The organism is Bradyrhizobium sp. Kon37 (assembly GCF_055807535.1).
The window spans coordinates 1-109731 of the sequence record NZ_JBVVOY010000001.1 but is presented as its reverse complement, the minus strand read 5'-3'; the positions used below and the strand labels follow the sequence as shown (position 1 = coordinate 109731).

At 64.6% G+C, this 109731-nt stretch carries 121 protein-coding genes and 2 tRNA genes (1 of these 123 only partly in view); 80 read left to right on the top strand and 43 right to left on the bottom strand.

The features are described 5' to 3' along the window. The 3 genes from AC0L3J_RS00615 to AC0L3J_RS00605 form a co-directional block, all read left to right on the top strand. On the top strand, positions 1-170 hold the 3' portion of the coding sequence (locus AC0L3J_RS00615) for an enoyl-CoA hydratase (protein WP_473345501.1). It extends 601 nt beyond the left edge of the window; 170 of the gene's 771 nt are visible here — the last part of the coding sequence; its start codon lies off the left edge, out of view; its stop codon occupies positions 168-170. Positions 171-304: 134 nt separating this feature from the next. Continuing rightward, a complete protein-coding gene (locus AC0L3J_RS00610) occupies positions 305-2386 on the top strand; it encodes a methyl-accepting chemotaxis protein (protein ID WP_473345500.1) in 2082 nt (693 codons plus the stop codon). 124 nt (positions 2387-2510) lie between these two features. Beyond that, positions 2511-3452, top strand: coding sequence for a dihydrodipicolinate synthase family protein (locus AC0L3J_RS00605; RefSeq protein WP_473345499.1), 942 nt, complete (start codon positions 2511-2513; stop codon positions 3450-3452). 203 nt (positions 3453-3655) lie between these two features. Here AC0L3J_RS00605 and AC0L3J_RS00600 read toward each other — a convergent pair whose 3' ends face one another. From AC0L3J_RS00600 to AC0L3J_RS00590, 3 genes are read right to left on the bottom strand one after another with little or no spacing between them, the layout of a single operon-like run. Continuing rightward, entirely contained in the window at positions 3656-4354 is a 699-nt protein-coding gene (locus AC0L3J_RS00600) for a DUF1045 domain-containing protein (RefSeq protein ID WP_473345498.1), read from the bottom strand. 18 nt (positions 4355-4372) lie between these two features. Beyond that, positions 4373-5566, bottom strand: a complete 1194-nt coding sequence (locus AC0L3J_RS00595; RefSeq protein ID WP_473345497.1) for an alpha-D-ribose 1-methylphosphonate 5-triphosphate diphosphatase — start codon at positions 5564-5566, stop codon at positions 4373-4375. Beyond that, entirely contained in the window at positions 5563-6234 is a 672-nt protein-coding gene (locus AC0L3J_RS00590) for a transferase hexapeptide repeat family protein (protein WP_473295193.1), read from the bottom strand. Before AC0L3J_RS00590 ends, AC0L3J_RS00595 begins: the two co-directional genes overlap by 4 nt. A gap of 183 nt (positions 6235-6417) precedes the next feature. Here AC0L3J_RS00590 and phnC point away from each other — a divergent pair, with 183 nt between their 5' ends. The 4 genes from phnC (at position 6418) to phnE (AC0L3J_RS00570) (ending at position 10032) form a co-directional block, all read left to right on the top strand. Further along, positions 6418-7227, top strand: a complete 810-nt coding sequence (gene phnC, locus AC0L3J_RS00585) for a phosphonate ABC transporter ATP-binding protein (RefSeq protein ID WP_473295194.1) — start codon at positions 6418-6420, stop codon at positions 7225-7227. A gap of 63 nt (positions 7228-7290) precedes the next feature. Further along, entirely contained in the window at positions 7291-8226 is a 936-nt protein-coding gene (phnD, locus tag AC0L3J_RS00580) for a phosphonate ABC transporter substrate-binding protein (RefSeq protein WP_473295195.1), read from the top strand. Between the two features lie 76 nt (positions 8227-8302). Continuing rightward, entirely contained in the window at positions 8303-9187 is an 885-nt protein-coding gene (gene phnE / locus AC0L3J_RS00575; protein ID WP_473345496.1) for a phosphonate ABC transporter, permease protein PhnE, read from the top strand. Then, a complete protein-coding gene (gene phnE, locus AC0L3J_RS00570; protein ID WP_473345495.1) occupies positions 9184-10032 on the top strand; it encodes a phosphonate ABC transporter, permease protein PhnE in 849 nt (282 codons plus the stop codon). Before phnE (AC0L3J_RS00575) ends, phnE (AC0L3J_RS00570) begins: the two co-directional genes overlap by 4 nt. 141 nt (positions 10033-10173) lie before the next feature. Here the strand turns inward: phnE (AC0L3J_RS00570) and phnF are convergent, their stop codons facing one another. Further along, positions 10174-10902, bottom strand: coding sequence for a phosphonate metabolism transcriptional regulator PhnF (gene phnF / locus AC0L3J_RS00565; RefSeq protein ID WP_473295198.1), 729 nt, complete (start codon positions 10900-10902; stop codon positions 10174-10176). 119 nt (positions 10903-11021) lie between these two features. On the opposite strand from phnF, the gene phnG reads away from it, so the two are divergent. From phnG to AC0L3J_RS00510, 11 genes are all read left to right on the top strand, one after another. Further along, the gene (gene phnG, locus AC0L3J_RS00560; protein ID WP_473345494.1) at positions 11022-11486 is read left to right on the top strand and encodes a phosphonate C-P lyase system protein PhnG; all 465 of its coding nucleotides are present in this window, start codon (positions 11022-11024) and stop codon (positions 11484-11486) included. 3 nt (positions 11487-11489) lie between these two features. Beyond that, complete coding sequence (gene phnH, locus AC0L3J_RS00555) at positions 11490-12098, top strand: phosphonate C-P lyase system protein PhnH (RefSeq protein ID WP_473295200.1); 609 nt, start codon at positions 11490-11492, stop codon at positions 12096-12098. A 2-nt stretch (positions 12099-12100) separates the two neighbouring features. Continuing rightward, a complete protein-coding gene (locus tag AC0L3J_RS00550) occupies positions 12101-13204 on the top strand; it encodes a carbon-phosphorus lyase complex subunit (protein WP_473345493.1) in 1104 nt (367 codons plus the stop codon). Continuing rightward, positions 13201-14097, top strand: coding sequence for an alpha-D-ribose 1-methylphosphonate 5-phosphate C-P-lyase PhnJ (locus tag AC0L3J_RS00545; RefSeq protein WP_247285659.1), 897 nt, complete (start codon positions 13201-13203; stop codon positions 14095-14097). Before AC0L3J_RS00550 ends, AC0L3J_RS00545 begins: the two co-directional genes overlap by 4 nt. Then, complete coding sequence (gene phnK, locus AC0L3J_RS00540) at positions 14090-14887, top strand: phosphonate C-P lyase system protein PhnK (protein WP_275174028.1); 798 nt, start codon at positions 14090-14092, stop codon at positions 14885-14887. Before AC0L3J_RS00545 ends, phnK begins: the two co-directional genes overlap by 8 nt. 22 nt (positions 14888-14909) lie before the next feature. Further along, positions 14910-15608 carry a phosphonate C-P lyase system protein PhnL gene (gene phnL / locus AC0L3J_RS00535; RefSeq protein WP_473345492.1) on the top strand — a complete coding sequence of 233 codons (699 nt, stop codon included), beginning with the start codon at positions 14910-14912 and terminating at the stop codon, positions 15606-15608. Between the two features lie 11 nt (positions 15609-15619). After that, the gene (locus AC0L3J_RS00530) at positions 15620-16777 is read left to right on the top strand and encodes an alpha-D-ribose 1-methylphosphonate 5-triphosphate diphosphatase (RefSeq protein WP_473345491.1); all 1158 of its coding nucleotides are present in this window, start codon (positions 15620-15622) and stop codon (positions 16775-16777) included. Beyond that, on the top strand, positions 16774-17370 hold the full coding sequence (gene phnN / locus AC0L3J_RS00525) for a phosphonate metabolism protein/1,5-bisphosphokinase (PRPP-forming) PhnN (RefSeq protein WP_473345490.1): 597 nt from the start codon (positions 16774-16776) through the stop codon (positions 17368-17370). Before AC0L3J_RS00530 ends, phnN begins: the two co-directional genes overlap by 4 nt. Positions 17371-17392: 22 nt before the next feature. Then, entirely contained in the window at positions 17393-18004 is a 612-nt protein-coding gene (locus AC0L3J_RS00520; protein WP_473345489.1) for a pyridoxamine 5'-phosphate oxidase family protein, read from the top strand. Positions 18005-18493: 489 nt separating this feature from the next. Continuing rightward, complete coding sequence (locus tag AC0L3J_RS00515; RefSeq protein ID WP_456767361.1) at positions 18494-18715, top strand: hypothetical protein; 222 nt, start codon at positions 18494-18496, stop codon at positions 18713-18715. Between the two features lie 21 nt (positions 18716-18736). Next, complete coding sequence (locus tag AC0L3J_RS00510) at positions 18737-19690, top strand: aliphatic sulfonate ABC transporter substrate-binding protein (RefSeq protein ID WP_473345488.1); 954 nt, start codon at positions 18737-18739, stop codon at positions 19688-19690. 12 nt (positions 19691-19702) lie between these two features. Here the strand turns inward: AC0L3J_RS00510 and AC0L3J_RS00505 are convergent, their stop codons facing one another. From AC0L3J_RS00505 to AC0L3J_RS00490, 4 genes are all read right to left on the bottom strand, one after another. Beyond that, positions 19703-20206: a DUF6496 domain-containing protein gene (locus AC0L3J_RS00505; RefSeq protein ID WP_473345487.1), complete on the bottom strand. Its 504-nt coding sequence runs from the start codon at positions 20204-20206 to the stop codon at positions 19703-19705. A 69-nt stretch (positions 20207-20275) separates the two neighbouring features. Then, complete coding sequence (locus tag AC0L3J_RS00500; protein WP_473345486.1) at positions 20276-21058, bottom strand: alpha/beta fold hydrolase; 783 nt, start codon at positions 21056-21058, stop codon at positions 20276-20278. Between the two features lie 4 nt (positions 21059-21062). Continuing rightward, positions 21063-22358 carry an O-acetylhomoserine aminocarboxypropyltransferase gene (locus AC0L3J_RS00495; RefSeq protein ID WP_473345485.1) on the bottom strand — a complete coding sequence of 432 codons (1296 nt, stop codon included), beginning with the start codon at positions 22356-22358 and terminating at the stop codon, positions 21063-21065. A gap of 245 nt (positions 22359-22603) precedes the next feature. After that, positions 22604-23413 (bottom strand): IclR family transcriptional regulator, encoded by an 810-nt coding sequence (locus AC0L3J_RS00490; protein WP_473345484.1) that lies wholly within the window; start codon positions 23411-23413, stop codon positions 22604-22606. 131 nt (positions 23414-23544) lie between these two features. Between AC0L3J_RS00490 and AC0L3J_RS00485 the strand changes: the two genes are divergently transcribed. Genes AC0L3J_RS00485 through AC0L3J_RS00460 form a run of 6 tightly spaced genes read left to right on the top strand, consistent with a single transcriptional unit; the run spans position 23545 to position 28149 of the window. After that, entirely contained in the window at positions 23545-24510 is a 966-nt protein-coding gene (locus AC0L3J_RS00485) for a Bug family tripartite tricarboxylate transporter substrate binding protein (protein WP_473345483.1), read from the top strand. A gap of 3 nt (positions 24511-24513) precedes the next feature. Continuing rightward, positions 24514-25131, top strand: a complete 618-nt coding sequence (locus AC0L3J_RS00480; RefSeq protein WP_473345482.1) for a flavin reductase family protein — start codon at positions 24514-24516, stop codon at positions 25129-25131. 43 nt (positions 25132-25174) lie between these two features. Next, on the top strand, positions 25175-26035 hold the full coding sequence (locus tag AC0L3J_RS00475; RefSeq protein ID WP_473345481.1) for a fumarylacetoacetate hydrolase family protein: 861 nt from the start codon (positions 25175-25177) through the stop codon (positions 26033-26035). A gap of 3 nt (positions 26036-26038) precedes the next feature. Beyond that, positions 26039-26842: a 2-oxo-hept-4-ene-1,7-dioate hydratase gene (gene hpaH / locus AC0L3J_RS00470; protein ID WP_473345480.1), complete on the top strand. Its 804-nt coding sequence runs from the start codon at positions 26039-26041 to the stop codon at positions 26840-26842. 25 nt (positions 26843-26867) lie between these two features. Beyond that, positions 26868-27260 carry a RidA family protein gene (locus AC0L3J_RS00465; RefSeq protein ID WP_473345479.1) on the top strand — a complete coding sequence of 131 codons (393 nt, stop codon included), beginning with the start codon at positions 26868-26870 and terminating at the stop codon, positions 27258-27260. A gap of 13 nt (positions 27261-27273) precedes the next feature. Further along, positions 27274-28149: an amidohydrolase family protein gene (locus tag AC0L3J_RS00460; RefSeq protein WP_473345478.1), complete on the top strand. Its 876-nt coding sequence runs from the start codon at positions 27274-27276 to the stop codon at positions 28147-28149. A gap of 174 nt (positions 28150-28323) precedes the next feature. On the opposite strand, the gene AC0L3J_RS00455 is transcribed toward AC0L3J_RS00460, so the two are convergent. Continuing rightward, the gene (locus AC0L3J_RS00455) at positions 28324-29319 is read right to left on the bottom strand and encodes an LLM class flavin-dependent oxidoreductase (RefSeq protein WP_473345477.1); all 996 of its coding nucleotides are present in this window, start codon (positions 29317-29319) and stop codon (positions 28324-28326) included. A gap of 388 nt (positions 29320-29707) precedes the next feature. Here AC0L3J_RS00455 and AC0L3J_RS00450 point away from each other — a divergent pair, with 388 nt between their 5' ends. From AC0L3J_RS00450 to AC0L3J_RS00420, 7 genes are all read left to right on the top strand, one after another. After that, the gene (locus tag AC0L3J_RS00450; protein WP_473345476.1) at positions 29708-31009 is read left to right on the top strand and encodes a hypothetical protein; all 1302 of its coding nucleotides are present in this window, start codon (positions 29708-29710) and stop codon (positions 31007-31009) included. Between the two features lie 3 nt (positions 31010-31012). Next, positions 31013-31294, top strand: coding sequence for a hypothetical protein (locus AC0L3J_RS00445; RefSeq protein WP_473345475.1), 282 nt, complete (start codon positions 31013-31015; stop codon positions 31292-31294). Positions 31295-31369: 75 nt separating this feature from the next. Next, on the top strand, positions 31370-31915 hold the full coding sequence (locus AC0L3J_RS00440) for a hypothetical protein (RefSeq protein ID WP_473345474.1): 546 nt from the start codon (positions 31370-31372) through the stop codon (positions 31913-31915). 6 nt (positions 31916-31921) lie between these two features. Continuing rightward, positions 31922-32689 carry a M48 family metalloprotease gene (locus AC0L3J_RS00435; RefSeq protein ID WP_473345473.1) on the top strand — a complete coding sequence of 256 codons (768 nt, stop codon included), beginning with the start codon at positions 31922-31924 and terminating at the stop codon, positions 32687-32689. Positions 32690-32814: 125 nt separating this feature from the next. Beyond that, the gene (locus AC0L3J_RS00430; RefSeq protein ID WP_473345472.1) at positions 32815-33318 is read left to right on the top strand and encodes a peptidase associated/transthyretin-like domain-containing protein; all 504 of its coding nucleotides are present in this window, start codon (positions 32815-32817) and stop codon (positions 33316-33318) included. A gap of 11 nt (positions 33319-33329) precedes the next feature. After that, entirely contained in the window at positions 33330-33968 is a 639-nt protein-coding gene (locus AC0L3J_RS00425; protein WP_473289569.1) for a ferric reductase-like transmembrane domain-containing protein, read from the top strand. Positions 33969-34140: 172 nt separating this feature from the next. After that, positions 34141-34617 carry a Crp/Fnr family transcriptional regulator gene (locus AC0L3J_RS00420; protein WP_473289571.1) on the top strand — a complete coding sequence of 159 codons (477 nt, stop codon included), beginning with the start codon at positions 34141-34143 and terminating at the stop codon, positions 34615-34617. Between the two features lie 125 nt (positions 34618-34742). Here the strand turns inward: AC0L3J_RS00420 and AC0L3J_RS00415 are convergent, their stop codons facing one another. Next, a complete protein-coding gene (locus AC0L3J_RS00415; protein WP_473289573.1) occupies positions 34743-35147 on the bottom strand; it encodes a VOC family protein in 405 nt (134 codons plus the stop codon). 1341 nt (positions 35148-36488) lie between these two features. Then, positions 36489-36563, bottom strand: a tRNA-Thr gene (locus AC0L3J_RS00410). 315 nt (positions 36564-36878) lie between these two features. Here AC0L3J_RS00410 and AC0L3J_RS00405 point away from each other — a divergent pair. The 5 genes from AC0L3J_RS00405 to AC0L3J_RS00385 all read left to right on the top strand — a co-directional run bounded on the left by AC0L3J_RS00405 (position 36879) and on the right by AC0L3J_RS00385 (position 40976). Next, a complete protein-coding gene (locus AC0L3J_RS00405) occupies positions 36879-37079 on the top strand; it encodes a hypothetical protein (RefSeq protein ID WP_473345471.1) in 201 nt (66 codons plus the stop codon). A gap of 42 nt (positions 37080-37121) precedes the next feature. After that, entirely contained in the window at positions 37122-38828 is a 1707-nt protein-coding gene (locus AC0L3J_RS00400) for an FAD-dependent oxidoreductase (RefSeq protein ID WP_473346045.1), read from the top strand. Between the two features lie 216 nt (positions 38829-39044). Next, complete coding sequence (locus tag AC0L3J_RS00395) at positions 39045-39353, top strand: EthD family reductase (RefSeq protein WP_007597575.1); 309 nt, start codon at positions 39045-39047, stop codon at positions 39351-39353. A gap of 269 nt (positions 39354-39622) precedes the next feature. Continuing rightward, positions 39623-40132, top strand: a complete 510-nt coding sequence (locus AC0L3J_RS00390; protein WP_473345470.1) for a hypothetical protein — start codon at positions 39623-39625, stop codon at positions 40130-40132. A 19-nt stretch (positions 40133-40151) separates the two neighbouring features. Further along, a complete protein-coding gene (locus AC0L3J_RS00385; protein ID WP_473345469.1) occupies positions 40152-40976 on the top strand; it encodes an alpha/beta fold hydrolase in 825 nt (274 codons plus the stop codon). A gap of 6 nt (positions 40977-40982) precedes the next feature. Here the strand turns inward: AC0L3J_RS00385 and AC0L3J_RS00380 are convergent, their stop codons facing one another. Continuing rightward, entirely contained in the window at positions 40983-41636 is a 654-nt protein-coding gene (locus AC0L3J_RS00380) for a TetR/AcrR family transcriptional regulator (protein WP_473345468.1), read from the bottom strand. An 83-nt stretch (positions 41637-41719) separates the two neighbouring features. On the opposite strand from AC0L3J_RS00380, the gene AC0L3J_RS00375 reads away from it, so the two are divergent. The 10 genes from AC0L3J_RS00375 to AC0L3J_RS00330 all read left to right on the top strand — a co-directional run bounded on the left by AC0L3J_RS00375 (position 41720) and on the right by AC0L3J_RS00330 (position 48076). Next, a complete protein-coding gene (locus AC0L3J_RS00375) occupies positions 41720-42658 on the top strand; it encodes an SDR family oxidoreductase (protein WP_473345467.1) in 939 nt (312 codons plus the stop codon). Positions 42659-42684: 26 nt separating this feature from the next. Continuing rightward, entirely contained in the window at positions 42685-43344 is a 660-nt protein-coding gene (locus AC0L3J_RS00370) for an NAD(P)H-binding protein (RefSeq protein WP_473345466.1), read from the top strand. Between the two features lie 81 nt (positions 43345-43425). Then, positions 43426-43863, top strand: a complete 438-nt coding sequence (locus tag AC0L3J_RS00365; protein ID WP_473345465.1) for a DUF2948 family protein — start codon at positions 43426-43428, stop codon at positions 43861-43863. A gap of 152 nt (positions 43864-44015) precedes the next feature. Next, entirely contained in the window at positions 44016-45311 is a 1296-nt protein-coding gene (hisD, locus tag AC0L3J_RS00360) for a histidinol dehydrogenase (protein WP_473345464.1), read from the top strand. After that, positions 45308-45805 carry a UPF0262 family protein gene (locus AC0L3J_RS00355; RefSeq protein ID WP_018453111.1) on the top strand — a complete coding sequence of 166 codons (498 nt, stop codon included), beginning with the start codon at positions 45308-45310 and terminating at the stop codon, positions 45803-45805. Before hisD ends, AC0L3J_RS00355 begins: the two co-directional genes overlap by 4 nt. Positions 45806-45810: 5 nt before the next feature. After that, positions 45811-46278 carry an arsenate-mycothiol transferase ArsC gene (locus AC0L3J_RS00350; protein ID WP_473345463.1) on the top strand — a complete coding sequence of 156 codons (468 nt, stop codon included), beginning with the start codon at positions 45811-45813 and terminating at the stop codon, positions 46276-46278. Between the two features lie 156 nt (positions 46279-46434). Then, positions 46435-47064: a Maf-like protein gene (locus AC0L3J_RS00345; RefSeq protein WP_027565713.1), complete on the top strand. Its 630-nt coding sequence runs from the start codon at positions 46435-46437 to the stop codon at positions 47062-47064. A 154-nt stretch (positions 47065-47218) separates the two neighbouring features. Next, positions 47219-47398 carry a DNA gyrase inhibitor YacG gene (gene yacG, locus AC0L3J_RS00340; RefSeq protein WP_473345462.1) on the top strand — a complete coding sequence of 60 codons (180 nt, stop codon included), beginning with the start codon at positions 47219-47221 and terminating at the stop codon, positions 47396-47398. 185 nt (positions 47399-47583) lie between these two features. Then, positions 47584-47659: transfer RNA gene (locus AC0L3J_RS00335), tRNA-Phe, on the top strand. Positions 47660-47827: 168 nt separating this feature from the next. Beyond that, entirely contained in the window at positions 47828-48076 is a 249-nt protein-coding gene (locus AC0L3J_RS00330; protein WP_473345461.1) for a hypothetical protein, read from the top strand. A 31-nt stretch (positions 48077-48107) separates the two neighbouring features. On the opposite strand, the gene AC0L3J_RS00325 is transcribed toward AC0L3J_RS00330, so the two are convergent. From AC0L3J_RS00325 to AC0L3J_RS00315, 3 genes are read right to left on the bottom strand one after another with little or no spacing between them, the layout of a single operon-like run. Further along, positions 48108-49325: a class I SAM-dependent methyltransferase gene (locus AC0L3J_RS00325; RefSeq protein ID WP_473345460.1), complete on the bottom strand. Its 1218-nt coding sequence runs from the start codon at positions 49323-49325 to the stop codon at positions 48108-48110. A gap of 10 nt (positions 49326-49335) precedes the next feature. Next, on the bottom strand, positions 49336-50118 hold the full coding sequence (locus tag AC0L3J_RS00320) for a DUF1365 domain-containing protein (protein WP_473345459.1): 783 nt from the start codon (positions 50116-50118) through the stop codon (positions 49336-49338). A gap of 3 nt (positions 50119-50121) precedes the next feature. Further along, positions 50122-51435, bottom strand: coding sequence for an NAD(P)/FAD-dependent oxidoreductase (locus AC0L3J_RS00315; RefSeq protein WP_473345458.1), 1314 nt, complete (start codon positions 51433-51435; stop codon positions 50122-50124). Positions 51436-51753: 318 nt separating this feature from the next. On the opposite strand from AC0L3J_RS00315, the gene AC0L3J_RS00310 reads away from it, so the two are divergent. Both AC0L3J_RS00310 and AC0L3J_RS00305 read left to right on the top strand, forming a co-directional pair. Continuing rightward, the gene (locus AC0L3J_RS00310) at positions 51754-52155 is read left to right on the top strand and encodes a DUF2177 family protein (protein WP_473345457.1); all 402 of its coding nucleotides are present in this window, start codon (positions 51754-51756) and stop codon (positions 52153-52155) included. After that, entirely contained in the window at positions 52083-52658 is a 576-nt protein-coding gene (locus AC0L3J_RS00305) for a TspO/MBR family protein (protein WP_473345456.1), read from the top strand. The genes AC0L3J_RS00310 and AC0L3J_RS00305 overlap by 73 nt, the downstream gene beginning before the upstream one ends. A gap of 53 nt (positions 52659-52711) precedes the next feature. On the opposite strand, the gene AC0L3J_RS00300 is transcribed toward AC0L3J_RS00305, so the two are convergent. The 6 genes from AC0L3J_RS00300 to AC0L3J_RS00275 form a co-directional block, all read right to left on the bottom strand. Beyond that, positions 52712-53014 (bottom strand): hypothetical protein, encoded by a 303-nt coding sequence (locus AC0L3J_RS00300; protein WP_456767455.1) that lies wholly within the window; start codon positions 53012-53014, stop codon positions 52712-52714. A 20-nt stretch (positions 53015-53034) separates the two neighbouring features. Continuing rightward, positions 53035-53619: an RNA polymerase sigma factor gene (locus tag AC0L3J_RS00295; RefSeq protein ID WP_473345455.1), complete on the bottom strand. Its 585-nt coding sequence runs from the start codon at positions 53617-53619 to the stop codon at positions 53035-53037. A gap of 79 nt (positions 53620-53698) precedes the next feature. Beyond that, positions 53699-54346: a ChrR family anti-sigma-E factor gene (locus tag AC0L3J_RS00290; RefSeq protein ID WP_473345454.1), complete on the bottom strand. Its 648-nt coding sequence runs from the start codon at positions 54344-54346 to the stop codon at positions 53699-53701. Next, entirely contained in the window at positions 54343-54888 is a 546-nt protein-coding gene (locus AC0L3J_RS00285) for a sigma-70 family RNA polymerase sigma factor (protein ID WP_473289664.1), read from the bottom strand. Before AC0L3J_RS00285 ends, AC0L3J_RS00290 begins: the two co-directional genes overlap by 4 nt. Positions 54889-55126: 238 nt before the next feature. Then, entirely contained in the window at positions 55127-56269 is a 1143-nt protein-coding gene (locus AC0L3J_RS00280) for a helix-turn-helix transcriptional regulator (protein WP_473345453.1), read from the bottom strand. A gap of 59 nt (positions 56270-56328) precedes the next feature. Continuing rightward, a complete protein-coding gene (locus AC0L3J_RS00275) occupies positions 56329-57417 on the bottom strand; it encodes a helix-turn-helix transcriptional regulator (protein ID WP_473345452.1) in 1089 nt (362 codons plus the stop codon). Between the two features lie 424 nt (positions 57418-57841). On the opposite strand from AC0L3J_RS00275, the gene AC0L3J_RS00270 reads away from it, so the two are divergent. From AC0L3J_RS00270 to AC0L3J_RS00250, 5 genes are all read left to right on the top strand, one after another. Continuing rightward, on the top strand, positions 57842-58342 hold the full coding sequence (locus tag AC0L3J_RS00270; RefSeq protein WP_473345451.1) for a hypothetical protein: 501 nt from the start codon (positions 57842-57844) through the stop codon (positions 58340-58342). 150 nt (positions 58343-58492) lie between these two features. Then, positions 58493-58672 (top strand): hypothetical protein, encoded by a 180-nt coding sequence (locus AC0L3J_RS00265; protein ID WP_247406924.1) that lies wholly within the window; start codon positions 58493-58495, stop codon positions 58670-58672. Positions 58673-58832: 160 nt separating this feature from the next. After that, positions 58833-59507, top strand: coding sequence for an FABP family protein (locus tag AC0L3J_RS00260; protein WP_473345450.1), 675 nt, complete (start codon positions 58833-58835; stop codon positions 59505-59507). Between the two features lie 19 nt (positions 59508-59526). Beyond that, positions 59527-60237 carry a RibD family protein gene (locus AC0L3J_RS00255; RefSeq protein ID WP_473346044.1) on the top strand — a complete coding sequence of 237 codons (711 nt, stop codon included), beginning with the start codon at positions 59527-59529 and terminating at the stop codon, positions 60235-60237. Positions 60238-60247: 10 nt separating this feature from the next. Further along, positions 60248-61519 carry a flavin monoamine oxidase family protein gene (locus AC0L3J_RS00250; protein ID WP_473345449.1) on the top strand — a complete coding sequence of 424 codons (1272 nt, stop codon included), beginning with the start codon at positions 60248-60250 and terminating at the stop codon, positions 61517-61519. 57 nt (positions 61520-61576) lie between these two features. On the opposite strand, the gene AC0L3J_RS00245 is transcribed toward AC0L3J_RS00250, so the two are convergent. The 7 genes from AC0L3J_RS00245 to AC0L3J_RS00215 all read right to left on the bottom strand — a co-directional run bounded on the left by AC0L3J_RS00245 (position 61577) and on the right by AC0L3J_RS00215 (position 68373). Then, positions 61577-61897 (bottom strand): hypothetical protein, encoded by a 321-nt coding sequence (locus AC0L3J_RS00245; protein ID WP_473345448.1) that lies wholly within the window; start codon positions 61895-61897, stop codon positions 61577-61579. 253 nt (positions 61898-62150) lie between these two features. Beyond that, positions 62151-62498 carry a DUF3088 domain-containing protein gene (locus tag AC0L3J_RS00240; RefSeq protein WP_473345447.1) on the bottom strand — a complete coding sequence of 116 codons (348 nt, stop codon included), beginning with the start codon at positions 62496-62498 and terminating at the stop codon, positions 62151-62153. Between the two features lie 67 nt (positions 62499-62565). Further along, the gene (locus tag AC0L3J_RS00235) at positions 62566-64422 is read right to left on the bottom strand and encodes a sensor histidine kinase (RefSeq protein WP_473345446.1); all 1857 of its coding nucleotides are present in this window, start codon (positions 64420-64422) and stop codon (positions 62566-62568) included. Between the two features lie 161 nt (positions 64423-64583). After that, complete coding sequence (locus tag AC0L3J_RS00230) at positions 64584-65174, bottom strand: hypothetical protein (RefSeq protein ID WP_473345445.1); 591 nt, start codon at positions 65172-65174, stop codon at positions 64584-64586. 197 nt (positions 65175-65371) lie between these two features. After that, positions 65372-66685, bottom strand: a complete 1314-nt coding sequence (locus AC0L3J_RS00225; protein ID WP_473345444.1) for a tetratricopeptide repeat protein — start codon at positions 66683-66685, stop codon at positions 65372-65374. 13 nt (positions 66686-66698) lie between these two features. Further along, positions 66699-67709: an aldo/keto reductase gene (locus tag AC0L3J_RS00220; RefSeq protein WP_473345442.1), complete on the bottom strand. Its 1011-nt coding sequence runs from the start codon at positions 67707-67709 to the stop codon at positions 66699-66701. Between the two features lie 238 nt (positions 67710-67947). Next, positions 67948-68373, bottom strand: a complete 426-nt coding sequence (locus AC0L3J_RS00215) for a PaaI family thioesterase (protein WP_473289692.1) — start codon at positions 68371-68373, stop codon at positions 67948-67950. A 65-nt stretch (positions 68374-68438) separates the two neighbouring features. Here AC0L3J_RS00215 and AC0L3J_RS00210 point away from each other — a divergent pair, with 65 nt between their 5' ends. Both AC0L3J_RS00210 and AC0L3J_RS00205 read left to right on the top strand, forming a co-directional pair. After that, the gene (locus tag AC0L3J_RS00210) at positions 68439-69068 is read left to right on the top strand and encodes an NUDIX hydrolase (RefSeq protein ID WP_473346043.1); all 630 of its coding nucleotides are present in this window, start codon (positions 68439-68441) and stop codon (positions 69066-69068) included. A 70-nt stretch (positions 69069-69138) separates the two neighbouring features. After that, a complete protein-coding gene (locus AC0L3J_RS00205) occupies positions 69139-70353 on the top strand; it encodes a hypothetical protein (RefSeq protein WP_473345441.1) in 1215 nt (404 codons plus the stop codon). A 162-nt stretch (positions 70354-70515) separates the two neighbouring features. Here the strand turns inward: AC0L3J_RS00205 and AC0L3J_RS00200 are convergent, their stop codons facing one another. Further along, the gene (locus AC0L3J_RS00200; RefSeq protein WP_354162753.1) at positions 70516-70818 is read right to left on the bottom strand and encodes a hypothetical protein; all 303 of its coding nucleotides are present in this window, start codon (positions 70816-70818) and stop codon (positions 70516-70518) included. Positions 70819-71012: 194 nt separating this feature from the next. Between AC0L3J_RS00200 and AC0L3J_RS00195 the strand changes: the two genes are divergently transcribed. The 5 genes from AC0L3J_RS00195 (at position 71013) to AC0L3J_RS00175 (ending at position 76139) form a co-directional block, all read left to right on the top strand. Next, positions 71013-71492 carry a hypothetical protein gene (locus tag AC0L3J_RS00195; protein WP_473345440.1) on the top strand — a complete coding sequence of 160 codons (480 nt, stop codon included), beginning with the start codon at positions 71013-71015 and terminating at the stop codon, positions 71490-71492. A 163-nt stretch (positions 71493-71655) separates the two neighbouring features. Further along, positions 71656-72603, top strand: coding sequence for a TAXI family TRAP transporter solute-binding subunit (locus tag AC0L3J_RS00190; RefSeq protein WP_473345439.1), 948 nt, complete (start codon positions 71656-71658; stop codon positions 72601-72603). 149 nt (positions 72604-72752) lie between these two features. Further along, positions 72753-74867 (top strand): TRAP transporter permease, encoded by a 2115-nt coding sequence (locus AC0L3J_RS00185; RefSeq protein WP_473345438.1) that lies wholly within the window; start codon positions 72753-72755, stop codon positions 74865-74867. After that, positions 74864-75241, top strand: a complete 378-nt coding sequence (locus tag AC0L3J_RS00180; RefSeq protein ID WP_473345437.1) for a DUF1850 domain-containing protein — start codon at positions 74864-74866, stop codon at positions 75239-75241. Before AC0L3J_RS00185 ends, AC0L3J_RS00180 begins: the two co-directional genes overlap by 4 nt. Positions 75242-75332: 91 nt before the next feature. Continuing rightward, the gene (locus AC0L3J_RS00175; protein ID WP_473345436.1) at positions 75333-76139 is read left to right on the top strand and encodes an SDR family NAD(P)-dependent oxidoreductase; all 807 of its coding nucleotides are present in this window, start codon (positions 75333-75335) and stop codon (positions 76137-76139) included. A gap of 159 nt (positions 76140-76298) precedes the next feature. Here AC0L3J_RS00175 and AC0L3J_RS00170 read toward each other — a convergent pair whose 3' ends face one another. Together AC0L3J_RS00170 and AC0L3J_RS00165 are read right to left on the bottom strand one after the other, a co-directional pair. Continuing rightward, on the bottom strand, positions 76299-77069 hold the full coding sequence (locus AC0L3J_RS00170; RefSeq protein WP_473345435.1) for a hypothetical protein: 771 nt from the start codon (positions 77067-77069) through the stop codon (positions 76299-76301). A gap of 76 nt (positions 77070-77145) precedes the next feature. Then, positions 77146-78723: a cation:proton antiporter gene (locus tag AC0L3J_RS00165; protein WP_473345434.1), complete on the bottom strand. Its 1578-nt coding sequence runs from the start codon at positions 78721-78723 to the stop codon at positions 77146-77148. 108 nt (positions 78724-78831) lie between these two features. On the opposite strand from AC0L3J_RS00165, the gene AC0L3J_RS00160 reads away from it, so the two are divergent. The 4 genes from AC0L3J_RS00160 (at position 78832) to AC0L3J_RS00145 (ending at position 83574) form a co-directional block, all read left to right on the top strand. After that, positions 78832-79590, top strand: coding sequence for a tetratricopeptide repeat protein (locus AC0L3J_RS00160; protein WP_473345433.1), 759 nt, complete (start codon positions 78832-78834; stop codon positions 79588-79590). Between the two features lie 146 nt (positions 79591-79736). Continuing rightward, positions 79737-81122 carry a tetratricopeptide repeat protein gene (locus AC0L3J_RS00155; RefSeq protein ID WP_456767480.1) on the top strand — a complete coding sequence of 462 codons (1386 nt, stop codon included), beginning with the start codon at positions 79737-79739 and terminating at the stop codon, positions 81120-81122. Between the two features lie 144 nt (positions 81123-81266). After that, positions 81267-83201: a propionyl-CoA synthetase gene (locus AC0L3J_RS00150; RefSeq protein ID WP_473345432.1), complete on the top strand. Its 1935-nt coding sequence runs from the start codon at positions 81267-81269 to the stop codon at positions 83199-83201. A gap of 112 nt (positions 83202-83313) precedes the next feature. Beyond that, on the top strand, positions 83314-83574 hold the full coding sequence (locus tag AC0L3J_RS00145) for a hypothetical protein (protein ID WP_007597509.1): 261 nt from the start codon (positions 83314-83316) through the stop codon (positions 83572-83574). Between the two features lie 187 nt (positions 83575-83761). Here AC0L3J_RS00145 and AC0L3J_RS00140 read toward each other — a convergent pair whose 3' ends face one another. Further along, complete coding sequence (locus AC0L3J_RS00140; RefSeq protein WP_007597507.1) at positions 83762-84457, bottom strand: DUF1013 domain-containing protein; 696 nt, start codon at positions 84455-84457, stop codon at positions 83762-83764. A gap of 253 nt (positions 84458-84710) precedes the next feature. Between AC0L3J_RS00140 and ispH the strand changes: the two genes are divergently transcribed. The 3 genes from ispH to rnhA are packed head-to-tail and all read left to right on the top strand — an operon-like array spanning position 84711 to position 87130. Next, a complete protein-coding gene (gene ispH, locus AC0L3J_RS00135) occupies positions 84711-85679 on the top strand; it encodes a 4-hydroxy-3-methylbut-2-enyl diphosphate reductase (RefSeq protein WP_007597506.1) in 969 nt (322 codons plus the stop codon). 6 nt (positions 85680-85685) lie between these two features. Continuing rightward, complete coding sequence (locus tag AC0L3J_RS00130) at positions 85686-86669, top strand: homoserine kinase (RefSeq protein ID WP_473345431.1); 984 nt, start codon at positions 85686-85688, stop codon at positions 86667-86669. After that, positions 86666-87130, top strand: coding sequence for a ribonuclease HI (rnhA, locus tag AC0L3J_RS00125; RefSeq protein ID WP_354061045.1), 465 nt, complete (start codon positions 86666-86668; stop codon positions 87128-87130). Before AC0L3J_RS00130 ends, rnhA begins: the two co-directional genes overlap by 4 nt. 126 nt (positions 87131-87256) lie before the next feature. Here the strand turns inward: rnhA and AC0L3J_RS00120 are convergent, their stop codons facing one another. The 6 genes from AC0L3J_RS00120 to AC0L3J_RS00095 form a co-directional block, all read right to left on the bottom strand. Beyond that, positions 87257-87742 (bottom strand): peroxiredoxin, encoded by a 486-nt coding sequence (locus AC0L3J_RS00120; RefSeq protein WP_456767484.1) that lies wholly within the window; start codon positions 87740-87742, stop codon positions 87257-87259. Between the two features lie 107 nt (positions 87743-87849). After that, entirely contained in the window at positions 87850-88404 is a 555-nt protein-coding gene (locus AC0L3J_RS00115) for a DUF924 family protein (RefSeq protein WP_473345430.1), read from the bottom strand. Between the two features lie 15 nt (positions 88405-88419). After that, positions 88420-90105, bottom strand: coding sequence for a long-chain fatty acid--CoA ligase (locus AC0L3J_RS00110; RefSeq protein ID WP_219680612.1), 1686 nt, complete (start codon positions 90103-90105; stop codon positions 88420-88422). Between the two features lie 187 nt (positions 90106-90292). Beyond that, positions 90293-91738 (bottom strand): D-alanyl-D-alanine carboxypeptidase family protein, encoded by a 1446-nt coding sequence (locus tag AC0L3J_RS00105; protein ID WP_473345429.1) that lies wholly within the window; start codon positions 91736-91738, stop codon positions 90293-90295. Positions 91739-91953: 215 nt separating this feature from the next. Then, positions 91954-93750 (bottom strand): glucan ABC transporter ATP-binding protein/ permease, encoded by a 1797-nt coding sequence (locus AC0L3J_RS00100; RefSeq protein ID WP_473345428.1) that lies wholly within the window; start codon positions 93748-93750, stop codon positions 91954-91956. Positions 93751-93839: 89 nt separating this feature from the next. Next, positions 93840-94886, bottom strand: coding sequence for an ABC transporter substrate-binding protein (locus tag AC0L3J_RS00095; RefSeq protein WP_473345426.1), 1047 nt, complete (start codon positions 94884-94886; stop codon positions 93840-93842). A gap of 227 nt (positions 94887-95113) precedes the next feature. Here AC0L3J_RS00095 and AC0L3J_RS00090 point away from each other — a divergent pair, with 227 nt between their 5' ends. From AC0L3J_RS00090 to AC0L3J_RS00060, 7 genes are all read left to right on the top strand, one after another. Continuing rightward, positions 95114-95485 carry a hypothetical protein gene (locus AC0L3J_RS00090; protein ID WP_027514210.1) on the top strand — a complete coding sequence of 124 codons (372 nt, stop codon included), beginning with the start codon at positions 95114-95116 and terminating at the stop codon, positions 95483-95485. A gap of 115 nt (positions 95486-95600) precedes the next feature. Then, positions 95601-96002 carry a phosphoribosyl-ATP diphosphatase gene (hisE, locus tag AC0L3J_RS00085; RefSeq protein WP_473345425.1) on the top strand — a complete coding sequence of 134 codons (402 nt, stop codon included), beginning with the start codon at positions 95601-95603 and terminating at the stop codon, positions 96000-96002. A gap of 45 nt (positions 96003-96047) precedes the next feature. Then, on the top strand, positions 96048-96650 hold the full coding sequence (locus AC0L3J_RS00080; RefSeq protein WP_456767491.1) for a YqaA family protein: 603 nt from the start codon (positions 96048-96050) through the stop codon (positions 96648-96650). Positions 96651-96698: 48 nt separating this feature from the next. Next, positions 96699-97235 carry a hypothetical protein gene (locus AC0L3J_RS00075; protein WP_473345424.1) on the top strand — a complete coding sequence of 179 codons (537 nt, stop codon included), beginning with the start codon at positions 96699-96701 and terminating at the stop codon, positions 97233-97235. A gap of 31 nt (positions 97236-97266) precedes the next feature. Continuing rightward, the gene (locus tag AC0L3J_RS00070) at positions 97267-98667 is read left to right on the top strand and encodes an aspartate ammonia-lyase (RefSeq protein WP_211398962.1); all 1401 of its coding nucleotides are present in this window, start codon (positions 97267-97269) and stop codon (positions 98665-98667) included. Positions 98668-98816: 149 nt separating this feature from the next. Continuing rightward, entirely contained in the window at positions 98817-99785 is a 969-nt protein-coding gene (locus AC0L3J_RS00065; protein WP_007615379.1) for an NAD(P)H-dependent flavin oxidoreductase, read from the top strand. Between the two features lie 89 nt (positions 99786-99874). Beyond that, complete coding sequence (locus tag AC0L3J_RS00060; protein ID WP_473345423.1) at positions 99875-100648, top strand: thioesterase family protein; 774 nt, start codon at positions 99875-99877, stop codon at positions 100646-100648. A 10-nt stretch (positions 100649-100658) separates the two neighbouring features. Here AC0L3J_RS00060 and AC0L3J_RS00055 read toward each other — a convergent pair whose 3' ends face one another. Then, positions 100659-102221, bottom strand: coding sequence for an AMP-binding protein (locus AC0L3J_RS00055; protein ID WP_473345422.1), 1563 nt, complete (start codon positions 102219-102221; stop codon positions 100659-100661). A gap of 109 nt (positions 102222-102330) precedes the next feature. Between AC0L3J_RS00055 and AC0L3J_RS00050 the strand changes: the two genes are divergently transcribed. The 4 genes from AC0L3J_RS00050 to AC0L3J_RS00035 all read left to right on the top strand — a co-directional run bounded on the left by AC0L3J_RS00050 (position 102331) and on the right by AC0L3J_RS00035 (position 105336). Beyond that, on the top strand, positions 102331-103305 hold the full coding sequence (locus tag AC0L3J_RS00050; protein WP_473345421.1) for an NAD(P)H-dependent flavin oxidoreductase: 975 nt from the start codon (positions 102331-102333) through the stop codon (positions 103303-103305). A gap of 139 nt (positions 103306-103444) precedes the next feature. Beyond that, on the top strand, positions 103445-103693 hold the full coding sequence (locus tag AC0L3J_RS00045; RefSeq protein WP_027514201.1) for a hypothetical protein: 249 nt from the start codon (positions 103445-103447) through the stop codon (positions 103691-103693). A gap of 132 nt (positions 103694-103825) precedes the next feature. After that, entirely contained in the window at positions 103826-104536 is a 711-nt protein-coding gene (locus AC0L3J_RS00040) for a hypothetical protein (RefSeq protein WP_027514200.1), read from the top strand. 86 nt (positions 104537-104622) lie between these two features. After that, complete coding sequence (locus AC0L3J_RS00035; RefSeq protein WP_473345420.1) at positions 104623-105336, top strand: hypothetical protein; 714 nt, start codon at positions 104623-104625, stop codon at positions 105334-105336. 96 nt (positions 105337-105432) lie between these two features. Here AC0L3J_RS00035 and AC0L3J_RS00030 read toward each other — a convergent pair whose 3' ends face one another. Then, positions 105433-105657, bottom strand: a complete 225-nt coding sequence (locus AC0L3J_RS00030; protein ID WP_007597470.1) for a cysteine rich repeat-containing protein — start codon at positions 105655-105657, stop codon at positions 105433-105435. Between the two features lie 235 nt (positions 105658-105892). Here AC0L3J_RS00030 and AC0L3J_RS00025 point away from each other — a divergent pair, with 235 nt between their 5' ends. Next, on the top strand, positions 105893-106174 hold the full coding sequence (locus AC0L3J_RS00025; protein WP_473345419.1) for a hypothetical protein: 282 nt from the start codon (positions 105893-105895) through the stop codon (positions 106172-106174). Positions 106175-106292: 118 nt separating this feature from the next. On the opposite strand, the gene AC0L3J_RS00020 is transcribed toward AC0L3J_RS00025, so the two are convergent. The 3 genes from AC0L3J_RS00020 to AC0L3J_RS00010 all read right to left on the bottom strand — a co-directional run bounded on the left by AC0L3J_RS00020 (position 106293) and on the right by AC0L3J_RS00010 (position 109198). Then, positions 106293-108230 (bottom strand): ATP-binding protein, encoded by a 1938-nt coding sequence (locus AC0L3J_RS00020; RefSeq protein ID WP_473345418.1) that lies wholly within the window; start codon positions 108228-108230, stop codon positions 106293-106295. Then, on the bottom strand, positions 108227-108910 hold the full coding sequence (locus AC0L3J_RS00015; RefSeq protein ID WP_456767499.1) for a response regulator: 684 nt from the start codon (positions 108908-108910) through the stop codon (positions 108227-108229). Before AC0L3J_RS00015 ends, AC0L3J_RS00020 begins: the two co-directional genes overlap by 4 nt. Positions 108911-109048: 138 nt before the next feature. Beyond that, positions 109049-109198: a hypothetical protein gene (locus tag AC0L3J_RS00010; RefSeq protein ID WP_473345417.1), complete on the bottom strand. Its 150-nt coding sequence runs from the start codon at positions 109196-109198 to the stop codon at positions 109049-109051. Positions 109199-109333: 135 nt separating this feature from the next. Here AC0L3J_RS00010 and AC0L3J_RS00005 point away from each other — a divergent pair. Continuing rightward, positions 109334-109731: caspase family protein (locus AC0L3J_RS00005; protein ID WP_473345416.1), on the top strand; the 398-nt coding region annotated here is incomplete at its 3' end.

The following is a 109731-nucleotide window of genomic DNA, read 5'->3' as shown; positions in this document are numbered from 1 at the left end:
CCGGCGCGCTCACCGCCACCAAGAAATTGATGCGCAATGGCGAGGCGCTGGTCGCGCAGATGAATGCCGAAGGCGAGCAGTTCGGACTGCGCCTGCGCACCGCCGAGGCGCGCGAGGCCTTCACGGCGTTCGCGGAGCGCCGCCTGCCGGATTTCACGAAAGTTGCGTGAGATCCGGGGCTGCAGGAAGGTCTGTCGGGCCGGGAAACTCACGGCAATTCGATTAAAACCTTAACGGAACATTGGCATGTCGCGGGCAAGGTGGCGCTCGTAAGAATAGGCCCCCGACCCAGGCCCCCGACACCATGGCAATGTTTAAGAAATCGGTAAGTTCGCTTCTCCTGACCTTGATGGCCCTGCTGGCCGCGGGGGCGCTGGCCTCCACGGCGATCCAGATGGTCGGAGCGTTCGGCCGCTACAGCGACAGCCTCGAGACCGCGCGGCTTGCCGCCGCGGACAAGGCGATCTTCCATGGCGTGCTGGCGCTGCGCAACAATCGCGGCGATGCGCAGAGCGCGATCCTCGGCGAGGATGATCCGCGTGCCAAACTCGAGGCAGCGGAGAAGGCCGAGCAGGGCGGCTATGACGCCATCGGCGCCGCGCTCGCCACCGTCGATTTCGCCCGCCGCGACGAACTCGCTGGCACATTGAAGCAGGGCTGGAGCGCCGCCGCACCGCAGTTCCAGCTGTTCTACGACGAAGCCAAGCGCCCGCGCGCGGAGCGCAAGATCGAGCGGACCAATTCCTGGTATGATGCCGTCACCAAGGTGATCGACACGGCCAATCTCGCCTCCACCGCGGTGTCGAACCGTGCCTGGATGAACGACCCCTTCATCGCCCGCATGATCCAGGTCCGGCGCTTCGCCTGGCAGGTGCGCGACCGTTATGGAATCCATTGTTCGTCCCTTCGCTCCAACGTCAACGGCAGCAAGCCGCTCGACGACGCTCAGAAGCGGTCAGTGGCGCAATGGGATGGCACGATCACCTCCGGCTGGGCGGGCATGTCCGAGTTGCTGGCTGCGCCGGACGTGGCGGCGGAGCTCGTGACGGCAGCAACGGACGCGAAGGCCAAGACCGACGGTGCCCTCAAGCAGATCGGCGACCTCACCAAGAATTTCGACGGCAGCGGCAAGCCCGCGATGCCCGCCTCGGAATGGAATACGCTGTGTCAGGCACCTTTCGCGTCCATTGTCGCGGTGGCGAACAAGGCGCTCGACCAGTCGATCGCGCGGGCGGAGACCGTGCAGGCCAAGGCGCTCACCAATCTTGTCGTGCAGTCGCTCGCGTTCCTGCTCGCGCTGGCCGTGACCCTGGCCGGCGTGTACGTGGTCCGCAACCGCCTCATGCGCCCGGTGCGTGCCATTCTGGACGCCATCGCCAAGATCAGCGCCCGCGACTACGCGACGCCCGTTCCGCAATCCAGGTATCCCGACGAGTTCGGCACCATGGCGGCCGCACTCGAAAGCCTTCGCGAGAGCGCGGCGACCGCGGAACGCCTGGGCCAAGAGCGCGAATCGCAGCAGGCGCTCCAGCTCGCCCGCTCCGGTACCGTCGATGCGGCCTGCCGCAGTTTCGACGACACCGTGCAGGCCGTCATTCACAGCGTTGCGGCGTCGACGAAGGAGCTCGACGCCACCGCGACCGACGTCCGCTCACTGGTTTCGGAATCGAGCAGCCAGACCGCAGCGGTCTCCTCCTCCGCCGAGCAGGCCACCAACAATCTCGAGACCATCGCGGCCGCGACCGAAGAACTCTCGGCGTCCGTCGGCGAGATCTCCGCGCAGGTGCAGGCCAGCGCACGCGAGGCCCGTGAAGCCGTGTCGCAGGCAGCGCAGACCAATGCGACGGTCGAGATCCTCGATCAGACCGCTGGCCGCATCGGCGAGGTCGTGAAGATGATCAACGCCATCGCAGGACAGACCAATCTGCTGGCGTTGAACGCCACCATCGAAGCCGCGCGCGCGGGCGAGGCCGGCCGCGGCTTCGCCGTGGTCGCCGGCGAGGTCAAGAGCCTCGCCTCGCAGACGGCGACGGCGACGGAAGAGATCTCCCGCCAGGTCGCGGAGATCCAGGGCGCCACCGGCCAGGCGGTCAGTGCCATCCGCGCGATCGGCGGAGCGATCAGCGGCATCGACGAGAAGATGACGGCGATCGCGGCCGCGGTCGAACAGCAGCGCGCGGCCACCACCGAGATCTCCCGCAATTTCCAGCAGGCCGCGCAGGGAACCCGCGAGGTCACCGACACCATCGGCAGCGTCGCCAGGCTCAACCAGGAGACGGGCAATGCCGGTTCGGTGCTGTCGGTGTCCGTGTCGAAAATGTCCGCCGACGCCGATCGTCTCCGCGTGGCGGTCGAGGGCTTTTTGGGCGCGGTGAGGACCGCATAACTTCGACAATCTTCCGTCCCACCGTCGCGCGATCGGCATTGCCGCCGATGCACGCGGCGGGTACATCTGTGACGCTGCGCGAGCGTCGCGGCAGATGTAAGAGATATCAGGGATGGAGAGTTCGATGCCGGTCACGCCCCAACACAAGGCCCAGCGCCCCTATCGCGGCGTGTTCCCGGTCGCACCCACCATCTTCGACGAGCGCGGCGAGCTCGACCTCGACGGACAGCGCCGCTGCATCGATTTCATGATCGACGCAGGCTCGAACGGTCTGTGCATTCTCGCCAATTTTTCCGAGCAGTTCGTGCTCACCGATGCCGAGCGCGAGACCGTGATGCATGCGGTGCTGGAGCACGTCGCGGGCCGGGTTCCCGTGATCGTCACGACCACTCATTTCAGCTCCGCCGTCTGCGCCGCGCGCAGCCAGCAGGCCGAGGCGGCCGGTGCCGCCATGGTCATGGTCATGCCGCCCTATCACGGCGCAACCTTCCGCGTGCCTGAGAAAGGCGTCGTCGAATTCTTCAAGGTGCTGTCGGGCGCAATCAAGATTCCGATCATGATCCAGGACGCGCCTGTCGCCGGCACGCCGCTGTCAGTCGAGCTGCTCGCGCGGCTGGCGCGCGACTTCTCCAACATCCGCTATTTCAAGATCGAGGTGCCGGGCGCGGCTGCAAAGCTGCGCAGCCTGATCGAGGCGGGCGGCAGCGATATCGAGGGTCCCTGGGACGGCGAGGAGGCGATCACGCTGCTCGCCGATCTCGATGCCGGCGCCACCGGCGCGATGACCGGCGGCGGCTATCCCGACGGCATCCGCCAGATCGTCGATCCCTATTTCGCCGGCAAGCGTGAAGAGGCCAAAGCCGCCTATGAACGCTGGCTGCCGCTGATCAACTACGAAAACCGCCAATGCGGCCTGATCGCCTGCAAGGCGATGATGCAGGCCGGCGGCGTGATCAAGTCGGACACGGTGCGGCATCCGCTGCAGCCGCTGCACCCGGCGACGCGGGCCGGGCTGCTGGAGTTGGCGAAGGAGCGCGATGCGCTGGCGTTGCGGTGGGGGAAGTAGGGCAACGCTGCTCGGCGGTTGCTATTTAACTCCGCCGTCGTCCTGGACAAGCGCAGCGAAGCGGAGCGCAGATCCAGGACCCATTACCCCAGGATGTCGTTTGGCGGATACTCGGGGCTACGGGCTCGTACCACGATAGCTCCCTGGGGTAATGGGTCCTGGCTTTCGCCAGGACGACACCGGGAATGGTGCAGCGGTGTCGCCTATCTCGCCAGCACCCACTCGCCCACAATGCGGAACCTTGCCCCCCCATCGTCCTGCTTGAACAACGCAATGCGATCGATGGCCAGCGTCTCAAGCCCGAGCGCAGCAAACCGCGCGCGCAGCATCTCCAGAATCGGCCCGCGACGCTCCGCGTCCAGCCGACCCGTCAGCGTCATGTGGAAGCGGAATTCCTCCATCACGTAAGGGTAGCCCCAGCGATCGAGATAGTCGCGCTGCCGCTCGCTGAGCTTCTCGGGCCTGCGTCGCGCGCGATCTTCCGCCGTCAGGGCGGTGCGAAAGCCATCGAACGCGCGGACACAATCGGCGGCGAGCTCTTGGAGCGCATCGGCCGGCTCAGCCGGAACGACCGCGATGAAGCCGCTGATGGCATCGACGACCGGGCTGATCACCGGGATCGTCCGCGCCTCGCCGGCGAAGGCCGCGCAGGCCGCCAAGAGCTCCGCCTCTGTCTTGCCAGGCGCGAGCGCCATCGGCGCCTTCAGTGTGCCGTGAAAACCGTATTTGCGGGGATCGGCGGTGATGTCGCGCCAGTCGGGCGCGAGACGCGCTGCCTCGGCGGGAAAGGGCAGCTCGTTGCCGGTATAGGCATCGTAGCCGAGCAACTCCGCGCCGAAGTGGGAGAGGGCGCTGTCGCTGCCTGCAGCAAAATAGATCGCGTAACGGGGGAAACTTGTCATCGTCCGAGCATAACGGGTTTATGCCGCGGCGACAGCTTCGCGCGGGGTAGCTGCCATGCCAAGCAACCGTGTCGCGTCGGTGAGATGCACGAGCTTGCCGCCCGATATCACGGCGATCAGCCGCGGCCGCAGCGGCATGCTGTCGTCGACCAGCAGAATGTCCGCGCGCCGGCCTTCCGCGAGCACGCCGCGATCGGCAAGGCCGGTCGCGCGCGCGGGCGCGGCGGAGACCAGATTCCAGGCTTCGGTCAGCGGCAGCACGCGATCGGCGGCGAGGCGGAACGCAGCGAGCAGCTGCGCGGGATAGTAGTAGTCCGAGGCCAGCACCGAGCAGAGCCCCTTGGCGATCATGTCGGATGCCTTGGTCCAGCCGGTGTGGCTGCCGCCGCGCACGACGTTCGGCGCGCCGTAGACGATGGCGTCACCATGGCTTGCCGCCGCCCGCGCCGTCTCCTCGTTGATCGGAAACTCTGCGATCGCCACGCCCATGGCGCGAAAGCCCTCGCGCATCACCGGCGTCGCATCGTCGTGCGAGAGCATCCGCACGTCGGCGGCGCGGGCCGTCGCGGCCAGCCGCGACACCGAAGCCGGCACTTCACCGGCGCGGGAGAGCACACGCCCGACCAGCCGGTCGAAATCTTCGCTCGACAGGCCGGTGCGCTCCACCATGCGGTTGCGCTTGCGGGGCTTGGCCATGTCCCCCACCGTGCCGTCCATGTGGTCGTTGAAGGCGAACAGGTCGACGCGGCCCTCAGCGAGCCACTGGCTGATCTCGGTTTCGGCATCGAGATTGTAGGTCTCGTGGCGCAGATGAAAGCGGGTGTCGGCCGCGAATTGCGGGCGCAGCCGTTCGATCGCCTCCATCAGGCCGCGCGCATTGTCGGCGCTGCGCAGGCCCGGCTCCCACGAACAGGTCGTGGCGTGAAACACAGTCGTGATGCCGTTGCTGATGGCCTGGCGGTCGCTATCGGCGAGCGCCACGTCGATCGGAAAATCGACTCCGGCGCGCGGCATCATCTGCCGCTCAAAGGCATCGCCATGCAGATCGACGATGCCCGGCAGGACCAGCAGGTTGCGCGCGTCGATCGCAAGCCGCGTCCGGCCGCGAGACGCATCGATCTCTGCGATGTCCGTTCCGGACAGGGCAAGAGAAGTTTCGACGAGCTCGGAGCCGATCAGGGTCCGGCCGCCCTCAAGGAAAATGTCTGTCACGCGACCGCGCTTGATTTGCTGCCATGAGGACTGTTGAGAGAACTTCCTCGTGCTTCATACGTCGAGAGAAAATCTTCAATCCCGAGCTTGCGGAAATCGGGCAATGCTGCACGCAATTTGTCGTGATCCCAATCCCACCAGGCGAGGCTGGCGAGCCGTCCGGCGACGTCTTCCGAGAACCGCCGCCGCACGATGCGCGCCGGATTGCCGGCGACGATGGTGTAGGCCGGCACGTCCTTGGTGACGATGGCGCCGGCCGCGATCACCGCGCCGGTGCCGATGTTGCGACCCGGCAGCACGATGGCGCCATGGCCGATCCAGACGTCATGGCCGATATGGACGTGATGCTGGCGCCGCCAGTCGAAGAATTCCGTGTCGTCGCTCTCGCCTTCGAAGTAGGCGCTCGAGCGATAGGTGAAGTGCGCCTGCGTGGCGCGGTGCATCGGGTGATTGCCCGGATTGATCCGTGTCATCGCCGCGATCGAGCAGAATTTTCCGATCGTGGTGTAGGTGATCTGGGCGTCGTTCACGACATAGGAGTAATCGCCCATCGTCACCTCGTGCAGCATCGTGCGGGCGCCGACCTCCGTGTAGGCCCCAAGCCTGGTGTCGTGCAGCTTCGCCGAGGGATCGATGGTCGGCTGGACCGAAAGAGTCTTGGCGGCCATGTTGCATCCGAACGAGAGGGCGGGCGTTTCTCTTCGAGTGGCTTGATGACAATGTCATGACGACACGATGACAGGGGATGAACTGGGGATGACGTGTGTAGGATCGCCGCACCGCAACGTCCGTGTCACACAAGTGTCAAGCGCCGGCGTTAGCGGTGGGTCCCAGCTACTCTGGAGCCCTGCATGCTGGTGGTTGATGGTCTGACGTGTCGCTTCGGCGTGAAAGCCGCGGTGGACGATGCCTCGTTTCAAGTCTCTCCCGGCGGCTTCGTCGGCGTGATCGGACGGTCCGGAGCCGGCAAGTCGACCCTGCTGCGGACCATCAACCGTCTCGCGACCCCTTCGCAGGGCCGCATCCTGTTCGACGGCCTCGACGTCACCGCGCTGCGCGGCAAGGAGCTGCGGCAGTGGCGGGCGCGCTCGGCGATGATCTTTCAGCAGTTCAATCTGGTCGGCCGGCTCGATGTTCTCACCAACGTTCTGATGGGACGGCTCGCGACGATGCCGGCCTGGCGCTCGTTGTCGCAGACCTGGCCCGAGCAGGACAAGGCGCTGGCGATGTCCGCGCTCGAACAGTTCGATATCGCCCCGCTCGCAGCCCAGCGCGCCGATCAGCTCTCCGGCGGCCAGCAGCAGCGCGTCGCGATCGCCCGCGCGCTGGTGCAGCAGCCCGACATCATCCTCGCCGACGAGCCGATCGCCTCGCTCGATCCCCGCAACACCAAGATCGTGATGGATGCGCTTTTGCGCATCAACAAGCATTTCGGCATCACCGTGCTCTGCAATCTGCATTCGCTCGACCTGGCGCGCAGCTATTGCGACCGCCTGATCGGTATGGCGCAGGGGCGCGTGGTGTTCGACGGCGCGCCGGCCGAGTTGACCGAGCACGTTGCGCGCGAGCTCTACGATCTCGAAGCCGCCGATGTCATGGGCGGCACGCCTGCACCGGTGCGACAAGGCATTCCGGCGCTTGGAACGGCGGCCGCCGCCTGAGCGGCGCCGCATCAGGACTCACCAGTTTTGCGTCAACCGACCTCAACCAATGAAGAGGCTATCATGATTACTCGCAGATTGATTCTTGCCGGCGCCGCCGCGCTCGCGTTCACGGCTTCAGCTTCCGCCGAGGACTGGAAAGCCAAATATCCCGAACTGACCTTCGCGGTCATTCCGGCGGAAAACGCCTCGGGCGTCACCGAGCGCTGGGCGCCGTTCATGAACTATCTCTCCAAGGAATTGGGCGTGAAGGTCACGCTGCGCATCGCCAACGACTACGCGGCCGTGATCGAAGGCCAGCGTGCCGGCAACATTCATATCGCGAGCTATGGTTCGGCCTCGTTCGCCCGCGCCCGCCTGACCGGCGTCAAGACCGACGCCTTCGCCAACGACATCAACTCCGACGGCTCCACCGGTTACTACTCCGTGTTCTTCGTCAAGGCGAACAGCGCCTACAAGAGCATCGACCAGCTCAAGGGCAAGAACCTCGGCCTGGTCGACCCGAACTCCACCTCCGGCAACAACGTGCCGCGCTTCGAGCTCGACAAGATGGGCATCACGGATGCCGACTCCTATTTCAGCAAGGTCGTCTTCACCGGCAGCCATGAGAACGCAATCCTGGCGCTGGCGCAGGGCACGGTCGACGTCGCCGCCAACCAGTGGACCAGCGACGACGATTCAACCCTGGCGCAGATGCTGACCAAGGGCATGCTGAAGAATGCCGACGGCTCGGCGATGAAGAAGGACGATTTCCGCATCATCCACAAGTCGGCGCCGATCATCAACGGCCCCTACGCGTACAATTCCGATCTGCCGGAAGAGGCCAAGGCCGCGATCGCGAAGGCGTTCTTCGACGCGCCGGCCAAGGACAAGGCTGCGTTCGATCGCCTCCAGGACGGCCAGAAGAAGGGTTTTCATCCCGCGACCACCAAGGATTGGGATGGCACGATCGAGCTGATCAAGTTCGTCGATGCGCTGCGTAAGAAGAAGGCGTCCTGAGTTTCGGGACGATGCCACTGGAGCCGGGTCGATGGACCCGGCTCTTTCTCTTTAATCGACCACCTTTCCTGATCAGATGACCGTCGCGGTTTCGATCCTCCCGGAGCAGCAGCTCGCCGTGCTCAACGCCGCCTATCGCCAGGCGGTCGCGCGCAAGCGGCTCCGACTCCTGTTTGGAGCCGTGATCTTCGCCGCAGCACTGCTTCTGGCGGCGATCGGCGCCGAAGTGAATCTGCGCACGCTGTTCACCCATTACGGCAACTTCATCAGCTATTTCGACCGCATCCTCACACTCGACAGCGGACAGCGGGTCTGGACCGATGTAGGCGAATGGCTCTGGGGCTGGCGCAAATGGCTGAAGATGTTGGGCGAGACCCTGCTGATCTCCTATGTCGGCACGCTGATCGGCGCGACTTTTGCATTCTGCCTGAACTTCTTCGCGGCGGAGAATACCTCGCCCGCGCCCTGGCTGCGCTTCGTGGTGCGGCGCCTGCTCGAATTCGCCCGCACGGTGCCCGGCATCGTGTTTGCGCTGATCTTCGTGATCGCCTTCGGGCTCGGACCGATGGCGGGCGTGCTGGCGATTGCGATTCACTCCACCGGCGCGCTCGGAAAGCTGTTCTCCGAGATCGTCGAGAACGCCGACATGAAGCCGGTCGAAGGCATCCGCTCGACCGGCGCGAGCTGGCTCGCTTGCATGCGCTTCGCTATCCTGCCGCAGGTCACCGCGGGTTATGCCAGCTACGCGCTGCTGCGCTTCGAGATCAATGTCCGGGAGGCCTCCGTGATGGGCTTCGTCGGCGCCGGCGGCATCGGCCAGGAGCTCGTCGTCGCCATCCGCAAGTTCTATTACTCCGACGTCAGCGCGATCCTGCTCACCATCATCGTCACGGTCTTCATCATTGACATCAGCACCGGCTGGCTGCGCGGCCGTCTGTTCGGCAAGGAGGCGCGGACGTGACGGGACCGCGGGAGATCGACACCGCCGCGCTTCGCGCGCGCTACCCTGATGTGTTCGACCGGCCGGCCTCGGCCCGGCTCGCGATGCCGGCGATGATCGTCGCGGCGTTCGCGATCCTGGTCTATGGCCTGGTCGATCTCGATTTCTCGCCCTCGCGCTTCGTCGCCGGCCTCAGCCAGCTCGGCTGGATCAGCCTGATGATGATCCCGCCGGATCCCGGCTCGTCGCTGCCGATCTATCTGAAGGCGCTGGGCGAGACGCTGTCGATCGCGCTGCTCGGCACGACGCTGGCCGCACTGTTCGCGCTGCCGGTCAGTCTTCTTGCCGCACGTAACGTCGTGCCGTCAAAGCTGCTGCGCTTCCCTGTCCGCCGCTTTCTCGATTCGATCCGCGGCGTCGACACGCTGATCTGGGCGCTGGTGTGGATCAACGTGGTCGGGCTTGGCCCGTTTGCCGGCGTGCTCGCCATTGCCGTGTCCGATTTCGGCGCGTTTGGAAAACTGTTCTCGGAGGCGATCGAGGGCGCCGACCAGAAGCAGGTCGAAGGCATCCGCGCCTCCGGCGGCAGTGCGCTGCACGAGATCCGCTTCGGTCTGCTACCGCAGGTCCTGCCCGTGATCGCCGGCCAAGTGCTCTATTTCATCGAGTCGAACACGCGCTCGGCCACCATCATCGGCATCGTCGGCGCCGGCGGCATCGGGCTCCAGCTCGCCGAGCAGATCCGCGTGCTGGAATGGCAGAAGGTGTCGTTCCTGATCCTGATGATCCTGGTCGCTGTCGCCGCGATTGATTTCGTTTCGGGAAAACTCCGCTTCGCCATTATCGGCCGAAGGGCGGTGGCGTAGGTCTTCGTCTCTCCCCGCTTGCGGGGAGAGGCCGAGCAGCGCGGCGGGTGAGGGGGACTCTCCGAGTCGGTCTCTTACGGTGATTGTGGAGGCAGCCCCTCTCCCCGTAAGAACGGGGCGAGGGAGAACAAGCAGCCCACCCTACGACTCCACCAGAAACTCCACCCGCTCCGCGGCAAACCGCGAATGCTTGGTCACCAGCGGTTTGCCGTCGAGATCGTGGTCGGTGGCATCGACCACCAGGATCGGTCGTCCCAGCGCCAGATCGAGCCGTGCGGCGTCGGTGGCGTCGACGATGCCGGCGGTGATCCGGGTCGCGCCGCGGCGATAGTCGCGGACGCCGTAATGTTCGAGCAGTTTCGTCATCGAGCGGGTCGCGGCAAAGACGTCGCCCGCACCCGGGAACAGCTGCGCCGACAGCCACGTCGTGGAGACGCAGATCGGCGTGCGGTCGGCGAGGCGCATCGCCTCGATCCGGACCAATGGTGCGCCGGCCTTGAGACCGAGCTCCCGCGCGAGTTCGCGGGTCGCGACATCATCGGACGCTTCGATCAAGCGGCCATGCGGTTCGCGGCCGTCCGCGCCGACGATCTCGGAGAAACGGGTCCGCGAGCGCAGTGGATAAGCGAGCTTCTGCGCCTCGACATAGGTTCCGCTGCCGCGTTCGGCCCGCACGATGCCGCGCTCGGCAAGCGCGGCCAGCGCGCGTCGCACGGTATGGCGGTTCACGCGATAGGTTTCGGCGATCTCCACCTCGCCCGGCAGCTTGTCGCCCGCCGCAAAGCGGCCGTCGGCGATGCCGCGCTCGATGCCGTCGGCAACGAGGCGCCACAACGCGACGCCGGAAGAGGCTGTGTCCTGCATGCTCATGTGGCCGGGAAGCTACTCCAGAAATCACGCCTTTGTCACGAAACAGTCATGGCGCTCCGGTATCAAGTTGTCTAGTATCATAGACAACTTGGATTCGGCAAGTTCTGCAGAAAGTTTCGGTGGATGTGGTGACCCAGCACAACAATCAGCAAGCCCAGCGCAAGGCCGCAATGGCCGTGCTGGCGCACGCGGAGGCGGGCGAGATCGCCGCTCGCCTCCGCGCTCTAGCCCTACCGGCGCATCAGGATCTGCGCGCGCCGGAAAACGGCCTCGTCATGCTGCGCGGCCGGGTCGGCGGCGACGGCGCGCCGTTCAACCTTGGCGAAGCCACGGTGTCGCGCGCCGCGGTGCGGCTTGCGAGCGGCGAGGTCGGCTTCGGTTACACGCTTGGTCGCGACGGCGAGAAGGCGCGGCTGATCGCGCTGTGCGATGCGCTGGTGCAGTCCAGCGATTTCGGCGCCGCGGTGGAGCGGGACATTATCGCACCGTTGCGTGAGCAGCTGATGATCAGGCGCAAGCAGGCGGCGGCCGAGACCGCCGCGACGAAGGTCGATTTCTACACCATGGTGCGCGGTGAGGGGTAGATCATGACCACGATTGCGGAACTGCCGCCGGGGTTCGCCGACAAGGTGCTGTCGGCGCAATCGACCTTTCGTTCGGTGATGGACGCGATGGCGCGGCCGGGATCGGTCCAGCGCATCGTGCCGACATCAGGCGCGCCTCACACGATGATGCGCGGCACGGCCGCGATCGCGCTGACGCTGTTCGACCACGACACACCGCTCTGGCTCGATGCGCGCATGTCGGAAAGCGCCGAAGTGACAAAATGGTTGAAATTCCACACCGGCGCGCCGGTGGTGCAGGATTCTTCCATCGCAAGCTTCGCCCTGATCAGCGACGGCGGAGCGCTGCCTTCGCTCGAGCGCTTCGCGCTCGGCACCAGCGAATATCCGGATCGGTCCACCACATTGATCCTTCAAGTCGAGAGCCTGGACGGAGGACGCGGCTTCGAGCTGCGCGGTCCCGGCATCGACGGTGTCGCGACGCTCAAGGCCTCGATCAAGCCGTTCGACCTGTTCAATCGCCTGCGCGTCAACGAAACGCTGTTTCCGCGCGGCATCGATGTGGTGCTGGTCGCCGATGACGCCGTGGTTGCGATCCCGCGCACCACGCGTGTCGTGAGCAAGGGAAGCTAGCTATGTATGTCGCAGTCAAGGGCGGCGAACGCGCCATCGAGAACGCCCATCGCCTGCTCGCCAGTGCGCGGCGCGGCGACCAAAGCGTGCCGGAAATCACGCTCGATCAAATCTCCGAGCAGCTCGGCCTCGCCGTGGACCGCGTCATGAGCGAAGGATCGCTCTATGACCGCGAGCTCGCGGCGCTGGCCATCAAGCAGGCGCGCGGCGATCTGATCGAGGCGATCTTTCTGGTCCGCGCCTTCCGCGCCACGCTGCCGCGCTTCGGCGCGAGCGAGCCGGTCGAGACCGGCGCGATGCGGGTGCGGCGGCGGGTGTCCTCGACCTTCAAGGACATTCCCGGCGGCCAGATCCTCGGGCCGACCTTCGACTACACCCATCGCCTGCTCGATCCCTCGCTCGCCGGCGGCTTTGTGCCGGAGCAGCCGGCGACGGCCGAAGCGTCCACGGTGCCAACGCCGCGCGTGACGGATATCCTCGGCCGCGACGGCCTGATCGAATCCTCGCCGCAGGCCCAAGAGGGCGCCAGCGTCGGCGATCTCACCCGCGAGCCGCTGAATTTTCCGGCGGACCGCGATCTGCGCCTGCAGAACCTCGCGCGTGGCGATGAAGGGTTTCTGCTGGCGATGGGCTATTCCACCCAGCGCGGCTATGGCCGTAACCATCCCTTCGCCGGCGAAATCCGCTTCGGCGAGGTCGATGTCGAATTTTCGGCGGAAGACGTCGGCTTCGCCGTTCCGCTCGGCTCGATCGAGCTCACCGAATGTCAGATGGTCAACCAGTTCAAGGGCTCCGCGACCGAAGCGCCGTGCTTCACGCGCGGTTATGGCCTCGCCTTCGGCCAGAGCGAGCGCAAGACCATGTCGATGGCGCTGGTCGACCGCGCGTTGCGTGCGCGCGAGCTCGGCGAAGAGGCACTCGCCCCTGCGCAAGACGAAGAATTCGTGATGTCGCATTCGGACAACGTCCAGGCGACCGGCTTCGTCGAGCATCTGAAGCTGCCGCATTATGTCGACTTCCAGTCCGAGCTCGGCCTGTTGCGCAAGCTGCGCAAGGAATTCACTGAAGCCAATGCGCCTGATGCCATGAAGGAGGCCGCGGAATGAACGCGCCCGCCTACAATTTCGCCTATCTCGACGAACAGACCAAGCGGATGATCCGCCGTGCGATCCTCAAGGCGATTGCGATTCCCGGCTATCAGGTGCCGTTCGCCAGCCGTGAAATGCCGATGCCCTATGGCTGGGGCACCGGCGGCGTCCAGGTCACCGCGGCGATCCTCGGGCCCGAGGACGTGCTGAAGGTGATCGACCAGGGCTCCGACGACACCACCAACGCGATCTCGATCCGAAAATTCTTCGCCAAGACCGCCGGCGTCGCCACGACGACGGCCACAGAAGATGCGACCGTGATCCAGACCCGTCACCGCATTCCCGAGACGTCGCTGCACGCGAATCAGGTGCTGGTCTATCAGGTGCCGATCCCCGAGCCGCTGCGCTTCCTCGAGCCGCGCGAGACCGAGACGCGGCGCATGCATGCGCTCGCCGAATACGGCCTGATGCATGTGAAGCTCTATGAGGACATCGCCCGCTTCGGCCACATCGCGACGGCTTACGCCTACCCGGTGAAGGTCAATGCGCGCTATGTGATGGACCCATCGCCGACGCCGAAATTCGATAATCCCAAGATGGACAATTGCCCGGCGCTGCAATTGTTCGGCGCCGGCCGCGAAAAGCGCATCTACGCGATCCCGCCCTATACGCAAGTCGTGTCGCTCGACTTCGAGGACCATCCCTTCGAGCCGTATCGCTTCAACGCGCCCTGCGCGCTGTGCGCCGCGGAAAATTCCTATCTCGACGAGATCGTCACCGACGACAAGGGCGGACGCATGTTCGTCTGCTCCGACACCGATTATTGCGAGGGCCGCCAGGCCGCCGGCCATCACGGCAGCCTCAGCGCCGCGCCGTACAAGGACAAGGCGCAGGAGGCATCGAATGGCTGATCAAGACATGCTCGAAAACGACGAGCCGCTGCTCGTTGCCGAGTCGCTCAGCAAATCCTATGGCCGCATCGCCGCGTGCCGCGATGTCTCGTTTTCGCTCTATCCCGGCGAGGTGCTGGCGATCGTGGGGGAATCCGGCTCGGGCAAGTCGACGCTGCTGCAGCTCCTGTCGGGTCAGCTCGCGGCCAGCGGCGGCCAGGTGTCCTATCGGATGCGCGACGGCGTCGCCCGCGATCTTGCCACGCTGGGCGAGGCCGAGCGGCGCTTCTTGTTTCGCACCGATTGGGGTTTTGTCCATCAGGATCCCGCGCAGGGGCTGCGCATGGCGGTCTCGGCCGGCGCCAATGTCGGCGAGCGGCTGATGGCGGTGGGTTGGAATCACTACGGCCGCATCCGCGATACCGCGTCGGACTGGCTGACCCGCGTCGAGATCGACATCGCACGCATCGACGATGCGCCGCGGACCTATTCCGGCGGCATGCGCCAGCGGCTCCAGATCGCCCGCAACCTCGTCACCGAGCCGCGGCTGGTGTTCATGGACGAGCCGACCGGCGGCCTCGATGTTTCCGTGCAGGCCCGTCTGCTCGACCTCGTGCGCAGCCTGGTCGCCGAGTTGCATCTCGCGGTCATCATCGTGACCCACGATCTCGCGGTCGCGCGCCTGCTGTCGCATCGGGTCATGGTGATGAAGGGCGGCCGCGTCATCGAGACCGGCCTCACCGACCAGGTGCTCGACGATCCCCGCGAGCCCTACACCCAGCTCCTCGTCTCCTCGATTCTGCCGCCATGAGCCTTCCAGGAAGAATTTTCCAATGACCGCCATGATCGACGTCGCCGACGCCAACAAGACCTTCACGATGCACCTGCAAGGTGGCATCGAATTGCCCGTCGTCAGCGGCGTGACCTTTCACGTCAACCCGGGCGAATGCGTCGTGCTGTCGGGGCCATCAGGCGCCGGAAAATCGTCGATCCTGAAGATGATCTTCGGCAATTATCGCTGCGACTCCGGCCGCATCGGCATTCGCCATCGCGGCGCGCTGGTCGATCTTGCCACCGCCGAGCCGCGGCAGGTCCTCAACATCCGCCGTGCGACTATTGGCTATGTCAGCCAGTTCCTGCGCGCGGTGCCGCGCGTCGCGACTGTCGACGTGGTCGCCGAGCCCCTGATCGTCAACGGGCTGGCGCGAACTGAGGCGCAGCAGCGCGCCGGCGAGTTGTTGCATCGGCTCAACATCCCCGAACGGCTCTGGCAGCTGCCGCCCGCGACCTTTTCCGGCGGCGAGCAGCAGCGCGTCAACATCGCGCGCGGCTTCATCTCGGATCTGCCGATCCTGCTGCTCGACGAACCCACCGCCTCGCTGGATGCCGCCAACCGCGCCGTCGTGGTCGAGCTGGTCGCCGAAAAGAAGCGCCAGGGCGTCGCCATGGTCGCCATTGTCCATGACGACGAAATCCGTCATCAGATTGCCGACCGCATCGTCGACGTTACCAGCTTCGCCGCCGCGGCCTGAAGGAAATGGACATGAACGCCAAGTCAAAGGACATCGTGATCGCCAACGCCAGGATCGTGCTGGCGGACCGGGTGATCGAGCAGGGCTGGCTTGCCCTCGCCGATGGACGCATTGCCGAGATCGGCGAGGGCAGGGCGCCCACGGGGGCAGAGGACGCCGGCGGCGATCTGATCATGCCGGGATTGATCGAGCTCCACACCGATCACCTCGAGGCGCATTACGTGCCACGCCCAAAAGTGTTCTGGAATCCGGTCGCCGCCGTCGTCTCCTACGACGGCCAGCTCGCGACCTCAGGCATCACCACGGTGTTCGACTCGCTCCGGGTCTGGCGCGAGGACGGCGCCGAGGAAGTCGACGGCCGCGCCGGCACGCTCGCCGCCGCGATCACGACCGCGCGCGACGCCGACCTGCTGCGCGCCGATCACTTCCTCCATCTGCGCTGCGAAATCCCGATGCCGAGCGTGGTCGAGGAGGCCAGGGAGCTGATCGACCGTCCCGACGTGCGGCTGATGTCGCTGATGGACCACACCCCCGGCCAGCGCCAGTTCCGCGACGAAGGCAAGCTGCGCGACTATTACCGCGGCAAGGGCGGCGGCAAGACCGACGCCGAGCTCGACCAGCTGTTCGCGAAGCGCTTCGAATATCAGAAGGCCTACGCCGCGACCAACATGCGCGAGATCGTGGCGCTGGCACATCAGTACAAGATCCCGCTGGCGAGCCATGACGATACCACCGAGGAGAACGTCGTGGACGCCGTACGCGATGGGGTTTCGGTCGCGGAATTTCCGACCACGCTGGAGGCCGCGCGCGGCCTGCACGAGGCCGGGATCGACATCCTGATGGGCGCGCCGAACGTCGTGCGCGGCGGCTCGCATTCCGGCAACATCGCCGCGGTCGATCTCGCCCGCGAGGGCCTGCTCGACATCCTGTCCTCGGACTACATTCCCTCGAGCCTTCTGATGGCCGCGCTGCATTTGCCCGAGCATGTGCCCGCCATCAGTCTTGCGGCGGCGATCCGCACGGTGACGAAGGCCCCCGCGGAAGCCGTCGGCCTGTCCGACCGCGGTGAAATTGCGGTCGGCAAGCGTGCCGATCTGATCCGCGTGCATGTTGCGGGCAGCGTCCCTGCGGTCCGCAGCGTCTGGCGCGAAGGGAGCCGCGTCGCATGAGCGAGACCGTCACCGTGGCGGGAGCGCAGACGGGCGCGATCGGGCCCGGGCGGCTCGTGCTCGTGGTCGGTCCCAGCGGCGCCGGCAAGGACACGCTGCTGCGGCTGGCGCGGACGGCGTGCATCGAGGATCAGGACATCGTCTTTCCGCGCCGTGTCGTGACGCGCGAATCCTCGGCCGACGAAGACAATGTCGCGGTGAGCCCTGACGAATTCCGGCGTGCCCGCGAGCATGGCGAATTCGCCGTGCATTGGGAGGCGCATGGGCATTGCTATGCGCTGCCGCGCGACCTCGACGACGATATTCGTGCCGGACGCGCCGTCGTGGCCAATGTTTCGCGCACGGTGATCGGCGCGCTACGCCAGGCCTATGCAAACGTCGTGGTGGTCGTAATCACGGCGCCGCCGGATGTGCTGGCGCAGCGGCTCGCCGCTCGCGCCCGGCACAGTGACGGCAATATCGTGGAACGGCTGACGCGCAGCGTCGACGATGCATCGGCGCAAGCCGATGTCACCATCCTCAACGCGGGCAGCGCGGAGTATCATGGCCGCCAGCTTCTGCGCGTGATCAGGAATCAAGGCTGGCACGAATAGCCCGCGCAACAAGGAGAACGGAATGTCGGTGATCGAAACGGTCGAGCAGCTGGAGGCCATCTACGGCGTCATCAACGACGCCTCGACCGTGAAAGTCGCCGACCACGTCACCCCGCTCTATCGGGTCTTCATCGAAAAGGCGCCGTTCGCCGCGCTCGCCACCGTCGGACCCGAGGGGATCGACTGCTCGCCGCGCGGCGATCTCTCCGGCTTCGTCCGCATTCATGACCCGAAGACGCTGATGCTGCCGGATCGCCGCGGCAACAACCGGGTCGATTCCTTGCGCAACATCGTGCGTGATCCCAGGGTGTCGCTGATGTTCCTGATACCCGGCTCCGGCAACGCGGTCCGCGCCAATGGCCGGGCCCATCTTTCGATCGATCCCGAGCTGCTGGCCTCGTTCAAGGTCGAAGGCAAGGCGCCGCGCAGCGTCATGGTGATGACGGTCGACGAAATCTACTTCCAGTGCGCCCGCGCGATCGTCCGCTCCGATCTCTGGAATCCCGACAAGCGCGTGGACCCCAAGTCGCTGCCGACGCCCGGCCAGATCCTCGCCGAGATGAGCGAGAACAAGGTCGGCGGTGCGGAATACGACCGCGCCTGGCCGGAGCGCGCCGCCGCGACGATGTGGTAGCTCTCTCTTACCCTCTCCCCTTGTGGGAGAGGGTGGCTCGCCGCAACAGCGGCGAGACGGGTGAGGGGTCTCTCTCCGCACGCGACTCTCTTGCTTCAGGATTCGCCGAGGCAACCCCTCATCCGGCGCTTCGCGCCACCTTCTCCCACAAGGGGAGAAGGGAAGAACTTGCCGCCAGTTGAATCCGTCTGCCGTCGCTTCCCTCCGGAGACGTGCCGATGCGCGCCACTGGCAATTATGGATAGCCATTTCATTGACCGATCGCGCTAAACGCTCGATATTCGACGCATCGAAACTGCTCCTCGAGTCAAAGCCGCGATATGAGAACCGATCACCAGCGCAACGGGAACGACATGCTTGCGTGCATGACGTGGCGCTGTTTCTCGGCGGCCACCGGCGCCTGTTGTTGTTGCTGACCGCCGCCTCCTAGCAGCACCTCACCCAGCAATCCCGAGACAGGAACGCCGAGATCCCGGCGAACGAGCAGTCATGTCCCGAATTCAATCGAATGCCTACATCATCGAAATCCACGACCGCGCCGCCGGCATCGTCACGAAGGATACGCGCGGCTTCCGCTTCTTCTCCTCCGAGCGTCTGTTCGACAGCCTCGAAGGTCGCCAGTTCCGCTCGGCGCGCGAGGCGGAGCGCGCCGCCCGCGCCGTATTCTCCGAGCGGAGCCGGCGCGCGAATTCTCCACTGCTTGCCAACTGATTCCACCGAAAGGACCACGTCATGATCAATCGTCGACACATTCTCGCAATGACGGTGCTGCTCGCAACCGCCTTAGCCGCACCGGCGCGCGCGGAGGACAAGCCGGTGGAAATCCGCATCGGTACGCAGAAGGGCGGCTTCTTCCCGGCGGTTCGCCAGCGTCAAACGCTCGAGAGCGCCTTTAAGCCGCTCGGCATCGAGATCAAATGGATCGACTCCCAGTTCGGTCCGCCGTTGCTGGAGGCGATCAATGTCGGCAGTGTCGATTTCGGCTTCGTCGGTGATACGCCGCCGATCTTCGCCCAAGCCGGCGGCGCCAGGATCCGCTACGTCGCAGCGGTGAAGTCGGAAGGCGACACTCAGGCGATCATCGTTCCGAAGGATTCGCCGATCAAATCGCTCGCGGACCTCAAGGGCAAGCGCGTTTCGTTTGCCAAGGGATCGAGTGCGCACAACCTCCTCGTCGCGTCGCTCGAGAAGGCCGGTCTCTCCTGGTCCGACATTACGCCGGCTCCGCTCGCCCCGGCCGATGCGACGGCCGCCTTTGTAAAGGGTTCGGTCGATGCCTGGTCAATCTGGGATCCGTATCTGGCGCTCGCTGAGTTGAAGGAGAGCGCCCGCGTCATCGTCTTCGACAAGGAGGTCCACAAGCCGAACGCTTTCTACATCGCCGGCACGGACTTCGTGGAGAAGTATCCTTCACTGGTGGCAAAACTCAACGCGAGCTTCGCCTCCGAAGGCGTGTGGGCGGAATCTCACCATCAGGAGGTAGCGAAGGCCCAGGCCGAGGCAACCGGCGTCGACATCGAAGCTGTCAGGCGCTTCGTCAACCGCTCCACCTATCGCGTGGTGCCGCTGGATGCAGAGGTTACCAAGAGCCAGCAGGCGGTCGCCGATCATTTTGCAAAACTGGGCCTGATCCCGAAGCCGGTCAACGTGTCCGACATCGTCTGGAAGTGGACGCCGGGTTCCTAAGCAGGACGAGACTCAACTCCGGCGGCGCGCCCTGGTGTGTGCCGCTTTCTTTGCGGCGGCGGAGCGGGCCTTGGCGCCCTTGGTGCGGCTCGCCTTGCGCGCGGTGGCCGAACGTGACGCGGCGGATCGCTGGCTCGCGGCACGCTTGCCCTGTTTCGACAGTGCGCTGCGCGATGCGGTCGAGCGCGGCTCCTTCTTCAAAACCTTTTCGACGGCCCGTGCCACGCGCGGCCGGCGCTTCGGCGTGCGTTTGCCCTGACCGACCTCATAGGCATATTTGGCGCTGCGGCGCGTGGCCTTCTTGACGCGTCCCTTGCGGGGCGGCGGCAGATCGACGCCGGCGCGGCGTGCCTCGGACAGACCGATGGCGATGGCCTGCTTCGTCGAGCGCGCGCCATGCTTGCCCTTGCGGATCTTGTCGATCTGGTCCTTGACGAACTCGCCGGCCTGCGTGGTCGCCGATTTCCCGGCGCGCTTGTCTTGCCTTGCTTTGCGAATGACTTCCTGTCTTGGCATGGGTCCTGTTCCCTCTGGATCTTCACAGGGATATCTGACCGCAACGCGCAAGATGGACGATTGATCCTGTCAGTTCCGTAGCGCAGCCAGCAGTTCATCCGGGCGTTCGGCCATGATCATGTGGCCGGCGCCCGGCACCACGACGGTCTTCGCATGCGGGATTGCCGCCGCGAGTGCCTTGCCGGCCTTCACCGGCGTCATCATGTCCCGCTCGCCGAGGATGAGCGTCGTGGGCACCGTCACGCTCGCGGCTGCTTGAAGCGCATTCGCGTAAGCATTGCAGGCCGATAAATCCCGGAACAGCACGCCCGGCTCGCAGTGTTTCAACACGGCCTGGGCGCCGCCATGCATCCACAGGCCCGGCGCGAGGCTGCCGCCGAGCTCGGCGTTGAAGCCGAGTCCCCAGATCGAGACCATGTCGTTGGCATCCTGCGAATTGGCTTCGGCCGCCTTCAGCAGGTCCGGGCCGACCGTCATGGTCGCGGCCGTGCCGATCAGGCTGAGTGCGGACACCTTGTCGGGATGACGTGCGGCCGTCTCCAGCGAGATCAGCGATCCCATGGAATGGCCGATCAGATGCGCTTTCGTAACTCCGGCCGCATTGAGCAGGGCCGCCGTCCAGTCGGCCATCTCGGCGATGCTGCCGAGCGACGGTCCAGGCGAGCGGCCGTGGCCGGGCATATCAGGCGCCAGCACGCCAAAGCCGTGATGGGCGAACCAGCGCGTATGCAGCGCCCAGGTCGAATGATCGAAGCCTGCGCCATGGAGGAAGACGACCGCGGGCAGGGATCTGTTGAAGTCGCGGCCGCCGGTTGCGACCAGCACCTCGGCGCCGTTGACGGAGAGCTTCATGGTGTCAGACCTTTTGCGAAATGCGCAGCGCTTGGGTGAGATCGTCGATGATGTCGCTTGCGGTCTCGATGCCGACCGAGAGCCGCACCAGCTCCTCGCCGATGCCGGAGGCCTTGAGCTGCTCGGCGTCCATCTGCTGGTGCGTGGTTGACGCCGGGTGGATCACCAGCGTCTTGGCGTCGCCGACATTGGCGAGATGGCTGATCATGCGCAGCGATTCGATGAACTTGCGGCCAGCAGGCCGGCCGCCCTTGATGCCGAAGGAGACGATCGAGCCGGCGCCGCGCGGCAGCAGTGTCTTTGCCAGCTGGTAGTCCGCGTGGTCCTCGAGCGAGGGATGCAGCACCCAATCCACGGCCTTGTTGGCTTTCAGCGCCTCCAGCACGAGGTGCGTGTTCTGGATGTGGCGGTCCATGCGCACGCCGAGCGTCTCCACGCCCTGCAACAACTGGAACGCATTGGTCGGCGATAGACAAGCGCCGAAATCGCGCAGGCCTTCGGTCCGCGCGCGCATGATGAAGGCCGCGGTGCCGAACTGCTCGTCGAAGACAATGCCGTGATAGCCGCCATAGGGCTCGGTCAGTACGCCGAATTTTCCGGATGAACGCCAATCAAACCGGCCGCCGTCGACGATGGCGCCGCCGATCGCAATGCCATGGCCGCCGATCCATTTGGTCGCCGAATGCATGACGATGTCGGCGCCGAGCTCGATCGGCCGGCTGAGATAGGGCGTGGCAAAGGTGTTGTCGATCAGCAGCGGAATCTTTGCGTCATGCGCGATCGCCGCGACCTTCGGAATATCAAGCACCTCGAGCCCGGGATTGCCGATGGTCTCGCCGATCACCAGCTTCGTGTTCGGCGTGATCGCCGCGCGGAAGGCGTCGAGATCGCGCGGTTTCACGAACGTTGTGGTGATGCCGAAGCGCGGCAGCGTGTGCGCCAGGAGGTTGATGGTGCCGCCATAGAGCGAGCTCGACGCGACGATATGGTCGCCGGCGCTCAGAAGCGTCGCGATGGCGAGATGCAGCGCGGCCATGCCGCTCGCGGTGCAGATCGCGCCGACGCCGCCTTCCAGCGCCGCGAGCCGTTCCTCGAGCACGCCGGTGGTCGGATTGGAAATGCGCGTATAGATGTGGCCCGCACGCTCGAGGTTGAACAGCGCGGCGGCGTGGTCGGAATCCTGGAACACGTAGGACGTGGTCTGGTAGATCGGCACCGCGCGGGCGCCGGTCGCGGGATCCGGATGCTGGCCCGCATGCAGGCTCAGGGTCTCGAAGGCGGGCGGTTTCGGCGCGGGCATGCGGGGCCTCGTTGCTCGGTCGGCGAGGCCGCCCTTGTGCCATAAAATGGCTCGCGAAGTCAGCCCATTGACAGCGCCGTATCGTCGGTGCGCTCCCTCGCCCCGTTCTTACGGGGAGAGGGCTGGGGTGAGGGGCCTCTCTCCGCACGCGAGATGGTCGAGAGACCTGTACCCCCTCACCCGGATCGCAAGAGCGATCCGACCTCTCCCCGCAAGCGGGGAGAGGTGAAGCGGCACCGTCAGCGCTATCCAGTATTCCCCCGGATCGCCTGCTCGATGATCCGCGCCTCCCGCAGCAGGATCTCCGCGACCTCCTGTTCGCGGCGCGGGCCGAGCCTCGTCCGAACGGCGGAGACGGTCATCGCGGCGGCGGGGCGGCCGTCGGGGGTCTTGATCCAGGTCGAGATCGATTTCGTGCCCTGCACGAGACCAATTTCCCTCATGCCATATCCCAGCCGTCTTGCGGCGGTGACCTGGCCCAGCACCGTTGCAGCATCGGTCCGGTAGGCCTCCAGTCTCTTCTCATTGGCCGCGACGATTTTTCGCGCGTCCTGCGCCGGCATCGCGGCGAGGATGGCGACGCCCGCGCTGGAGACACCGAGCGGCCGGCGCGCGCCGACCTCGATCGACAGCACCTGGATCGGATAGATTCCGATCCTGCGATCGACGCACAGCGTGTCGTTGCCGGTCCGCACCGTCAGGAACAGCGTGTCGCCGATCTCGGTGGAGGCGCGTTGCAGCGACGGATTGGCGGCGATCAGCAGCCGCGATGGCCGGGCCCGTGCGAGCGCGAGCTCCGGCACCTGGTTGCCGATCGCGTAGCGGCCGGTTCGGTCATGCCGTTCGACGATACCTTCCTCGATCAGCACGTGGACGATGCGATGCACGGTCGGGCGGGTGAGGCCGGTCGCCCGCACCACCTCGGTCAGCGGCACGCCGTCTTCGCGGCCCGCGGCCAGAATGCGCAGCACCGCGAGCGCGCGCCGGATCGCCTGCGCGCCCTGTCGCGGTTCGGTCATGCGGCGGGCGGATTTCGCCGAAGAGGTCTTGTCCATAATATGGACAAGAACGCCACAATTCACTCGACAGGTAAAGCGCGCATCTGGAGATTGCGCTCCGAATCGAGATGCCGTGTACGACGTCGGGCAAATCGACGTAAAATTGGAAGCGCCGCCGGGAGGTTAACATGAGATTAATCTGGATTGCCATAGCTGCCGCAGTGGCGATGTTGACGGGACCGGCGTCGGGCCAGCAATGGCCGTCGCGCAACGTCAAGCTGATCGTGCCCTATCCGGCCGGCGGCAATGTCGACAGTGCCGCACGCATCATCGCCGACAAGCTTCAGGAAAAGCTCGGCCAGCCCTTCATCATCGAGAACAAGGCGGGTGCCGGCGGCATGATCGCGGGCGAGGCCTTCGCGAAATCCGCGCCCGACGGCTACACGCTGTTCGTCGGCGCCAACGGCCCGGTGCTGTTCGCGACCGAAATCAACAAGCGCGACGTCTATAGCTGGAAGAAGGACTTCCTGCCGATCACGGCGATCTCGATGACGCCGCTGGTGCTCGAGGTGCATCCGTCGGTGCAGGCGACGAATTTCAAGGAGTTCATCGATCTCGCCAAGCGCGAACCGGGCAAGCTGACGATGGCCTCGCCCGGTCCCGGCACCACCAACCATCTGCTCAGCGAGCTGATGCAGTCCAGCCTCGACCTGCAATGGGTCACCGCGCACTATCGCGGCAATGCGCCTGCGGTCAACGATCTCTTGGGCGGGCAGGTGCAGTTCGCGTTCGACCAGCTCACGGTCAGCCTGCAGCACATCAAGGCCGGCCTGTTCCGCGCGCTGGCCGTCACCAGCCCGCACCGTCTGAAGTCGCTGCCTGACGTCCCGACGTTTGCCGAGCTCGGCTACAAGGATTTTGACGGCCAGACCTTCACCGGCCTGTTCGCACCGGCAGGCACGCCGGCGCCCGTGATCGACAAGCTGCATGAGGCGCTGACCGCGATCCTGAAGGATCCCGCCGTGGTCGACAAGTTCGAGAAGCTCGGCGGCGAAGCCGTCGCGATGACGCCCGACGAATTCAAGGCCTATCTCGAACGCGAGGACGCCAAATGGATTCCGATCGTGCGCAAGGCCAACATCAAGGCGGATTGATCGATGCGGGTCGACCCCACCGAGCTCGGTGCCGAGCGCATCTACCGGCTGATGACCGGCATCGTGGTGCCGCGCCCGATCGCCTGGGTGACGAGCCTGTCGCGCGCGGGCGTGCTCAACCTCGCGCCGTTCAGCGCCTTCACCTTCGTCTCGCAGAAGCCGCCGATGCTGGCCATCAGCGTCGGCCGCAAGGGCGCGGACTACAAGGACACCGCGCACAACATCCTCGACACCGAGGAATACGTCATCCACATCGCCGATACCCCGCTGATGCAGGCCGTGCACGACTCATCGGTCGAGCATCCGCCCGAGATCAGCGAGGTCGCGGAGCTTGGCCTCGAGACGATCCCGAGCGAGCGCATCAAGGTGCCGCGGCTTGCCGTTGCACCCGTCGCGATGGAATGCCGCTTCCGGCAGTGCCTCGAATTCGGCGACGCCCGCAGCCGTCTCATCGTGGGGGAGGTCGTGATGTTCCACCTCCGCGACGGCCTCGTGAACGACGGCAAGGTCGAGACTGCGGCGCTCGATCCGATCGCGCGCATCGGCGGGCCGCGCTATGCCCGGCTCGGCGAGATCGTGACGCTGCGCGGCGTGTTCCAGACTCCCAAATCGAAAGACTGAGCGCGCTGCCCCGCGCGCGCCTCAAGACCATTGGAGAACGACCATGCGACTCCTAAGTTATCTCCTGGACGGAGAGCCGCGCTATGGTGCCGCCATCGAAGGCGGTGTCGTCGATCTGACCCGGCGGATCGGCCGCGACTTCTCCGACGTCAGGGCGCTGATCGCGGCCAATGCGCTGGCCGACGCCCAGGAAGCTGTCGCCGGACAGAAGCCGGACCACGCACTCGACGATCTCGTGCTGCTTCCGCCGGTGCTGGCGCCCGAAAAGCTCTGGTGCATCGGCGTCAACTACGCCGAGCGCAATGCGGAGTATAAAGACAGCTCCGACCTGCCCAAATATCCCAGCCTGTTCGTGCGCAGCATGTCGTCGATGACGGGCTCCGGTCAGCCGCTGGAGAAGCCTGAGGTCTCCGAGCAGCTCGATTACGAAGGCGAGCTCGTCATCGTGATCGGCCAGGGCGGCCGCCACATCCCGCGCGAGAAGGCCTGGTCGCACATCTTCGGCATGACGCTGTGCAACGAGGGCACGATCCGCGATTGGCTGCGCCACGGCAAGTTCAATGTCACGCAAGGCAAGAATTTCGACCGCTCCGGCAGCATCGGTCCCTGGATCGTCACATCGGACGAGCTCGATCCGCGCGGGCCTCATGACATCATCACGCGCGTCAACGGCGAAGTGCGGCAGCAGGACACCACCGAACGGCTGATGTTCCCGTTCGATTTCCTGATCTCCTATCTCTCCACCTTCGCAACCCTGAAGCCCGGCGACATGATCGTGACGGGGACGCCGACCGGGGCGGGCGCCCGCTTCGACCCGCCGCGCTGGCTGAAAGTTGGCGATGTCGTCGAGGTCGAATCCAGCCGCATCGGCGTGCTGCGCAACACCGTCGCGGCGGAGAGCTAAGCCATGCTGGATACTCCCACGATCGAACGCCTTGCCATGCGCCTCGACGAGGCCGAGCGCAGCAAGACGCTGATTACGATGTTCACCAAAGACTATCCCGATTTCAGCATCGAGGATGCCTATGCCGTTCAGCGCGCCTGGACCAAACTTCAGATCAGTCGCGGCCGCGTCGTCAAAGGCCACAAGATCGGCCTGACCTCGAAGGCGATGCAGAACGCGGTCGGCATTTCCGAGCCGGATTACGGCGTGCTGTTCGCCGACATGTTCTATGCCGATGCCACGCCGATTCCGTTCGACCGCTTCCACGCGCCGCGAATCGAGGTCGAGCTCGCCTTTGTGCTGAAGGCGCCGCTGCGCGGACCCGATTGCACCATCTTCGACGTGCTCAACGCCACCGACTACGTCACCCCGGCGCTGGAGATTCTGGAGACGCGCATGCACCGCGTCGATCCCCAGACGGGCAAGGCGCGAAAGGTCATGGACACGATCTCGGACAACGCGGCGAACGCCGCGCTGGTGCTCGGCGGCCGACCGTTCCGCCCGATGGACGCGGACATGCGCTGGATCGGCGCGCTGTTGTTCCGCAACGGCGAGGTCGAGGAAACCGGGCTCGCCGCCGGCGTGCTCAATCATCCCGCCAACGGCATCGCCTGGCTCGCCAACCGCCTCGCGCCGCATGACGAGCATCTCGCCGCCGGCGAGGTGGTGCTGGCGGGATCGTTCACGCGGCCGGTCGACGTCCGCCGCGGCGACACGTTTCATGCCGATTATGGCGCGTTCGGCTCGGTGTCGTGCCAGTTCGTCTGAACCAATAAGCAAGAGGGAGCGCATCATGACCGGTCACACGCGGCGCAAGAGCATCCATATCGGCAGCTTCAAGCACGCCAACCCGATTCCGAATGCCTGCCGCATCGGCAATCTCGTGATGTCGGGCGTCATCCTCGGCCGCGATGCGGCTGGCGCGATGCCCGAGAGTCTCGACGCGCAATGCGCCAACATGTTCGCGCATATGAAGGCGACGGTCGAGGCCGCCGGCGGCACCACCGACGACATCATCAAGATGACGGTGTGGCTGAAGGACCGTACGCAGCGCGCGCCCGTGAATGTCGAGTGGCTCAAGATGTTTCCGGACGAGCATTCGCGTCCGGCGCGCCACGCGCTGCCGATGGACAACATGGATGGCGGCGCACTGGTGCAGTGCGACTTCACCGCAATGATCGACTGAGGGAGCCTGCCGCATGCCGACCTATCTGCCGTTCGACCTGAACCCGCGCCGCCCGGTCAAGGCGCCGCCGCCCAAGACCGTCGACAGCCAGTTTCACGTGCTCGGCCCCATCGACAAATATCCGGAGCGTCCTGGTGCTGCCTATCGGATGCCCACCGCGACCTGGGAGGCGGCGCTGCGCGTGCACAAGACGCTCGGCATCGAGCGCGGCATCATCGTGCAGACCACCACCTATGGCGCCGACCACGCCGTCGTGCTCGACGGTCTCGCCGCGATGGGCCCGAACTATCGCGGCTGCGCCAACGCGCTGGTGTTCGCCGAGGCGAACGATTCCTATCTCGCAAAACTGCACGACGCCGGCGTGCGCGGCGCGCGCTTCAGCTTCCGCCAGGAGCTCGGCGCCGTGCTGTCGGATGCCGATTTCGCCCGCGCCATTGCGCGCATCCGCGAGCTCGGCTGGTACGTCAAGATCCAGCCCGAGAAGGACGGCATCGTCTCCAGCGTCGCCAAATACGAGAATCTCGACGTGCCCGTGCTGATCGACCACATGGCGCGCCCCGATCCGGAAGCCGGCAGGAACGATCCGAATTTGCGCAAGATGCTGGAGCTGCTCGCCAAGGGCAATTTCTGGGTGATGCTGTCGCTCGGCGAGAAGACCTCGAAGCTTGGTGCTCCTTACGACGACGTCATCCCGATCGCGCGCGCCTATATCGAGGCCGCCGTCGACCGCTGCGTCTGGGCCAGCGACTGGCCGCATCCGGTCTCGGTGAAGCAGCCGCCCAACGACGCCGATCTGCTGGAGTTGATGTACCGCTACGCGCCCGACCAGGCGGAGCTGGAGAAGATCCTGGTGCACAATCCGGCAAAGCTGTTCGGCTTTCCGGATTAGGGCCCTCGAGGCCTGCCGCGGACGCGGTGCGCTCCCTCTCCCGCGTGCGGGAGAGGGTCGGGGTGAGGGCTCTCTCCTCTAGGGGATTGTCCCATGGCGGACACCCTCTCCCCAGCCCTCCCCCGCAAGCGGGGGAGGGAGCGCACCTGTCTCGCCGCAACAATCAGGGGCTGATCACCCCGCCAGCCGGTCCCGCACCCCAGCCGCGATCTCGAACGAGCGCAGCCGCGCGGCGTGGTCGTAGATCTGCCCCGTCGTCATCAGTTCGTCCGCGCCGGTCTCCGCGATCAGCGCCTTCAGCCTCTCTTCCACCACGGCAGGCGAGCCGACCGCCGAGCAGGATAGCGACTGGCCGACCATGGCCTTTTCCGCCGGCGACCACAGTGCATCCATGTCCTCGACCGGCGGCGGCAGCGGGCCGGGCGTGCCGCGGCGCAGATTGATGAACTGCTGCTGCAGCGAGGAGAACATCCGCTGCGCGTCCGCGTCGCTATCGGCGGCAAACACGTTGACGCCAACCATCGCATAGGGCTTGTCGAGCTGTGCCGAGGGTTCGAACCGCGCCCGATACTCCCGCAGCGCCGGCATCATCATTTGCGGCGCGAAGTGTGAGGCGAACGCGAACGGTAGCCCGAGCATCCCCGCAAGCTGCGCGCCAAAAGTGCTGGAGCCCAGGATCCACAGCGGCACCTTCGTCCCCATGCCCGGCACGGCGCGGATCGTTTGGTTCGGTTGCACGTCGCCGAGCAGCGCCTGCAGCTCCAGCACGTCCTGAGGAAAATTCTCGGAGCTGGTGGCGAGGTCGCGCCGCAGCGCCCGTGCGGTGAACTGGTCGGTGCCCGGCGCGCGGCCGAGCCCAAGATCGATCCGCCCGGGATAGAGCGAGGCCAGCGTGCCGAACTGCTCGGCGATGACCAGCGGCGAATGGTTCGGCAGCATGATCCCGCCGGACCCGACCCGGATGGTTTTGGTGCCGCCCGCGATATGCCCGATCACCACCGACGTCGCCGCGCTGGCGATGCCCGTCATGTTGTGATGCTCGGCCAGCCAGAACCGTTTGTAGCCCCAGCTTTCGGCATGCTGGGCGAGATCGAGCGAATTGCGAAACGCCTGCGACGCATCGCCGCCCTGACGGATGGGCGCGAGGTCGAGCACGGACAAGGGGATCATGTGGAGGCACCGCGGTGGAGGATCTGCGCGATCAAGCGCGTCGGGCTTTCACATGTAGTGTCCGGCCGCGGGAATGTCAGCGCCGCCGGATCGTTCCGGTTTAACGACGGTCATCGGATATGTCGGTTGATATCTAATTGAAATAACTGAGAGTTTATTCGGTTCGGGGATCACGGAAGGTCTGCCGCCTGTGCGATCCGACGGCGCATTGCTGCGGTGTCTTCGCAGCCGAGGCCTTGCCTGCTGGGCAGGACGCCGTCGCGGCAACGCGTTCGTCATTCACGTGTCGTTGCGAACCGGCGCCCATTGCTGTTGCCGGTTCGATAATTCCCGGATTGTTGGAATTGGGTGTGGCAACCACCGCGAGTTTCATGTTTAGTGGCGCTTATTGTTTGAAGTCGTGTTTCGCGAACGAAGCGGCATCCTGCGACGAGATTGGTTGTCGGTGCTGCGCCGTCGCGAGCGGGCAGCTGGGTGGGCTGGGCTCGCGGCAAATTTTTTGGCAAGGCGTTCCAGCCGCAGGCTGCGCCGCGTGATGGAAATAGAGAGCTGGGTCATGGATGATCCTCCTGGCGACACCCTTGCCCGGGCAAAGCGGGGCTATACGGCCTGGATTATGGTTGGCTTCGTCGTCCTGGTGGGCGCGATATTTACTGCGATCAATTGGGCGGGGTCCGGCGAGCGACCCAAGCTCTCGGTGGCGAAGCAATGGAATGAGGCAATCGAGAAGCTCGGCTTCGAGCCGGTCTATCCCCCTGTGGAGGACATCCAGGTCGGCGATGTCTTTGCGATGATCTCCGACGACGCGGCCATTGGTTCGGCGACGGACGAGCCGTTTGCGGGCCGCTCGATCAAATTGCTGCATCTCGATTTGACGCCGGAACTCGAGGAGGCCTATCGAGCCGTCTATCAATTTCCAGCGACGAATGCGCGGCCCGAGCATGACGGGCAGATGTGGCCGCAAGGCAGCGCCACCGAGTCGCTGTTCAAGCCTCCCACAATGCGGACGGCCCTTCCGCTCGTGCTATTCCCGCGCTTCACCATCACCAATGTGAAGCGGGCAAGCGGCAGCGCAAGCGCGATGTCGCAGCTGTTCAATGGCGCGTTTGGCGCCGACGCCAATTCGACCGAAACGGTCGAGGTCAGGTTTTCGGCCACCGAAACTTATGGCGTTCCGGCGGTACCAGCGGAGCTGCGGCTGATCGATTTCTGTGAAAATGAAGAAACAAAGGGGTTCTGCTGGCAGCGGGGTCTACGCAAACAGCTTGCGATGTTGATTGGGAAGAGGATCGACGACAAGGTGAAAGACCGCAAGACGGGGATCGAACGGCCGCGCTTTTCGGTGGAGCTCGCGCTCGTGAGCCGGGTTTTCCTGGCGCGTTCCATTCAAACCAGTATGGGCGAAGACGGCGGGGCGCGCGGAAGTATCGGAGTAAATCAGCAGGCCGTATTGCCGGCGATTGCAGCGCAGCCAAGTGCGCCGGCCACAGGCGCGGGTGGGAACCACGCCGAGCCAGACAGCAGGCCACCGCTACCCACTCCGGCGCCCCAGACCGGCTCCAACAATTCGCCTGGCGGGGCGATCGCCCTCGAGCGCCGCGCGACCTCGAATGTGCTTTTGCCGGAGACGTTGTTGCCCCGCCCGGTCGTGGTCGGTTTCAAGAGCGTTCGTTTCAAGCCCGTGGAGTGAAAGATGACCATACGCAAGACACTGGTGCTGGCCAGCCTGGCGCTGGTCACGTTTCCGCTGCCCCGCGCCGAGCTTTTCAGCCGGATCGCCGACGAATGCACCTGCGATCGAACCAAGATGGCGTGCAGGATTCAATGCTCCGGTATCGGATCAGGCACCGGGACCGGAGGCGGATCGAGCACGTTCAGGGTTAATCCCGATGGCGAGCGTCCGGCTCAAGACCGGCCGATCGTCGTGCCCCGGACAGAGTCGGATGTGAGGAGTTCAACAGGACTGAACAAGTGACCGGTTGACCAGCCGATCAAAACGCCGGTGGCCGTGTCGTGGATTGTGGCTTGCCGGCCTAGCGCGAGTAAGGGAATGAAGATGACATCCAGGGGATTGATCCGGTTCTTGATCGTGGCGTCGTTGGCGTGCCTGCTTCAGGTGCAGGGTATGCGGACCGCATCGGCGCAGGCTGACCCGCGGCAGATCCTGATGGCCGTCATTCAGCAATTGCAGACGGGCACACCGAATTGGACCTGGTACGGCCCGCAGCTCTGGCAGACGATCGCGATGCAGACGGGCAACAGCGGCATCTATCCGCAACTGGTCCAGCTAGGGCAGGTGACCAATGTCGTCCTGAACGGACAGTCCCAGCTCCCTGCGGGGCCGGTTTATTCCTTGGTTGTGCAGCATCAGCAGGGTGTGTCGACCTGGCTCTTGGGCATCAGCCTCTATACCAACCGGATCGAATACGCGAATTTCAACATTGGCTCCACGCCCCAGCAACTTCCCCCCCCGCCGTTGCCGCTTCCGCAAACCGATGCTCCCACTCCTGGAAGCGTACCCAATCCGCCCTCCAGCGCCCCGCCTCAGACGAGCGGCACCTCGGAGGCCTGCAAACGGTTTCCGAATCTCTGCTAGGGAGAGATGCAGATGCTGACACGAAGATGTTGCATCGGATGCGGACTTCTTCTTTTCGGCGGCATTGGCGCAAGGGCCGCCGACGCACGCCACAATCCCGCCTATGGCTGCAGTCTGACCGCGAGTGAAGCCGGCAACATTCTCGGCAACAAGCAGGATGGGCAGGGTGGCCGCGTGCGCGAGATGCCGTCGATACCCAACTCGGGCGACAAGGATTTCGACCGGGCGCTGGCGGAGACGCTGGTCAGGATTTCCGACTGTCTGAATGTCACGCCCAGCTTCGCCTATTTCGACGACCGTGACTCGCCAAATGCGTTTGCATTGCGCGAGAAACGCGTGGCTGGGAGCGATGGCACAGTGCTGTTCGGCCAAGGGCTCCTGAAGCAGCTGATGGCAGACCCAGAGGCCGGAGATGCCGCGGTCGCCGGCATTTGCGCCCACGAGTTCGGACACGTCCTGCAGTGGAAGGTTGGGGTTGACGAAATTCTCCTTGAGGGGCAGCCCACTGTCAAGCGGGTGGAATTGCACGCGGATTTCCTTGCCGGCTATTTCGCGGGCGTTCGCAAGCTACAGCACTCGAGCTTCAACGCTGCGGTGATCGCGCTGACGCAATTCAACGCTGGCGACAACATGCTCAAGCACCCGAGACACCACGGCACTCCCGAGGAACGCGGCAAGGCGATCGTCAAGGGGTACCAGACCGGGCACGACGACAGAAAGTCGCTGCTAGACGCTCTGGATATCGGCGAGAAGTTCGTCAAACAGAACTTTTGACGAGGCTACGACCGCTTTCACAACACTGTTATCGCGGCCCGTCGTGCCCTTTGTCTCAACTGGGCGTCCCGCCTCTGTTGTTGTACCCTTGGCGGAGCGACTGCACGCTCGCCAGGAGAACCGACATGACCATCGTCGTACTCAATCGCCGCAACCTCCTTAGCGCGGGCGGCTCGACGCTCGCAACCGGGCTTTTGGCAACCGGCGTTCCCGGCCTGCTGCTGCCCGCCCGCGCGGACGGCCTCGCGCCGACCGAGACGATGTCGGGCGGAGCGAACAACTACCGCAAGGGCGCGGCGATCGTGGACAGGATCGGCAAGGGCGGCTTCTGGATGAGCGGCACCGTCCGCCGCGCCGGCGACGGGGCGCCACTGGCCGGGCAGCGCATCCAGATCTGGGCGCACACCACCGAAGGGCAGGAGCACGAGCCGCAGAGCCATGGCGCCACGCTCACCGACAAGGACGGCAAGTTCCGGCTCGAGATGCCGCAGATCATTCCCATCTTCGGCCAGCCGCATGGCCACCTCGCCTATGACAGCGGTGAGTTCAAGACGGTCTTTCTGCGGCCGGTGATGCGGAGCGCAAAGGAAACCAGCCTCGAGGCGCACTTCGTCCTTCAGCCGGCCTGATCGCATTGGAGATGAAGGGGCGGCGACCGGCCCGGGCGAGCCTGATCTGGGTCGCCCTTGCCTTGGCCATCGGCGTGCCGATCGCGCTCGCTGCCGGAAGCGAGCAGCTCGCATGGCGCGGCCCGGTCTACATCCTGGCCGGATTCGCAGGGATCATCGCGCTGGGACTCGTGCTCGTTCAGCCCCTGCTGATCGGCGGATATCTGCCGGGACTGTCGGCCTATCGCGGCCGGCGCGCCCATCACTGGATCGGCGGCGCGCTCGCTCTGGCGGTCGTGATCCATGTCGCCGGCCTCTGGATCACCAGCCCGCCCGACATGATCGACGCCCTGACCTATACGTCACCGACGCCGTTCTCCCCCTTCGGCGTGACCGCGATGTGGGCCATCTTCACCGTCGCGCTTCTCGCGCTGCTACGCCGGCGCTTGGGATTGCGGCTGCGCACCTGGCGCATCGTCCATATTCCGCTCGCGATCATCATCGTCGCAGGCAGCGTCGTCCATTGCCTGCTGATCGAGGGGACGATGGAGACAGTCTCGAAGGCGGCGCTGTGCGTGTTGATCCTCGTGGCAACCGTGAAGGTCATGATTGACCTGCAAGTGTGGCGAAAGCGAAGGGCGCTGCGGGGGGAAAGTGTCGCGCGGCAGTAGCTCACTGGGCTCAAGAGGCGAAGCGCTCTCAACTCGTCATTGCGAGGAGCACTTGCGACGAAGCAATCCAGAGTCCCTCCGCGGAAAGATTCTGGATTGCTTCGCTACGCTCGCAATGACGGAGCAGGCTACTCCGCTTGCCGCAGTCAGCGACCGGGCGTAACCTTCCGCGATGGCCGTCAGTGTCCCCGACCTGAAAGCGTTCCTGCTCGCCACACCGTTCTTCGGCGGTATCCCGGATCAAAGTCTCGACCTCCTGATGTCGATGCTGGTCGAGTGCCGATTTGATACCGGAGCAACCGTCGTGACGGAGGGCGAGCCCGGACGCTCGCTGTTCATCGTCAAGTCCGGCCGGCTGGCGGTGAGCAAGCGGGCGAATGCGGGCAACGCCATCCCGATTTCCGTTCTGGAGCCCGGCGATTTCTTCGGCGAGATGACGCTGATCGAAATGCAAAATCGTTCTGCCACAGTGGTCGCGGAGAGCCCGACGGTGCTCTATGAGTTGACCGCCCAGAAACTCTACGCCTGCTACAAGGCCGACATCCACGCCTATGTGATCGTCCTGCAGAACATCAATCGTGAGCTATGCCGACGGCTGCGCCGCAGCGACGATCGCTTTGCGGCGCATCAGATGGGTGACGACAAGTGATCAAGTGATAATGCGTAGGTGGGTGGAGCACTTGCGAAGCCCATCATGTTTCGTCACCGCCGCAAGGCCGCGATGGTTGGCGGCGGCCGTCCGCATGTCGAGCACACGAGCGACCCGGCTGCTCGTCAAGATCGAATCGGCTGCCCGATTCCCAGCAAGTTACCTTCGCTGTCGCGGAACCACGCGCCCCGCTCACCGACACCCTTGCTGGGGTAATTCCCGGTAATCGCGGCAATCCCATCAACGGTCTTCAAGCCGGGTAGGTCATATTCCTCGAACTCGACTCCCCGCACGCGAAGCTCGCGCACCGTTGCCTCGATATCCTCAACTTCCCAGCCCATCTGTGTGTGCGTGCCGAATGGCAGTCCGGCCGAGATGAATATCGCAAACTCGCCATTCGCACAGACGTAACGGAGTCCACCGTCGCGCTGTTCGACCGGCTCGAGCCCGAGTTTTTCCGAATAGAACGCTCGCGCCCGATCCAGGTCTTTGGCTGGAAGCCGGGTTGCCACCTTCGCGTTCCCAAGCATGCCTCTCCCCTTTTCTTAGTCTTAAGCTCGCGTAGGATGGATAGAGCACTTGCGAAACCCATCATGCATGCTTGGCCACCGAACAAGGCCTTAGCTGCGCCAGGACTTGACAAGGCGGGTGGCTCCTTTGGCCCCTGCAACTCCACCCAGAGCAAAGCAAACGAGGATACCAATGAGCACAACGAGCGTCCAATCGCTGTGAATGCCTCCCTGTACGCGACTCAGAAACGAGGTTCCGATCAGCATAGCCGCGAATCCGAGAACGGCTCCACAAAGCGTGAAGCCCACCAATCGCGCGAGCAGGACTATCAATGACGTTCGGTTCACGTCACTCATTTGTGGGAATGCCCTCATTTGTGCCCGGCTCCGGGATGATGCGCATTTGGCCAAGCATCCCTTTCCATCCGCACTTCGGACATTGAACCGCGGCTCTTTCATCATCGTGAGGATTCGCGCCTTCTTGATAGTCAAAGCCAGGGCTTTGACATTCTGGGCAACAACCCATCCCAATTCGCTTGACGATCTTTTCCCACGCCATTCGACTGTTCCAGATTGCCGAATATTAGTTGCTCGCAGTGGCGCTGAGAACCGCTGTCGCAGAACTGCCTCTTGGATTCGCCGATTATGTCAAAAGCAGCACGCGTGGCCGAGGGCGACCCGTCGGGCAAAACACCCGCCTCCCGCAAAACCCCGTCAACCCTCCCTCACAAAAATATTCCACTTTACCGAAATTCGGAATCGCAGTATCAATCCGCCATCCCGGTCCAGGGAGAGGGACGATCGTCCGTCGTAACGAACGTGGATCGGGGGGTGGTGGACGCGGCAGCGTCGGGCACGAAGGCGGGACCAGGGCGAGATGAACCTCGTGAGGTCTTGTTTCTAGCGTGCGGACGACCGGCGCCAACGCCCTGCGAAGCCCTTTTGGGCGAAGCAGGACGTGTCCGGCGAAGCCTCTTGGCGAAGCCGGATCGCTGCGTACGGCAAAATCGTGTGGTCCTGGCCGTCGTTGCTACGGTCAAGCCTTGCGGAGATGGATCGGGGCTCAACCGGGTCTTTGGCCATCGTCAATTCGCAAGGCGACGGTGACAAAAAGGAACTCGTCGCCGGGGAGAGCGCGGCATAAGCCGTCAACCCACTGCGCAGGGAAGGCCGAGTGTTCGGCGTCACCTGTATGCTGCTGTGCGGTCTTTTTGCGCTACATCTTCGCGCAGCAGACCGCGGGTGCCAGCCGGCACCCGGTCTTCCCTGCGCCCTCTTCACAGAGTAGGGCTAAGGAAAAAGCAAAACTCGGGCATCTCATGCCGCGAGAAAGCTGCTTCACGTGTGATTTGAGCCAGGGAATGGTGCTGCCAGACAGGATTGAACTGTCGACCTCTCCATTACCAATGGAGTGCTCTACCACTGAGCTACGGCAGCATGTGCTGGGGTAAGAATCGGCCGCCACGAGGGGCCTACCAAGCGGGCCGATATCTGCCACAAGCCCCCCTCCTGTGCAAGCTTGCTAGCTCCGCCAAAGCGATAAAATCGGGTCGATATCGGGAGCAAAATGCCTGTTTTGGCTCGAAACGGCCGACTTTCCGCGGAATCGCTTCCGATATCCCCACCCAACTGGCCAGTTGCCCGATGCGCCGGATTCGATCCATTTCGATTTTCGCACGATCGGATCGCGCGGGCCTCTTGAGCTGCCTTATTCCTCGGGCATGTTATCGCCGATCGCTGTAATGGACCCCGATGGCAGACGAGAACGACAAGAGCACGAAGCAGGACTCCCGACAGGCGAGGGCGTCCCGCGACGACCGGCTCAAATCGGCGCTGCGCGAAAACCTGAAGCGGCGGAAGGTGCAGGCGCGCGAACGCGCCGCAAGTGCCGGCCCCTCGCAGAATGAAGATGGTTCCCTAGATGAGGGGACCGCTGACAAGACCGGCGGCTAGAATCCGACGGCTGGAATTTCTTTGGAGAGCATGGACGTGGCAATGGGGCAGGACGAATCGCAACGACCCGACGGTGACGCGCAGATGTCGCGGTTCACCCGCCCTGAACAGACCTTTCCGACGCTGACATCAGCTGAGATCGAGCGGATGAGGCATTTCGGCGAGGCCCGCAACTATGCCGATGGGGAATTCCTGTTCGAGACCGGCAAGCCGGGGCCCGGCATGTTCGTCGTGCTGAAGGGCCACGTCGCCATCGCCCAGCGCGACGGCCTTGGCCATGTCACCCCGTTGATCGACCAGGGGCCGGGGCAATTTTTGGCCGAGCTCAGCCAGCTCTCCGGACGGCCGGCGCTGGTCGACGGCCGCGCCGAAGGCGATGTCGAGACGCTGCTGTTGCCGCCGGAGCGGCTGCGCGCGCTGCTGGTCGCCGAGGCCGAGCTCGGCGAGCGCATCATGCGCGCGCTGATCCTGCGCCGGGTCAATCTGCTGCAGGGCGGCGTCGGCGGCGTCGTGCTGATCGGTCCGTCGCATTCGGCAGGCGTGGTGCGGTTGCAGGGCTTCCTCACCCGCAACGGCCAGCCGCATCATCTGCTCGATCCCGCGCGCGATCGCGACGCCGCCGACGTCATCGCGCGTTATTCGCCCAAGCCGGACGACTGGCCGCTGGTCGTCACCCCCGATGGTGCGGTGCTGCGCAATCCCGGCGAAACCGAGCTTGCGCGCGCGATCGGCATGATCGGCGGCCCGCGCAACGATCGCATCTACGACGTCGCGATCGTCGGCTCCGGGCCGGCTGGACTCGCCACCGCCGTCTATGCCGCGTCCGAAGGCCTATCGGTCGCCGTGCTCGACACCCGCGCCTTCGGCGGCCAGGCCGGCGCCAGCGCGCGCATCGAAAACTATCTCGGCTTTCCAACCGGAATTTCCGGCCAGGCCCTGACCGCACGTGCCTTCAACCAGGCGCAAAAATTCGGCGCGGAGATCATGATCCCGGTGACGGTGAAGTCGCTCGACTGCACGCGCAAGGACGGCGCGTTTTCGGTGGCGCTTGACGGCTGCGACCCGCTGCATTCGCGCGCGGTGGTGGTCGCAAGCGGCGCGCGCTATCGCCGGCCCGAAATCGAGAACCTCGACAAGTTCGAGGGCCGCGGCGTCTGGTATTGGGCCTCGCCGGTCGAGGCGAAGCTGTGCGCCGGCGAGGAGGTCGCGCTGGTCGGTGCCGGCAACTCCGCGGGGCAGGCCGCCGTTTTCCTCTCGGGGCACGCCAAAAAAGTGCTGATGATCATCCGCGGCGGTGGCCTTGGCGCCAGCATGTCGCGCTATCTCATCGAGCGCATCGAAGCCACGCCGAACATCGAACTGATGTTCAACACCGAGATCACGGCGCTCGAAGGCGACGAGGCCTCGCTGCTGCGGCGCATCCGCTGGAAGAGCCGGCTCTCGGCCGACGAGGATTTCGCCGACATCCGCAATCTCTTCCTGTTCGTCGGCGCCGATCCCGCCACCAACTGGCTCGACGGCTGCGGCGTGACGCTCGATCGCGGCGGCTTCGTCGTCACAGGCGCGCAGTCCGAGCAGAACCAGGGCCGGCTGGTCGCGCCGCTGGAGACGTCGGTGCCCGGCGTCTACGCCGTTGGCGACGTCCGCTCCGGCTCGGTCAAGCGCGTCGGCGGCGCCATCGGCGAGGGCGCGCAGGTCGTGGCCTCCCTGCACGGCTTCCTCGGCGACGCCGCAAAACCGGCGCTTTAGTCAAGGACAAGGCAAGTAAATGGCAAGTCGATTGAGGCTTGCCATCCTGCGGTGTGATGCGGGACTATCTCCCCTCATCCTGAGGAGCGGCCGAAGGCCGCGTCTCGAAGGATGAAGGCCCGGATGCAAAAGCCGGGCCTTCATGGTTCGAGACGCGTGCTTCGCACGCTCCTCACCATGAGGATCTAATAGAACAAATTTCAACGGGAGGACTAAATGGCCGAACTCGTCGTGCTCTACAAGACGCCCAAGGATGCTGCCGCTTTCGACAAGCATTATGCCGAGACCCACATTCCACTCGCCAAGAAACTTCCCGGCTTGAAGAAGTACGCCGTGAGCACGGGCACGGTCGGCTCCCCTGCAGGACCTTCCGGAATTCACCTCGTCGCCATTCTCACCTTCGACAACGTCGCCGCCATCCAGTCGGCCTTCGGCAGCGAAGCAGGCAAGGCGGCCGCCGGCGACGTGCCGAAATTCGCCACTGGCGGCGCCGACCTGTTGATCTTCGACACCAAGGAAGTGTGAGCCGCGACTTTCGTCGGCTCGTAGCCCGGATGGAGCGAAGCGCAATCCGGGACGGTGCTTGTGATTGACGCCCCGGATTTCGCTTCGCTGCATCCGGGCTACAACTGCCGTCGTTTGTGACAGCGGTGCAAATAAATTCAGCCATGCGTTTTCGATTCGCACGATGACGCATGGCTGCGCACGCATGTGTGACGCCAGCGCGTGTGGCAATCTGATGAGGGCCGTAATATTAATCTCCCGAACTCGATGCAGAGAATAGGAGAGATGTCATGGTTCTTGGGTTGAGCTTGCCCGCCTTCACGCTGGTTCATGTCATCATCAGCCTGATCGGCATCGCCGCCGGCCTCGTCGTGATGTTCGGCCTGCTCGGCTCGAAGCCAATGCCGGGCCTCACCGCCATTTTCTTAACGTTCACGATCCTCACCAGCGCCACCGGCTTCCTGTTTCCGTTCAAGGAGCTGCTGCCGTCGCATATCATCGGCATCATCTCGCTGGTCCTGCTCGCGATCGCCTGCATCGCGCTCTACGGCATGAAGCTCGCTGGTGTCTGGCGCCCGGTCTACATCGTGACCGCGATGATCTCGCTGTATTTCAACGTCTTCGTGTTGGTGATCCAGTCGTTCCTGAAGGTGCCGGCGCTCGCCGCGCTCGCACCCGCCGTGGCGCCGGCGCCGCCCGGAGGCCCCGTGTTCGCGGTGGTGCAGGGCCTCGTGCTGGTGTTCTTCGTGGTGCTCACCATCGGCGCCTGGCGCCGCTTCAAGCGGATGGCGTTCGCCTGATCATTCAAGGAGCCTGACAATGCCTACCATCACCACCAAGGACGGCGTCGAGATCTTCTACAAGGACTGGGGCTCGGGCCAGCCGATCGTGTTCAGCCATGGCTGGCCGCTGTCATCAGACGACTGGGACGCGCAGATGATGTTCTTCGTCACGCGCGGCTATCGCGTCATCGCCCATGACCGTCGCGGCCATGGCCGTTCGTCGCAGGTCGCCGACGGCCACGACATGCATCATTATGCCGATGATCTCGCGGGCGTGACGGCCCATCTCGACCTCAAGAACGCGATCCATGTCGGCCACTCCACCGGCGGCGGCGAAGTGGTGCATTACATCGCGCGCCATGGCGAGAGCCGGGTGGCGAAGGCCGCGATCCTGTCCGCGGTGCCGCCGTTGATGCTGAAGACGGATTCCAATCCCGGCGGCCTGCCGAAGAGCGTGTTCGACGATTTCCAGGTACAGCTCGCTGCCGGCCGCGCCAGCTTCTACCGCGACATCGCGGCTGGCCCCTTCTATGGTTACAACCGTCCCGGCGCAAAGCCGTCGGAAGCGGTGATCCAGAACTGGTGGCGCCAGGGCATGATGGGCGGCGCGAAAGCCCATTACGACGGCATCGTCGCGTTCTCGCAAACCGACTTCACCGACGATTTGAAGAAGATCAATGTGCCGGTGCTGGTGATGCACGGCGACGACGACCAGATCGTGCCTTACGCCGATTCCGCGCCGCTGTCGGCCAAGCTTTTGAAGAACGGCACGCTGAAGACCTACAAGGGTTTCCCGCACGGCATGCCGACAACGCACGCCGAGACCATCAACGCGGACCTGCTGGCGTTCTTTAGGGAGTGAGCGGCCTCACTCCAGTATCGCCCTGATCGCGTCGAAGGTGCGCTTGACGAAAGCTTCCGGCTTCTGCCGCGCCCCTCCGCCGATCCAGCTCTCGCCGCCGACGCGCATCGCGCCGGTGGCGATCATGGCGACGAGGCGTGCCTTCAACTGGTCCGATTTGTTTCTGGCGCGCTGGGCAAGTCCCTCGGCCAGCGCGCGCTCGAGCTTCTCGTATTTGAGCTGGTCGCGCGCCCGAAGTGCGGGATTGTCGCGCTTGAGCCGCGACATGGCCGCAGCCTCAGCCGGATCGATCCGCTTGAGCGTCGCCGCGATCGCGTTCTCCGCCGCGGTCAGCATGGTTTCGCCCGCCGGCCGCGCCACAACCTCCGCGACCAGCGCGGCGGCGGCGCCTTCCTGCCAGGCCGCGACGACGTCCTCCTTCGAGGCGAAATAATGGAAGAAGCTGCGTCGCGACACGTCGGCCGTGGCCGCAATATCGTCGATGGTCGTGGCCTCGAAGCCGCGCTCCAGGAAGAGTGCCATCGCGGCGCGGGTCAACCGCTCGCGGGTCTCTTGCAATTTACGCTGGCGCAGGCCGGGGCCATCGGGGGATTTTGCTCCTGCCGGCAATGGCTTGGTGCGCTTGTTGACTGATTTCCCGGCGACCTTCGAAAGCTTCAAATCATTTCACCACTTGCAAAGTTGCACCCAGTGCACATTTAGACCCGTCGCGGGGCTTTTCCCAGCCCCGACGGAACTATGGCATGACCGACTGGACCACGGCAGACATCCCCTCCCTCAGCGGCAAGACTGCCGTCGTGACCGGAGCGACCGGCGGCCTCGGTTACGAGACGGCGATGGCGCTGGCGGGCGCCGGTGCCATTGTCATACTCACGGGGCGCAACGACGCAAAGGGCCTGCGCGCGATCGATGGCATTTGCGAGCGCTTTCCCAATGCGCTGATCGCTTACGAGCATCTCGACCTCGCCAGTCTAACCTCCGTCGCCGATTTCGCCAGGCGCTTCGCGGCCGGCAACGAGCAGCTCGACCTGCTCGTCAACAATGCCGGCGTGATGGCGCTGCCGAAGCGGCAGCAGACGGCGGATGGTTTCGAGATGCAGCTCGGCACCAACTATCTCGGTCATTACGCCCTGACGGCGCAGCTGTTGCCGCAGCTTCGCCGGGCGAAGGCGGCCCGGGTCGTCAACCTCTCGAGCCTTGCGCACCGCTCGGGTTCGATCAATTTCGACGATCTGCAGGCTAGGCATTCTTATCGTCCGTGGCGGGCCTATTGCCAGTCCAAGCTGGCAATGCTGATGTTTTCGCTGGAGTTGCAGCGCCGCAGCCTCGCCACAGGCTGGGGTCTGACGAGCCTTGCCGCACACCCCGGCTACGCGCGGACCGATCTGATTTCGAACGGCCCGGGTGCGAACACGTTCCAGTCGCGCGTGAGTCGGTGGCTGCAGCCCTTCATCAGCCAGTCTGCCGCGGAAGGCGCGCTGCCGACCTTGTTGGCGGCGACCTCGCCCGCAGCTGAGCCCGGCGGCTATTACGGTCCGAACTGGTTCTTCGAATTGAAGGGGCCACCGCGGCCGGCGAAGATCATGCCGCAGGCAAAGGATTTCGCCTCGGCAGCCATGCTGTGGGATGTCTCGGCGACTTTGACCGGTGTATCCTTCGACGAGATCGCGGCCGCCGCATGAGCCGCGGGCCTGTCGGGGAGGTCCCGATGCAGATCATCATTTTCGGCGCGACCGGCATGGTCGGGCAGGGCGTTTTGCGCGAATGCCTGGTCGACGCCGGCATCGGCCGCGCGCTCGTGGTCGGCCGCAGCCCGACCGGCGTCCGCAACGCCAAGCTCACGGAGATCACGCACGGCGATTTCACGGACTACTCGGCGATCGAAGCACAGCTCACCGGCTTCGACGCCTGCTTCTTCTGTCTCGGCGTCTCCTCGATCGGCATGAGCGAGGAGCGCTACCGTCATCTCACCTATGACCTCACCCTCGCAGCGGCGACCGCGCTGGCCCGGCTCAATCCGCAGATGACATTCGTCTATGTCACGGGTGCCGGCACTGATTCCACCGAGCAGGGTTCGCGGATGTGGGCGCGGATCAAGGGCAAGACCGAGAACGATCTGCTCAAGCTTCCGTTCAAGGCGGCCTACATGTTCCGGCCCGGTGCGATCCAACCGCTCCACGGTGCTCGCTCCAAGACCGCGTGGGTGCAGGCCGTGTATGCGGCAACCTGGCCACTGTGGTCGGTGCTGCGCCGGCTCTCGCCGCGGCTCGTCACCTCGACCGAGCAGATCGGCCGCGCCATGATCCGGGTTGCGCGGGAGGGGTATCCGCGAAAGGTGCTGGAGATGGAGGATATCAATAGCCTCTAGTCCAGTGGGGCGTTAGTTCTAGGGAAATTTCGCCGCCTGCGCGCGTTGAGCCCCGTCCGCCCGAAGGAGAAAGCGCCGTCGATGTCTCCCCAGCTCAAACTGATCGCACTCGACGCCGACGACCTCTCCGTGATCTCGGCCCACGTCCAGGACGCTCGCGTGCAGCCCTCCGACATCATCTGGCGGCAAAGCGAAAAGCGGCTGGTCGTCGGCATGAGCCGGTTGGACTGGGAGCAGACGCTGGACGGCGAGGCCGAGCCGCGCAGGCTGGTGGCCGCCCTCCGTTTCGACCGCGTGCTCGCCTGCAAGTCGCGCAACATCGACCTCGACGCGCTGGACACTGTCCTGGACCTCGTCGGCATCGAATTCCACGGCCAGGATGCCCCCGGCGGGAGCGCGCTGCTGCTGTTTTCCCAAGGCGGCGCCATCCGTCTCGACGTCGAATGCCTTGAATGCGAGCTGACGGATCTGGGGGCGGATCAGCTGGGGACGGGGTTGGAGGCTGAAGGGGAGGGGTGAGGTGGCATGCCAGCGCCACGCATTCCGCTTTCGCCGGGACAACGCCGGAGGGGAACGGCCCGGCCCAAGGGTTGACGCAGCTTCCCCGCCGCGCCATTGAGCAGGGGCCTGGTGAGCCAAGCCGCGCCCCCAAAAACCAGTTAGAAGCCAAGATGCCCGTTCGTCTCGACCGCAGCAGCGCCGATTTTGACCAGCGATTCGGGGCCTTCCTCGCCGCCAAGCGAGAGGCCTCGGCCGATGTCGAGGCGGCCGCGCGTGCCATCGTCGACGACGTGGCGAAGCGGGGCGATGCCGCCCTGCTCGATGCCACGGCAAAGTTCGACCGGTTGACGCTCGATGCATCCGGCCTGCGCGTCACCGCCGCCGAAATCGAGGCCGCGGTGAAAGCCTGCGATGCCGCGACGCTGGATGCGCTCAAGTTCGCGCGCGATCGCATCGAGAGCTATCACAGCCGCCAACTGCCGAAGGACGAGCGCTTCACTGATTCCCTCGGCGTCGAGCTCGGCTGGCGCTACACCGCGATCGAATCCGCCGGCCTCTACGTGCCCGGCGGCACCGCGGCCTATCCGTCCTCGGTGCTGATGAATGCGGTGCCGGCAAAGGTCGCCGGCGTGACGCGTCTCGTCATGGTGGTGCCCTCGCCCGACGGCAAGCTCAACCCGCTGGTGCTGGCGGCAGCAAAGCTTGGCGGCGTCACCGAGATCTATCGCGTCGGCGGCGCGCAGGCGATTGCCGCGCTCGCACATGGTACCGCGACGATCGCGCCTGTCGCCAAGATCGTCGGACCCGGCAACGCCTATGTCGCCGCGGCAAAGCGGCTGGTGTTCGGCAAAGTCGGCATCGACATGATCGCCGGTCCCTCGGAGGTGCTCGTCATCGCCGATGATACCGGCAATGCCGACTGGATTGCCGCCGACCTGCTGGCGCAGGCCGAGCACGATGCCAGCGCGCAGTCGATCCTGATTACCGATTCGGCGCGCGTTGCCGCCGATGTCGAAAAGGCCGTCGAGGCACAGTTGAAGACGCTGCCGCGCGCCGCGATCGCCAGCGCCTCGTGGGCCGATTTCGGCGCCATCATCATGGTGAAGAACCTCAACGACGCCATCCCGCTCGCGGATGCGATTGCCGCCGAGCATCTCGAGATCATGACGCAAGATCCCGACGCGCTCGCCGCAAGGATCCGCAACGCCGGTGCCGTGTTCCTCGGGCCGCATACGCCGGAGGCGATCGGCGACTATGTCGGCGGCTCCAACCACGTGCTGCCGACGGCGCGCTCGGCACGATTCTCGTCGGGTCTTTCGGTGCACGATTTCCTCAAGCGCACCTCGATCCTGAAATGCGGCCCGGATCAGCTGCGTGCGCTGGGTCCGGCCGCGATGATTCTCGGTAAGGCGGAGGGGCTAGACGCTCATTCGCGCTCGATTGGATTGCGCCTCAATTTGTCATGACCCAGCCGCCCGAACAGGACGACTCGACCAATCGCATCGTCGGCGTCACGCTCGACGAGGACTCGATCGGCCGTTCCGGGCCCGACATCGAGCATGAGCGCGCGATCGCGATCTACGATTTGATCGAGCAGAATTTGTTCGCGCCGGAGGGCGCCGACGGAAAGGGGCCGTTCACGCTGCATATCGGCATCACCGGCAGCCGGCTGATGTTCGACATCCGCCGCGAGGACGGCACGCCCGTGGTTGCGCATCTGTTGTCGCTGACGCCGTTCCGGCGGATCGTGAAGGACTATTTCATGATCTGCGACAGCTACTACCAGGCGATCCGCACGGCGACGCCGGACAAGATCGAGGCCATCGACATGGGCCGCCGCGGCATTCATGACGAGGGATCGCGTACGCTGCAGGAGCGGCTGAAGGGCAAGGTGCGGGTCGATTTCGAGACCTCGCGCCGCCTGTTCACGCTCATTACTGTCCTGCACTGGAAGGGTTAAGCGCGATGGCGGGTCCGCCACGCGCACGCGATCCGCAATCGGTGCTGTTCGCCTGCGCCATGAACAGCGTGCGCTCGCCGATGGCGGAGAGCCTGCTGCAGCACATGTTTCCGCAGGGCCTCTACGTGAAGTCGGCCGGCGCGAGGCGCGGCGAGCTCGATCCGTTCGCGGTGTCCGTGATGGCCGAGCTCGGCCAGGACATCTCCAGCCACAAGCCGCAGACCTTCGAGGAGCTGGAGGATTGGGAGGGGCTCAATTTCGACCTGATCATCACGCTGTCGCCGGAGGCGCATCACAAGGCGCTGGAGCTGACCCGCACGCTCGCCGCCGACGTCGAGTACTGGCCGACGCAGGATCCCACCACCATGGAAGGCAGCCGCGACCAGAAGTTGGCCGCCTACCGCGACGTCTGCGACCAGCTCCTGCTGCGCATCCGCCGGCGATTTTCGAAGGTGGGCGCGGCAAACGGGTAGCATTCGGCGCCCGTAACACCCGCGTCACAGACTGCGGGCACACGCATCCCGTACCCGTCGAATCAGTAAAGTCCGGGTTCCCGGGTTGTGAAATCAGCCCCCGTCCGATAGGTTCCGCGCGCAATTCACCCCCTGCTTCATTCCCCAAATCACCTGATGCTCGGCCGCCCCAAATTCGTTCTCGCCTCCGGTTCGCCGCGGCGCCTGTCGCTGCTCAACCAGGCCGGCATCGAGCCGGACGCGCTCCGGCCCGCCGACGTCGACGAGACGCCGAAGCGGGGCGAGCTGCCGCGCGCCTGCGCCAACCGGCTCGCGCGGGCCAAGGCCGATGCGGCGCTCAAATCGGTGCAACTCGACGACGAGCTGCGCGGCGCCTTCATCCTCTCCGCCGACACGGTGGTGGCGGTCGGCCGCCGCATCCTGCCCAAGGCCAACCTCGTCGACGAGGCCGCGCAGTGCCTGCGGCTGCTGTCGGGCCGCAACCACCGCGTCTACACCGCCATCACTCTGGTGACGCCGCGCGAGGCCTTCCGCCAGCGCCTGGTCGAGACCCGCGTCCGCTTCAAGCGCCTCTCGGAAGACGACATCCAGGCCTATATCGGCTCCGGCGAATGGCGCGGCAAAGCCGGCGGCTACGCCGTGCAGGGCATCGCCGGGTCGTTCGTGGTCAAGATGGTGGGGTCCTACACCAACGTGGTCGGCCTGCCGCTCTACGAGACCACCACGCTGCTTGGCGGCGAAGGTTTCCCGATCCGCTTCGGCTGGCTCAATGCCACCGCCATCTGAGCCGACAAGCCGCTCCTGCAAAAAATCTCGAAAACAACCCCATGCACAGTAGAATTGCCCCGCGGGACCTGGCCGGGACGCCTGCGCCTTGGCCGGCGGAAACCCTTTGGCGACAGGCTCTTGAACTGGCTCGCATGTGTCAGCTGAGCACCTCATGGACGACCAGGTGAAAAAGCCCGCAAGCCCCAAAACCTGCCCGATCTGCGGCAAGCCGCAGTCCGAGGCCACCCGCCCGTTCTGCTCCCCGCGCTGCCGCGACGTCGATCTGAACCGCTGGCTGAAAGGCTCCTATGTCATTCCCGGCCGGGATGACGAGGCAGATGGCGAAGAATAGCCCTGTTCTATCAAGTATTTAAATTCTCGATGCACCGCCGCGCGCCGTTTCTTCCAAGCCACGTCCCGCCTTGTGCACAGCCGGGCCGCGCCCGGCGAAGCCACTTGGCGAAGCCGGGTGGACAGGCAGCCTTCAGCCCACTATAAACCGCCCGCTCGATGGGCTTTGGCCCCTCTTTGGAGCACGCCCAGGTAGCTCAGTTGGTAGAGCATGCGACTGAAAATCGCAGTGTCGGTGGTTCGATTCCGCCCCTGGGCACCATTTCGCTCTCCACGGGCAACACTTCCCTAGCGCCAGCCTTGACCAGCCGGCTCGCGCAGCAATCCATTCCGAAACCAGATTGTGCCCGCCCATTGCTGGCACTCTGCTTGCTCAACCAGGACCAAAGTCTGGCCTTGGAAGAGAGGCCGTTTCAGGTTGAGGCAAGTGATGCAAGAAGTGTCCCGTTCTGGTGCTGCCGGCGAACTCCGGCTCGATGCGCTGGTCGCCGATTTGTGGTGGCGCGTTCGGCTCATGAACACAGACATTCTCGAGGAAGAGGCGAGAGCAGGGGTGTTTGACGTGCTGCAGCCGACATACCCGCTTCTTGCGCTTAATCTTCGCGCGCGACGCGACAATTTGGTCGCGACGATCGGCGTGCTCGAGCAGCGTGCGCGATCAACGTCGGAAGCGGCCTGAGGATTCGTTCACACCGGAAACTCCAGCGACGTCAGCTCCGCCGCGCGAATACCAGCTGACGGACGTCGATCTTTTCGGCCCTGAAACCTGCCTCGCAATAGCACAAATAATATTCCCACAGCCGCCGGAACGGCTCGTCGAACCCAAGCGAGGTCAGGTCCGTCCAGGCATGGCCGAAGCTCGTTCGCCACACCGCGAGCGTCTTGGCGTAGTCCTGTCCAAAGACCCGCTCGCGGATCAGAGGCATCTGCACGCGTTCGCCGAGCTTGCGCAGGACATTCGGCGAAGGCAGCATCCCGCCCGGAAAAATGTAGCTCTGGATGAAGTCCACGCGGCGCCGGTAGCTGTCAAAGAGCTCGTCTCGGACGGTGATCGCCTGGATGCCGGCAAGACCGCCCGGCTTGAGCCGTTGATGCAGTTGATTGAAGTACGTCGGCCAGAACGGCTCGCCGACGGCCTCGATCATCTCGATCGAGGCGATACGGTCGAACTGCCCGTCCTGATCGCGATAATCCTGCAACCGGACCTCGACTTTGTCGCCCAGCCCGGCTTCGTGGATTCGCCGGCTGGCGAATGCGTGCTGCTCCTTGCTGATGGTGAGCGCCAAGACCTTGGCGCCGCAACTCTTGGCGGCATATTCGGCAAAGCCGCCCCAGCCGCAGCCGATCTCGAGCAGGGTATGGCCGGGCCGCAGCTCGATCGCTTTCGCGAGTTGTTCGTACTTGTGCCGTTGAGCGGCGAGGAGGTCGGTCGCCTCGGGCGAGAACAACGCCGACGAGTAGGTCATGCTCGGATCGAGCCAGGCCGCAAAGAAATCGTTACCGAGATCATAGTGGGCGTGAATATTCAGCCGCGATCCCAGTCGCGTGTTTCGGCGCAACCGATGCAGCGCGCGCCGGCAAAGCCGGACCAGCGCATTGCCGGCGAAGGCGCTATCGACCAGGTCTTGGTTGAGACAGAACACGTAAAGCAGCTGGGAGAGATCCGGCGTGCTCCAATCGCCCCGAATGTAAGCCTCGGCCATGCCGATATCGCCGCCCAGGACCAAGCTTCGTGCGAAGGCGTAACTGTTGAGCTCGATGGTCGCCGACGGACCCGGATGCGTTCCCCGCAATGCCACCGTTCTGCCGTCGGGAAGGCGAACATCCACGGTGCCGAGCTTGAGCCGCGAGGCAAGCCGCAGCGCGAGCCGCGTGAGCAGGGGAACGTCATCGAAACGAGCAGTCTGGTGAGTGGCTGCGAGGTCCATGGCTTCACATTCAGCGTTGGTTCGGACGGGGAACGTAAGGAACATTTTTCAGCCAAAGCCGGATCGCTTCCCAATGGATGGCCGCGACGACCTTGAAGGTGAGAAGTGGCAGGGTGACGAGCGTCGCCAACAGCGAGCGGCTGGTCAGCGGGCGACGTTGCCCGGAGAATGCGGCCGTGAATATCGCGCCATGCTGATCGGTCTGCACGATTCTGACCTTCACCTGCTGGTCGGGCGGGGCAATGCTGAAGCGATACTTCGTGTGCATCTCCATGAATGGCGAGACGTAGAACTCCTTCGCTTGGCATTGTCGTATGGCGCCGCCGGCGACAGGGTCCTCCACCGGAAGGATGTAGGAATGGATTTCGCCAAAAGTGTTGCGGACTTCGTAGATCAGCAGCGCAAGATTGCCGCTGCTGCCATAGCAGAAGTAGATCGAAAGCGGATTGAACACGTAGCCGAAGAGCCGCGGATAGCACAAAAGGAGGATGCGCCCTCCCGACAGATCGATATCGCGTTGTTCGGCCAGGCCTCGCACATGGCTGCTCAGGGGTGCGCCGTCACGCCTGCCGTGATCGGATTCGTGGAAGCTGAAGACTGACGCGCGATTGATGCCGAACAGGCGAGACTGGCGATCCGCTTCATCAAGCCGGTCGAGGTCGATGAGCAGGTTCATGACCCGGTAAGCGAACCTGTGGTGCACGGGCCGCACGCGCGCGTGCATCACCCTGCCCAGGTAGAGCGCGGCTGCAGATGATGTCGCCGTTCGTTCTGGGGCGCCCGGTTGCAGCATGTTCTACTCAGCAGCCTGCGCCAGCAACGCGCCGGACTGCCGCCACGGCACCGCACTGCCAAGTGCCTCGGCGACGGCGATGCCGGAGCGCAAGCCGTCCTCATGGAATCCGTAGCCGGTCCACGCGCCGCAAAACCAGGTGCGGCGGCGTCCCTGGATTTCGGGGAGGTTCCTCTGCGCGGCGAACGCGCTTGCGTCATATTGTGGATGTGCGAACGTGAACTTGCCGAACGTGAGATGAGGCGCCGGCTCGAACGGCGGATTGAGGCTGACGAATAGCGGCTTGCTGTCGTCGATGCCCTGCAGCCGGTTCATCCAGTAGGTCACGGCGACGTCGTTCCGGGCCGGCGTTTCGCGTCGCCAGCGCAAGAAATTCCAGGATGCCCATGCGTTGCGGCGTTTCGGCATGAGGTTGAGGTCGCGGTGCAGATAGGCCGTGTTTGGAGCGTAACGGATCGCGCCGAGAATGGATCTCTCGCGTGGGTCGGCATCCGACAGCATCGCCAGGGCCTGATCGCTGTGACAGGCCAACACGACAGCATCGTAGGAGTCCTGATGGCCGTCACTGTCGGCGATCGTCACGCCGTGCTCGGTGCGATGGATCGACGTCACAGCGCAGCCGAGCCGGATGTTGGCCTTGAACCTGGCCGTGAGCTTCTCGACATAGCGCCGGCTGCCGCCCTGGACGGTGCGCCAGAGCGGCCGATCCAGATGCAACAGCCGGTGATTGTCGAAAAACGCGATGAAGTTTTCCGCGGGAAAGGCGAGGATCTCGGCCGAGGGCGACGACCAGATGGCGGCCCCCATCGGTCCTAGATAATCGCTGAACAGGCGGGGGCTGAACGCTCCCTTGCGCAGATATTCGCCGAGCGTGAGGTTCTGGAGCCGGCCGGCCCGCAAGTCGGAGACGCTTTCCTTGTTGAAGCGCCGGACCTCGGCCAGCATGCGAAAATAGGACGGGGAGAAGAGATTGCGCGGCTGGGCGAACAGGCCGGAGGCGACCTGAAGGAAGGTCTCGCCGCCGCCCCGCCACTCAAATCGGCCCTGGTCGGCCGACATCGCGAAGCTCATGCATGTCTCCTCGGTCTTCACGCCCAGGTGCGCGAACAGAGACGTCAATTCCGGGTAGTTCGGCTCGTTGAACACGATGAAGCCGATGTCGACGTCGATCTCTTCACCACCGTAGTCAACCCGCACTGTATGACTGTGTCCACCCGGTCGCAATTCGCGCTCGTAGACGGTCACGGCATGACGTTCGGACAGGAGCCATGCGGCGGCATTGCCGGCAATTCCCGTCCCGATCACCGCCAAACGCATGCTTTGTCGCCCCCAATACCACCAGCGACGGCCGGAACATCCGGTTTCGGGCCAATGTCGTCCGTCGCTCGGCTCAGATAGCTGACCGGCCACACGCGCACTGAGGAAACGTTCGAACGGACGGCGTGGATCACCCGTTCGTCGCCAAGAAGGCGCCGGAATGATCGGAACTCCGGCGTCGCACGATCTGGTTCAAGGGCGTGACAGGGTTGCGGGGCAAGGCGGAACGAGCGCGTAGCGTGATCCAGCGAAGGGCTCACGTCGTTTACAGGCGTTGCCTTTGTCAAACCGGTTGCGACACCGGAGGGGAGACCGGACATGAGCCTGCTTTTTACATATCTGTCGGTGGCTGCGACCTTCGTTGCGCTCGACATGATCTGGCTCAAGACCATGGTTGAGAGACTTTACCGGCCGGTGCTGGGCGACATGTTGCGCTCGGAGCCCAACCTCGCCGCCGCCGCAGTGTTCTATCTGGCCTATCCCGTCGGCCTGATCTGGTTCGCGGTGCTGCCGGCTCAGCAGGATGGTGGCGCGCTGCGTGCCTTCACGTCCGGCGTGATGCTGGGCTGCTTCACCTATGCGACCTACGATCTGACCAACCAGGCCACGCTGAGGAATTGGTCGACGGGTCTCACTGTTGCGGACGTGTGCTGGGGATCCGTACTCGCCGGTGTCAGCGCCTGGACCGGATTTCTCGTCGCTCAAAAAATAGCGCATTGATCGTGGACGGGACGCACAACAGGGCGCTGCGGCACGATGGCGACAGCAAGCGCGGCAGCTGGTACCGATGCGCCGCTTTCCTGTTCCTGGTTCCTGCTGGGGGGATTTTGATCGGGGTCCTGAACCGTCCGGGAGCGTGGTACGCGGCGCTCAACAAGCCATCTTTCAATCCGCCGGATGCGGTGTTCGCACCCGTCTGGACGGCTCTGTTCCTGATGATCGCCGTGGCGGGATTCCGCACCTTCGAGGCGGAGCCGCGCGGAACGACGATGAGATTATGGGGCCTGCAGATGATCCTGAATTTTGCATGGTCTCCCATCTTCTTTTCGCTTCATCGCATGGACGTGGCGCTCGGCGTCATTGTTGCGCTATTCGCCGCGATCCTCGCCTTTGTCTGGCGTCAATGGGCGAACGATCGACTGGCAGCGACGCTTTTCATTCCCTATGCCGGCTGGGTGGGTTTTGCGACCTTGCTGAACATCTCGTTGCTCCGTCTCAATTAGGATCGGCCGCAGAGCTGACTCCATGGCGTCGAACGGGCCAGGGTGGCGCCGATTCAGAGATCCTTCGCTCCGTCGCACTCGTCAAACGCGTCTCTGGTCGCCGCGATCTTGTCGGAGAGCGACGTGAACGCGATCTGAACACTCAGCCTGGCATCGTCGTCAAGCACGAGCTGCGCAAGATCGACCAGTCGATCACCGAAGCGCGCCATGACAAAGAGCAGTTGATCGAGCCCGTCCGGGGGCTGCTCGGCTGCCAGCCGGTCGACCTCTCTCACCATCTGCTCGAGCCTCGCAACGGAGGACGCAAGCGGGTCCTGGTGTCCAGGGTTGGGGAATTCGATGATCTCTGCGGCCACGCGCGGGTTCCTCGCCTGCTTCAGGCTGCAGCCGATGCGGCAAGGCAGTCCTTGCGTACCGCCAGAAGGGTTCGGTGCAGCCAGGTCTTGATGGTGCCGACCGGCACACCGAAGCGCCGCGACAAGCTGGCGCGGCTCTCACCCTCGAGATAGGCCAGCGCAACCAGCCTGCGGCGGTCTTCCGGCAAACGAGCCAGCACGCTGCGTGCGATCGGTTCGGCGCGGGCGTAGTCGAAATCGTCGATCGACGGCTGATCAGCACTTGTCGGAACCAGAAGCGCCTCGTCGAGTTCGTGAGTGGGCAGTCTTCTGACCCGCAGATGGTCGATGGCGGTATTCCGGGCGATCGCGGACATCCAGGTCATCGCCGAAGCGCGGCCGCTGTCGAAGCGACCCGCGTTGCGCCAGATCTTCAGATAGGCTTCCTGAAGAATGTCCTCGATGTCGTGGGGCGGAGTTCCGACGGCGAGCGCAGTCCTGTGCAGCCTGCTCCGCGTCAGCACGTGCAGCGCTGCGAAGGCGCGTGTGTCGCCCGCCGAAACGCATGCCAGCAGTTCGGGCAATGTTTCGCTCTGCGCCTGTGCTGTCAGGCTTAAGCCGGCCATGACCTGTCTCCCTTGCGTTTCCTTCGAAACGCTCCGGGCTCGCGTTCGGATCACCCGGCGGAAGAAGGAGGCAAGCGGATCAAAGCCGCACGAATGGCCCGATCAACCTGCCGAGCAGGCCGTTCATGCGCAGGTTGCCCGTCATTGCGACGAGACAAACACATGGGCCCTCGTCGCCCACCACAGGTCGATGGTCGACCTCGTCGTCGCCATAGTCGAAATCACCTGGACCAAACCGGCCGCCCTCGTGGCTGAAGCTGCCCTCGAGCACGAGGGTCAGTTCGGTGCCGGTGTGCGTGTGTTCGAGCATGCGGCTCCCCGGCGCGGAGCGAAGCAGAAATGCCCGCGCCGTCCCCGACCCTGACAACTCGATCGGTCGCATGCTCAGACCCGGAGCGATGCGCCTGCGCTTGCCGATGCGGTAGTTTCGCAGCGCCGCCGGAACATCCTGGTCGCTGCCGCGAGGGACCTCGGCAGTCCGCGCCGCTCGTCTTTCAGGAGCGTCGTGAATGCGCGACATCACCCGCTCGAACGCATCCGATGCAACCGGCACCGGCTCGACATCTTCAAGCGCCAAGCCGCCAAGTTGCTCGATCGCCTGCACGAAGCGGCCGCACCGAGCGCAACCCGCAACATGCACCCCCACCACCAATTGATGGGCTTCTTCCAACCTGCCGGCCGCAAAGTCGGCCAGAAGATCTTCCGGCGGATGATGGCTGATCGTCATGCTTCTTCGTCCAATATATCTCTCAGGCGGTTCATCGCCAGCCTGATCCGCGACTTCACCGTTCCGAGCGGAATGCCGAGCAGGCTCGCGATTTCCGGATGCGGCCTCTCCTCAATGAACGACAATCTCACCACCATGGATTGCTCCATCGAGAGCTGCTTGACGGCCGAATTGATCCGCGCGGCGTCCTGCGCGCGGGACATGACGGCGTCCGCGGGCTCGGCGGGATCCGGCGTCTCGGGAAGCTCAGAGGTGCCCCGCAGGCGGTCTGCCCGCGCTCTGCTGCGGAACAAATCGATGCGCAAATTGCGCGCGATGGTGAATATCCATGCCGCGGCCCCGGCCGTCCCAGGATCGAACTGGCCTGCCTTCCGCCAGACGGCGATCAGGGTATTTTGAGCAATCTCCTCCGCCTCGTCCGAACTGCACCCGGCCTTCAGCATCAGTCCCTTGATGCGCGGCGCGAAATGCTCGAACAGGCGCTTGAAGGCCTCCCGGTCTCCGGCCGAGGCGACGCGTCCGATCAGATCAGCCCAATCCACCTTTGTGTCCGGCCCTTTGCTCGTGCCCGTCGACAGCCGCGCTTCAATCCTCCGGGGAAAACCAGCCTTCGCCCGGATGGGCGCATCTAAAGCTCGGATAGCAGCGATCATAGCGCCTCGACAAGCGACCTGTGGGTCTGGGAACGAACGAGGATAGGTCCTGGATCACCGCGGAATGATCATTGCGACGGTTCCGGCGGGGAGGCTTGTCCGACCGCGCGCCGTCTCGCCCTGGGCCTCACACCGGGAACGTCAGCGATTTCGCGAGCCTGACCAGATCGACCTGGCGCCTGCAGCCCGTCTTTTCGAAGACATGAATGAGGTGGCTCTTCACGGTGCTGACGGAAACGCCGAGCAAGGCCGAGATCGCGTCTCGCGTGTGTCCCTCGCAGATGAGCTCGAAGATGCGAATCTCGGCCGGCGTCAGGTCATAGAGCTGGTTGAGCGCATCGTGAGGCAATCGCGGCGGCCCGGCGGCTGACGTCACGAACACGGCGGCAGCGGCGCTCTGGATCAGACCGGATCGCGTGTGGCTGCGTCGCAACGGCAGAACGTGGATGACGAGAGGGTCACCGCCTTGGCGCGGGATCGGGATGCCGATGCCTTTTTGCCCGAGCGTCGCCTCGTCCTTTGCCGCCTGCGCGACGGCTGATTGCAATGCGGCCGTGGTCGCCGCGGATTGAACCGCGATCCTGCCATGCCTTGCCACGATCGGATCGCCGGCCGCGAGCATCGCCGCGGCTGCGGCGTTGGCGTGGATGATCCTTGAATCCTCGTCGGCCAGGACGACGCCCACCGTCAGGGCCTCCACCGTCGCCGCGAATGTGGTGGCTTCCACCGCCTTCATGTCGAACAGATTGCTGATCGTCACGGCGCGGCGGATGTGAGGCGCCAGAAGGCGCAATCCGTCGACCTGCGCATCGTCAATGCGGCCCGCCGACTCATGCTGGCTGAATATCGCATTTCCAACCATCGTCCTGTCGCGAACGAGGCCGACGGCAACGGCGTCGAACAAGCCCTTGGGCATGGCCCATTCGCGATAATAGCGGTTGCTGGAAATGACGTCCGGCCGGACCGCCTGGGATTGAACGATCGGCTCGCCGAGCGGGTATTGCCGAATGCGCTCGGCGCCGCCCCAGAGCTCGATGATATCGGGGCCGTATCCGACCCCGTTCTTGGCCATCTGGGCCAGGTCGGACCCGGACACCGCATTGACGACGGCCTTCATGTTGGTGAGGCTGGCGACCGAGAGCGCGCCGGTGGCAAAGCCGAATTCGGCGCAAATCTCATCCAGAACCGCCGTCCATCGTTCAGGTGCGATCACACAATCATAGATACTGCCGATGAGGTCCGAGAACTTCTCGACCGAAGCCTGCTGCATTCCAAACCACTCACTTCAAAATCACTGGACGACAGAGCGTGCCATCACCCCGAGCTTCCCTACACCGGAAACGTCAGCGATCTTGCCAGCCGGACCAGATCGACCTGGCGCCGGCAACCTGTCTTTTCGAAGACATGCAAGAGGTGACTTTTCACGGTGCTGACGGACACCCCGAGTTGCGACGAGATCGCGTCGCGTGTCTGTCCATCGCAGATGAGCTCGAAGATGCGAATTTCGGCCGGCGTCAGATCGTAGAGCTGGATGAGAGCATCGTGAGGCAGCTGCGGCGGACCGGAGGCCGATGCCACGAACAGAGCGGCGGAGGCGTGCTGGACCAGGCCGGCCCGCATGTGGCCGCGTCGCAGCGGCAGAACGTGAATGACGAGAGGATCTCCGCTCGGGCGGGGGATCGGGATGCCGATGCCCTTTTGGCCGAGTGCCGCCTCGTCCTTCGCTGCTTGCGCGATGGCCGATTGCAACGTGCTGGTGGTGGTCGCCGATTGAACGGCGATCCGGCCATGCCGAGCCAGAAGTGGATCGCTTGCCGCGAGCATGGCTGTGGCTGCGGCATTGGTGTGAACGATCTTCGAATCGCCGTCCGCCAGAACGACTCCGACCGTCAGGGCCTCCACTGTCGCGGCGAATGTCGCGGCCTCCACGGTCTTCATGTCGAACAGATTGCTGATGATCACGGCGCGGCGGATGTGAGGTGCGAGAACGCGCAATCCGCTAACCTGCGCATCGTCAATGGCCCCGTCCGACTGATGCTGACTGAATGTCGCATTGCCGATCATTGTTTTCTCGCGAACGAGGGCGACGCCGACGGCGTCGAACAAGCCCTTGGGGAGAGCCCATTCCAGGTGATAGCGATTGCCGAGGACTATTTCCTCTGGGACCGCCTGGGATCGAATGATCGGTTCTCCAAGCGGATATTGCCGGATGCGCTCAACGCCGCCCCAGAGTTCGACGATATCAGGCGCATACTCGATGCTGGTCTGGGCCATCGTCTGGACAGGGTCGGTCCCGGAGGCGGCATTGACTCCGATCCTCATGTTCGTGAGGCTATATGCCGAGAGCACCGCGGTCGCGAAGCCGAGCTCCGTGCGAATCTCGTTTAGAACGCTCGTCCAGCGTTCCGGCGCGATCACGCAATCGTAGACCGCACCGATGAGGTCCGAGAACTTCTCGACCGAAGCCTGCTGCATTCCAAACCACTCATCTGAAAATAACGGACGTCACGTGAACGCTAGTTTAGGAGTGGCTTCATCGCCTATGGTGTATTTCACAATCCTGAGCCTATCACCCGGATTCCGTGACGCAAACGGGAACACCGAACACAAATGCTTGGGGTGGCTTGTTGGCGACCGCGACGAATTTCGTTCGTGCTTTGCTGCCGCTAATCCAGTGTCTGTTCTGCTCGATGCCTGCTCAAAACTGCGGCAGATGCGATGCGGAGCGCGTCGGCAGGTCGTGTCAAGTTGCATGGTTCCTCGCCATGCGACCTGGATCAGGGCGTGATATCCTGGCTCTCGGGACGGAATTGACCGTCCCCGCATCTGGAAGGACATGGCCATGACGTTGTCATCACGCTTCGTTACGCGTCCCGCTGTCGCCATCTCATCGATTGCACTGCTCCTGTGCGCCCTCGGCGGCACCGCGATGTCGCAACCGACGCCGACCACGACCGCCGCCGACACCCAGCTTCCCGGCGTCACGGTCGATGCGCCGAAGCATGTGGTGCGGCCACACCGACCAGCGCATCACGCGACAGCTCGCGAGACCGCATCGCGCACGTCAGCCGCTTCGACGGCGTCACTGGCGCCGAGCTCGGACGTCGCGAAGCTTGCCAAGCTCGCCGCTGCCACGGGCAGCTGCGTCGGCGGTTGTCAATCGAGCTTCAAGACGGGCGACAAGCCCTGGGTTGGTTGCAACGTTTCGGGTGGCGTCTATTCGTTCACGTGCCGTAACGTCGCTAACTACAAGACCTATGACGAGTGCAAGGAAGCAGGACGGATCACCGGCTGGCGGTCCGGCGAGACCTCGGCATATTGCAGCAGCCTTGCGTTGAAGTAGCAGCGCGGACGGCCTCTCCTTCGATTGCACGAGGCAAGTCGCAAGCGCGTCGACGATCGGCGGGTGATCGACGACACATATCATTCCAGCTGATCAATCTAGTTTGGTGTCAGGTGGCTCGCAGTGATCCACCAAGCAAAGGCAAAACTCATGCGCAATTATATCCTCGTGGCACTCGCAGCGATCGCATTGGCGAACGTGGTGACACCTTCGAACGCGACGACCATCGTCCGCGACCATCGCGACCCGCCCGTCGTGCGCGACCATCGCGATCAACCCATCGTCCGGGATCACCGGACTCACCCCGAGGTCCGCGACCACCGCCACTAAGCATCATGGCGACGGAGCCGAGCTGAGGAGGCTCGGCTCCGCTTCGCCTCATGGATCGTCTGCGCGTGGCGCGGACGTCCATTCCCGATTGTGAGGCTTGAGAACGAGCCACGCCCGCGCTCTCATGCTATGGCTGCCTCGCAACGACGCGAGGACACCCATGCTCCCCCTTCCCGCCGACATCTTCACCGAGCCCGAGGACGTCTCGCCCGACGGCCTTGCCAATCTCGGTCCGCTCCGCCGTCTCGCAGGCAGCTGGCAGGCTGACAAGGGTATCGACATCAATCCGAAGGCGGAGGGGCCGGAGCGGCGGACCTTCATCGAGCGCATCCGGATGGACCCGATCGATCCCCAGGCCAACGGGCCGCAGCTGCTCTATGGGCTGCGCTATCACATCCACATCAACACGCCCGAGGAAGACATCACCTTCCACGACCAGGTCGGCTACTGGTTGTGGGAGCCCGCGACCGGGGTGATCATGCAGTCGCTGGCGATCCCCCGCGGGCAGGTGCTGCTGGCGTCGGGCAAGGCCGGGACGGACGACAAGGAGATCTCCGTGACCGCCAAGCGCGGCGACACCGCTTACGGGATCTGCTCGACTGATTTTCTGGAACAAGCGTTCCGCACCGATGCTTACCGTTGCGACATCACTTTCAACGACGACGGCAGTTGGACCTATCTGATCCAGACCGAGTTGTTCGTGCGCGGCGCGCCGTTCAACCATCGCGACACCAACACGCTGAAGCTGGTCGCGCCGCCAAAGCTCAATCCCCTCGCGGTGATCGTGAACGGTCGCGCCACGGGGAATGAGAAGGGCAATGAGCCGGCTGCCTGAGCGCGGCCCGGAGATGCGCATGAAGCCTTACGTCATCTGCCTGATGCATTCGAGTCTGGACGGCCGCACCCATCCGAGCCGCTGGCGCCCGAAGGGGGCGGGGACGGACTGGTTCGAGAAGATCCACGACGAGCTCGGCGGCGATGCCTGGGTGATCGGCCGCGTCACCGGCTCGGAGTTCGCCAAGGGCGAGCCCTATCCGGCGACGACGGACGCGAAATTTCCGCGCGAAAACTGGTTCGTGCGGCGTGACGCGAAAACCTATGGCGTCGTGCTCGATGCGAAGGGCAAGATCGGCTGGGGCCGCTCCGATATCGGCGGCGATCCGATCGTCGTCGTGCTGACCGAGAGCGTCTCCGATTCGCATCTCGCCGGGCTCCGTGGCGAGGGCGTGTCCTATATCTTTGCCGGCAAGCCCGAGATCGACCTCGCACTGATGCTGGACATTCTCAACCGCGAGCTCGGCGTGAAGCGCCTGCTGGTGGAGGGTGGCGGCGTCGCCAACGGCACGTTCCTGCGTGCCGGCCTGATCGACGAGTTCAACCTGATCCTCAGTCCCGCGGTCGACGGCGCCAGGGGCGCGCCCTTCGTGTTCGATTCCACGGACGCCGACGGCGACCGGCGTGCGCCGCTGAGCGCGATGACGCTGGAGAGCACGCGGGATCTCGGCGGCGGCGTCCTGCTGCTACGCTATCTGATCCAGAACGATCCGCAGGCCGTGGGCGAGTAACAGCACCGCCATGTCCGTAACATCAGAGCATATCGTCATCGTCGGTGCCGGCGCGGCCGGTCTGATGGCGGCGCGCGAGCTGGCGCGCGCGGGCAGGACAGTGACGATCCTGGAGGCGCGCGAGCGCTGCGGCGGCCGCATCCATCCGCTGTCTGCTTCGGAGTTCGGCTACCCCGCCGATGGCGGCGCCGAATTCGTCCACGGCGAGGCGCCGGTCACGCGCGCGCTGCTGCGGGAGGCCGGGCTGTCCCTTCAGGAGATCGAAGGCGACCGGTGGGGCTTTGACGGCGCAGACATCGTCCGCGAGGATCGCCACGATCCGCATGAGGCTGAGCTGCACGCCGTGGTTCGGGAATTGAACGACGACCTCACGGTCGCCGATTTCCTGCGCCGGCATTTTGCCGGGGATGAGCACGCGCGGCTGCGCCATGCGATCGAGCGAATGGTCGAGGGCTATGATGCGGCCGATCCCGAGCGCGCCTCCACGCTGGCGCTGCGCGAGGAATGGATGGCTGGCGGGCACTCTCCGCAGGCGCGGGTCAAGGGCGGCTATAGTGCGATGATCGAGTTCCTGACGGCCGAGTGCAGCAAGCTTGGCGTGATTTTTCGCTTCGGCTGCGTGGTGTCGGCGATCGAGGAGGAGGGCGGCGCGCTCGCCATTCGCTGTGTCGGCGGCGGGGTGCATAATTGCAATCGCGTGATCCTTACTGTTCCGTTGCCGTTGCTGCGCGAGATCGCTCTCCCGGAGAGCGCGCGCGTGAAGGCGGCGTCTGCCGACGACATCGGCTTCGGTAACGTGATGAAAATCCTGCTGCGCTTCAGGCGGCCGTGGTGGCGTGAGCGCAAGGAAGAGCTCGCGGACATGAGCTTCCTTTTGACCGACCAAGCCATCCCGGTGTGGTGGACGCAATATCCGAACCGGCATCCCGTGCTGACCGGATGGTTCGGCGGCCCGCGCACGGCGGCGCTGGCGCAGTTCGACCCGCAAGCGCTGATCGATGCCGGGCTCGATTCGCTTGCGACCGTCTTCGGCCTGTCGCGCGAGGACCTCGCGCGCGAGCTCATCGCGGCCGTTGCGACAAACTGGGCGCACGATCCCTACGCCCGCGGCGCCTATTCCTGGGCGACGCCGCGAACGCGCGAGGCGCAAACGATCCTCGCGCGCGCCGACGGTCCGGTGCTGTTCTCCGGCGAGGCGCTCTATCGCGGAGCCGACATGGGCACGGTCGAAGCGGCGCTGGCGAGCGGTCAGCAGACGGCGGGGATGATCTTGCGGGGATAGGCTGACGAGCAAAAAAGGCCTGCGTCTCGCGGGCCTTTCGTGTTGCTGCCTTTCGTCTTACCAGCGGCTGCCGCCGAAGCCGAACGTCACGCTGGGGCCGCCGCCGCCATAATATCCGTACGGTCCGCCGCCGTAATAGCCGTGGTGCCGCGGATAATAGCCGTAGCTCCGGTAGTGCGGACGATAATAGCCGTGATGATGGTGAGGACGCCAGTGATGGCGGTGGCCATGATGGTGGTGCCTGTGCTGCGCGCTGATGTCGGTTGACTGGGCGGCCGGCGCGTTCTGTTTTGCGCTTGAATGATCGGCCGCGTTCGCCGCGGATCCGCCGGCAAGCGCCGCAGCACCGACGGCCATCGCGACAAAGAGATACTTCATGTCATCACTCCAGTTGAATGTCGTGTGACAACACATGGTCAGCCGGCGCGTTCCGGCCAGTGCGGGCGTCGAAACGACGCAGTTTCATTGGCGTCCGATTCGCAGCGGCGCGCGTCTCGTGAGATTTATTGTCGCATCACCAGCGTCGACCGCAACCCTGCCATCACTCTGCCGCGAATGACGCAATCACGTATCGGTGGCGACGAATTCGCCGTTCAGATTCGACAGCGTCATCGCGCGAGCGCTCTCCCCCTCACGGATGCGGATCGGGAAAGCCGTGGCGTTCGGAGAGGGCGGCCAGGATGGCGTCCTTGTCGGCAATGAACGCGCGGCCCTGATGGCTGCCGGTCTGGTGCGGCGAGGTCGCTCCAACCGCCAGCACGAGCAGCGGCAACGACTGGTTCTCCTCGCCGGCCAGCGCGATCACGGCGTGCCGCGGGCGTGGCCACGCGATGCGCTCGACCTCGAGCTTGTCGGCGAGCTGCGGAAACGAGACCAGCAGGCCCTCGATCAGCGCGCAATGCCAGCAATAGAAGCGGCGTCCAGGAAAGGCCGGGTCGTCGAACCCAGGACGCAGCAGAAACAGGCGGTCGCGCATCATGGGTCGCTCCGAAGCATGCTGACCATCATATCCGATGGCTGACGTCTGGCGGGCGGAAGGCCTCGACTCACGATCGCGCCGCGACCAGCGGCAGGCTGATATGAAAGACCGCGCCTCCTGTCGGCGCGTTGTCGGCCCAGATGCGCCCGCCATGTGCCTCGATGATCGTGCGCGTAATCGAGAGGCCGATGCCCATCCCCTGCGTCTTGGTTGTGAAAAACGGCTTGAAGATTTCGGCTATCTTTTCCGTGCGGATGCCGTCGCCGGCATCTGCGATCGAGATCATGGCCTGATTGTTCGCAAGGCTGGTTCGACCGACGATCCGTCGCCGATCCTCCGGCAGATCGGCCACCGCTTCGATGGCATTCATGACCAGGTTCAGAATAGCCTGCTGGAGCTGCACTTTGTCGGCAGTTACGCGAATATCCGAGGACGATCGGTCCGTCGCGAGCGCAACGTCGTAGGTCAGGGCCTGGACGGAAAGGAACCGAAACACCTCGCCGACCGTCGCGTTGAGGTCGAGCTCGCGCCGCTCTGTGCGGGCCTTCTTCAGAAATGAGCGCACCTGAACGACGATCTCGTTCGCGCGCTTGTCGTCTCGGCGAATGTCACCCAGTATGTCCCTGATCACGCCGAGGTCAGGTGCCGGTGTCTGCAACACCTGCTCGGCGGTCTCAGCATTGATCAGAATGGCGGCGAGCGGCTGGCTCAGCTCATGCGCGATCGTGGCAGACATCTCGCCTGCGGTCGCAAGGCGATTCATGTGGGCAAGCTCCGACATGCGCTGGCGTGCCTCGACCTCCGCCAGGAATCGCAGCCTGCGCTCGCGCAGGAGGATGACGATCATCGTCGCCTGCACCAGCACCACGCCGACACTGATCATGACACGCCAGTAATACTGCTCCCAGAAGCTCGGTTCTCGGAAACGCACCTCGCTGCCCGGAGGCAGACGGGCTTCGTCCACATTCCAGCGTTTGAGCTGTCTCCAGTCGAAGATCGGCTTCACGTTGTCCCCGGCAACGGACGGGATGTCCGACGGCGATTCGCCGCCGAGAATCCGCATTGCCAATTGGCCGGCTTCCCGTCCGATGGTTTCGGGCAGCAGCAGGAAGCCGCCAACTCCCGTCCGCCCGAGAAATGTATCGGAGGTGATGATGATCGGGCGGTTCGCGCGCTCGGCGACACGCGCAAGCGCCGCAGCCGGCAAATAGTAGGTGCCTTCCCCGTCGGAATACATCGCCGATGTCAGGATTGCAGAGCCAGGGGGCAAGGAGCCGACCCGTTCGCGCACTTCCCGCAGCACCATCCCGGACAGATCGATAATCTCGATATCCGGTATCGTGGCCGCGAATTCCTGTTTCCAGTGGCCATATGTCAGTGGATTTTTCCATGCATCGCCAACGAGGACGACGCGACTTAAGTCGGGAACGACCGCGCGTGCCGCAGTCAGTAACTGCGCCGGAGAGACCTTGGCAAAGATAGCGGTGGTGTCGGGCAGGAACAGCGCGCGCGTCTCGGGCAGATCGGGCACGAAGCCGTAAACTACGGGTGCAGCCGGCCAGATGTCGTGCTTGCGCCCCTGAAGGAATTTCGCCGACGCGACGCCGATGGAGACGATGACGTCGATCGACCGGTGCGCGTATTTGGTCTTGAGATGACCGACGAGGCTCTCCTCGTAGTCCGGCCCCGGGAAGCGGGCGAGATCGAGGCTTTCGCCGTAGATCACGGTATGGATCTGTCCATTTTCCTTCGCAGCGGTGCGGATGCCGGCAAAAATCTCCGAATAGAACGGCGAACGAAAGTCGGCGTCTTCCAGCACCAGGATCGAGCGCTGCCCCGGACTGTCGGCCGCGGGGCATTCATGTGCCAGAGCTGCGAACAGGAAGACGATCAGGAGCCGCTTGATCGCGATGACCATCCGCATTGCTGGACTCTGTGCCTGCCTGTGTTTGCAACGGGCGCCTCCTCGATGAGGACGCATCCGAGCATACCTGCCGGTTCCGAAGTTTCAACGAAAGGATTTGATCCGGCTGTGCCGCGCAGGCGGCGGTTCACCTCGCCCGCACGCGGAGCGAAGAAGGTTTGCTATTTGAACGGATCCTGGATCGACGGAGCCGACTGCCTGATACGACGCACACTTACGGGCGTGCCGTCGGAGACAAACAGCAGTTCGTAGCGCCGGCCCTCGCTGTCGGTGGCAGAGCAGGTGACGTCAGTCACCTTCTTGGCGGCGAAATTGCCGGTCTGGCGGCAGAGGCCGCTGGAGGTCTGCTCGGCCGGCACCGGCAGGCCGTCGACCTTGGGGCGGTCCTTGGAATTGAGCAGCATGCGGTCGATCGGCAGCTCATAGGAATTGTCGTCGGCGCGCTTGCCGTTCTCGCCGGAGAACGACACGACGTGATTCTCGTCGGCGGGATCGTCGACCGCGACCGTGAAATTGACCCGGCCCCTGTCGCCGTGGGCGTAGGCCACCGTCTTGCAGGCGAAGGTGCGGCCAGCGACCTTCAACGTCTTGCAGTGGCCGGACATCAGCGCCAGCAAGTCGATAAAGGCGGTCTGCTGCCCGGGCGGATTGTTGACGGGAATCGGCGCGGAAGACTCGGCAAAACAAGGGCTTGCCAAGAGGACGAAGGTGGGGACGAGGGCGACAGCGAGGACGGTTCGGCAGAGGGGCATCGGGAGGCTCACATGCCGGGCAACCACGGAAAAGTTCCGTCCGACAACCATCGAACCGCAAATTGGTTGCGATCCCGTTTGTTCTGCCAAATCCGTCTGGAATACCACCGCGCCACCCCAACGGCGATTCGCCCCTATCGCCCAACCCAATCCCGGCCGGCACTTGCCGCCCGGCCGGTGTTTTTTTCGTGGCAGGGCTACCCCATCGCCGCCTGCCAGCGCGTATCGCGCAAGGACGGGCGACGGTGCAGGCGGGCATCGAGCAGGGCGCGGGCGCGGGGCAGCTCACCGCTGCGCATCAGGGCAACGACAAAAGTGTCCTCGATCAATTCGCGCTGGGCGTGGCTGCCGCCGAGCCGCACGACCTCGCGGAGAACCGGCGCGAGCATTTGCACGCAAGCCGCGTAATCCTCATCCGCAAAGGCTGCCAGCGCGCGGCAGACCGCCGGCACCACGGGACCGGCCGGCAGTTTGCCGTCGGCGAGCCGCTGCTCGATCACGGCAAGACGCGCGGCGAGCGCCTCGCGATTTTGCGTCGCTGCCGCCAACAGTGCCATGTGGATATCGGCAAAGGGCAGGCTCGATTTCGGAAACAGTTTTTGCGCGGCGGCGTCGGCTTCGAGCCAGAGCGCGCTCGGCACGGCGTGGCCGTAAGCCGACAGGCGCCAGAGCAGTGACGCACCGTCGGTGACGAGATTGAGCGGCGGCGCCTGTGTCGCCTGCGGCTGCAGCACATCGGCATAGATCGCAAGCGCCCGCGCGGCATCGCCATGCTCCAGCGCGCCGAGCGCCTGATGCCAGCGGATGTGGCCGTGCAAGATCCCGGCGCGGTCGTAACAGGGGATCCAGTGGTCGACGAGCCGGTCGGCCGCTTCGATCGAACCGTCCTCGAACATCGCATGCAGCACGGCGTGCGCGGCATGGGCATTCTGCCGGCGCAGCTCGAAGCCGCGCTCAGTGACGCCGCGGCCGCGACTGACATTGCCGTTCTCGGTCATCGCCCAGCCGTACATGGTGAGGAACCACCAATCCTCGCCATAGTGATGCGCGAGGCGCTCGCACAGCTCCTGCCGCGCGCGGTCGTGATCGGCCATGCCGGAGAACGCGAACAGGCCGAAGGCGCCGAGCGGCAGCGACAGCACCAATGCATCGCGCGGCCACGCCTCGACGTGGTTCATCGTCGCCGCGATCGCCTCCGGCAGCCGGCCCTCGATTGCGAGCGCCAGCGTCGCGACATGCGAGCGCTCGCGTTCCGTGCCGCGTTTCGCCACGAGCTCGCGCGCGAGCGCCGCCTTCTGCCGAGCCAGATCGCCTTGCTGATAGAAGGCATGCACGCGGGCGCGGGCGATATGGGGGAGCGCAAAATCCGGATCGGCCGCAATCGCGCGCTCCAGCGTTTCCGCCGTGCCGGTCCAGCCCGCGAGCATGAGGTCGATGCCCTCGCGATAAGCGGATGCCGCCTCGGGCGAAGAGGTGGTGATCGGCAGGCCGTAGCGATCTTCGAGGGCCATTCCTGTCTCCGGCTCAGGCCGTCCGCGCGCGGCGTCCTTCGATCGGATAGGCCGGGTCGTTGTAGCCTGGCGTCGAGGGATGACCCGGCACGACCAGTCTGTCGATCAGCGCCTCGTCTTCCGCAGTGAAGCGATAGTCGAGCGCGCCGGTGTAGCCGTCCCATTGTTCCTCGGTGCGCGGACCGGCAACGATCGAGGAGACAAAAGCGGAGTTCAGCACCCAGGCGACCGCGAACTGGCCTGCGGTGATGCCTTTTTTCTCGGCGTGGCCCTTGATCTCCTGCGCCAGCTGGAGCGATTCCGGTCGCCATTCGGTCTGCATCATGCGCGTGTCGTTGCGGCCCGCGCGCGTCTCCTTGTCGGGAGCCGCGTCGGGCTTGTATTTGCCGGTCAGCACGCCGCGCGCCAGCGGGCTATAGGGCACGATACCGAGGCCGTAATAGGAACAGGCCGGGAAGTGCTCGACTTCGGGCATGCGGTTCATGGCGTTGTAATAGGGCTGGCTCACAGCGGGACGGTCGATGCCGAGCCGGTCGCAGATGTTGCAGATCTCGGCGACGCGCCAGGCGCGATAGTTCGAGACGCCAAAATAGCGCACCTTGCCGGCGCGGATCAGGTCGCCCATCGCGCGCACCGTCTCCTCCAGCGGCGTCGAATGGTCTTCCTTGTGCAGATAATAGATGTCGATGTGGTCGGTGCCGAGCCGCTTCAGGCTCTCATCCGCCGCTTGCAACACCCAGCGGCGGGACAGGCCGACACGATTTGGATCGTCCCCCATAGGGTTCGCAAGTTTCGTCGCGAGCACCCAGGCGTGACGGTTGTTGCCGATGGCGCGTCCCACGACCTCTTCGGATGCCCCCTTCGAATAGGCGTCGGCGGTGTCGATGAAATTGACCCCGGCCTCGTGCGCCTTCGCGATGATCCGCTTTGAGGTGGCTTCATCGGTCGGCCCGCCGAACATCATGGTGCCCAAGCAGATCGGCGAGACCTTGAGGCCGCTGCGGCCGAGTTGGCGGTATTGCATGGGCTGTCCTCTGCTTTACTGGAGCGACCAGCATATCCAGCTAACTCCGTCATTGCGAGCGCAGCGAAGCAATCCCTCAGGGTCGTCCCGGCGAAGGCCGGGACCCGTAACCACAGGATGTGGTTTGGCGAAGATTCGGGGTTACCAGCTTCGCGCTGCAATTTTTGCCTCGGAGTATGGGTCCCGGCCTTCGCCGGGACGACGGCGGAATGTGTGGAGCGCAGTGAACGCAGCACCGCTACCCCGGCCCCTTCAAGATCTTGAACACACCATTGGCCATCACCACGCAGCGGCCGTCCACCGTCACCTCGGTGCTCATGAAGATCAGGCTGCGCGTCGCGCGCACCACGCGCGGGCGGGAGATCAGGATGTCGCCGATCTGTCCGGCTTCCACGAAATGGGTGTCGAGCTGCACCGTCGCCATGAACTCCTTGCCAGAGACGTAGCGGGCGGTCATGCCGCAGGTGCGGTCCGCGAACGTCATCATCACGCCGCCCTGAACCATGCCGCGGCGATTGTGGTGCTTGTCCTCGGTCGCGAGTGCGAATTCGTATTGGCCCTCGACCTTCCGCTCCCACAGCGGGCCGATCAGATGCATGAAGCCCGTGGTCTCCAGAATGGTCCAGCCGTCTGCTTTCAGCCTTGCGGCTGTCTTATTGGTCATGTCGTCCATTCCTGAGCAGGTCGTGCGATCTCATTTCATCGGGGCCGGACGTGGTGTAGTCAAGCATCATGAGACCGTTCGACGATGCCACACGGCGGAATATCGCGGCTGCCTGCGCGGCCTTCACGCGGTTGCCGGAGGACGAGGCGCCAGCGGCGTTGAAGCGTGCCGCGGTGGCAATTGCGCTGACTGCGGCCAGCGAGAGCGATGACACGGCGTTGCTGCTCACGCTGCGCGCATCTCATTTGCGCGCCCATCGCGGTCAATGGGCTCTGCCCGGCGGACGCTGCGATGCCGGCGAGACGCCGGTCGAGGCGGCGCTGCGCGAGCTCGACGAGGAGCTAGGCCTCCACCTCACCAGCGCGGAGGTGCTCGGCACGCTCGATGATTATCCGACCCGCTCGGGCTATCTGATTACGCCGGTCGTGGTCTGGGCCGCCAATAGTGCCGCGATCAAACCAAACCCGGACGAGGTCGCCTCCGTCCATCGCATCGCGCTGGCGACGGTCGAGCGCGCCGACGCCTTCGATTTCGTCGGGATCCCCGAGAGCACGCGCCGTGTGATCCGCTTTCATCATCAGTCGAGCCTGATCCACGCACCGACGGCGGCGTTGATCTACCAGTTCCGCGAAGTGCTGGCGGGGCGGCACACCCGCGTCACCGAGCTGGAACAGCCGGTATTCGCCTGGAAGTGACGCGAGGCGCGAAAACGAGGTAAACGACGTGTTAACGTGACGGTTACCGGATGCCTGCTAAGAGGGCAGCATGCATCAATCGATTCGAAAAGCGGTGAGACTGGTTCCACTCGCGCTCGTCCTGCTCGCGCCCGCCGCGCGCGGCGGCGAATCCGACGCGCTGCCGCCGGCCGTCCGCAATGCCAAAGCCCAGTTGTTGTCGCAGTTTTTCGCGCAAGGCGGCGCGTCGCCCGCCGTGCTCGAATATCGCCGCAAGCTGCAGGAGTATCAGGCGGCGCGTGCTGCGTTCGACGAGGAAGCCGGCGCCTATTGGAGCCAGATCTCCGAGAAGCGGAAAGGCCGCAACGCGAAGCGGCGTAGCGGCCAGCAGGTCACGCTCGACGATTACGTGCTGGAGCATCCGCCGCTCTATAACGGGCCGAAACGGCCGGTGAATCCGGAGCCGGAGGAAACCCCGGACCGCCCGACCAAAAAGCCGATCCCCGTGGTCGCCGATCTGCTGCGCGCGGCGCAGGAACTCTACCAGTTCACGCCGCAGCGGCCGGCCAACGAAGTCGAATTCAAGCGCGTCTATGCACGCTACGCGCTGGCCTCGGGGCTGACGCGCGAGCAGGCGGTGCGGGTCTATGCGTTCGAGACCGGCGGCACCGGAAGCTACGACGTGCAGGCGGGAATCGAGCATGGCGGCAAGCGCGCCATTTCGACCGCGATGGGCTACAACCAGCTGCTGACGACCAACAGCGTCGAGTTGCTGGCCGAGCAAGGCCATGAGTTCATCCGCGCGCTCTCTGACAAGGTCGCGAGGACCTCGGGCCCGGCGCGCCAGTCGCTCGAGCACAAGCTTACTGTGCTCAAGAAAATGGTGGCGCATGCCAAATCGGTGCCCGACACCTGGTCGGAGCACGAGAAGATCGGCAACACCGCGCAGGGCTGGGCCATGCATGCCATGGTGCTCGATATCGATATCGGGCCGATGCTGCAGACCCACAAGCTGCTCACCTCGGTGCTGTTCGCGCGCGCCAAGGGCTATAGCCGCCCGCTCAGTGCGGCCGAGCTGGAGATGATGAACCTCACCGGCGACGGCACCGGCCTCGACATGGTGACGATGCCGCAGACGATGCGCGAGCAGGTGCCGACCTCGAACTTCTTCCAGCGCGGCGGCTACGAGCGCAACCCGGTCGCGATCCGCCACAACACGGTGGCGAAGCTGCTGGCGGTGACGGATACGAGGATGGACAGCAACAGCAACAACGCCGGCGCGCGGGAGCTCGCGGGGGCGTTTTAGACGGTGTCTCTTCACCTCGCCCCGCTTGCGGGGAGAGGTCGGATTGCGAAGCAATCCGGGTGAGGGGGTACAGGTCTCTTTACGATCTCATGCGCGGAGGCAGCCCCTCACCCCAACCCTCTCCCCGCAAGAGCGGGGCGAGGGAGCGCGCCGCGACCCGCCCTACTGATCCGACCCGAACTTGAACTTGCCGTCGCCTTCCAGATACGGGCCGCTGCGCATGTAGAGCTGGCCGTTGTGGCCGATGAAGAACAGCGTGCCTTTCGGTACCTTCTTGGCGCCCTTCAGAAGTTCACCGGCATTGCTGGTGCCCATCTTGTAGGAAAAGGTCTTGCCGTCCTTGTCATAGGCGTAGCCGGTGTCGGGCTTGAGCTCCCAAGGTGTTGCAGCGGTCTGCGCCAATGCGGGTGCAGCCAACGCGCCGAGCACGGCCGTCACCAGAAAAATCCTTGTCGAAAATGCCATCACCCTATCCTCCCCATCGAGGCGCCCGGCTTGAACAAATCACGAACGGCGCTTCCGGGTCAATTTGCGAAAGCGCCGCAGCGCATCACGTCTTGCCGAGCAGTTTGTGATTTTCCCTTCGTCCCCGCGCGACTATGTTCCGCTTTCCGTCTAGAACGCAATTCGACAAAAACATTGGGTAGGGGATGATTCGAATGAACCTCGTCATGAAAGCTTGCTGGGCCGCCGGCCTGTTGCTGACGGTGCTCGCGCCGGCCGCCCGGGCCGATGATTACCAGCTCAGCCACAACCAGAGGATTTCGTGCAGCCGCGGCTTGGCCCCGGGCAAGCTGAACACCGCGACCTGCAAGTCCTACACCTACCTCTTCAACACCAAGACCTCGGAATATTTCCGCTGCCAGGTCTCGCTGGCGCTGACCCGCGACAACAAGGAAGTCATCAACGTCCAGACCGACGGCGCCTGCACCAAGAAGCCGCGCATCTTCGAGACCGACGGGCATTACGATTTCGACGCCACCGAGACCGAGCCGCCGAACACCAATTCGTTCTTCGGCCCCGGCGGCTACTCCGTCTGGGCCGCCGACGTCGGCGCGCAGAAAGTCCGCGGCTGTATCATCATCTCCTCCGGCCTCGGCTCCGACATCTCCAAATGTCTGGACATGACCTTCCAGTGAGGGGGCTGTCGAGACCTGGCTGCGCCACCTCGCCGCACCCGTGGGTTCCCCAAAAATCGAGCCAGGACAGCCATTTACCGCAGTCCTGTTTTGACTTTTGGATGGGTTGACCCGCACCCCTCATCCGGCCAACTTCCCGGCCGGTTTGGGGAGTGAAAAGATCATGAAACGGACGATTTTCGGCGTGGCCGCGGCTCTTGCGCTGGCGGCCTCGGCGCCTTGCGCGCAGGCGCAATCCTTCATCAACGTGCTGACCGGCGGCACCTCCGGCGTCTACTATCCGCTCGGGGTCGCGATCGGGAAGATCTACGGCGACAAGATTCCGAACGTGAAGACGCAGGTGCAGGCCACCAAGGCGTCGGTCGAGAATCTGATCCTGCTCCAACAAGGGCGCGGCGAGCTGGCGTTCACGCTGGGCGACTCGCTGAAAGCGGCCTGGGACGGCGAAGAGGAGGCGGGCTTCAAGACCAAGCTCGACAAGCTGCGCACGATCGGCGCGATCTATCCGAACTACATCCAGATCGTCGCGACCGCCGAGAGCGGCATCAAGACGCTGGCGGACCTCAAGGGCAAGAGCCTGTCGGTCGGCGCGCCGAAATCGGGCACGGAGCTGAATTCGCGCGCGATCCTGGCAGCGGCCGGCATGAGCTACAAGGATCTCGGCAAGGTCGAGTATCTGCCGTTTGCCGAATCCGTCGATCTCATGAAGAACCGCCAACTCGGCGCGACCTTGCAATCGGCCGGCCTCGGCGTGGCCTCGCTGAAGGATCTGTCGACCTCGAGCCCGATCACGGTGGTGTCGGTGCCGAAGGAGACCGTCGACAAGATCGGCCTGCCCTTTGTCGCGGCGACCATTCCCGCCAACACCTACACAGGGCAGGACAAGGACGTACCGACCGCGGCCGTGATCAACTATCTCGTCACCAGCTCGGCGGTGTCGGACGATCTCGCCTACCAGATGACAAAACTGGTCTACGAGTCGCTGCCCGAGCTCGCCAACGCGCATGCGGCCGGCAAGGAGATCAAGCTCGAGACGGCCGCCAGCGGCAGCCCGGTTCCGCTGCACCCCGGCGCGATCCGCTATTACAAGGAAAAGGGGCTGATCAAGTAATCAGCTTTCGTTATCGGGCGTCATGGCCGGGCTTGTCCCGGCCATCCACGTTCCAAGGCCAAGCGAGAAAGATCGTGGAAGCCCAGGCATGACGGCGCGGATGGACCGTGCCAATGCTATAAGCGCTCGACGATTGGGGATGGGTTGAAATGCTGGAGAAGGCAGAGGGCACCGCGGAAGCGCCCATCAAGGTCGAGTTCGACAATTTCGAGCACGGTTTTCCGGAAGGTTTTGGCCCGGGCTGGTGGGGCACGCTCGCCTACTGGATCGGCATCGCCTTCGCGACCTTCCAGCTTTATGTCGCGGCCTTCAACTATCTGCCGAGCCAGGTGGTGCGCGGCGTCCATGTCGGCTTCCTTATTCTCCTCACCTTCGGCCTGATCGGCAACTTCACTGCTAAAAGCGATTTTGGCCGCGCGATCGGCTGGCTGATCGGCGGCGCCGGCTTTCTGTGCGGGCTCTATCAATGGATCTTCTATGCGGATCTGATCGCACGTGACGGCGATCCGACGCGCCTCGATCTCGTGGTCGGCACGCTGCTCGCCGTCCTGATCTTCGAGGGCACGCGGCGGCTGATGGGTGCGGCGCTCCCGCTGATGTGCGGCGCCTGCCTCGTCTACTGGTTCTTCGGCCAGTATCTGCCGTCGCCGCTCAACCATCGCGGTTATGATTTCGACCAGATCGTCACGCATCTGTCGTTCGGCACCGAGGGCTTCTACGGCGTGCCGATCTACGTCTCGGCGACCTATATCTTCCTCTTCATCCTGTTCGGCTCGTTCCTGGAGCGCGCCGGCATGATCCAGCTCTTCACCGACGTTTCTCTTGGGTTATTCGGCAGGACCCGCGGCGGCCCGGCCAAGGTGGCGGTGTTCGCCTCGGGCATGATGGGCACGATCTCCGGCTCCGGCGTCGCCAATGTCGTCACCGTCGGCCAGTTCACGATTCCGCTGATGATCAGGTTCGGCTATCGCCGCGCGTTCGCGGCCGGCGTCGAGGCCACAGCCTCGATGGGCGGACAGATCATGCCGCCGGTGATGGGCGCGGTTGCCTTCATCATGGCGGAGACGCTCGGTGTCCAGTACTCGGAGGTCGTGAAAGCGGCCGCAATTCCCGCGATGCTCTATTTCGCCTCCGCCTTCTGGATGGTGCATCTGGAAGCCGGCAAGCACGGCCTCACGGGCATGAAGCGCTCCGAGATTCCAAGTGCCTGGAAGGCGCTGGTGACGCGCTGGTATCTCGTGCTGCCGCTCGCGGCGCTGGTCTACATGCTGTTCGAAGGTTTTACGCCGCTCTATGCCGGCAGCATGGGCCTTGCGCTGACGGTGGCGCTGATCCTTGGCACCGCCATCACGACGGGCGCGCCTTCGATGGCGATCCGCTATATCTTCTGGATCGGGCTCGCGCTCGTCGTCGCCGCGCTCTCGCGTGACGGTCTTCAGATCGTGCCGGTCGCCTGCGTCGTCGTCGCGCTGATCGTGATCACTGCGTTCGTGCGCGGTGGATTTTCCGCCCTGCGCGCCTGCCGCGATGCGCTGGCCGAAAGCGCGAAATCCGCCATCACCGTCGGCATGGCCTGCGCCATCGTCGGCGTCATCATCGGTATGATGTCGCAGACCGGCGTCGGCACCATCTTCGGCGGCTGGGTGATCGGCCTCGGCGAGAAGAGCCTGTTCCTGGCGCTGATCATGACCATGCTGCTGTCGATCCTGCTCGGCACCGGCATCCCGACCATCCCGACCTACATCATCACGGCAGCGCTCGCGGCGCCCGCGCTGGCGAAACTTGGCGTGCCCCTGATTGCGAGCCACATGTTCGCGTTCTATTACGGCATCATGGCCGACCTCTCGCCGCCGGTGGCGCTGGCGGCGTTAGCCGCAGCACCGATCGCGAAGGAGAATCCGGACAAGATCGGCTGGGAGGCGATGCGCATCGCGCTCGCCGGCTACGTTATCCCCTTCATCTTCGTCTATTCGCCGGCGCTGATGCTGCAGGGCGGCGATCCCATGGCGGCCAAGCTCGGCTTTTACGGCGCAGTGGCGCTGGCAACCCTCAAGGCGCTGGTCGCGATCGCGTTGTTCGGCATGGTCGCGATTGGCTTCCTGTTCACGCGCCTGACATTCCTCGAACGTTTGGTCGCGCTCGGTGCTGCGCTGTGCCTGCTCGGCGACTTCCCGTTCAGCGACGCCGCGGGCTTCCTGCTCGCTGCGGCCATCGTGCTGTGGCAGTGGCGTCGGCGCCCGCCGGCGCCGGTCGAGGCGGTGTGAGCCTCTGCTTCGTCACAGCCTCAGGCGTGAAGGCGCTGGCGCTGTCCGCGTTCACGCTGGTGTGGACGCATTCGATCGCGAAGGTCGACTGGCAGGAAGACTGGCGCGTCACCTCCGCCGGGCTCGAACTGACGCAGGCACGCGTCAAGGGCACCGGCCCCGGCATGGAGCCGCCGCCCGAGGCGCGCCTCGTCGACGGCTGGTTTCAATGGAGGCCCTCCCGCGCGCCGATGCCGGAGGTGTTGCTGGGCAATTCCGGCGCAGCTGGCGAATGGCGGCTATGCTATGACGGCAAGTGCCGGACGTTGTCCGAGATTGTCGGTCATCCCATTGGTGCTAACGTCACCACGATGAAGGTCTGCGACGATCCGTAGCCCGGATGAGCGAAGCGACATCCGGGAGCGGCGGCCCCGGATATCGCTACGCTCATCCGGGCTACAAGAACAACGACACGGGAGAAACGCGATGGATCGGCTCAAGGGCAAGGTTGCGATGGTGGTGGGCGCCGGCTCGATCGGGCCGGGTTGGGGCAACGGCAAGGCCACCGCGGTCACCTTTGCGCGCGAGGGCGCGCAGGTGTTTTGCGTCGATCGCAACGGCGCGGCCGCCGAGGAGACCGCGAAGATCATCACGGACGAAGGCGGCAAGGCGAGCGCGTTCACTGCCGACGTCTCGAATGCGCGCGAGGTCGAGGCGATGGTCGCAGCGTGCCTCAAGGCCTACGGCCGCATCGACGTACTCGACAATAATGTCGGCATCGCCGAGATGGGCAGCGTGGTCGAAGTGACCGAGGAGAGCTGGGACCGCGTCTTCAGCGTCAACCTCAAGAGCGCCTATTTCGCCATGAAGCACGTCATTCCCGTGATGGTGAAGCAGGGCGGCGGCTCGATCATCAACATCTCCTCGATCGCCTCGATCCGCCACATGGGTATCTCCTACGTCACTTACGGCACTTCAAAAGCGGCGATGAACCAGATGACGCGCACCACCGCGATCGAGTTTGCGCGCCATCATGTCCGCGTCAACGCGATCCTGCCCGGCCTGATGAAGACGCCGATGGTGGAGCATTCCGCAGGTCTCGCCGCCAGTTACGCCAAGGGCGACGTCGAAGCGATGTGGCGGGCGCGCGATGCGCAAGTGCCGATGGGCCACATGGGCGACGCGTGGGACGTGGCGAATGCCGCGCTGTTCCTGGCCTCGGACGAAGCGAAATATGTGACGGGGATCGAACTCGTCGTGGACGGCGGGATCACATGCAAGGCGGGGGCGTAGGCGCCGCTCCATATTCGCCGTCGTCCTGGACAAGCGAGCGCAGCGAGCGCTGATCCAGGACCCATTACCACAAGGCTCGGTTTGACGAAGACTGCCGGCTCCGGCTTCTTCAACAATTCGCATTCGGGGTAATGGGTCCTGGCTTTCGCCAGGACGACATCATTGCGCCAGCGCCAGAATCCCGCCGGCAAACGAATGCCACGCCGCGGTCTCGCTGACCGGCCAGTTCAGCACCTTCACCGCCAGCATCGCGAGCGTGCCGGTGATGTAGACCGTGTGCACCCGGCCTTCGGTGCGCCAGTCGCGTACCATGGCGACGACGAGCAGCAACGAAGCGACCACTGCAGGCGCGATGGTGACGGGCACCGGCGGCGGCCCGGGCGGTCCCGGAGGCGCGAGGAAGGTGAGAAACCAGCGCGCGATCGCCGCATCGAGGATCGAGACCGCGGCGAGCAGCATCAGGCGTTTGTGAATCTCCAGCTTTCGCGTGTTCATGATCGCGAGCACGAATACACCGGCGAAGAACGCGATCCCGCTCATCGGCACGATCGAGAAGGCGATGCCGGCCTCTTTCTGTCCCAGCGCCGCGGAATGCTGCATCACATGGACGGAGGCGAGGAAGCCGAAGATCGTCATCGCGGTCGCGAGCGAAACGCCGGCGATGCCGAGCGCACGGTGATTGACCACGCGGCCTGAGGCGGCGAGCCAAGTCTGGATCACGAAATAGAGCGACCAGGTGAAGAACAACAGACCGTGGAAATGAATGACGGGGCTTGCGGACAGTGTCCGGTTGGCGAGCGGCACAAAATAGGTCGGTGCGAAGCCGAGAAAAGCGGTGGCGGCGCAGGCCAGTGCCATGTGGAGATAGAAATATCGTGCGGGCGACGCATCTCGCGCGCGCACACGACGGTCGTCGATCAGGGTCGTCATGAGGGATGAGTCTGGGGAGGCGGCGTTTGGTTCAAGCCCTAGCCACCTGTGCAGGGCACTTGTCGGGGATGGGGATTTAACCCCCAGCGCTCAATTCCGCGCGATCGAGCTCTTCCTCGATCCGATGGAACGCATCGTCGCCGATCACTTCCCTGGCCCGGAGATCGAAGATCGACCTTCGCGCGGCCGCGATGCCACGGCGGCGCAGCGGGTCGGCGGGCAGTTCGCCGTTGGTGATGCCGCCATGGGGATCGTCGTCGGCCTGCATCAGGATGGCGCGATATTCGAGCCGCAGGATTTCCGCTTCCTCCGACGGATCGTCCTCGATTGCGTCGAGCGCCGCGCGATAGGCAACGGCCCGGGCGCGCGCGACCTCGATGCCGACGGGATCGTCGTCCTTGAGGCCGAACGCCAGGATCAGCGGCCGCAACGTCAGGCCCTGCACGACCAGCGTGCCGAGCACGACGGCAAACGCCGAGAAGACGATGAAGTCACGATGCGGAAAGCTCTCCGGCAGGGCAAAGGCGGTGGCGAGCGTGACCAAGCCGCGCATGCCGCACCAGGAGATGATGAGGCCGCCCTTGGCCGAGGCGACCTGCTTCGGATCCTTGGGGTGATAGATGCCGTGCGCCACCAGCGTGCGCAGCGTCGTGCGGTAGAACGTGATCCAGGCGAGCCGCACCAGGACCACGGTGAGCAGGATCCAGGCGGCCGCCACGCAATAGTCCCAGCGCACGTCCGCATCGAGGCGCGTCCAGATCGGCCGCATCTGCATGCCGATCAGCATGAAGGCGAGCACGTTGAGCACGAACACCATGGTCTCCCACACCGCATAGGAAGGTACTCGCAGCCGCGCCGGCATGCGTGCCCCCGCCGTGCGCGCGATGGTGATGGCGTAGACCACGATGGTGAGGATGCCGGAGAGACCGAGATGCTCGGCGGCAATCCAGACCATGAAGGTGGTGGCGAACTGCACGATGATCGCGCTCGGCGCCTCCTTCACGCGTTCCATGAACAGCGGAATGATGCGGCCTGCGACCAGGCCCGCGACGACGCTACCGACCAGGGCCAGCGCCATGGTCGGCGCGACCTGGCTCCATGCCAGATGCTCGGTGGCGATCGCTCCGACCGCGATGCGATAGATCAGGAGCGCGGTCGCGTCGTTGAGCAGGCTCTCGCCCTCAAGGACCTTGACCATGCGGTGAGGCAGCTTGACCTGGCTCAGGATCGCGACTGCGGCGGCCGCGTCCGGCGGGGCCACGATGGCGCCGAGCGCAACCGCGGCGGCCCAGGGCATGTCAGGCATCAGCCGGTGCGCAACGTACGCCACAGCGGCCGTGGTCAGGCCGACGGCGGCGACGACCAGAGTGGAGACCGGAACCCAATTGTTGCGGAGATCGCGCAGCGAGGTGTCGAAGGCGGCATCGAGCAGGACCGGTGCGACAAAAAGAGCCAGTGCCAGGTCGGGCTCCAGCGTCCAGGACGGGCTCGACGGCACAAAGGCGATCAGTGCACCCCCGATCGCGAGAAAGGTCGGATAGGGGACCTTGATCCGCCGCGCCAGCGCCGATAATCCAACGGCGCCGAGCAGAAGCACGATGATCCATTCGAATGTCGACACGTTGATCCCCGAAACCGATTTGAGCGGCGCCACAAGCTAGCACCAATCCGGCCGTATGATGGATAGTGCAGCCCCAAGGCAAGACCTCAACCCGGACCTTAACTCAAGATTGAAACCCAAGATTTGCCGACTGTGACGAGCATGCGTTTTCTCATTCAATGGTCCGGCGCCGCGGTGCTCTTCGCGCTCTCGTTCGTCGTGGCTCATGCCGCGACCGGCGGCGAACCGGCCGCGGTCCCGCAGGTCGACATCGCGCCGTGCCTCGCGGCTGCCGCAGCCGACGACATTGACAAGGCCGTCACGGCCTGCGCCGCCGTGATCGACAACGAGAAGACGGCGAAGGCCGACCTGATCAAGGCGCTGATCGCGCGCGGCGCGCTGTTTGCCCGGCATGATCAGGTCGACCGCGCGATCGCCGACGACAGCCGCGCCCTGGAGCTCGATTCCGGTCTCGCCGATATCTTCAACGCGCGGGGCGAGCTCTGGCTGAGGAAGGGTGACAAGCCCAAGGCGGTGCAGGATTTCGGCGCGGCATTGAAGATCGATCCGAACCACGAGAAGGCCAAGGTTAACCACAAGGCGATGGCGCGCGAGATCGAGCGGATCGGCGCGCAGATGGCGGTCGCGGGCAAGCCCAGCTTCATTTGCAAGGGTGCGCGCCGTCCCGTCGAGAAGGCGATCTGCGCCAACCGCGAGCTCGCTGATCTCGACCGTGAGGTCTTTGCCGCCAACGCGCGCGTGTTGCGCGAAGCCCGCAATGCAGGCGAAGCGAAGGCGCTTCAGCGCGAGCAGGACGATTTCATCGCCCGCCGCAACGCCGGGTTCGGCCGGCCGGGGTACGATTTGAAGAAGGCAATGCAGGAGCGGCTGCAGCGGCTCAACGGGGTGGACGGGTATTGAAACTTTAGGGCCTCCGCAACCTCAAGCCCGGGCATGACGACTTCTCGTGAGAAGGGCGCTGGTGCGCCCCTGACTGGCTCAATTTTGAACCCATCGCTTCCCCGCCGCGACAATGGTGAAAGCCTGATGTTCCGGAGCCCTATGCCATGTGCGGCACGCATCCTTCCGCGCAAATGCTCTCGTTTGCAAAAATCTCGTTTCGCTCGCTCCTGCTCAGCGCGGCAATGAGCGTCGTCCTCGTCGCCCCTGCCTCGGCCGGCGTCGATTGCGCGATGGGGAGCAAGGCCGCTCCGGCTGAGCTGATCCCGGCCTGCAGCGTCATCATTGACCAGGCCTCAAATCCATCCTCCGATCGCGCCGCGGCATTGCTGGTGCGCGCTGACGCCAATGCGCGGACCTCGGGCGGCCTCACGCAGGCGCTGCGGGATATCGATCGCGCCATTGCGCTCGATGCCAAGAACGCAAAAGCCTGGCGCCTGCGCGGCGATCTCCTCCGCGAGGCCGGCGGCGATCTCAACCGCGCCGCGGCGGACCTCAGCAAGGCCATCGAGCTCGATCCGCAGGATTCGGAATCTTACGAGCTGCGCGGCGTCGTCTACACCAACCAGCGCCGGCTCGACCGCGCGCTTGCCGATTACGACCAGGCGATCAAGCTGAAGCCTGACAATGCACAGGCCTGGTCCGACCGCGGCGTGACCTATTATCTCGGCGGCGACAACGAGAAGGCGATCCGCGATCTCAGCGAGGCGTTGCGCCTCGATCCGAACCGGCCGCGCAGCTACACCAATCGTGGCGCCGCCTACAAGAAGCTCGGCCAGCTCGATAAGGCGGTTGCCGACGACGGCGAGGCGATCAGGCTCGATCCTAAGGTGCCCGAATATTACGACAATCGCGGCCTGTCGCTGGCAGCCATGGGCGAGTACGACAAGGCGATTGCCGATTACGATCAGGCGCTGCGGCTGGCACCGCGGCCGAACTTCTTCACCAACCGGGGCGACTCCTACCACCTCAAGGGCGAGCTTGGCGCGGCGCTGAGCGACTACGAGGCCGCGCTGAAACTCGATCCGAATTTCGCGCAGACCTACAATAACCGCGCCGTGCTCTACAAAAAGATGGGCGAGCGCAAGAAGGCGCTGGCCGACTACGAGACCGCGCTGCGGCTCGATCCCGGCAATGACAACGCCGCCGCCGGCCGCCGCGCCATGATCGCGGAGATCGCGAAATTCGGCGGCGAGCCGTTGCGGCCGCTCGCTGCGAATTCCGGCAATGGCCCGTCGTTCGATTGTGCCACTGCGAAGCGCGAGGTCGAGAAGGTGATCTGTGCCGATCCGCAGCTGGGCGTGCTCGATCGCCAGATCGCCGAGACCTACGAGCGAGTGCTGAAATCGGCCGGGTCCCGCTCGGCCGGCGACCTCCGCCGCACCCAGCGCGATTTCCTCGCCACCCGCAATACCAGCTTCGGCCGCCCGGGCTATGATCTCAGGAAGGTCATGCAGGACCGGCTGCAGCGGCTGAATGCGATGGATAGCTGAGCGTTGTTCTTTTCAGCTTGAACCGCGGCCCGTTCCCGGGAAAATACCCCTCAAACATGGCCGGTACTTGATCCCTGTCATGGCGGGACGTTTGTCCTGCCACAAGGTCAATGCCAGGCGATAAAAGGGAACGGGAGCGCGGGAATGAACGTCCGAGGAAACGTCCAAGGAAACATCGACGGAAGGAGCCTCTATCACGAGGCTTATGCGCGCTCGCTGGCCGACCCTGAGGGCTTTTGGGCCGAGGCGGCCAAGGAGATCGACTGGATCGAGCCACCGAAAAAGATCTTCGATTCCTCGCAGGGGGTCTACGGCCGCTGGTTCAGCGGTGGCGTCGTCAACACCTGCTACAACGCGCTCGACCGCCATGTCGAACGCGGCCGCGCCGACCAGATCGCGCTGATCCATGATTCGCCGCTGGCAAATAGCGTCACCAAATTCACCTACGCCGAACTGCTGGCCGAAGTGCAGGCGCTCGCCGCCATCATGCAGGATTTTGGTGTCGCCAAGGGCGATCGCGTCATCCTCTATATGCCGATGGTCCCGGAGGCCGTCGTCGCGATGCTCGCCTGCGCGCGCATTGGCGCGGTGCACTCCGTGGTGTTCGGCGGCTTTGCCGCGAAAGAGCTCGCCACCCGCATCGACGATGCGCAGCCAAAGTTGATCCTGTCGGCGAGCTGCGGCATCGAGCCCGGCCGCATCGTGCAGTACAAGCCGCTGCTCGACGAGGCGATCAGGCTTGCGGCCGCAAAGCCGAAGGCCTGCATCGTGCTGCAACGTCCACAGCTCGTCTGCGCCCTGACGCCCGGCCGCGACTATGATTGGGCGGGCCTGCGCCGCAAGGGGATGAACGACGGCAAGCAGGCGCCTTGCGTGCCCGTCGCCGCTACCGATCCGCTCTACATCCTCTATACGTCAGGCACGACCGGCATTCCCAAGGGCGTCGTGCGCGACAATGGCGGCCATCTCGTCGCGGTGAAATGGTCCATGTTCAACCTGTATGGCGTCAAGCCGGGCGAGGTCTGGTGGTGCGGCTCCGACATCGGCTGGGTGGTCGGCCACAGCTACATCGTCTACGGCCCGCTGCTGCACGGCGCGACCTCGATCATGTATGAGGGCAAGCCGGTCGGCACGCCCGATGCCGGCGCGTTCTGGCGCGTGATCTGCGAGCACAAAGCCGTCGCTTTCTTCACTGCGCCGACCGCGTTCCGCGCGATCCGGAAAGAAGATCCGGAAGGAAAATTCATCCGGCAATACGACCTCTCGACGTTCCGCACGCTGTTCCTGGCCGGCGAGCGCGCCGATCCGCCGACGGTGGAATGGGCGGAGCAGCAATTGAAAGTGCCTGTCATCGACCATTGGTGGCAGACCGAAACCGGCTGGTGCATCGCCGGCAATCCGGTCGGCTTAGGCCAGCTGCCGGTGAAGCACGGCTCGCCGACGGTGCCGATGCCGGGCTATCAGGTCGACGTGGTCGACGAAGCGGCAAAGCCGGTCGGTCCGAACACCATGGGTTCGATCGTGATCAAGCTGCCGATGCCGCCGGGCTGCCTGCCGACGCTGTGGAATCAGGACGATCGTTTCAAGGAAGCCTATCTCACCGAATTCCCCGGCTACTACAAAACGTCGGATGCCGGCTACAAGGACGACGACGGCTATGTCTTCGTCATGGGCCGCACCGACGACATCATCAACGTCGCCGGCCATCGGCTCTCAACCGGCGGCATGGAGGAGATCCTGGCTTCGCATCCCGATGTCGCCGAATGCGCCGTGCTCGGCGTCAAGGACGCGATCAAGGGCGAAGTACCCTGCGGCTTGCTGGTGCTCAAGGCGGGTGTGAAGCGGGCGCCCGCCGAGATCGAGAAGGAGATCATCGCGCTGGTGCGCGACAAGCTAGGTCCCGTTGCCGCGTTCAAGCTCGCCATCACCGTCGGCCGCCTGCCCAAGACGCGATCCGGAAAGATCTTGCGCGGCACCATCAAGAAGATCGCGGATGGTGAAGCCTGGACCATGCCGGCGACGATCGAGGACCCCAAGGTGCTGGACGAGATCGGCGATGCGCTGAAGGGGCGGGTGTGAGGTTTGCAATGGGGCTTGAATAGGCCGCATTTTTCCGCTCAATCCTCATCCTGAGGAGCGCGCCTGGCGCGCGTCTGCGCGGGCTCCTCACCATGAGCATGAAGGGCCTGCCATGAATTCGAAGCCGTTTCTAGCGATTGCATTTGCGGGCCTCATTCTCTCCGCCTGCTCGGCGCGCTACCAGACGCCGGTGGCAATGGGCGGCGACGATGACGACGCGGTCTGCCAGAGCCGCGGCTATGCGGCCGGCTCGCCCGAATACGTGGCCTGCCGCAAGGACCGCGACGTCCAGCGCAGCGCCGCGACCACCCGCGCCGACCGACGCCAGCGCGACCTCGGCGAATACATGCTGAACCATCCGGACCGGCCGTAGAGGCTGCTTTTCATCTTTTACGTCATTGCGAGCGCAGCGAAGCAATCCAGGATCTCTCCGCGAAGACAATCTGGATTGCTTCGCTGCGCTCGCAATGACGAGGTTGCTGAAGCTTCTTGCGTCACCCAAAAAAAGCGGCGGGTTTCCCCGCCGCGCTTGCATTCGATGACGACTGAAGAGTGAAGGATTACTCCTCCTCCTGGTCCTGCTTCTTGCCGCCGAGCGTCTTCAGCTTGGCGAACACGGCATCGACGTTGAGATCGTCGCTGGACCTCTCCGCGGGTTCGTACTCGTCCTTCTTGGTGGTTTCGGAGGCCGGCAGCAGGGTGGCGCCGCCATAGGCTGCGTCGATCGGCTTTTCCTTGGCCGCGCGCGCGACCTCGAAATCGAGTTCGATCTGCGAGCAGAGGCCGAGGGTGACGGGATCAATCGGCGTCAGCTGGGAGGTGTTCCAGTGGGTGCGATCGCGGACACTGGCGATCGTGCTCTTGGTCGTGCCGACCAGGCGCATGATCTGGGCGTCCTTGAGCTCGGGATGGTTGCGGAGCAGCCAGAGGATGGCGCTCGGGCGCTCGTGGCGGCGCGAGACCGGGGTGTAGCGCGGGCCCTTGCGCTTGGGCTGCGGCGGCAGCACCACCTTGCTCTCCTGGAGGCGGAGCCGGTAGTCCGGGTTGTTCTCGCCCTTCTCGATCTCCTCGCGGGTCAGCTGGCCGTTGGAGAGGGGATCCATGCCCTTGATGCCCTGGGCGGCGTCGCCATCAGCGATCGCGCGCACCTCGAGGGGGTGCATTTTGGTGAAATCGGCGACCTGATCGAAGGTCAGCGCGGTGTTGTCGAGCAGCCAGACGGCGGTCGCCTTGGGCATCAGAGGTGCGTTGCTCATGGCAAATCTCCTTTGTGCTTCGCCCACCCCTTTGGAGGCGAAACCGGTGGTCATCAGCGATGACTGGGAATTCGCGCTATATAAGCCCGGAGGGGGTAGCCACGCAATGGTTCTGCTATAGATAGTGCCTTGACAGCGCCCGAAAGGGGGCCCAATTCCCTCTGAATTCCCTGTAAGACCGTACCCAAGCCCTATTCATTCATCGACCGCTTCCCGCCCGTTTGGCGAGGTGATTCGGTCCCGAGATCGCTCAATGTCAGCCAAACCAGACCTCAAGATCGTGCTTTGTTCTCCCCGTGGCTTCTGCGCCGGGGTGGTCCGGGCGATCGACACCGTCGAACGGGCGCTCGATAAGTACGGCGCCCCCGTCTATGTTCGCCACGAGATTGTGCACAATAAGTACGTCGTCGATGGGTTGAAGAAGAAGGGCGCGATCTTCGTCGAGGAACTCGCCGAGATCCCGGAAAACACCACCGCGCCGGTGGTGTTCTCGGCCCATGGCGTGCCGAAATCGGTTCCGGCCGACGCCACGTCCCGCAATTTGTTCTCGCTGGATGCAACCTGCCCCCTGGTCACCAAGGTGCATCGCGAGGCCGCGATCCATTTCAAGCGCGGCCGCGAGATCTTCCTGATCGGCCATTCCCATCATCCGGAGGTGGTGGGCACGCTCGGCCAGCTCCCGACCGGCGCCGTGACCCTGATCGAGACCGCAGAGGACGCGAAGACCATCGCCCCGAAGGACCCGAACAACCTCGCCTTCGTGACCCAGACCACGCTGTCAATCGACGACACCGCGGAGATCGTGGCGCTGCTGAAGGAGCGCTTCCCGAACATCAACGGGCCGCACAAGGAAGACATCTGCTACGCCACCACCAACCGCCAGCTCGCGGTGAAGAAGGTGGCGCCGGTGGTCGATGCCCTGATCGTGGTCGGTGCGCCGAACTCGTCGAACTCGCAGCGCCTGCGTGAGGTCGCCGAGCGCGAGGGCTGCCCGATCGCCGTGCTGGCGCAGCGCGCCACCGAAATCGACTGGAAGCGGTTCGAGAACATCACCAGCCTCGGCATCACCGCGGGCGCCTCGGCACCGGAAGTCATCGTCGAGGAGATCATGGACGCGTTCGCCGAGCGCTTCACGTTGCATGTGGAGACGGTCTCGGCCGCGGAAGAGAACGAGTTCTTCCCGCTGCCGCGTCAGGTGCGCCCCGAAGCCGCCGCCGAGTAGACCTTCATGGCGGTCTACACCGACGTTGCCGCCGACGAGCTTGCGGACTTCCTCAACCAATACGATCTCGGCGAGTTGCTCTCCTACAAGGGCATCGCCGAGGGTGTCGAAAATTCCAACTTCCTGCTGCACACGACCAAGGGGTCGTTCATTCTCACGCTCTATGAGAAGCGCGTGGCGAAGAACGATTTGCCGTTCTTCCTCGCGCTGATGACGCATCTGGCCGAGCACGGCGTCAATTGCCCGCTGCCGGTGAAGGGAACGGACGGCGAGGCGTTGCGCGAGCTGTCGGGCCGGCCGGCCGCGATCATCACCTTTCTCGAAGGCGTCTGGCCGCGCAAGCCGAACGCGGCCCATTGCGCCGGCGTCGGCGAAGGGCTCGCCAGGATGCATCTGGCCGGCGCGAATTTCGCGATCAGGCGTGCGAACGCGCTGTCGGTCGCGGGCTGGCGGCCGCTGTTCGATGCGGCGTCACAGCGGGCCGACGAGGTGCAGCCCGGCCTGCGCGCCTTCCTGAGCCACGAGCTCGACTACCTCGAGAGCGGGGTCTGGCCGACGCAGCTGCCCGAAGGCGTGATCCACGCCGACCTCTTCAACGACAACGTCTTCTTCCTGGGCGACAAGCTGTCGGGGATCATCGACTTCACTTTCGCCTGCAATGACTGGCTTGCCTATGACGTCGCGATCTGCCTCAACGCCTGGTGCTTCGAGCCGGATCATTCCTTCAACGTCACCAAGGCGCGGGCCTTCCTCAGTGCCTATGGCCGCGTGCGAAAGCTGTCTGAGGCGGAAGAGGCAGCGCTGCCGCTGCTCGCGCGCGGCGCCGCGATGCGCTTCCTGCTGACGCGGCTGGTCGACTGGCTCAACGTTCCGCCCGGCGCGCTGGTCAGGCCGAAGGATCCGTTGGAATATATCCGCAAGCTGCGCTTCCACCAGAGCGTTTCCAGCGTGCGCGACTATGGGCTGTTGCCGTCGGGGCTGGTGGCGTGAGCGAGCTTCCGATTGTCACGATCTACACCGACGGCGCCTGCTCGGGAAATCCGGGGCCCGGCGGCTGGGGCGCGATCCTGAAGTTCGGCGACAAGGAAAAAGAACTGAACGGTGGTGAGCGCCACACCACCAACAACCAGATGGAATTGATGGCGGCGATCTCCGCGTTGGAAGCGCTGAAGAAGCCGTGCACCGTCGATCTCTATACCGACAGCCAATATGTCCGTCAGGGCATCACCGGCTGGATCCACGGCTGGAAGCGCAACGGCTGGCGCACCGCCGACAAGAAGCCGGTGAAGAATGTCGAACTATGGCAGCGCCTCGATGCTGCGCTGAAGCAGCACGAGATCCGCTGGCACTGGGTCAAAGGTCACGCAGGCCATCCCGAGAACGAACGCGCCGATCAGCTCGCGCGCGACGGGATTGTGAAGGCGCGGTTGCAGGCGCGGGTGGCGGAGTAGGTCTCTCTGTTCGTCATGGCCGGGCTTGACCCGGCCATCCACGCATTGCCGCGCAAGACCAAGAACGTGGATGCCCGGGACAAGCCCGGGCATGACGTCATCCTTGGAAAGGGCAGGGTCTAAAACTTACAGCTGCCCGAGCAGAGTATCGCCGCCAGACACCTCGACCTTGCCCGGCATCGCCTCGAGGTTCAGCTTCTTGACCACGCCGTCCTCGACCAGCATCGAATAGCGCTTGGAGCGGATGCCGAGACCGTTGCCGGAGGCGTCGAGCTCCATGCCGATCGCCTTGGCGAAGTCGGCATTGCCGTCGGCCAGAAAGATGGCCTCGTCGCGCTGGTCGGTGTCGCGCTTCCAGGCGTTCATGACGAAGGCGTCGTTGACGGAGACGATGGCGATGGTGTCCACGCCCTTGTCCTTCAGGGCGTAGGCATTGAGGAAGATGCTCGGCAGATGCATCTTGTGGCAGGTGCCGGTATAGGCGCCGGGCACCGCGAACAGCGCCACTTTCTTGCCCTTGAAGATATCGTCGGTGGTCTTCACCTGCGGGCCTTCGGCCGTCATCACTCGGAATTTCGCGTCGGGCAGTTTGTCGCCAGTCTGGATCGCCATCGTCAGTCTCCCTGAAAATCGGTCCCGCTTTTTAGACCGTGCGGCGGCGGTGCACAATGTTGCCGGTAGGGCAGGCGGTGAGGGCGGGACCCTTCACCTTTATGTCATCAGCCGGCGAACCCGCCGCCGTCGAGGAAGGCCTGCTCGTCCGGTGTGGTGTCGCGGCCGAGCAGACGGTTGCGGTGGGGAAAGCGGCCAAACCGCCGGATGATGTCGGCGTGCTCACGCGCGTATTTCAGGTTTTCGGTATTGTCGGTGTTTTGAAACAGCGCGACGCAGTGCAATTGGTCGGGCAGGTGCTCGGAATGCATGAAGGGCAAATAGAGGAATTCGAGCAGGACCGGGTCGATCCTTTGATCTGCACCCCGCGCAATGGCGCGGCGGGCGACGTCGCGAGCCAACGCGTCGCTGGCGAAGGCCTGCGACGTGCCGCGAAACATGTTGCGCGGAAACTGGTCGAGCACAATGACGAGCGCGAGTGCGCCCTCGTCGGTCGCCTCCCATGACGAGAACTCGCCAGCGACCGCCTTCTGCCACAGGGCGAGAAAGCGGCGCCTGACCTCCGCGTCGAATACGTCGTTGCGTTCGTACCAGGCATCGCGGCCGGCCTCGCGCCAGAAGGCGAGGATGCCGGCCGGGCTGATGTTGCTGTCGTCGGTCATGAACGAAAGAGGCGCTTACGCCGCCTCCGCCTTCTTCTCGTCGCGGAGCTGCCGGCGCAGGATCTTGCCGACGTTAGTCTTTGGCAGGTCGGTGCGGAATTCGATGTGCTTGGGCACCTTGTAGCCAGTCAACTGCTCCTGGCAGAATTTGACCAGGGCCTCCGCCGTGAGGTTCGGATCCTTCTTGACCACGAACGCCTTCACCGCCTCTCCCGACTTGGAATCGGGAATGCCGATGACGGCGCATTCGAGCACCCCGGGGTTGCTCGCGATCACTTCCTCGATCTCGTTCGGATAGACGTTGAAACCGGAGACCAGGATCATGTCCTTCTTGCGGTCGACGATCTTGGTGTAGCCCTTCTCGTCCATGATGCCGATGTCGCCGGTGCGGAAATAGCCGTCCGCGGTCATCACCTTGGCGGTCTCCTCCGGCCTGTTCCAGTAGCCCGACATCACCTGCGGGCCCTTGGCGCAGATCTCGCCGGGCTGGCCGAGCGGCATCTCGTTGCCGTCGTCGTCGCGGATCGAGATCCAGGTCGAGGGCACGGGGATGCCGATGGTGCCGTTGAACTCGGGATCGGTCGTGGTGTTGCAGGTCAGCGTCGGAGATGTCTCCGACAGGCCGTAGCCTTCGGCGATCGAGCAGCCCGTGATCGCCTTCCATTGCTCGGCGACCGGGCGCTGCACCGCCATGCCGCCACCGTTCGAGATCTTCAGCTTGGAGAAGTCGAGCTTCTTGAAGTCGGGATGGTGCATCAGGCCATTGTAGAGCGTGTTCACGGCCGGGAAGTTGTTGACCTGGTACTTCGCCAATTCCTTGATGAAGCCCGGGATGTCGCGCGGATTGGGGATCAGGAGATTGCAGCCGCCGGCGCGGACCGCGAGCAGGTAGCAGGCCGTCAACGCGAAGATGTGATAGAGCGGCAGCGCGCAGACGACCATCAGTTGATCGACATGCGGCGGTGCGGCCATCGCCGGCTGCAGCCAGGCGTCGTTCTGCAGGACGTTGGCGACGATGTTGCGATGAAGCAGGGTGGCACCCTTGGACACGCCGGTGGTGCCGCCGGTATATTGCAGGAAGGCGACGTCGCCGGGCGACAGCTTCGGCTTGTTGAAGGCCAGAGAGCGGCCCGCGGAGATCGCGTCGTTGAAGGACACCGCGCCCGGCAGCGACCAGGCCGGCACCATCTTCTTGACGCGGCGGACGACCAGATTGACGATCACGCCCTTGAAGCCGAGCAGGTCGCCCATGCTGCCGACGATGACGTGCTTGACTTGCGTCTTCGCAATCACCTGCTCGACGGTGTGGGCGAAATTCTCCAGCACGATGATAGCTTCGGCACCGGAATCCTTGAGCTGGTGCTCGAGCTCGCGTGGCGTGTAGAGCGGATTGACATTGACCACGGCGAAACCGGCGCGCAGCACGGCCGCGGTCGCTACCGGATATTGCAGCACGTTCGGCATCATGATCGCGACGCGGGCGCCGCGTTGCAGGCCCCGTCCTTGCAGGTAGGACGCCATCGCCAGCGACATCTGGTCGAGATCGCGATAGCTGATCGACTTGTCCATGCAGATGAACGCCTTGCGGTCGGCGAACTTGGCGAAGCTCTCCTCCAGAAGATCGACCAGCGATGAATATTGCGTCGGCTCGATATCGGCGGGGACGCCGGGCGGATATTGCTTAAGCCAGATGCGCTCCATGGAAACTCCCCTCATTGACCAGAGCCCGTTGTGTCTCGGGCTTGCCTCATTGCCGTCAGTATCGAGCCTGCCGGAACGGGTGGCAAGCGGTCGAGGCTTAAGACAAACGTCAGGGAGTGGCTACCGGAATCCTCGCAATGGCGCTGCCGCAAGTGCGAAGTGCGGCGCGGTCGCCTCGCGTCGGCCGTTAACTGTTGTTGGCCGGCTTGGCGGGCTTGGTCGCGGCCTTGGGCTTGGCGGGCTTGGCCGCCTCGCCGCTCACCGCAGGCTTTGCCACCGCATCGGGCTTGGCTGCGGCATGCTTGGTACCGGCCGGCTTGGCTGCGGATTTGCCGTCGGCCGGCTTGGCGACCGCCACCGGCTTGCTGTCAGGCTTTGCCGCCGCCGTCTTGGCATCCTTCGGCTTGTCTGCCGCGTCGGGCTTTTTGGCGACGCGCGACTTCTTGCCACGCGGCTTTGGCGTCGCCTGCTGGTCGGCATCGGCCGCGACCGCCGCGATCAGGGCGGTCCCGGTGCGGGTCGGACCGGTATACACCAGCACGGGCTCGGCCGCCGCCGGGGCCGAGGCCATCAGCTCGGAGGCCTTCATCAGCGGCGGCTGAAGCCCGGCCGTGAAGAAGGTGACCTGGGCTTCGCCGCCCGTGGCCGAGGCGGACCCGGACGTGCCGCCATTGGTCGCGATCAGCGCGTCGTCATCGTCGCTGGCCGGCCGCTTGCGATGGCCGCCGCACATGTCGTCACGCAGGTTCGGTGGCGAGGCATCGACCGGTACCAGCTTGTCGACGGTGCCGAGCGAGGGGCGGAGCCAGGTGAGATTGTCTTGCGAGAAGCCGCGCTCCAGCAGCTGCGCCGCTTTCACCGCGCGCGCGGTCCCGGAGTTGGCGCCCAGCACGACGGCGATCAGCCGGCGGCCGTTGCGGGTGGCCGATGCGACGAGGTTGTAACCGGAGGCGCAGATGAAGCCGGTCTTGAAACCGTCGGCGCCGGGATAGCGGCCGATCAGCTTGTTGAAATTGCCGGTGACGCGCTTGCCGAAGCGGATTGCCGGAATATGCACGAAATACTCGTACTCGGGCAGGTCGCGCAGGAACGAGCGCGCGAGAATGCCGAGATCCCGCGCGGAGGTGATCTGTCCGTCGGCGGGCAGGCCGTTTGGATTGACGTAGCTCGTCTGCGTCATGCCGAGCTTCTGCGCCGTGTCGTTCATCAGCGCCGAGAAGCCGTCGATCGAACCGCCGACGCCTTCGGCGAGCACGACGGCCATGTCGTTCGCCGATTTCACCATCATCATCTTGAGTGCGTTGTCGACGGTAAGCTGCGTTCCTGGGCGGAACCCCATCTTCGAGGGCGACTGCGAGGCTGCGGTCGGCGACACAGTGAGGATTGTGTCGAGTGTGAGCTTGCCGTCCTTGACCGCCTTCAGCGTCACATAGGCGGTCATGATCTTGGTGACGGAAGCCGGATACCAGGGAATGGTCGCGTTTTCCGCCTGCAGTACCTTGCCGCTGTCGGCCTCGATCAGGAGCAGCGCTTCGGCGCTCGCCGCGCGCGGCGCGAGCAATGCGCCGCATGCGAGTGCCGCGGCGAGCAGGTTGAACAGGGATTGACGAAGCAGCGGGCGAAGAGCGTGCACTATCCGATTCCGGTCCTTGGAGACCCGCCGGTTCCGGTCGGCTCTCGTGATCTGATGTTCGGTTCTGAAATCCAGCGCCGCCGCTTGCGGCGCCGCAAACCTATACCGGCTGGTGCGTCGGGAATAGGGGCATCAGCGGGGTATTCCGCAATGAAATGGGCCGAATTTCGACGATATGATGGGGACTTGCCAAGGTGACTTGCCAAGGCGACTTGCTAAAATGATTTGGCGGCCGTCGCGGCAGCCTCAGCCGCTGTCACGCTGGCCCGTGCGTTCTCCTGAACCATGAACTGAGCCCTGGCGAGGTCGGCGAAATGGCCGCCTTTGGCCACGAGTTCATCAAAAGTTCCGCTTTCGATCACACGTCCATTCTCGAACACCAGGATGCGCGTGGCATTGCGGATGGTGGAGAGGCGATGGGCGATCACGAAGGTGGTGCGGCCCTTCATCACTTCGTCGAGAGCGGTATTCACCTTTGCCTCGGTGACGGCGTCGAGTGCGCTGGTCGCCTCGTCCAGGATCAGAATCGGCGGATCCTTCAGCAGTGCACGGGCGATCGACAGCCGCTGGCGCTCGCCGCCGGACAGCATGCGGCCGCGCTCGCCGGCATTGGTCTCGAAGCCGCCGCTGCGCTCGATGAATTCGAGCGCCTGCGCGCGCTCCGCCGCCTTGCGCATCTCGACCTCGGTGGCATCAGGCTTGCCGACGCGCAAATTCTCCGCGATCGAGCGGTTGAACAGCAGCGCCTCCTGAAAGACCACGCCGATGTTCCGCCGCAGCGATGTCAGCGTCACCCCGCGCACGTCCATGCCGTCGATCCTGATGAAGCCGGACTGCGGATCGAAGGCGCGATGCAGCAGCGCAATCGCCGTCGACTTGCCGGCGCCGGTTGCGCCGACCAGCGCGATGGTCTGGCCGGGAAGCGCGGTGAAGGAGAGGTCCTCGACCGCCGGCCGCTTGCCATCATAGGAGAAGGTGACGTCGTTGAATTCGACGAGGCCGGAGAGCCGACCCGCATCGATCGCGTCGTGCCGGTCGTGCACCGCGGGCACCGCATCGAGCACGTTGAAGAACTCGCGCAGGCGCGGGGCTTCCATGAACACGTTGTTGATGAAGCTCACGACCTGCTCCAGCTTCTGGATCAGAAGCGTCGCGAAGCTCACGAACATCACGATCTCGCCGACCGAGGTCAGCCCCTGGTCGTGCAGCGCGATGCCGAAAGTGAAGATCGCGAGCACGGTGATCGTGGTGGAGGCGCGCGTGATGACGGTGACGAGGGCCCACCACGACAGCACCGGCATTTGCGCTGCTAGCAACTGGTCGGCGACGGAGCGCAGGCCCTTCACCTCGGATTCGACGCGGACGAAACTCTGCACCAGCGCGACGTTGCCAAGGGCGTCGGACGCGCGCGCTGAGAGCTCGCTGTAGTGCTCCTCCACCTCCATCTGCATGCCGAAGGTCCTGCGCACCACGAAAGTTGTCAGCGCGGTGAAGACGATGCAGAGCACGAACAGCAGGATTGCAAGCCGCCAGTTCAGGTAGAGCGACAGCGGCAGCAGCACCACGACCGAGAGGATGGCGGCAAAATGCTCGCGGAAGAAGCCCAGCCACAGCCGCCACAGCGCATCGGTGCCGTTGAGCATGACCTTCATCAGCCGGCCCGAATGCGTGCCGGAATGGAAGGTCAGCGGCAGTTGCAGGATGTGCTCGAAATAGTCGGTCAGGACGGCCTGCCGCTGGCGGTGGGAGAGCCGGTCGGCCTGCAACGCTACGACCGCGCTGCAGGCGATGGTGAACAGCCCGAACGCGACCCATGCAACCAGGAACGGCCAGGCCGAGTTGGAGCCTGCGACCGTCTTGCCCGAGAGCACATCGACGATCCGGCCGAACAGCACCGGTTCGGCGAATTGCGAGCCCGCAAGCAGGAGATTGACGACCGCGAGCAGCCAGCCCAGCCGTGCCTCCTTGCCGAGCAGCTCGAGAACGCGGGTGTAGAGGCGGAGAATGGGCATAGGCGAGGAGCTCGGGCGGGTAGAACGGAGTGAGCCCATACTCTAATCAGGGATCGGCGGCGAGATATAGCGGAAGCTGTCGGTTTTGCTCAGTTGATCAACCGCCCTGCGACGGGCGGCAAGAACCCGCCGTCGAAGATGTCGCCCGCCGCCGGTCGTTTGCGGAATTTGAAATCCTGCCCGATCTGGTCGATCGCGCGATCCATGCGCGCCGGGTCGATATCACCGAGGCCGTTGCGGCGGACCTCGTCGGTCAGGATGTTGTCAACGAGGACGGTGCGCAGGCGCTCCAGCTCAAGATCGCGGTCGCCGTCCTCAATGCGGCTCGCGGCCTCGTCTGCCGCGCGCGCCGGCTCCTTGATGGTCGCGTTGATGCCGGCGATCAATGCGCGAACGAATCCCTTCACGGTGTCCGGCTTGGCCGCGGCGAAAGCCGGGTTGACCACGACGGCAAAGCCATAGGCCTCGCAACCATAGTCGGCATAGCGAAGCGCGACGAGATCGCCGCCTGGTACGCCGCGGTCGCGCAGGTTCACTGCCGAGAGATAGCTGAAGCCGGCGACGGCATCGACCTGTCCCGCGGAGAGGATCGGCTCGCGCACCGCGGCGCTGATCTTGTGGAATTTCACGTGAGCCGTGTTGATGCCGTTCTGCTGCGCCAGCGCCGGCCACAGCCGCATCGACAGATCGCTATCGGCAACGCCGACGGTCTTGCCGTCCAGGTCCGACAGGAGGTGGATGCCACGGCTCCTGCGGGCGATGATCGCGTAGGGCGCGCGGTTGAACAGCACGAACACCGCCTTGACCAGTGTCGCATCCTTGTCGCGGAAGCGGATCAGCTCGTTGATGTCGACGAGCGCGAGCTCGCTGTCGCCCTTGGCGACGCGCGCAAGCGCCTCCGGCGATCCGGCCGCGCTGCTGAAGGAGACGTTGAGACGTTCGGCGCTGAAGCTGCCGTCCTTTGCGGCAAGAAAGAACGGCGCCATGCTCGCATCGATCGGGCGGTCGAAGGTAAAATGGATCGCAATGGAGGGCGCGGCGGTTTCGGTCGCGGTAGCATCGCGCGCAGTCAGCGCCGCAAGAGAAATTGCAGCGGCCAGCAGGCCGCGAAGAGCGATTGTCGCGAATTCGAACATCAGTCGCGCCGGTCCGGTGTTGTTATGGCTTGGTGACGCTCGGAGCGCCGGCTGGCGACAAGCTTGTCCGCGCCAACATGAACGGCGGATGAGCGGCGGTTGCGTCACGATCACGCAACCCCGTTCAGCTTGTGTTGGGGTAGGGGAACCCAACATGGGATGCGGGTGTTTGAGAGACACGAGCCTGTCATCAGGCACCATTCGAGGTCCCAAGGAGGGTCCAGGACATGTTTGATAGATTTTCGGGATTTGTCGGCCGTAAGGCCGTTCTCGCTACCGCCGCGGTGCTGGCGCTGACCGCAATGGCTCCGACCGCTTCATACGCGGGCGGCCGCCATTGGCATGGTGGCGGCGGCGGTGCGGCCCTTGCCGGCGCGGCCATTGCCGGTGCTATCGGCACCGGCCTCGCAATCGCAGCGACTCGTGACGCCTACGCTTATGATGCTCCTGCCTATTACGGCGGCGGCCCGGTCTACTACGACGACGGTCCGGTCTATTACGGCGGCGACTCGTATATCGGTCCGCGCCCGTATCACCGTTGCGGCGGCCCGTACCAGTCCGCGCAAGGCGGCCAAGGTAACCTTTCGACTTGCTACTAGCTTTGGCTAGCAAGTGTTGACCAGCCGGCCGTCGCGCTTGCCGCGACGGCCGGCTTTTTGCTTTTGTTGTCGTGCGTTAACGTCCCCGCTATGGGTTTAGAGTAGCTTTGCGTACATGAGTGATTCGCTTGAGCGGCTATATCTGGCTGTGCTCGCGGCCAGGGACCTTGATCCGGCAACATCGCGCACCGCGCGGCTGTTTCAGCGCGGCCCGTCAAAAATGGCGAAGAAGCTTGCTGAAGAGGCTATCGAGGTCGTCATCGACGCGGTCAACGGCGATAGCGAAGCCGTGATCCGGGAAAGCGCCGATCTACTCTACAATCTGACCGTGCTCTGGGCCTCGGCCGGCGTGCGCCCCGAGGACGTCTGGCGCGAGATGACGCGGCGTGAAGACATGCTCGGCATCGCCGAGAAGCTGCCGAAGTCGGCGATGAAACTGCCTAAAGGTGCGTCACCGCGTGTCGCCAGGCGGCCAATCGTCGCGCTCGAAGGCCGTACCGTGCGCAAGCGCCACTAGTATTGGCACAAATCGGTCCCATCTCGGCATGGACAAATCCGTCCCATGGTGCTTCATCGCGGCGCCATGCTGAAACGTATCTACGACTGGTGCATCGACGCCGCTCACAAGCCTTACGCGCTCTGGATCATGGGCGCCGTGGCTTTCGCTGAAAGCTCCTTCTTTCCCGTCCCCCCGGACGTGATGCTGATCCCGATGTCACTGGCGCGCCCGCAACGCGCCTGGGTCTATGCGGGGATCTGCACTGCGACGTCGGTGCTGGGTGGGCTGTTGGGCTACGCCATCGGTGCGCTGCTCTTCGACTCGGTCGGCCATTGGCTGATCGAGGTCTATGGCCTCGGCGGCAAGGTCGACGCCTTCCGTGCCTCCTATGCCGAATGGGGCGCCGTGATCATCCTGCTCAAGGGCCTGACACCGATCCCCTACAAGCTCGTGACCATCACATCCGGCTTTGCCGGTTACAATATCGGACTCTTCATCCTGTGCTCGATCGTGGCGCGTGGCGGGCGCTTCTTCATCGTCGCGATCCTGCTCAACCGCTACGGCGACTGGATCCGGGTCAAGATCGAGAAGCATCTCGGATTGGTGGTGGCAATCGGCGCCGCGGTGCTCGTGCTCGGCTTTGTCGTCGCAGTCAAATTGATCTAACACCCAAGGCGCTTTGCCGCCGCGTCTCGTTCGGCTACGGTTGCCGTCATGATGCTTCGATCCGGCAATGCGGTCTTGCGACTGGGCACGCTGATATTTGCGGTGCTTTCCCTCCTGCTCGCTGCCGGCGGTACCGGATGGCCGCAATCCGCACCTCCGGCGCTCGGCTTGCAGGAGCAAGGACCGCAGGCCGCACCGGCGCCCTCGACAGCCCCTCCGTCGCCGCCGGCGCATGAGGAAAATCCCGGGCTGATCAACGAAATGGGCAAGCTGTTCGACAAGCTGCCCTCGATCCTGCCGCCGATCAAAAGCCCGAGCGAGACCATGAACGATTTGTCGCGCCTGGCGAAGCCGTCGACCATGGTGTCGGGACGCGTGGCCTGTCCGGCCTCGTCGAACGGCGCGCCCGACTGCAAGCTCGCCGCCGACAAACTCTGCCAGAGCAAGGGCTACACGGAAGGCAAGAGCCTGAATGCCGATTCCGCGGAAAAGTGCTCGGCCAAGGTTCTGATCCCGGGCAGGCAACGCAAACCGGATGACTGCCGCACCGATACCTTCGTCACCAGCGCGCTGTGCCAGAACTGAGGACGTCGCGCGAGCAAAGCAAGGAGCGCCCATGAGCCGCACGGAGCAGGACTTCCTCGGACAGCGTGAGATCGCCGACGACATCTATTACGGCGTCCAGACCATCCGCGGGAAGGAGAACTTCCACATCACCGGCATTCCGATGAACCAGGAGCCTTACTTCGTGAAGGCGCTCGGTTACGTCAAGAAGGCCGCCGCCATGGCCAACCGCGATCTCGGCGCGGTGGACACCAAGGTCGCGGAAGCCATCATCGTGGGCTGCGATCGCGTCATCGCCGGCGATATGATGGACCAGTTCGTCACCGACTTCATCCAGGGCGGGGCCGGCACCTCCACCAACATGAACGCCAACGAGGTGATCGCCAATCTCGCGCTGGAATCGCTCGGCTTTGCGAAGGGCGACTACCAGCACGTGAGCCCCAACGATCACGTCAATTACGGCCAGTCGACCAACGATACTTATCCGACCGCCTTTCGGCTGGCGCTGATCCTGCGGCTCGAGAGCTACATGACGGCGCTGCGGCAGTTGCAGGAGGCGTTCTTCGCCAAGGGCCGCGAGTTCGAGCGCGTGCTGAAGATGGGCCGCACCCATTTGCAGGACGCGGTGCCGATGTCGCTCGGCGCCGAATTCCGCGGTTGGGGCACCACCATGGGCGAGGAGGTCGATCGAATCTCCGAGGCCCGCGCGCTGCTGCGCGAGATCAATCTCGGCGCCACCGCGATCGGCACCTCCGTCACCGCTGCGCACGGCTATCCCAAGCTCGCGGTCCGGCATCTGAGCGCGCTCACCGGCGTCGACTTCATCCTTGCAGGCGACCTCGTCGAGGCGACGTCGGATACTGGCGCCTATGTGCAGCTCTCCGGCGTGCTCAAGCGCACCGCGAGCAAGCTAACCAAGATCTGCAACGACATCCGCCTGCTCGCCTCGGGCCCGCGTGCCGGCTTCAACGAGATCAACCTGCCGCAGCTTCAGCCGGGCTCCTCGATCATGCCGGGCAAGGTCAATCCTGTCATCCCCGAGGTCGTCAACCAGACCAGCTTCCTCGTCATCGGGCTCGACACCACCGTGACGCTCGCGGCGTCCGCCGGCCAGCTCCAGCTCAATGTGATGGAGCCGGTGATCTCGTTCGCGCTGTTCTTCTCCATCCGCACCATGGAGCGCGCGGTCAATAGCCTGCGCGAGAATTGCGTCGTGGGCATCACTGCCAACGAGGAACACACCCGCAACATGGTGCTGAACTCGCTGGGTATCGTCACGGTGCTGAAGCCGCTGCTCGGCTACAAGCAATGCGCCGAGATCGCGCGCGAGGGCTACAAGAGCGGCAAGTCGCTGCACCAGATCGTCGTGGTCGAGCGTAAGCTGCTGACGCAGGAGAAGTGGGACGAGATGTTCTCGTTCGAGCGGCTGATCAATCCGGATCTGATTGCGTGATGGCGTCGTCCCGCGCTGAATTCCGCGGCTTGGAATTGCGGTAACGCCGTCCTCCACGGCGCCAAAACGCAATACTTGACAGTGGAAAGATTGCCTTGTTGGTATGCTCCCAACCTTCAATGCGTCTGCTAACAGAGGACCGTTCCGCAATGTCCATGCCTGCCTTGTTTAGGGGACGCCTGTCGATCCCCGTGATCGGTTCGCCGCTCTTCATCATCTCGGTGCCCGATCTCGTGATCGCGCAGTGCAAGGCGGGCGTGGTCGGCTCGTTTCCGTCGCTGAACGCACGGCCGCCGGAGCTGCTTGACGAGTGGCTGGCGCGCATCACCGAAGAGCTCGCGGCCTATGACCGCGCGCACCCCGACAAGCCGTCGGCGCCGTTTGCGGTCAACCAGATCGTGCACAAGTCGAACAACCGGCTCGACCACGACATGCAGCTCTGCGCCAAGTACAAGGTGCCGATGATCATCTCGTCGCTCGGCGCGCGCGAGGAGCTCAATCAGGCCGTGCACGGCTGGGGCGGCATCGTTTTCCACGATGTGATCAACCAGAAGTTCGCGCACAAGGCGATCGAGAAGGGCGCCGACGGCCTGATCCTGGTCGCGGCGGGCGCGGGCGGCCATGCCGGCACGATCTCGCCGTTGGCGTTCGTCGCCGAAACTCGAAAATGGTTCGACGGCCCGATCGCGCTGTCGGGCGCGATCGGCAACGGCAAGGCGATCCGCGCCGCGCGCATTCTCGGCGCCGACTTTGCCTATATCGGCTCGGCCTTCATCGCCACCAAGGAAGCCAATGCGGTCGAGAAGTACAAGGAGATGATCGCGGGCGCGACGGCCGACGACATCGTCTATTCCAACCTGTTCACCGGCGTGCACGGCAACTATCTGAAGCCGTCGATTCTCGCCGCCGGCATGGATCCGGAGAACCTGCCGACGTCCGATCCCTCCAAGATGAACTTCGGCACTGATGCCTCCGGCGAGCGTGCCAAGCCAAAAGCCTGGAAGGAAATCTGGGGTTCAGGCCAAGGCGTCGGCAGCATCGACGGCATCGTGCCCGCCGCCGAAATGATCGCGCGCTTCAAGAAGGAATACGACGAGGCAGTCGATCCGCCGTTGTGAACTTAGTCGTCCCGGCCTGGTGCGCAATTGCGCACGGGGGACCGGACGACAGCTCTCGCTGAGCGCCGGATGTGCATCACGGAGAAACAATGACCCCCATCTACCGCGTCGACGGCGACAGCGTCGTCACCAGCCCGGATGCCGCGGGCCCGTGGGACCGGCGTATGCAGCACGGTTCGGCGCCGGCCTCGCTGGTGACGTGGGCGGCTGAGCGAATTCCGACGCCAGTTGCAATGGACATCGCGCGCGTCACCATCGACTTGATGCGCCCGGTGCCGGTGGCACCGCTCACGATCGCGACCGAGATCTTGCGCGAGGGCCGCAAGATCCAGCTCTGCGGGGTCAAGCTGCTCGCCGACGGCGTACAGGTGGTCGGCGCCACCGTGCTCAAGATCAAGCGCCAGGCGCTGACGCTGCCCGAGGACGTCAAGGCGCTGCCGGTTACGCTGCCGTCGCCGGAGGACTCGCTGCTCGAGGACGGTCATGCCGCCACCAGTCCGTTCGTGCGATCGGTGTCGATGCGCGCCGCGCGCGGCCGCTTCGGCCAGGCCGGCGCCGGCGCGATCTGGTTTCGCGTCGACCATCCCCTGATCGCAGGCGAACCGCTCTCGCAGGCGATGCGCGCCGTGGTCGCGGCCGATTTTTCCAACGGCACCGCCTCGTCGCTCGATTTCCGCGCCTGGACCTATATCAACGCCGACCTCACTGTGAGCTTTTCGCGCCAGCCGATCGGCGAATGGATCCTGCTCGACGGCGATTCCTGGATCGGTCCAGATGGCGCCGGGCTTGCGATGTCGCGGCTCGCCGACCGGCAGGGCTATTTCGGCCGCGCCGTGCAAAGCCTGGTGATCGAGAAGCGGTAAGGCACCCTATCTATCCCACCATCCGGCCCCGCCCGCTCCAAAAGCTCGCGCGCAGCACCTTCTTGTCGACCTTGCCGACGCCGGTCACCGGAAGTTGCTTGACGAACTGGATCTGCTTCGGCGCATGGGCCGAGCCTTTTCGCGTCTTCACCAGATTGATCAGTTCATCGGCGTCAGGTTTTGCGCCTTCGCGCAAGACGACGACAGCGGTGACGGCTTCGCCCCATTTCTCGTCGGGGATGCCAACGACCGCCACCATGGCCACGTCCGCATGCTGCGACAGCACGTCCTCGACCTCGCGCGGAAAGATGTTGAAGCCGCCGGAGACGATCATGTCCTTCTTGCGGTCGAGAATGAACATGTAGCCGCGATCGTCCTTGCGAGCGATGTCGCCGGTGTGCACCCAGCCGTTCTTCAGCGTCTCGGCGGTGATGTCCGGCCGCTTCCAGTATTCCGCCATGACGTGTGGAGCGCGGACGCAGATTTCGCCGGCTTCGCCCGTCTTCACTTCCTGGTCGTTGTCGTCGAGGATCTTGACCTCGCACGCCGCGATCGGGAAACCGCATGACAGGAACAGCTCCGGCCTGTTGGGATCGTGATCCGCCTTGCGCAACACCGATATGGGATAGCATTCGGTCTGGCCGTAGAGTTGCGAAAACACCGGCCCGATGCGCTCGATCCCCTCGATCAGCCGGCTCGGTGACATCGCGGAGGCGCCATAGAGCACCAGTTCGAGCGAGGAGAGGTCGGTCCTGCTCAACGCGGGATGATCGAGCAGCACATAGATCATGGTCGGCACGAACAGCGTGAAGTTGATGCGCTCGCGTGCGATCGTCGCCAGCACGGCCTCGGGATCAAAACCCTTCAGCATGTGCACGGTGCCGCCACGCATCAGCGTCGGCAGCACCTTCGTGCCGGCGACATGGCTGATCGGGGCGACGGCGAGATAACGCGCGCCATCGGGGATCTCGAAATCGGCGAGGATAGCGGCCGCGGCCCCGGCATTTTCGCGGTGGTAGCGCAACGCGCCCTTTGATTTGCCGGTCGTGCCACCGGTGTAATTCAGCGTCGAGAGATCGTCGGGGCCGGCGAGGCAATGCGCGCTGGCATGGCCTTCGCTCTCGATCGCCTGCAACAGGTCGACGCCATAGTCGGCCGGTCCCATGGTGAAGACCGCCTTGAGCCAGGGCGCCTGCGCGGCGAGCTCGCCGCCGCGATCGCGGAAGGCGGCCACATCGACCACCAGCATTTCGGCCCCGGAATCCTCGAGCTGGAACAGCTGGTCTCCCCGCGATCCCAAAGGATGCAGCCCGGTGACGCAGAGCCGCGACAATTGCGCGGCGACGCCGGCGCACCAGGTGTCGGCGCGGTTCGCGGTGAGGAAGGCGACCCGCGCGCCGGGCTGCAATCCAAGCCGCATGAACACGGCCTGGATGCGCCCGATCAGGTCGATGGTGCTCTGATAGCTCAGCGATCCGCCGGGCCAGGCGAAAGCAGTGCGGCTCGGATAGCGCGACAGTGCCCGCAGCGCCTGCGCGCAAGTCGGCGACGATGCGTGGAGCGGATCGGACATATGTTTCCTCGCTGCTTTGTCATCGGCTTCTGGCGTGCCAATGTTTGCCGCAACGCTAGCATAGGGAATGCGGGATGGAACGACAAAGCCCGCGCGAGGGGAGGCATGCGTGACGTCGGATCGGCTGCAACGTTTCCACGGTCGCCTCGCCCTGCCACTGATTGCCGCGCCGATGTTTCTGGTGTCGGGCGTCGAGCTTATGGTCGCGGCCTGCCGCAACGGCGTGATCGGCAGCTTCCCCAGCGCGAATTGCCGTAGCACCGAACAACTCGATGAATGGCTCACCGACATCGAAACGCGGCTGCTGCGGCACGAAGATCAAACCGGCCGCAAGGCCGCGCCGCTTTGCCCAAACCTGATCGTGCACCGCTCCAATGCACGGCTGGAGCAGGATCTCGCCGTGTTGCTGCACCACAGGCCGGAGATCGTCATCACCTCGGTCGGCGCCCCCACGCCGGTGCTCAAGCCGCTGCACGACGCCGGTGCATTGGTGCTTGCGGACGTTGCCTCGATCCGCCACGCCGAACGCGCGGCGGAAGCAGGTGCCGACGGGCTCGTGCTGCTTACCGCCGGCGCGGGCGGGCAAACCGGCTGGCTCAATCCGTTCGCCTTCGTCCGCGCCGTGCGCGCGTTCTACGATGGGATCATCGTGCTCGCGGGCGGCATCAGCGACGGCCACGCATTGCGCGCGGCCGAAGTGCTCGGCTGCGATCTCGGCTACATGGGCACGAAGTTCATCGCGACCAACGAGAGCATGGCGGACGAGCGTCACAAGCGCATGCTGGTCGACGGCAGCGCGGACGACATTCTGCTGACCACCGCGTTCACGGGCCTGCAGACCAGCATGCTCAAACCGTCGATCGTCGCGGCCGGTCTCGACCCCGACGATCTGCCGGCGCGCGGCGCGATCGACATCGGCAAGGACATCGACGTCAACGCACGCGAGAGCCGCCCCAAGCGCTGGCGCGATATCTGGAGCGGCGGGCATTCGATATCGGGTGTGACCGAAGTGATGGAGGTCAACGGTCTCGTCGCGCGGACGGTCGCGGAGTATCGGGAAGCGGGTGGCCGCCTCTCCCCGTAAAAATGCGGAGACCGACAGGGCCTGTCGCCCCTCACGGTTAATCGAGCGCTCCTTAGAGGCCCCAACTTAACGGCAGATTAACCAACGCCCGGCAAGAATCCCTCTCACGGCCGCCAATCAGGACCGAGAGGGACAGGCGATGGACTTCGACTTTCTGAACGCCAAGACGGCGGCTTCGCTGGACGAGATTCGTGTTCGCGTAGCCCATGCGCTGGCCCGCCATCCGCTGTGCCGCAATGTGCGCTTCGACATCGTCAGCGTCCCCCGCACCCGCCGGGGCGGCAATTGGACGGTGGCGCTGCAATCGGTCGAGCCGCGCGGAGTCTGGGAGGCCTCGGAGATCGTGGCCGACATCCAGGACGCCTACGATCTGGCGATAGCTGCCTGATTTTGTTGAGCTTTCCAGGCAATGTCGCCGTAGTCCGCGCGATTGCCGTCGCAATGGCACGGTTAAGCCTTAATTTTCGCCCAGTTTCCGGGCAGTGATCACGTGGACTTGAAGCCGGTTGCGGAGAGACGTTTGTCGAAAGCCATCACCATCGTTGTGCTGACCTGCTTCCTCGTCCTCGGCGCCGCCACCACCGCCATTCTCGGCCGCGACAGCGTGCCCAGCGTCAGCGCCGAAATGATCACGCAGGCGCCGGCACCCAAGCCGCTTGCAACCAATCGGGCCGCCAAGGCGGATCGTCTGGTTCCGACGCTGGCACTGGCCTCGGCCGCGTTCGACCCGGTCCAGGTTCCTGCCGACAAGCTCTCGCAAATGCCCGTGCTGACCGAACCGCTGCGCCAGGCGTTTGCCGCCGCCACGCCATCCGATTTCCCGATGCCCAAGGCGAGCGTGAACGAGGCTCCGGCCGCTGCAGAGATTCCTGCCGTCGAAGTCCCGGCCAAGCCGAAGGTCGTCGCCAAGCCGCAGCCGCAGAAATCCTATTCGCTGCTCTCCGACGTGCAGATCGCGGGCATCAGGGATCGTCTGAAGTTGTCGTCGTCGCAAGAATATTACTGGCCCTCGGTCGAAACCGCGCTGCGCAATGTTGTCCGCAAGATCTCGGCAAACAAGCTGTCCAATCCGAACGTGCAGGGTGTTCCGATCGATCCGAATTGCGACGAGGTCCAGCAGTTGAAGTCGGCGGCGATGCCGCTGCTGTTCCAGCTGCGCGACGACCAGAAAGAGGAAGTGCGCAAGCTCGCCCGCATCATCGGGCTCGAGAAGGTGGCGCAGCAGATCTAACCCGCAAGTTCCTTCCGGAATTGCGGCTATATCGGGAACATCCGGCAATTGACAAGCGTTGCCCGCTCCAAAGAGGGAGTGGACCAATGCGCGCCTCGACAGCCTATTTCGTCGGTGCAGGAACCATCGTCGCAGCCATCGCCATTGGTCTCGGCGGCGGCATTGTCGCCGGCAATATCATGAATCCGGTCTCGCCCAAGCAGGGGCCTGATACCAGCAAGATGGCGCAACGCGCTGACGCCAAGCCCGCCACGACGGACGCGCCATCCGAGCGCTTGCAATATCTCACCGGCTCGCAAGCCTTCGGCGCCATGGTCGCCGCGCCAGCGCAGGCCGAAGCCAAATCAGACGCTAAACCCGAATCCACGCCTGAAGCAAAATCCGAAGCTGCGAAGCCCGGCACGCAGACCACTCAGGCCAACGCTGAACAGCCAGCGCAACAGCCCTCGCAAGCGGCTGCGGTAGAGCCGCCCAAGCCAGCGCCGGCATCGCCTCCGCAACTCGCGAAGCCTGCTGCACAGCAGGCGTCGACAGAGCCGTCATCCCCACCCGACAACGCCTTTGCCAAGGCCAGGGATTCTGACGTCAGGCGGGCCACGTCTGAACGGCGCCGGACGGAGCGCCGTGAGCGCTGGGCCGAGCGCCGTCATTACGATTCCCGCGAGCCGCGTGGGATGCGCGACCGGACCGATTGGGACGACGTCGCGCGCAACATCCGCGAAGATGCCGATGCGCGCGAGGTCCCGAGCCGGCCGCGCGGCGGCTTTCCGCAGATCAGGCTATTCGGCGACGACGATTAAGTCCGTCCTCGCCGTCGCGCGCGATCTATGACGGGCGCATCGACGGCTATGGTCTGACGCAACACCGGCGAGATTTGTGCTGTGGACGGCGACCACTCACCCGCCGTGCGACTCCACGACCTTGCGGCAGCCGTCCGAAAGTTTCGACTTGTTCTCGCGCAGGCAGGCATTCATCTGCGGCGGCTTGCCGATGTGTTCGGCGCAGAATTTGCTCGCGTCGCTTCGGCAGGTCATCTGCTCCTGCGGGGTCGGACCGGATTGCGCAGCGGCGGTCTGGGCGGTCGCGGCGAGCAGCAGTACGGCAAGAACCGAAATCTTCATAAAACACCTCCTTGGGAATGTCGTTGGTCCCGCCTGGGATCAAGCGGGCCGGACCATCTCGCGACCGCCGGGCGCGGGTCCATGCCATGTTCATGGCATCGGCCAGCCCGTCCCGCCGCCGTACCCCCATTTTCATGGCATGTATCGGCGCGCCGTCTTTTGTCATTCAGGCTGCACGTCGGCTGCGAGACCCGGTGATTGCATCGGGACGCCGAACGGCAAGCAGGAGAGCAAGATGTCGAAAAGAGCGGGAGCGCTGAGCGCCAGGTTGACGATTTTGGCGCTGGCAGGTTCGGCGATGGTGTCGCTGGGCACGAGCCCGGCGCAAGCGGTGGTCTATTGCAAGACGGTCGGCATACCCAAAGGCTGCGTGGTACGACCGGCGGCAGCGGTGAGGGTAGCGCCGGCCACCGCGGTCGCCGTGGCGACACCCGGGGTCGGTGCGCCCGGTGTCGGCGTGCGCGCGGGCACGCCGATGAATCGCGGTGGTCCGGTCAATCGCGTGGGCGTGCGCTGAGAACAACGAAAGAGTTCGGGCGAAGGAGCCGTGCGGACGAACCCCCCCGTCCTCCGCAGGAAAATCATCCGGCCCGTCCCTCTCTCCGCGCGTCCCACACGTTCGGAGAGGGGGCTTTTCAGCCGACGGCGGCATCGCTGTCGGGGAAAATCTGCGGCAATTGCAGCCGCACGCGCGTGCCTGAGGAATCCGAACCGAGATCGAGCATCGCCCCGCAGCGCGCGGCACGGCTCCTCATGTTGCGAAGGCCCCGCGCGGTCTGGCTCGCGTCGGTGGCCCCGCCGCTGCCGACCGGCGCACAACCGTTCGCAAAGCCCTTGCCGTCATCCGCGACCCTGATCACACCGTACGGTCCCTGACCTCCGTCGACCGTCTCAATGGTGACCGCGATGCGGCGGGCCTCTGCGTGCTTGACCGCATTGGTCACGGCCTCGTCGAGGATGCGCACGATCTGGATGACATGCCATGGCCTGAGCTCGGGATGCAGCGGCAGCCCTTGCGGCGTCGCCACGTGCCAGTCCAGCGCGATGTCGTGCGGTCGCAATTGTGCGGTCGCGCGCTCGCGCCAGGAGCCGAGTGCGAGCATCAGGTCGCCGCCGATGTCGTCCATGGAGTCGATGACGAGGCGGAGGTCTTTCAGCGCCGCACGGGCGGCGTCGGTGATGGTCGCGCCCTCGTGCCCGCGCTCGGACAGTGCCACGATGCTGATGAGCTGGCCGCCGAGGCCGTCATGCAGGTCGCGCATCAGCCGCGTGCGCTCATTGGCAAGCGCGGCGGCCCGTGCACGCTCCTCCTCGCGGGCAAAGCTCGCCTTCAGCCGCTCCTCGGCCTCGCGTACGCGCGTTACGAGCTGGCCGGCAAAGCTGTCGACCTGGTTCAGCGCGCGCGCGAACCGCCAGGTCAAGCCGGCACCGATCGCGACCAGCATCGCCGAATAGGACAGGCGCGACAGGAAGATGCGCTCGTCGGTCACGATCTCGAACACCGACAGCATGTCGTGGACCCAGCATATCAGCACGATGGTCACCGCGCAGCCGAGCGTGAAGCTTGCCGCGTCCTGCCGCCGCACCACTGCGGCAGCGGTGACGCAGGCCATCAGGAGCAGGCAGAGCCCGACGGTGGGAATCCCCAACAGGAGAAACAGAATGCGCGGCAGCGGCGGGCCGGCGATCAGTCCGACACCGAACACGACGAGCCCCGGCGCGAACAGCAGCATGCCGTAACGCGGCCAGCGCCAGCCGAAGAACAGCACGCCGAAGACGACGACCAGGGCGCTCTCGATCGGTGCGGACGCGAGCAACACTGCGGCGAGCCGGGAGGTGTTGACGGGGGGCACCGGCGGCGGCGCGAAGGCCTGCACCACGCCGAGCACCATCGCCACGGCCAGGACGCCGTAAACCGGCTCGCGGCGGCGCATCAGCCACATGATCGCCAGGATGACGGCGAGGATCGATTGCCAGGCGGAGAACACCACGGGCAACGTGACGAACATCAGCGTGCGTGTCTCGTAGGCCGGGCGCAAGGCCGCATCCGGCCCGACATAGACGGTGTCGAGAAAGCCCTTGAGCGGTCCCCAAACCAACAGCTGCACCGTGATCTCGTTCGCGCCCTCGCGCAGCAGCGAGGACGGGATCGACCCGATCTGCGGAGTGTTGCGGTCGGGCCGGTTGGCGTTGGCATCGCGTCGGGAATCCAGGATGACGACGCCGTTGATTGAGACCTCCACCGCGTTGCTGAAGCGCGGCAGGAATACCGACCAGCCCGACGCCGCATCGCCGCGGCGGAACGTGAAGGCGCCGGTGTAGAGCGGCGGGTCGGCCAGGGAATAGCGTGACGACGTGAAATGCGGCAAAGTCACGGGACGCGCCACGCCGTCCTCGCGCAGCGAGAATTCGCTCAGGGCAAAGTCGTCGGGGTCGCTGGGCTGGAGCAGCCGCAGCCCGAGGACGGTCGCGACCAATATCAGCGCCTGGAGCAGCAGATAGGGCACGAGTCGCGAGACCAGCAGCCGGCGTCGCGCGGGTTTGACCGGTGCCTTCGCCGCGATCTCGCTCACAGCTTGATCAGGCCCTGCTGCACCGCTTCGAACACCGCTTCGCTGCGGGTGTGCACTTCGAGCTTGCGATAGATGTTCTTGATGTGGCCGGGCACGGTCTGCCGGGACAGGCCGAGATGGCTCGCGATCTCGGCGTAGCTGAAACCTTTCGCGATGCCCCAGAGGATGTCGATCTCGCGTGGGGTGAGCCTTGCGGTGTTGAGGGCGGGACCCGGCGGAGGCTCGGCCGCATTCTGCGCGGTACCTTGCGTTCTGCGCACGATGAAACGGGCGATCGAGGCCGAGATCGGCGAATGGCCGGCGACCAGATCCCGCACGGTGGTGGCGATATCGGTGGGGAACGCATCCTTCAGGAGATAGCCGGTGGCGCCGACCGTGATCGCGGAGATCACACTCTCCTCGTCGCCGAGCGCCGAGATCACCATGATCTCGGTGTCGGGAAAGCGCTGCCTTGTCTCGCGGATCAGCTCGACGCCGTGGCCGTCGGGCAGCCGCAGATCGGTGAGCAGCACGCGCGGCGCCCGCTCGCCGAGTCCGGCGCGGGCCTCTGCGAGCGTGCCGGCGCTGCGCACCTCGTAGCCGGCCTTGACCAGCGCATCGTGGAGCCGCCAGCAGGTCGGCGCGTCGTCCTCGACGAGGAGGATGGTGATGGCTTCACCCGTCTCGCCCTGTTCGGTCATGATCATCGCCCTGCACCGCGTGTCCCCCGCGGCGCAGGGCCAAGTTTAGCCGCGGTGCGGGCGCCGCGACACCCATAATCATGGGGGCGCAAGATCTTGGGGGCGCAAGGCATCGCTCTGGCGTTCCCGACGCGATGCCTACTGCTTCGTCGCAGCCGGCTTGTCCGGCGGCATAGGCGGGCTCGGCAGTCGCTGCATGACAGTGCGCGCGGTACCGGGATTGTTCTTGTAGAACTGCTGATACGGCCCCTGGATCACGTCGAGCGTCGCCGGCCGCTGCCATGTCACCGGCGGTTCGGCCTGACGCCGACGGCGGCACGGGGGAAGTGAGATAGGCCACAGACGGGTTGACTTAGGGGAGGAGACCCTCGAAATCTTCCCGGAGCCTGCCTAAGGACTCCTTACGGATTGAAGCCTTGCACCATGGTCGGATTGATCCCACCGGCTCCGATGTCCCGCCTGCAGCGTCTCGCCGGCCGCGTTGCGCTGACAATTGCTCTGACCCTGGTCGCGGCGCCGACCGCGCAGGCCGACAAGCGGGTGGCGTTGGTCCTTGGCGTGTCCAACTACCAGAGCGTTGCGCGGCTGGCCAATCCCGACAACGATGCGGCTGCGATCAGCGACGTCTTCAAGCGCATGGGGTTCGACGTCGTCGATCTGCGCCGGGATCTCGGCGTCATCGAGATGCGGCAGGCGGTGCGCGATTTTGCTGGGGTTGCCGCGGATTCCGACATGGCCGTGGTCTATTACGCCGGTCACGGCATCGAGGTGAACGGCGCGAATTTCCTGATTCCGGCAGATGCCAGGCTGCAGAGCGATTT

Coding starts and splice junctions, on each gene's coding strand:
- AC0L3J_RS00055 (WP_473345422.1), bottom strand. CDS start 102,221: ATGTCCGATCCGCTCCACGCATCGTCGCCGACTTGCGCGCAGGCGCTG.
- AC0L3J_RS00530 (WP_473345491.1), top strand. CDS start 15,620: ATGAACGCCAAGTCAAAGGACATCGTGATCGCCAACGCCAGGATCGTG.
- AC0L3J_RS00140 (WP_007597507.1), bottom strand. CDS start 84,457: ATGAGCAACGCACCTCTGATGCCCAAGGCGACCGCCGTCTGGCTGCTC.
- AC0L3J_RS00265 (WP_247406924.1), top strand. CDS start 58,493: ATGCGCAATTATATCCTCGTGGCACTCGCAGCGATCGCATTGGCGAAC.
- AC0L3J_RS00605 (WP_473345499.1), top strand. CDS start 2,511: ATGCCGGTCACGCCCCAACACAAGGCCCAGCGCCCCTATCGCGGCGTG.
- AC0L3J_RS00290 (WP_473345454.1), bottom strand. CDS start 54,346: ATGACGATCAGCCATCATCCGCCGGAAGATCTTCTGGCCGACTTTGCG.
- AC0L3J_RS00480 (WP_473345482.1), top strand. CDS start 24,514: ATGCGGGTCGACCCCACCGAGCTCGGTGCCGAGCGCATCTACCGGCTG.
- phnF (WP_473295198.1), bottom strand. CDS start 10,902: ATGAGCATGCAGGACACAGCCTCTTCCGGCGTCGCGTTGTGGCGCCTC.
- AC0L3J_RS00445 (WP_473345475.1), top strand. CDS start 31,013: ATGACCATACGCAAGACACTGGTGCTGGCCAGCCTGGCGCTGGTCACG.
- AC0L3J_RS00355 (WP_018453111.1), top strand. CDS start 45,308: ATGACCCAGCCGCCCGAACAGGACGACTCGACCAATCGCATCGTCGGC.
- AC0L3J_RS00225 (WP_473345444.1), bottom strand. CDS start 66,685: ATGGCCCTCGAAGATCGCTACGGCCTGCCGATCACCACCTCTTCGCCC.
- AC0L3J_RS00160 (WP_473345433.1), top strand. CDS start 78,832: ATGCGTTTTCTCATTCAATGGTCCGGCGCCGCGGTGCTCTTCGCGCTC.
- AC0L3J_RS00250 (WP_473345449.1), top strand. CDS start 60,248: ATGTCCGTAACATCAGAGCATATCGTCATCGTCGGTGCCGGCGCGGCC.
- AC0L3J_RS00375 (WP_473345467.1), top strand. CDS start 41,720: ATGACCGACTGGACCACGGCAGACATCCCCTCCCTCAGCGGCAAGACT.
- AC0L3J_RS00110 (WP_219680612.1), bottom strand. CDS start 90,105: ATGGAGCGCATCTGGCTTAAGCAATATCCGCCCGGCGTCCCCGCCGAT.
- AC0L3J_RS00075 (WP_473345424.1), top strand. CDS start 96,699: ATGATGCTTCGATCCGGCAATGCGGTCTTGCGACTGGGCACGCTGATA.
- AC0L3J_RS00205 (WP_473345441.1), top strand. CDS start 69,139: ATGCATCAATCGATTCGAAAAGCGGTGAGACTGGTTCCACTCGCGCTC.
- hpaH (WP_473345480.1), top strand. CDS start 26,039: ATGCTGGATACTCCCACGATCGAACGCCTTGCCATGCGCCTCGACGAG.
- AC0L3J_RS00190 (WP_473345439.1), top strand. CDS start 71,656: ATGAAACGGACGATTTTCGGCGTGGCCGCGGCTCTTGCGCTGGCGGCC.
- AC0L3J_RS00405 (WP_473345471.1), top strand. CDS start 36,879: ATGGCAGACGAGAACGACAAGAGCACGAAGCAGGACTCCCGACAGGCG.
- AC0L3J_RS00215 (WP_473289692.1), bottom strand. CDS start 68,373: ATGACCAATAAGACAGCCGCAAGGCTGAAAGCAGACGGCTGGACCATT.
- AC0L3J_RS00465 (WP_473345479.1), top strand. CDS start 26,868: ATGACCGGTCACACGCGGCGCAAGAGCATCCATATCGGCAGCTTCAAG.
- AC0L3J_RS00315 (WP_473345458.1), bottom strand. CDS start 51,435: ATGCGTTTGGCGGTGATCGGGACGGGAATTGCCGGCAATGCCGCCGCA.
- AC0L3J_RS00435 (WP_473345473.1), top strand. CDS start 31,922: ATGCAGATGCTGACACGAAGATGTTGCATCGGATGCGGACTTCTTCTT.
- AC0L3J_RS00115 (WP_473345430.1), bottom strand. CDS start 88,404: ATGACCGACGACAGCAACATCAGCCCGGCCGGCATCCTCGCCTTCTGG.
- AC0L3J_RS00505 (WP_473345487.1), bottom strand. CDS start 20,206: ATGCCAAGACAGGAAGTCATTCGCAAAGCAAGGCAAGACAAGCGCGCC.
- AC0L3J_RS00100 (WP_473345428.1), bottom strand. CDS start 93,750: ATGCCCATTCTCCGCCTCTACACCCGCGTTCTCGAGCTGCTCGGCAAG.
- AC0L3J_RS00320 (WP_473345459.1), bottom strand. CDS start 50,118: ATGCTGCAACCGGGCGCCCCAGAACGAACGGCGACATCATCTGCAGCC.
- AC0L3J_RS00350 (WP_473345463.1), top strand. CDS start 45,811: ATGGCGGGTCCGCCACGCGCACGCGATCCGCAATCGGTGCTGTTCGCC.
- AC0L3J_RS00185 (WP_473345438.1), top strand. CDS start 72,753: ATGCTGGAGAAGGCAGAGGGCACCGCGGAAGCGCCCATCAAGGTCGAG.
- AC0L3J_RS00545 (WP_247285659.1), top strand. CDS start 13,201: ATGAACGCGCCCGCCTACAATTTCGCCTATCTCGACGAACAGACCAAG.
- AC0L3J_RS00030 (WP_007597470.1), bottom strand. CDS start 105,657: ATGAAGATTTCGGTTCTTGCCGTACTGCTGCTCGCCGCGACCGCCCAG.
- AC0L3J_RS00035 (WP_473345420.1), top strand. CDS start 104,623: ATGCGCGCCTCGACAGCCTATTTCGTCGGTGCAGGAACCATCGTCGCA.
- phnK (WP_275174028.1), top strand. CDS start 14,090: ATGGCTGATCAAGACATGCTCGAAAACGACGAGCCGCTGCTCGTTGCC.
- phnH (WP_473295200.1), top strand. CDS start 11,490: ATGACCACGATTGCGGAACTGCCGCCGGGGTTCGCCGACAAGGTGCTG.
- AC0L3J_RS00365 (WP_473345465.1), top strand. CDS start 43,426: ATGTCTCCCCAGCTCAAACTGATCGCACTCGACGCCGACGACCTCTCC.
- AC0L3J_RS00070 (WP_211398962.1), top strand. CDS start 97,267: ATGAGCCGCACGGAGCAGGACTTCCTCGGACAGCGTGAGATCGCCGAC.
- AC0L3J_RS00455 (WP_473345477.1), bottom strand. CDS start 29,319: ATGATCCCCTTGTCCGTGCTCGACCTCGCGCCCATCCGTCAGGGCGGC.
- AC0L3J_RS00260 (WP_473345450.1), top strand. CDS start 58,833: ATGCTCCCCCTTCCCGCCGACATCTTCACCGAGCCCGAGGACGTCTCG.
- AC0L3J_RS00490 (WP_473345484.1), bottom strand. CDS start 23,413: ATGGACAAGACCTCTTCGGCGAAATCCGCCCGCCGCATGACCGAACCG.
- AC0L3J_RS00230 (WP_473345445.1), bottom strand. CDS start 65,174: ATGCCCCTCTGCCGAACCGTCCTCGCTGTCGCCCTCGTCCCCACCTTC.
- AC0L3J_RS00400 (WP_473346045.1), top strand. CDS start 37,122: ATGGGGCAGGACGAATCGCAACGACCCGACGGTGACGCGCAGATGTCG.
- AC0L3J_RS00280 (WP_473345453.1), bottom strand. CDS start 56,269: ATGCAGCAGGCTTCGGTCGAGAAGTTCTCGGACCTCATCGGCAGTATC.
- AC0L3J_RS00015 (WP_456767499.1), bottom strand. CDS start 108,910: ATGACCGAACAGGGCGAGACGGGTGAAGCCATCACCATCCTCCTCGTC.
- AC0L3J_RS00610 (WP_473345500.1), top strand. CDS start 305: ATGGCAATGTTTAAGAAATCGGTAAGTTCGCTTCTCCTGACCTTGATG.
- AC0L3J_RS00295 (WP_473345455.1), bottom strand. CDS start 53,619: ATGGCCGGCTTAAGCCTGACAGCACAGGCGCAGAGCGAAACATTGCCC.
- AC0L3J_RS00170 (WP_473345435.1), bottom strand. CDS start 77,069: ATGACGACCCTGATCGACGACCGTCGTGTGCGCGCGCGAGATGCGTCG.
- AC0L3J_RS00485 (WP_473345483.1), top strand. CDS start 23,545: ATGAGATTAATCTGGATTGCCATAGCTGCCGCAGTGGCGATGTTGACG.
- AC0L3J_RS00420 (WP_473289571.1), top strand. CDS start 34,141: ATGGCCGTCAGTGTCCCCGACCTGAAAGCGTTCCTGCTCGCCACACCG.
- AC0L3J_RS00065 (WP_007615379.1), top strand. CDS start 98,817: ATGTCCATGCCTGCCTTGTTTAGGGGACGCCTGTCGATCCCCGTGATC.
- AC0L3J_RS00385 (WP_473345469.1), top strand. CDS start 40,152: ATGCCTACCATCACCACCAAGGACGGCGTCGAGATCTTCTACAAGGAC.
- AC0L3J_RS00590 (WP_473295193.1), bottom strand. CDS start 6,234: ATGGCCGCCAAGACTCTTTCGGTCCAGCCGACCATCGATCCCTCGGCG.
- AC0L3J_RS00520 (WP_473345489.1), top strand. CDS start 17,393: ATGTCGGTGATCGAAACGGTCGAGCAGCTGGAGGCCATCTACGGCGTC.
- AC0L3J_RS00500 (WP_473345486.1), bottom strand. CDS start 21,058: ATGAAGCTCTCCGTCAACGGCGCCGAGGTGCTGGTCGCAACCGGCGGC.
- AC0L3J_RS00150 (WP_473345432.1), top strand. CDS start 81,267: ATGAACGTCCGAGGAAACGTCCAAGGAAACATCGACGGAAGGAGCCTC.
- phnD (WP_473295195.1), top strand. CDS start 7,291: ATGATTACTCGCAGATTGATTCTTGCCGGCGCCGCCGCGCTCGCGTTC.
- AC0L3J_RS00475 (WP_473345481.1), top strand. CDS start 25,175: ATGCGACTCCTAAGTTATCTCCTGGACGGAGAGCCGCGCTATGGTGCC.
- AC0L3J_RS00345 (WP_027565713.1), top strand. CDS start 46,435: ATGCTCGGCCGCCCCAAATTCGTTCTCGCCTCCGGTTCGCCGCGGCGC.
- AC0L3J_RS00330 (WP_473345461.1), top strand. CDS start 47,828: ATGCAAGAAGTGTCCCGTTCTGGTGCTGCCGGCGAACTCCGGCTCGAT.
- AC0L3J_RS00515 (WP_456767361.1), top strand. CDS start 18,494: ATGTCCCGAATTCAATCGAATGCCTACATCATCGAAATCCACGACCGC.
- AC0L3J_RS00440 (WP_473345474.1), top strand. CDS start 31,370: ATGAAGATGACATCCAGGGGATTGATCCGGTTCTTGATCGTGGCGTCG.
- AC0L3J_RS00080 (WP_456767491.1), top strand. CDS start 96,048: ATGGTGCTTCATCGCGGCGCCATGCTGAAACGTATCTACGACTGGTGC.
- AC0L3J_RS00415 (WP_473289573.1), bottom strand. CDS start 35,147: ATGCTTGGGAACGCGAAGGTGGCAACCCGGCTTCCAGCCAAAGACCTG.
- AC0L3J_RS00460 (WP_473345478.1), top strand. CDS start 27,274: ATGCCGACCTATCTGCCGTTCGACCTGAACCCGCGCCGCCCGGTCAAG.
- AC0L3J_RS00510 (WP_473345488.1), top strand. CDS start 18,737: ATGATCAATCGTCGACACATTCTCGCAATGACGGTGCTGCTCGCAACC.
- AC0L3J_RS00095 (WP_473345426.1), bottom strand. CDS start 94,886: ATGTTCGAATTCGCGACAATCGCTCTTCGCGGCCTGCTGGCCGCTGCA.
- AC0L3J_RS00025 (WP_473345419.1), top strand. CDS start 105,893: ATGTCGAAAAGAGCGGGAGCGCTGAGCGCCAGGTTGACGATTTTGGCG.
- phnN (WP_473345490.1), top strand. CDS start 16,774: ATGAGCGAGACCGTCACCGTGGCGGGAGCGCAGACGGGCGCGATCGGG.
- AC0L3J_RS00175 (WP_473345436.1), top strand. CDS start 75,333: ATGGATCGGCTCAAGGGCAAGGTTGCGATGGTGGTGGGCGCCGGCTCG.
- hisE (WP_473345425.1), top strand. CDS start 95,601: ATGAGTGATTCGCTTGAGCGGCTATATCTGGCTGTGCTCGCGGCCAGG.
- phnL (WP_473345492.1), top strand. CDS start 14,910: ATGACCGCCATGATCGACGTCGCCGACGCCAACAAGACCTTCACGATG.
- AC0L3J_RS00550 (WP_473345493.1), top strand. CDS start 12,101: ATGTATGTCGCAGTCAAGGGCGGCGAACGCGCCATCGAGAACGCCCAT.
- AC0L3J_RS00395 (WP_007597575.1), top strand. CDS start 39,045: ATGGCCGAACTCGTCGTGCTCTACAAGACGCCCAAGGATGCTGCCGCT.
- AC0L3J_RS00240 (WP_473345447.1), bottom strand. CDS start 62,498: ATGATGCGCGACCGCCTGTTTCTGCTGCGTCCTGGGTTCGACGACCCG.
- hisD (WP_473345464.1), top strand. CDS start 44,016: ATGCCCGTTCGTCTCGACCGCAGCAGCGCCGATTTTGACCAGCGATTC.
- AC0L3J_RS00325 (WP_473345460.1), bottom strand. CDS start 49,325: ATGGACCTCGCAGCCACTCACCAGACTGCTCGTTTCGATGACGTTCCC.
- AC0L3J_RS00425 (WP_473289569.1), top strand. CDS start 33,330: ATGAAGGGGCGGCGACCGGCCCGGGCGAGCCTGATCTGGGTCGCCCTT.
- AC0L3J_RS00430 (WP_473345472.1), top strand. CDS start 32,815: ATGACCATCGTCGTACTCAATCGCCGCAACCTCCTTAGCGCGGGCGGC.
- AC0L3J_RS00120 (WP_456767484.1), bottom strand. CDS start 87,742: ATGGCGATCCAGACTGGCGACAAACTGCCCGACGCGAAATTCCGAGTG.
- AC0L3J_RS00390 (WP_473345470.1), top strand. CDS start 39,623: ATGGTTCTTGGGTTGAGCTTGCCCGCCTTCACGCTGGTTCATGTCATC.
- AC0L3J_RS00235 (WP_473345446.1), bottom strand. CDS start 64,422: ATGCGGATGGTCATCGCGATCAAGCGGCTCCTGATCGTCTTCCTGTTC.
- yacG (WP_473345462.1), top strand. CDS start 47,219: ATGGACGACCAGGTGAAAAAGCCCGCAAGCCCCAAAACCTGCCCGATC.
- AC0L3J_RS00195 (WP_473345440.1), top strand. CDS start 71,013: ATGAACCTCGTCATGAAAGCTTGCTGGGCCGCCGGCCTGTTGCTGACG.
- AC0L3J_RS00145 (WP_007597509.1), top strand. CDS start 83,314: ATGAATTCGAAGCCGTTTCTAGCGATTGCATTTGCGGGCCTCATTCTC.
- AC0L3J_RS00310 (WP_473345457.1), top strand. CDS start 51,754: ATGAGCCTGCTTTTTACATATCTGTCGGTGGCTGCGACCTTCGTTGCG.
- ispH (WP_007597506.1), top strand. CDS start 84,711: ATGTCAGCCAAACCAGACCTCAAGATCGTGCTTTGTTCTCCCCGTGGC.
- AC0L3J_RS00270 (WP_473345451.1), top strand. CDS start 57,842: ATGACGTTGTCATCACGCTTCGTTACGCGTCCCGCTGTCGCCATCTCA.
- phnE (WP_473345496.1), top strand. CDS start 8,303: ATGACCGTCGCGGTTTCGATCCTCCCGGAGCAGCAGCTCGCCGTGCTC.
- AC0L3J_RS00200 (WP_354162753.1), bottom strand. CDS start 70,818: ATGGCATTTTCGACAAGGATTTTTCTGGTGACGGCCGTGCTCGGCGCG.
- AC0L3J_RS00155 (WP_456767480.1), top strand. CDS start 79,737: ATGTGCGGCACGCATCCTTCCGCGCAAATGCTCTCGTTTGCAAAAATC.
- AC0L3J_RS00600 (WP_473345498.1), bottom strand. CDS start 4,354: ATGACAAGTTTCCCCCGTTACGCGATCTATTTTGCTGCAGGCAGCGAC.
- AC0L3J_RS00495 (WP_473345485.1), bottom strand. CDS start 22,358: ATGCCCGCGCCGAAACCGCCCGCCTTCGAGACCCTGAGCCTGCATGCG.
- AC0L3J_RS00255 (WP_473346044.1), top strand. CDS start 59,527: ATGAAGCCTTACGTCATCTGCCTGATGCATTCGAGTCTGGACGGCCGC.
- AC0L3J_RS00370 (WP_473345466.1), top strand. CDS start 42,685: ATGCAGATCATCATTTTCGGCGCGACCGGCATGGTCGGGCAGGGCGTT.
- AC0L3J_RS00060 (WP_473345423.1), top strand. CDS start 99,875: ATGACCCCCATCTACCGCGTCGACGGCGACAGCGTCGTCACCAGCCCG.
- AC0L3J_RS00130 (WP_473345431.1), top strand. CDS start 85,686: ATGGCGGTCTACACCGACGTTGCCGCCGACGAGCTTGCGGACTTCCTC.
- phnC (WP_473295194.1), top strand. CDS start 6,418: ATGCTGGTGGTTGATGGTCTGACGTGTCGCTTCGGCGTGAAAGCCGCG.
- AC0L3J_RS00090 (WP_027514210.1), top strand. CDS start 95,114: ATGTTTGATAGATTTTCGGGATTTGTCGGCCGTAAGGCCGTTCTCGCT.
- AC0L3J_RS00045 (WP_027514201.1), top strand. CDS start 103,445: ATGGACTTCGACTTTCTGAACGCCAAGACGGCGGCTTCGCTGGACGAG.
- AC0L3J_RS00245 (WP_473345448.1), bottom strand. CDS start 61,897: ATGAAGTATCTCTTTGTCGCGATGGCCGTCGGTGCTGCGGCGCTTGCC.
- AC0L3J_RS00220 (WP_473345442.1), bottom strand. CDS start 67,709: ATGCAATACCGCCAACTCGGCCGCAGCGGCCTCAAGGTCTCGCCGATC.